This window comes from Streptomyces sp. NPDC111802, from assembly GCF_055634335.1.
The window spans coordinates 1-113,716 of the sequence record NZ_JBVKCZ010000025.1 but is presented as its reverse complement, the minus strand read 5'-3'; the positions used below and the strand labels follow the sequence as shown (position 1 = coordinate 113,716).

106 protein-coding genes, 5 tRNA genes and 1 pseudogene (1 of these 112 cut by a window edge) are annotated in these 113,716 nt (G+C 70.3%); 33 read left to right on the top strand and 79 right to left on the bottom strand.

The features are described from left to right. The 4 genes from ACZ7NC_RS26660 to ACZ7NC_RS26645 form a co-directional block, all read right to left on the bottom strand. On the bottom strand, positions 1–196 hold the start of the coding sequence (locus tag ACZ7NC_RS26660; RefSeq protein ID WP_471491870.1) for a DMT family transporter. The gene continues 815 nt to the left of window position 1, outside the view; the window shows 196 of its 1,011 coding nt (coding positions 1–196); its start codon is at positions 194–196; the stop codon falls past the left edge of the window. After that, a complete protein-coding gene (locus tag ACZ7NC_RS26655) occupies positions 193–810 on the bottom strand; it encodes a TetR/AcrR family transcriptional regulator (RefSeq protein WP_471491868.1) in 618 nt (205 codons plus the stop codon). Before ACZ7NC_RS26655 ends, ACZ7NC_RS26660 begins: the two co-directional genes overlap by 4 nt. 96 nt (positions 811–906) lie before the next feature. Further along, positions 907–2,097 carry a polyamine ABC transporter substrate-binding protein gene (locus tag ACZ7NC_RS26650; protein WP_471491866.1) on the bottom strand — a complete coding sequence of 397 codons (1,191 nt, stop codon included), beginning with the start codon at positions 2,095–2,097 and terminating at the stop codon, positions 907–909. 145 nt (positions 2,098–2,242) lie between these two features. Then, positions 2,243–3,691 (bottom strand): gamma-aminobutyraldehyde dehydrogenase, encoded by a 1,449-nt coding sequence (locus tag ACZ7NC_RS26645; protein ID WP_471491864.1) that lies wholly within the window; start codon positions 3,689–3,691, stop codon positions 2,243–2,245. A gap of 170 nt (positions 3,692–3,861) precedes the next feature. On the opposite strand from ACZ7NC_RS26645, the gene ACZ7NC_RS26640 reads away from it, so the two are divergent. From ACZ7NC_RS26640 to ACZ7NC_RS26610, 7 genes are all read left to right on the top strand, one after another. Further along, on the top strand, positions 3,862–4,380 hold the full coding sequence (locus ACZ7NC_RS26640) for an Lrp/AsnC family transcriptional regulator (protein WP_471491862.1): 519 nt from the start codon (positions 3,862–3,864) through the stop codon (positions 4,378–4,380). 19 nt (positions 4,381–4,399) lie between these two features. Next, on the top strand, positions 4,400–5,773 hold the full coding sequence (locus ACZ7NC_RS26635) for an aspartate aminotransferase family protein (protein WP_471491860.1): 1,374 nt from the start codon (positions 4,400–4,402) through the stop codon (positions 5,771–5,773). A gap of 210 nt (positions 5,774–5,983) precedes the next feature. Beyond that, on the top strand, positions 5,984–6,724 hold the full coding sequence (locus ACZ7NC_RS26630; protein ID WP_471491858.1) for an ABC transporter ATP-binding protein: 741 nt from the start codon (positions 5,984–5,986) through the stop codon (positions 6,722–6,724). Further along, positions 6,706–8,109: a hypothetical protein gene (locus ACZ7NC_RS26625; protein WP_471491856.1), complete on the top strand. Its 1,404-nt coding sequence runs from the start codon at positions 6,706–6,708 to the stop codon at positions 8,107–8,109. Before ACZ7NC_RS26630 ends, ACZ7NC_RS26625 begins: the two co-directional genes overlap by 19 nt. Before the next feature lie 133 nt (positions 8,110–8,242). Then, the gene (locus tag ACZ7NC_RS26620) at positions 8,243–8,662 is read left to right on the top strand and encodes a VOC family protein (RefSeq protein WP_471491854.1); all 420 of its coding nucleotides are present in this window, start codon (positions 8,243–8,245) and stop codon (positions 8,660–8,662) included. Between the two features lie 37 nt (positions 8,663–8,699). Next, the gene (locus tag ACZ7NC_RS26615; protein WP_471491852.1) at positions 8,700–9,821 is read left to right on the top strand and encodes an LOG family protein; all 1,122 of its coding nucleotides are present in this window, start codon (positions 8,700–8,702) and stop codon (positions 9,819–9,821) included. A gap of 183 nt (positions 9,822–10,004) precedes the next feature. Then, entirely contained in the window at positions 10,005–10,658 is a 654-nt protein-coding gene (locus tag ACZ7NC_RS26610) for an LAETG motif-containing sortase-dependent surface protein (protein WP_471491850.1), read from the top strand. 64 nt (positions 10,659–10,722) lie between these two features. On the opposite strand, the gene ACZ7NC_RS26605 is transcribed toward ACZ7NC_RS26610, so the two are convergent. From ACZ7NC_RS26605 to rpsB, 11 genes are all read right to left on the bottom strand, one after another. Further along, on the bottom strand, positions 10,723–11,520 hold the full coding sequence (locus ACZ7NC_RS26605; RefSeq protein WP_471491848.1) for a maleylpyruvate isomerase family mycothiol-dependent enzyme: 798 nt from the start codon (positions 11,518–11,520) through the stop codon (positions 10,723–10,725). Between the two features lie 25 nt (positions 11,521–11,545). Next, a complete protein-coding gene (locus ACZ7NC_RS26600; protein ID WP_471491846.1) occupies positions 11,546–12,565 on the bottom strand; it encodes an ABC transporter ATP-binding protein in 1,020 nt (339 codons plus the stop codon). Continuing rightward, positions 12,566–14,236 (bottom strand): ABC transporter permease, encoded by a 1,671-nt coding sequence (locus tag ACZ7NC_RS26595; RefSeq protein ID WP_471491843.1) that lies wholly within the window; start codon positions 14,234–14,236, stop codon positions 12,566–12,568. Further along, on the bottom strand, positions 14,212–15,297 hold the full coding sequence (locus ACZ7NC_RS26590; RefSeq protein ID WP_471491841.1) for a thiamine ABC transporter substrate-binding protein: 1,086 nt from the start codon (positions 15,295–15,297) through the stop codon (positions 14,212–14,214). The genes ACZ7NC_RS26595 and ACZ7NC_RS26590 overlap by 25 nt, the downstream gene beginning before the upstream one ends. Positions 15,298–15,516: 219 nt before the next feature. Further along, positions 15,517–16,623, bottom strand: coding sequence for a dual-specificity RNA methyltransferase RlmN (gene rlmN / locus ACZ7NC_RS26585; protein ID WP_471491839.1), 1,107 nt, complete (start codon positions 16,621–16,623; stop codon positions 15,517–15,519). A gap of 71 nt (positions 16,624–16,694) precedes the next feature. Then, the gene (locus ACZ7NC_RS26580; RefSeq protein WP_471491837.1) at positions 16,695–17,144 is read right to left on the bottom strand and encodes an SRPBCC family protein; all 450 of its coding nucleotides are present in this window, start codon (positions 17,142–17,144) and stop codon (positions 16,695–16,697) included. 104 nt (positions 17,145–17,248) lie between these two features. Beyond that, the gene (locus ACZ7NC_RS26575; protein ID WP_471491835.1) at positions 17,249–18,406 is read right to left on the bottom strand and encodes a phosphatidate cytidylyltransferase; all 1,158 of its coding nucleotides are present in this window, start codon (positions 18,404–18,406) and stop codon (positions 17,249–17,251) included. After that, a complete protein-coding gene (gene frr / locus ACZ7NC_RS26570) occupies positions 18,406–18,963 on the bottom strand; it encodes a ribosome recycling factor (RefSeq protein WP_147994035.1) in 558 nt (185 codons plus the stop codon). Before frr ends, ACZ7NC_RS26575 begins: the two co-directional genes overlap by 1 nt. A gap of 166 nt (positions 18,964–19,129) precedes the next feature. Beyond that, positions 19,130–19,888, bottom strand: a complete 759-nt coding sequence (pyrH, locus tag ACZ7NC_RS26565) for a UMP kinase (protein WP_471491832.1) — start codon at positions 19,886–19,888, stop codon at positions 19,130–19,132. A 195-nt stretch (positions 19,889–20,083) separates the two neighbouring features. Next, the gene (tsf, locus tag ACZ7NC_RS26560) at positions 20,084–20,920 is read right to left on the bottom strand and encodes a translation elongation factor Ts (RefSeq protein ID WP_471491830.1); all 837 of its coding nucleotides are present in this window, start codon (positions 20,918–20,920) and stop codon (positions 20,084–20,086) included. A 153-nt stretch (positions 20,921–21,073) separates the two neighbouring features. Then, the gene (rpsB, locus tag ACZ7NC_RS26555; RefSeq protein WP_471491828.1) at positions 21,074–22,000 is read right to left on the bottom strand and encodes a 30S ribosomal protein S2; all 927 of its coding nucleotides are present in this window, start codon (positions 21,998–22,000) and stop codon (positions 21,074–21,076) included. Between the two features lie 273 nt (positions 22,001–22,273). Here rpsB and ACZ7NC_RS26550 point away from each other — a divergent pair, with 273 nt between their 5' ends. Next, a complete protein-coding gene (locus tag ACZ7NC_RS26550) occupies positions 22,274–22,960 on the top strand; it encodes a M23 family metallopeptidase (protein WP_471491826.1) in 687 nt (228 codons plus the stop codon). A gap of 166 nt (positions 22,961–23,126) precedes the next feature. Here ACZ7NC_RS26550 and ACZ7NC_RS26545 read toward each other — a convergent pair whose 3' ends face one another. The 18 genes and pseudogenes from ACZ7NC_RS26545 to ACZ7NC_RS26460 all read right to left on the bottom strand — a co-directional run. Further along, on the bottom strand, positions 23,127–23,684 hold the full coding sequence (locus tag ACZ7NC_RS26545; protein ID WP_471491923.1) for a TetR/AcrR family transcriptional regulator: 558 nt from the start codon (positions 23,682–23,684) through the stop codon (positions 23,127–23,129). A 114-nt stretch (positions 23,685–23,798) separates the two neighbouring features. Then, on the bottom strand, positions 23,799–24,641 hold the full coding sequence (gene whiG / locus ACZ7NC_RS26540; RefSeq protein WP_471491824.1) for an RNA polymerase sigma factor WhiG: 843 nt from the start codon (positions 24,639–24,641) through the stop codon (positions 23,799–23,801). A 307-nt stretch (positions 24,642–24,948) separates the two neighbouring features. Beyond that, positions 24,949–26,109 carry a DNA-processing protein DprA gene (gene dprA, locus ACZ7NC_RS26535; protein WP_471491822.1) on the bottom strand — a complete coding sequence of 387 codons (1,161 nt, stop codon included), beginning with the start codon at positions 26,107–26,109 and terminating at the stop codon, positions 24,949–24,951. Next, positions 26,106–27,731 (bottom strand): YifB family Mg chelatase-like AAA ATPase, encoded by a 1,626-nt coding sequence (locus ACZ7NC_RS26530; RefSeq protein ID WP_471491820.1) that lies wholly within the window; start codon positions 27,729–27,731, stop codon positions 26,106–26,108. The genes dprA and ACZ7NC_RS26530 overlap by 4 nt, the downstream gene beginning before the upstream one ends. Continuing rightward, positions 27,732–28,094 carry a YraN family protein gene (locus ACZ7NC_RS26525; RefSeq protein WP_471491819.1) on the bottom strand — a complete coding sequence of 121 codons (363 nt, stop codon included), beginning with the start codon at positions 28,092–28,094 and terminating at the stop codon, positions 27,732–27,734. An 88-nt stretch (positions 28,095–28,182) separates the two neighbouring features. Then, on the bottom strand, positions 28,183–28,491 hold the full coding sequence (locus ACZ7NC_RS26520; protein ID WP_003993268.1) for a DUF2469 domain-containing protein: 309 nt from the start codon (positions 28,489–28,491) through the stop codon (positions 28,183–28,185). 53 nt (positions 28,492–28,544) lie between these two features. Further along, complete coding sequence (locus tag ACZ7NC_RS26515) at positions 28,545–29,057, bottom strand: NUDIX hydrolase (protein ID WP_471491817.1); 513 nt, start codon at positions 29,055–29,057, stop codon at positions 28,545–28,547. Next, the gene (gene lepB, locus ACZ7NC_RS26510; RefSeq protein ID WP_471491815.1) at positions 29,047–29,823 is read right to left on the bottom strand and encodes a signal peptidase I; all 777 of its coding nucleotides are present in this window, start codon (positions 29,821–29,823) and stop codon (positions 29,047–29,049) included. The genes ACZ7NC_RS26515 and lepB (ACZ7NC_RS26510) overlap by 11 nt, the downstream gene beginning before the upstream one ends. Positions 29,824–29,939: 116 nt before the next feature. After that, on the bottom strand, positions 29,940–30,905 hold the full coding sequence (gene lepB / locus ACZ7NC_RS26505; protein WP_471491813.1) for a signal peptidase I: 966 nt from the start codon (positions 30,903–30,905) through the stop codon (positions 29,940–29,942). Continuing rightward, positions 30,793–31,884, bottom strand: coding sequence for a signal peptidase I (gene lepB / locus ACZ7NC_RS26500; protein ID WP_471491812.1), 1,092 nt, complete (start codon positions 31,882–31,884; stop codon positions 30,793–30,795). Before lepB (ACZ7NC_RS26500) ends, lepB (ACZ7NC_RS26505) begins: the two co-directional genes overlap by 113 nt. Next, the gene (lepB, locus tag ACZ7NC_RS26495; RefSeq protein WP_471491811.1) at positions 31,877–32,593 is read right to left on the bottom strand and encodes a signal peptidase I; all 717 of its coding nucleotides are present in this window, start codon (positions 32,591–32,593) and stop codon (positions 31,877–31,879) included. The genes lepB (ACZ7NC_RS26500) and lepB (ACZ7NC_RS26495) overlap by 8 nt, the downstream gene beginning before the upstream one ends. 60 nt (positions 32,594–32,653) lie before the next feature. After that, entirely contained in the window at positions 32,654–33,004 is a 351-nt protein-coding gene (rplS, locus tag ACZ7NC_RS26490; protein WP_365057809.1) for a 50S ribosomal protein L19, read from the bottom strand. A gap of 133 nt (positions 33,005–33,137) precedes the next feature. Then, positions 33,138–33,971 carry a tRNA (guanosine(37)-N1)-methyltransferase TrmD gene (gene trmD, locus ACZ7NC_RS26485; protein WP_471491810.1) on the bottom strand — a complete coding sequence of 278 codons (834 nt, stop codon included), beginning with the start codon at positions 33,969–33,971 and terminating at the stop codon, positions 33,138–33,140. Next, positions 33,971–34,513 (bottom strand): ribosome maturation factor RimM, encoded by a 543-nt coding sequence (gene rimM / locus ACZ7NC_RS26480; RefSeq protein ID WP_471491808.1) that lies wholly within the window; start codon positions 34,511–34,513, stop codon positions 33,971–33,973. The genes trmD and rimM overlap by 1 nt, the downstream gene beginning before the upstream one ends. A gap of 83 nt (positions 34,514–34,596) precedes the next feature. Then, complete coding sequence (locus ACZ7NC_RS26475) at positions 34,597–34,836, bottom strand: RNA-binding protein (RefSeq protein WP_003973401.1); 240 nt, start codon at positions 34,834–34,836, stop codon at positions 34,597–34,599. 2 nt (positions 34,837–34,838) lie between these two features. Next, positions 34,839–35,258 (bottom strand): 30S ribosomal protein S16, encoded by a 420-nt coding sequence (gene rpsP, locus ACZ7NC_RS26470; RefSeq protein WP_030048919.1) that lies wholly within the window; start codon positions 35,256–35,258, stop codon positions 34,839–34,841. A gap of 346 nt (positions 35,259–35,604) precedes the next feature. Further along, entirely contained in the window at positions 35,605–36,201 is a 597-nt protein-coding gene (locus ACZ7NC_RS26465) for a hypothetical protein (protein WP_471491807.1), read from the bottom strand. A 260-nt stretch (positions 36,202–36,461) separates the two neighbouring features. Beyond that, a pseudogene (locus ACZ7NC_RS26460) lies at positions 36,462–37,018 on the bottom strand (His/Gly/Thr/Pro-type tRNA ligase C-terminal domain-containing protein); the annotation flags it as partial. Positions 37,019–37,293: 275 nt separating this feature from the next. Here ACZ7NC_RS26460 and ACZ7NC_RS26455 point away from each other — a divergent pair. Further along, the gene (locus ACZ7NC_RS26455) at positions 37,294–38,151 is read left to right on the top strand and encodes an SAM-dependent methyltransferase (protein ID WP_471491805.1); all 858 of its coding nucleotides are present in this window, start codon (positions 37,294–37,296) and stop codon (positions 38,149–38,151) included. Here ACZ7NC_RS26455 and ftsH read toward each other — a convergent pair. The 6 genes from ftsH to nsdA form a co-directional block, all read right to left on the bottom strand. After that, complete coding sequence (gene ftsH / locus ACZ7NC_RS26450; protein WP_471491804.1) at positions 38,148–40,082, bottom strand: ATP-dependent zinc metalloprotease FtsH; 1,935 nt, start codon at positions 40,080–40,082, stop codon at positions 38,148–38,150. The two genes, ACZ7NC_RS26455 and ftsH, sit on opposite strands and share 4 nt — an antisense overlap. Positions 40,083–40,172: 90 nt before the next feature. Beyond that, positions 40,173–41,726 carry a signal recognition particle protein gene (gene ffh / locus ACZ7NC_RS26445; protein ID WP_471491802.1) on the bottom strand — a complete coding sequence of 518 codons (1,554 nt, stop codon included), beginning with the start codon at positions 41,724–41,726 and terminating at the stop codon, positions 40,173–40,175. A 106-nt stretch (positions 41,727–41,832) separates the two neighbouring features. Next, positions 41,833–44,277 carry a [protein-PII] uridylyltransferase gene (locus tag ACZ7NC_RS26440; protein WP_471491800.1) on the bottom strand — a complete coding sequence of 815 codons (2,445 nt, stop codon included), beginning with the start codon at positions 44,275–44,277 and terminating at the stop codon, positions 41,833–41,835. 28 nt (positions 44,278–44,305) lie between these two features. After that, entirely contained in the window at positions 44,306–44,644 is a 339-nt protein-coding gene (locus ACZ7NC_RS26435; protein ID WP_003997576.1) for a P-II family nitrogen regulator, read from the bottom strand. Then, positions 44,641–45,984 carry an ammonium transporter gene (locus tag ACZ7NC_RS26430; protein WP_471491799.1) on the bottom strand — a complete coding sequence of 448 codons (1,344 nt, stop codon included), beginning with the start codon at positions 45,982–45,984 and terminating at the stop codon, positions 44,641–44,643. The genes ACZ7NC_RS26435 and ACZ7NC_RS26430 overlap by 4 nt, the downstream gene beginning before the upstream one ends. Positions 45,985–46,321: 337 nt before the next feature. Further along, complete coding sequence (gene nsdA / locus ACZ7NC_RS26425; protein WP_471491798.1) at positions 46,322–47,815, bottom strand: transcriptional repressor NsdA; 1,494 nt, start codon at positions 47,813–47,815, stop codon at positions 46,322–46,324. 457 nt (positions 47,816–48,272) lie between these two features. Between nsdA and ACZ7NC_RS26420 the strand changes: the two genes are divergently transcribed. After that, the gene (locus ACZ7NC_RS26420) at positions 48,273–48,929 is read left to right on the top strand and encodes a bifunctional DNA primase/polymerase (RefSeq protein WP_471491797.1); all 657 of its coding nucleotides are present in this window, start codon (positions 48,273–48,275) and stop codon (positions 48,927–48,929) included. A gap of 108 nt (positions 48,930–49,037) precedes the next feature. On the opposite strand, the gene ftsY is transcribed toward ACZ7NC_RS26420, so the two are convergent. Further along, positions 49,038–50,246: a signal recognition particle-docking protein FtsY gene (gene ftsY, locus ACZ7NC_RS26415; RefSeq protein WP_471491796.1), complete on the bottom strand. Its 1,209-nt coding sequence runs from the start codon at positions 50,244–50,246 to the stop codon at positions 49,038–49,040. 105 nt (positions 50,247–50,351) lie between these two features. Here ftsY and ACZ7NC_RS26410 point away from each other — a divergent pair, with 105 nt between their 5' ends. After that, positions 50,352–51,323, top strand: a complete 972-nt coding sequence (locus tag ACZ7NC_RS26410; RefSeq protein WP_471491795.1) for an LLM class flavin-dependent oxidoreductase — start codon at positions 50,352–50,354, stop codon at positions 51,321–51,323. A gap of 260 nt (positions 51,324–51,583) precedes the next feature. On the opposite strand, the gene ACZ7NC_RS26405 is transcribed toward ACZ7NC_RS26410, so the two are convergent. The 4 genes from ACZ7NC_RS26405 to ACZ7NC_RS26390 form a co-directional block, all read right to left on the bottom strand. Further along, the gene (locus ACZ7NC_RS26405) at positions 51,584–52,999 is read right to left on the bottom strand and encodes a sugar porter family MFS transporter (protein ID WP_471491794.1); all 1,416 of its coding nucleotides are present in this window, start codon (positions 52,997–52,999) and stop codon (positions 51,584–51,586) included. A gap of 199 nt (positions 53,000–53,198) precedes the next feature. Then, positions 53,199–56,753 carry a chromosome segregation protein SMC gene (smc, locus tag ACZ7NC_RS26400; protein ID WP_471491792.1) on the bottom strand — a complete coding sequence of 1,185 codons (3,555 nt, stop codon included), beginning with the start codon at positions 56,751–56,753 and terminating at the stop codon, positions 53,199–53,201. Positions 56,754–57,006: 253 nt separating this feature from the next. After that, positions 57,007–57,210 (bottom strand): hypothetical protein, encoded by a 204-nt coding sequence (locus tag ACZ7NC_RS26395; protein ID WP_058922942.1) that lies wholly within the window; start codon positions 57,208–57,210, stop codon positions 57,007–57,009. Positions 57,211–57,592: 382 nt separating this feature from the next. Further along, positions 57,593–57,874, bottom strand: a complete 282-nt coding sequence (locus ACZ7NC_RS26390) for an acylphosphatase (RefSeq protein ID WP_471491790.1) — start codon at positions 57,872–57,874, stop codon at positions 57,593–57,595. Between the two features lie 152 nt (positions 57,875–58,026). On the opposite strand from ACZ7NC_RS26390, the gene ACZ7NC_RS26385 reads away from it, so the two are divergent. After that, on the top strand, positions 58,027–59,175 hold the full coding sequence (locus ACZ7NC_RS26385) for a CAP domain-containing protein (RefSeq protein ID WP_471491789.1): 1,149 nt from the start codon (positions 58,027–58,029) through the stop codon (positions 59,173–59,175). A gap of 66 nt (positions 59,176–59,241) precedes the next feature. On the opposite strand, the gene ACZ7NC_RS26380 is transcribed toward ACZ7NC_RS26385, so the two are convergent. After that, the gene (locus ACZ7NC_RS26380) at positions 59,242–59,529 is read right to left on the bottom strand and encodes a hypothetical protein (RefSeq protein ID WP_471491787.1); all 288 of its coding nucleotides are present in this window, start codon (positions 59,527–59,529) and stop codon (positions 59,242–59,244) included. An 84-nt stretch (positions 59,530–59,613) separates the two neighbouring features. Then, complete coding sequence (locus ACZ7NC_RS26375; RefSeq protein WP_471491786.1) at positions 59,614–60,198, bottom strand: flavodoxin family protein; 585 nt, start codon at positions 60,196–60,198, stop codon at positions 59,614–59,616. A gap of 107 nt (positions 60,199–60,305) precedes the next feature. Between ACZ7NC_RS26375 and ACZ7NC_RS26370 the strand changes: the two genes are divergently transcribed. Further along, on the top strand, positions 60,306–60,707 hold the full coding sequence (locus tag ACZ7NC_RS26370; RefSeq protein ID WP_471491784.1) for a winged helix-turn-helix transcriptional regulator: 402 nt from the start codon (positions 60,306–60,308) through the stop codon (positions 60,705–60,707). Here ACZ7NC_RS26370 and mutM read toward each other — a convergent pair. From mutM to recG, 8 genes are all read right to left on the bottom strand, one after another. Then, positions 60,680–61,540, bottom strand: a complete 861-nt coding sequence (mutM, locus tag ACZ7NC_RS26365) for a bifunctional DNA-formamidopyrimidine glycosylase/DNA-(apurinic or apyrimidinic site) lyase (protein WP_471491782.1) — start codon at positions 61,538–61,540, stop codon at positions 60,680–60,682. The genes ACZ7NC_RS26370 and mutM overlap by 28 nt on opposite strands. An 82-nt stretch (positions 61,541–61,622) precedes the next feature. Further along, on the bottom strand, positions 61,623–62,408 hold the full coding sequence (gene rnc, locus ACZ7NC_RS26360) for a ribonuclease III (RefSeq protein WP_471491921.1): 786 nt from the start codon (positions 62,406–62,408) through the stop codon (positions 61,623–61,625). A 19-nt stretch (positions 62,409–62,427) separates the two neighbouring features. Then, positions 62,428–62,601 (bottom strand): 50S ribosomal protein L32, encoded by a 174-nt coding sequence (rpmF, locus tag ACZ7NC_RS26355; RefSeq protein WP_007493396.1) that lies wholly within the window; start codon positions 62,599–62,601, stop codon positions 62,428–62,430. A gap of 2 nt (positions 62,602–62,603) precedes the next feature. Continuing rightward, on the bottom strand, positions 62,604–63,245 hold the full coding sequence (locus ACZ7NC_RS26350; RefSeq protein ID WP_471491780.1) for a YceD family protein: 642 nt from the start codon (positions 63,243–63,245) through the stop codon (positions 62,604–62,606). 137 nt (positions 63,246–63,382) lie between these two features. Further along, the gene (locus tag ACZ7NC_RS26345) at positions 63,383–64,465 is read right to left on the bottom strand and encodes an ATP synthase F0 subunit B (protein WP_471491778.1); all 1,083 of its coding nucleotides are present in this window, start codon (positions 64,463–64,465) and stop codon (positions 63,383–63,385) included. 61 nt (positions 64,466–64,526) lie between these two features. Beyond that, on the bottom strand, positions 64,527–65,006 hold the full coding sequence (coaD, locus tag ACZ7NC_RS26340) for a pantetheine-phosphate adenylyltransferase (protein ID WP_471491919.1): 480 nt from the start codon (positions 65,004–65,006) through the stop codon (positions 64,527–64,529). A 26-nt stretch (positions 65,007–65,032) separates the two neighbouring features. Then, positions 65,033–65,620 carry a 16S rRNA (guanine(966)-N(2))-methyltransferase RsmD gene (rsmD, locus tag ACZ7NC_RS26335; RefSeq protein WP_471491777.1) on the bottom strand — a complete coding sequence of 196 codons (588 nt, stop codon included), beginning with the start codon at positions 65,618–65,620 and terminating at the stop codon, positions 65,033–65,035. 99 nt (positions 65,621–65,719) lie between these two features. Continuing rightward, positions 65,720–67,927: an ATP-dependent DNA helicase RecG gene (recG, locus tag ACZ7NC_RS26330; protein ID WP_471491776.1), complete on the bottom strand. Its 2,208-nt coding sequence runs from the start codon at positions 67,925–67,927 to the stop codon at positions 65,720–65,722. A gap of 190 nt (positions 67,928–68,117) precedes the next feature. On the opposite strand from recG, the gene ACZ7NC_RS26325 reads away from it, so the two are divergent. Then, positions 68,118–69,953, top strand: coding sequence for an HSP90 family protein (locus ACZ7NC_RS26325; RefSeq protein WP_471491773.1), 1,836 nt, complete (start codon positions 68,118–68,120; stop codon positions 69,951–69,953). Then, positions 69,953–72,886, top strand: coding sequence for a tetratricopeptide repeat protein (locus ACZ7NC_RS26320; protein ID WP_471491772.1), 2,934 nt, complete (start codon positions 69,953–69,955; stop codon positions 72,884–72,886). The genes ACZ7NC_RS26325 and ACZ7NC_RS26320 overlap by 1 nt, the downstream gene beginning before the upstream one ends. A gap of 3 nt (positions 72,887–72,889) precedes the next feature. On the opposite strand, the gene ACZ7NC_RS26315 is transcribed toward ACZ7NC_RS26320, so the two are convergent. Next, positions 72,890–74,566, bottom strand: coding sequence for a DAK2 domain-containing protein (locus tag ACZ7NC_RS26315; protein ID WP_471491769.1), 1,677 nt, complete (start codon positions 74,564–74,566; stop codon positions 72,890–72,892). A 258-nt stretch (positions 74,567–74,824) separates the two neighbouring features. Between ACZ7NC_RS26315 and rpmB the strand changes: the two genes are divergently transcribed. From rpmB to ACZ7NC_RS26300, 3 genes are all read left to right on the top strand, one after another. Beyond that, entirely contained in the window at positions 74,825–75,010 is a 186-nt protein-coding gene (rpmB, locus tag ACZ7NC_RS26310; RefSeq protein WP_003993230.1) for a 50S ribosomal protein L28, read from the top strand. A gap of 120 nt (positions 75,011–75,130) precedes the next feature. Further along, positions 75,131–78,169, top strand: coding sequence for an ATP-binding protein (locus ACZ7NC_RS26305; RefSeq protein WP_471491768.1), 3,039 nt, complete (start codon positions 75,131–75,133; stop codon positions 78,167–78,169). Positions 78,170–78,204: 35 nt separating this feature from the next. Continuing rightward, positions 78,205–79,410: an FAD-dependent monooxygenase gene (locus tag ACZ7NC_RS26300; protein WP_471491766.1), complete on the top strand. Its 1,206-nt coding sequence runs from the start codon at positions 78,205–78,207 to the stop codon at positions 79,408–79,410. On the opposite strand, the gene thiD is transcribed toward ACZ7NC_RS26300, so the two are convergent. Beyond that, on the bottom strand, positions 79,385–80,185 hold the full coding sequence (gene thiD / locus ACZ7NC_RS26295; RefSeq protein ID WP_471491764.1) for a bifunctional hydroxymethylpyrimidine kinase/phosphomethylpyrimidine kinase: 801 nt from the start codon (positions 80,183–80,185) through the stop codon (positions 79,385–79,387). The two genes, ACZ7NC_RS26300 and thiD, sit on opposite strands and share 26 nt — an antisense overlap. Continuing rightward, positions 80,182–81,150 carry a thiamine-phosphate kinase gene (locus ACZ7NC_RS26290; RefSeq protein WP_471491762.1) on the bottom strand — a complete coding sequence of 323 codons (969 nt, stop codon included), beginning with the start codon at positions 81,148–81,150 and terminating at the stop codon, positions 80,182–80,184. The genes thiD and ACZ7NC_RS26290 overlap by 4 nt, the downstream gene beginning before the upstream one ends. 206 nt (positions 81,151–81,356) lie before the next feature. Here ACZ7NC_RS26290 and ACZ7NC_RS26285 point away from each other — a divergent pair, with 206 nt between their 5' ends. Both ACZ7NC_RS26285 and ACZ7NC_RS26280 read left to right on the top strand, forming a co-directional pair. Continuing rightward, positions 81,357–81,590, top strand: a complete 234-nt coding sequence (locus ACZ7NC_RS26285) for an Lrp/AsnC family transcriptional regulator (RefSeq protein WP_020121007.1) — start codon at positions 81,357–81,359, stop codon at positions 81,588–81,590. A 20-nt stretch (positions 81,591–81,610) separates the two neighbouring features. Beyond that, a complete protein-coding gene (locus ACZ7NC_RS26280; protein WP_471491760.1) occupies positions 81,611–82,120 on the top strand; it encodes a DUF3515 domain-containing protein in 510 nt (169 codons plus the stop codon). Between the two features lie 27 nt (positions 82,121–82,147). On the opposite strand, the gene ACZ7NC_RS26275 is transcribed toward ACZ7NC_RS26280, so the two are convergent. From ACZ7NC_RS26275 to ACZ7NC_RS26265, 3 genes are all read right to left on the bottom strand, one after another. Next, positions 82,148–83,305 carry a D-alanine--D-alanine ligase family protein gene (locus ACZ7NC_RS26275; RefSeq protein WP_471491758.1) on the bottom strand — a complete coding sequence of 386 codons (1,158 nt, stop codon included), beginning with the start codon at positions 83,303–83,305 and terminating at the stop codon, positions 82,148–82,150. Positions 83,306–83,384: 79 nt separating this feature from the next. Next, on the bottom strand, positions 83,385–84,395 hold the full coding sequence (locus tag ACZ7NC_RS26270; protein ID WP_471491756.1) for an NAD(P)H-dependent glycerol-3-phosphate dehydrogenase: 1,011 nt from the start codon (positions 84,393–84,395) through the stop codon (positions 83,385–83,387). Further along, the gene (locus ACZ7NC_RS26265; RefSeq protein WP_471491755.1) at positions 84,392–85,174 is read right to left on the bottom strand and encodes a lysophospholipid acyltransferase family protein; all 783 of its coding nucleotides are present in this window, start codon (positions 85,172–85,174) and stop codon (positions 84,392–84,394) included. Before ACZ7NC_RS26265 ends, ACZ7NC_RS26270 begins: the two co-directional genes overlap by 4 nt. Before the next feature lie 169 nt (positions 85,175–85,343). Between ACZ7NC_RS26265 and cofC the strand changes: the two genes are divergently transcribed. Together cofC and ACZ7NC_RS26255 are read left to right on the top strand one after the other, a co-directional pair. Next, entirely contained in the window at positions 85,344–86,039 is a 696-nt protein-coding gene (gene cofC, locus ACZ7NC_RS26260; RefSeq protein ID WP_471491754.1) for a 2-phospho-L-lactate guanylyltransferase, read from the top strand. A 9-nt stretch (positions 86,040–86,048) separates the two neighbouring features. Further along, entirely contained in the window at positions 86,049–86,252 is a 204-nt protein-coding gene (locus ACZ7NC_RS26255; RefSeq protein ID WP_147993981.1) for a hypothetical protein, read from the top strand. A gap of 64 nt (positions 86,253–86,316) precedes the next feature. On the opposite strand, the gene ACZ7NC_RS26250 is transcribed toward ACZ7NC_RS26255, so the two are convergent. From ACZ7NC_RS26250 to leuC, 4 genes are all read right to left on the bottom strand, one after another. Further along, on the bottom strand, positions 86,317–86,958 hold the full coding sequence (locus ACZ7NC_RS26250; protein WP_471491752.1) for an HU family DNA-binding protein: 642 nt from the start codon (positions 86,956–86,958) through the stop codon (positions 86,317–86,319). Positions 86,959–87,095: 137 nt separating this feature from the next. Then, the gene (locus ACZ7NC_RS26245; RefSeq protein WP_328878980.1) at positions 87,096–87,326 is read right to left on the bottom strand and encodes an SCO5555 family protein; all 231 of its coding nucleotides are present in this window, start codon (positions 87,324–87,326) and stop codon (positions 87,096–87,098) included. 286 nt (positions 87,327–87,612) lie between these two features. After that, entirely contained in the window at positions 87,613–88,206 is a 594-nt protein-coding gene (gene leuD, locus ACZ7NC_RS26240; protein WP_471491750.1) for a 3-isopropylmalate dehydratase small subunit, read from the bottom strand. 6 nt (positions 88,207–88,212) lie between these two features. Further along, positions 88,213–89,643 carry a 3-isopropylmalate dehydratase large subunit gene (gene leuC, locus ACZ7NC_RS26235; RefSeq protein WP_471491747.1) on the bottom strand — a complete coding sequence of 477 codons (1,431 nt, stop codon included), beginning with the start codon at positions 89,641–89,643 and terminating at the stop codon, positions 88,213–88,215. A 201-nt stretch (positions 89,644–89,844) separates the two neighbouring features. Here leuC and ndgR point away from each other — a divergent pair, with 201 nt between their 5' ends. After that, positions 89,845–90,561 (top strand): IclR family transcriptional regulator NdgR, encoded by a 717-nt coding sequence (gene ndgR / locus ACZ7NC_RS26230; protein ID WP_031485194.1) that lies wholly within the window; start codon positions 89,845–89,847, stop codon positions 90,559–90,561. 229 nt (positions 90,562–90,790) lie between these two features. Here ndgR and ACZ7NC_RS26225 read toward each other — a convergent pair whose 3' ends face one another. Next, entirely contained in the window at positions 90,791–91,300 is a 510-nt protein-coding gene (locus ACZ7NC_RS26225; protein WP_471491745.1) for a DUF4188 domain-containing protein, read from the bottom strand. An 86-nt stretch (positions 91,301–91,386) separates the two neighbouring features. Between ACZ7NC_RS26225 and ACZ7NC_RS26220 the strand changes: the two genes are divergently transcribed. Then, on the top strand, positions 91,387–92,040 hold the full coding sequence (locus ACZ7NC_RS26220; protein ID WP_471491917.1) for a MerR family transcriptional regulator: 654 nt from the start codon (positions 91,387–91,389) through the stop codon (positions 92,038–92,040). Between the two features lie 39 nt (positions 92,041–92,079). Here ACZ7NC_RS26220 and ACZ7NC_RS26215 read toward each other — a convergent pair. The 10 genes from ACZ7NC_RS26215 to ACZ7NC_RS26170 form a co-directional block, all read right to left on the bottom strand. Further along, positions 92,080–92,152 (bottom strand) — tRNA-Glu (locus ACZ7NC_RS26215). 28 nt (positions 92,153–92,180) lie between these two features. Continuing rightward, positions 92,181–92,252: transfer RNA gene (locus ACZ7NC_RS26210), tRNA-Gln, on the bottom strand. A 20-nt stretch (positions 92,253–92,272) separates the two neighbouring features. Beyond that, positions 92,273–92,345: transfer RNA gene (locus tag ACZ7NC_RS26205), tRNA-Glu, on the bottom strand. A 29-nt stretch (positions 92,346–92,374) separates the two neighbouring features. After that, positions 92,375–92,447, bottom strand: a tRNA-Glu gene (locus ACZ7NC_RS26200). Between the two features lie 21 nt (positions 92,448–92,468). Further along, a tRNA-Gln gene (locus tag ACZ7NC_RS26195) sits at positions 92,469–92,540 on the bottom strand. Between the two features lie 91 nt (positions 92,541–92,631). Beyond that, positions 92,632–93,363 (bottom strand): HAD family hydrolase, encoded by a 732-nt coding sequence (locus ACZ7NC_RS26190; protein ID WP_471491744.1) that lies wholly within the window; start codon positions 93,361–93,363, stop codon positions 92,632–92,634. Between the two features lie 36 nt (positions 93,364–93,399). Next, entirely contained in the window at positions 93,400–93,729 is a 330-nt protein-coding gene (locus tag ACZ7NC_RS26185; RefSeq protein WP_471491741.1) for a FlgD immunoglobulin-like domain containing protein, read from the bottom strand. 279 nt (positions 93,730–94,008) lie between these two features. Further along, entirely contained in the window at positions 94,009–95,493 is a 1,485-nt protein-coding gene (gltX, locus tag ACZ7NC_RS26180; protein WP_471491740.1) for a glutamate--tRNA ligase, read from the bottom strand. After that, positions 95,477–96,262, bottom strand: coding sequence for a fumarylacetoacetate hydrolase family protein (locus ACZ7NC_RS26175; protein WP_471491738.1), 786 nt, complete (start codon positions 96,260–96,262; stop codon positions 95,477–95,479). The genes gltX and ACZ7NC_RS26175 overlap by 17 nt, the downstream gene beginning before the upstream one ends. A 179-nt stretch (positions 96,263–96,441) precedes the next feature. Beyond that, on the bottom strand, positions 96,442–96,621 hold the full coding sequence (locus ACZ7NC_RS26170; protein WP_471491736.1) for a hypothetical protein: 180 nt from the start codon (positions 96,619–96,621) through the stop codon (positions 96,442–96,444). Between the two features lie 563 nt (positions 96,622–97,184). On the opposite strand from ACZ7NC_RS26170, the gene ACZ7NC_RS26165 reads away from it, so the two are divergent. The 8 genes from ACZ7NC_RS26165 (at position 97,185) to ACZ7NC_RS26130 (ending at position 107,667) form a co-directional block, all read left to right on the top strand. Further along, positions 97,185–100,865 carry a sensor histidine kinase gene (locus ACZ7NC_RS26165; RefSeq protein WP_471491735.1) on the top strand — a complete coding sequence of 1,227 codons (3,681 nt, stop codon included), beginning with the start codon at positions 97,185–97,187 and terminating at the stop codon, positions 100,863–100,865. 9 nt (positions 100,866–100,874) lie between these two features. Further along, positions 100,875–101,288 carry a roadblock/LC7 domain-containing protein gene (locus ACZ7NC_RS26160; protein ID WP_471491915.1) on the top strand — a complete coding sequence of 138 codons (414 nt, stop codon included), beginning with the start codon at positions 100,875–100,877 and terminating at the stop codon, positions 101,286–101,288. Positions 101,289–101,401: 113 nt separating this feature from the next. Continuing rightward, positions 101,402–101,800: a DUF742 domain-containing protein gene (locus ACZ7NC_RS26155; protein WP_003997626.1), complete on the top strand. Its 399-nt coding sequence runs from the start codon at positions 101,402–101,404 to the stop codon at positions 101,798–101,800. Continuing rightward, complete coding sequence (locus tag ACZ7NC_RS26150; protein WP_030051303.1) at positions 101,781–102,356, top strand: GTP-binding protein; 576 nt, start codon at positions 101,781–101,783, stop codon at positions 102,354–102,356. Before ACZ7NC_RS26155 ends, ACZ7NC_RS26150 begins: the two co-directional genes overlap by 20 nt. A 387-nt stretch (positions 102,357–102,743) precedes the next feature. Next, entirely contained in the window at positions 102,744–106,007 is a 3,264-nt protein-coding gene (locus ACZ7NC_RS26145; RefSeq protein ID WP_471491734.1) for a nitrate- and nitrite sensing domain-containing protein, read from the top strand. A gap of 10 nt (positions 106,008–106,017) precedes the next feature. Further along, positions 106,018–106,431: a roadblock/LC7 domain-containing protein gene (locus ACZ7NC_RS26140; RefSeq protein WP_004983065.1), complete on the top strand. Its 414-nt coding sequence runs from the start codon at positions 106,018–106,020 to the stop codon at positions 106,429–106,431. A gap of 95 nt (positions 106,432–106,526) precedes the next feature. Next, positions 106,527–107,105, top strand: coding sequence for a DUF742 domain-containing protein (locus ACZ7NC_RS26135; protein ID WP_234765771.1), 579 nt, complete (start codon positions 106,527–106,529; stop codon positions 107,103–107,105). Beyond that, complete coding sequence (locus ACZ7NC_RS26130; protein ID WP_026248371.1) at positions 107,086–107,667, top strand: GTP-binding protein; 582 nt, start codon at positions 107,086–107,088, stop codon at positions 107,665–107,667. Before ACZ7NC_RS26135 ends, ACZ7NC_RS26130 begins: the two co-directional genes overlap by 20 nt. A gap of 95 nt (positions 107,668–107,762) precedes the next feature. Here ACZ7NC_RS26130 and ACZ7NC_RS26125 read toward each other — a convergent pair whose 3' ends face one another. The 3 genes from ACZ7NC_RS26125 to ACZ7NC_RS26115 all read right to left on the bottom strand — a co-directional run bounded on the left by ACZ7NC_RS26125 (position 107,763) and on the right by ACZ7NC_RS26115 (position 112,054). After that, positions 107,763–107,954 (bottom strand): acyl-CoA carboxylase subunit epsilon, encoded by a 192-nt coding sequence (locus ACZ7NC_RS26125; protein ID WP_471491732.1) that lies wholly within the window; start codon positions 107,952–107,954, stop codon positions 107,763–107,765. Between the two features lie 46 nt (positions 107,955–108,000). Further along, positions 108,001–109,584 carry an acyl-CoA carboxylase subunit beta gene (locus ACZ7NC_RS26120; RefSeq protein WP_471491730.1) on the bottom strand — a complete coding sequence of 528 codons (1,584 nt, stop codon included), beginning with the start codon at positions 109,582–109,584 and terminating at the stop codon, positions 108,001–108,003. Positions 109,585–109,738: 154 nt separating this feature from the next. Then, entirely contained in the window at positions 109,739–112,054 is a 2,316-nt protein-coding gene (locus tag ACZ7NC_RS26115) for a polysaccharide lyase 8 family protein (protein WP_471491729.1), read from the bottom strand. A 135-nt stretch (positions 112,055–112,189) separates the two neighbouring features. Between ACZ7NC_RS26115 and ACZ7NC_RS26110 the strand changes: the two genes are divergently transcribed. After that, positions 112,190–112,795, top strand: a complete 606-nt coding sequence (locus ACZ7NC_RS26110) for a YceI family protein (protein WP_471491728.1) — start codon at positions 112,190–112,192, stop codon at positions 112,793–112,795. A gap of 34 nt (positions 112,796–112,829) precedes the next feature. On the opposite strand, the gene ACZ7NC_RS26105 is transcribed toward ACZ7NC_RS26110, so the two are convergent. Continuing rightward, complete coding sequence (locus ACZ7NC_RS26105) at positions 112,830–113,399, bottom strand: YdeI/OmpD-associated family protein (RefSeq protein WP_471491726.1); 570 nt, start codon at positions 113,397–113,399, stop codon at positions 112,830–112,832. Between the last annotated feature and the right edge of the window lie 317 nt (positions 113,400–113,716).

The window sequence follows — 113,716 nt, the reverse complement described above, 5'->3', positions numbered from 1 at the left end:
GCCGGATGCGGGAGGCGGCCATCAGGGCTTGGAGCAGTCCGCCCAGGCCCATGGCGGCCGCCCCGATCGCAAGGGGACCCACGGCTGGGGCGAAGGTCGCGGCGGTGCCCGTGGTGCCCCACAGCACCGACGCCACGAGCACGCACACTGAGCCCATCCCCACCGAGCCGGCCGCATGTCCGGCGGGGCGCGTCACAGCCGGTCCAGCAGGCTCGCCGCCATGGTCCGCGCATGCTCCAGACGCGTACCCGCGCCCTCCAGACCGGCCCGTGCCATCGCGCCTTCCAGCAGGAACGACAGATGCTCCGCCACTGCCCGCGCCTCCTCGGGCCGACCGGGCAGCAGTTCCTCGAGATGCCCGGCGAGCAGCGACTCGACCTCCTCCTTGTGCCGGCGCACCACGTCCCGCCCCTCGTGCCCGGCGGGCAGTTCGGCGGCCGCGTTCAGCAACCCGCAGCCCCGAAAGCCGTGTTCGTAGGCGAAGGCGGCGTGATCGGTGTACGCGTCGAAGACGGCCAGTACGGCGCCGCGGCCGTCCCGGACGCCCTGGAGCTCTTCCAGGCGCCGCCGATACAGGCCCAGCCATTCCTCGTGCCGGGCGTCGAGGTAGGCCATGACCAGGTCGGCCTTGGAGGAGAAGTTGTTGTACAGGCTCATCTTCGCCACGCCCGCCTCGGCGGTGATCGTGTCGATCCCTGTCGCCGACACGCCGTCCGCGTAGAAGCGCCGCGCGGCGGCGTCGAGCAGCCGCGTGCGCGCCTTGCCGTGCGCCTTGCGCGGCCGCGCTGCCGAGGTGGGGGTGTCGCCCATGACGTTCCCTTCCAAGTTTTAGGTAGGTCAGTCTACCTAGAATTTGAGAGAACGCGCACCTCCTGGCGCAGGCGGACGCCACCGTCACCAGCTCTCCTACAACCCCGCAACGGCGTTCCACCGCTTGGAGAACGCCACCCGCTCCCCGGAGGCGATGTCCCGCGCGACGGCGAGACGTTCGCGCATCGCCGCGTCCGGGAAGATCAGCGGGTCCTCGGCCAGGGCGGCCGTCTCCTCGTCCTTGGCCGAGGCGAGCACGTCCTGGGCGGCCGGGACCGGGCAGACGTAGTTGACCCAGGTGGCCAGTTCGGCGGCGACCTCGGGCTCGTAGTAGTAGTCGATCAGCCGCTCGGCGTTGGTCTTGTGGCGGGCGAGGTTGGGGATCATCAGGGACTCCGACCACAGCTCGGCGCCCTCCTCGGGGACGACGAAGCGGATGTCGGGGTCGTCGGCCTGGAGCTGGATGACGTCGCCCGAGTAGGCCTGGCAGGCCAGGACGTCTCCGCTGGACAGGTCCTTGATGTAGTCGTTGCCGGTGAAGCGGCGGATCCGCCCCTTGCGGACCTGCTCCTCGACCTGGTCGCAGACGGTGTGGAAGTCGTCCGCCGTCCACCGGGTGATGTCGACGCCGTTGCCCTGCATGAGCAGCGCGAATGCCTCGTCCAGACCGGAGAGCAGTGTCACCCGGCCCTTCAGGTCGCTCGCCCACAACTCCGAGACGTGGCGTATCTCGCGGCCGAGCCTGCGGCGGTTGTACGCGATGCCGGTGATGCCGGACTGCCACGGGACGGTGAACTTCCGTCCGGGGTCGAAGGCCGGTGAACGCAGCACCGGGTCCAGGTACTTCGTCACGTTCGGCTGCCGCGCCCGGTCCATCTCCTGCACCCAGCCCAGCCGTACGAACCGGGCGCACATCCAGTCGCTGATGACGATGAGATCGCGGCCCGTGCGCTGACGGTTCATCAGGGAGGGGCTGATCTTGCCGAAGAACTCGTCGTTGTCGTTGATCTCCTCGACGTACTCGACGGAGATCCCCGTACGTTCCTCGAAGGCCTCCAGCGTCGGCCGCCGCCTCGGGTCCTCGTCGTCCGTGTCGATGTACAGCGGCCAGTTCGCCCACGTGAGCCGCCTGTCGGTGGCGGAGACATCGGTGGCGGCCCGGTCGGCCGGCGGCACGTACGCGGCGGGCACACCGCACCCGGCGAGCCCGCCGACCAGCGCGCCCGCACCGAGGGTGCGCAGCAGGGTCCGGCGGGACGGCGAGGAGCTCTTCGGCGGGAGGGGCATGGGAGCAGCATGCAACACCGCAGCCCCGGACGGCACTTGATCCGTCCGGGGCTGCAACGCCCTTAAGGGGCGCGGGGAACTGCGCGGCCAGCCCCAACGGACTGGCAGCCGCCGGACAACCGCACCACCTACAGCGATCGGCGCATCAACTGTCCAGGGACGTCATGACGTGCTTGATCCGCGTGTAGTCGTCAAAGCCGTACGCCGAAAGGTCCTTGCCGTACCCGGACTTCTTGAACCCACCGTGCGGCATCTCCGCGACCAGCGGAATGTGCGTGTTGATCCACACGCACCCGAAGTCCAGCGACTTGGACATCCGCATCGCCCGTCCGTGGTCCTTGGTCCACACCGACGACGCGAGCGCGTACTCGACGCCGTTCGCCCACTCGACGGCCTGCGCCTCGTCCGAGAAGGACTGCACGGTGATGACGGGACCGAAGACCTCCTTCTGGATGATCTCGTCGTCCTGCTTCAGCCCCGACACCACGGTCGGCGCGTAGAAGTACCCCTTGTCGCCGACCTGGTGCCCACCGGCCTCGACCTTGGCGTGCGCGGGCAGCCGCTCGATGAACCCGGAGACCTGCTTGAGCTGGTTGGGGTTGTTGAGCGGACCGAAGAGCACGTCCTCGTCGTCCGGCTGACCGGTCTTCGTCTCGGCGGCGGCCTTCGCCAGCGCCGCCACGAACTCGTCGTGGATGGCCTCCTGGACCAGCACGCGCGTGGCGGCCGTACAGTCCTGCCCGGCGTTGAAGAAGCCCGCGACGGAGATGTCCTCGACGGCCTTGGCGATGTCGGTGTCCTCGAACACGACGACCGGCGCCTTGCCGCCCAGCTCCAGGTGGACCCGCTTGAGGTCCTTGGACGCCGACTCGGCGACCGACATACCGGCCCGCACCGAGCCGGTGATGGAGGCCATCGCCGGAGTCGGGTGCTCGACCATCAGCCGCCCGGTGTCACGGTCGCCGGTGATGACGTTGAAGACACCCTTCGGCAGGATCCCCCCGATGATCTCCGCGATGAGGACGGTCGAGGCCGGGGTCGTGTCCGACGGCTTCAGGACGACCGTGTTGCCCGCCGCGAGGGCCGGCGCGAACTTCCATACGGCCATCATCATCGGGTAGTTCCAGGGCGCGACCTGCGCGCAGACGCCGATCGGCTCACGGCGCACGATGGAGGTCAGCCCCTCCATGTACTCACCTGCCGAGCGGCCCTCGAGCATCCGCGCCGCGCCCGCGAAGAAGCGGATCTGGTCGACCATCGGCGGAATCTCCTCGGAGCGGGTCAGCCCGATCGGCTTGCCCGTGTTCTCCACCTCCGCCGCGATGAGCTCCTCGGCCCGCTCCTCGAAGGCGTCCGCGATCTTCAGCAGGGCCTTCTGGCGCTCGGCGGGGGTCGTGTCACGCCAGGCGGGGAAGGCCCGTGCGGCGGCCTCCATCGCGGCGTCCACATCCGCCTGCCCGGACAGCGGCGCGGTCGCGTACGCCTCGCCCGTCGCGGGATTGACCACCTCGGTGGTCCGTCCGTCGGCGGCGTCCCGGAACTCACCGGCGATGTAGTTACGTAGCTTGCGCAGCCGTCCCAGCTCGGTGCTCACTGCCGGCCTCCTGTGTCAGGTCGAACTGTCCATTCTCTGAGACACCCACCCTAATCGGCTGGCCCACGTTTTCAACACCCCCACAGCTGTCACTTCTGCGAAATCCGCAGGTATCAGTCACGCAAACAACGAATTTCATCGCCACGGCCTTGCGGAACTGTCGAGACGTCGTGCACAGTGACGTCGTGGCCAGTCGAAGCGCAGAGCACAGGGACTCCCGCGAGTCCAGGAACGGCGGCGGTCCCCAGCTGGACGCCGTCTCCCTCGCCATCATCGAACAACTTCAGGAGGACGGCCGTCGGCCGTACGCCGCCATCGGCAAGGCCGTCGGTCTGTCCGAGGCAGCCGTGCGTCAGCGCGTCCAGAAGCTGCTCGACCAGGGCGTGATGCAGATCGTCGCCGTCACGGACCCGCTCACCGTGGGCTTCCGGCGCCAGGCGATGGTCGGGGTCAACGTCGAGGGCGACGTGGAGTCCGTCGCCGACGCACTGACCGCCATGTCCGAATGCGAGTACGTGGTGATGACAGCCGGGTCCTTCGACCTGATGGTGGAGATCGTCTGCGAGGACGACGACCACCTCCTGGAGGTCATCAACCGACGCATCCGGGCCGTCCCCGGAGTGCGCTCCACCGAGAGCTTCGTCTACCTCAAGCTCAAGAAGCAGACCTACATGTGGGGAACCCGATAACCGTGAGGACCCGATAACCGTGAGCACCGACACCCCTCAGGACCTCAGCAGGACCGCGTACGACCACCTGTGGATGCACTTCACGCGCATGTCCTCGTACGAGAAGGCCCCCGTCCCCACGATCGTCCGGGGCGAGGGCACCTACATCTACGACGACAAGGGCAAGCGCTACCTCGACGGTCTCGCCGGCCTGTTCGTGGTCCAGGCCGGGCACGGCCGCGTCGAGCTGGCCGAGACGGCGTTCAAGCAGGCGCAGGAGCTGGCGTTCTTCCCGGTCTGGTCCTACGCCCACCCGAAGGCCGTCGAACTCGCCGAGCGCCTCGCGGACCACGCGCCGGGCGACCTCAACAAGGTCTTCTTCACCACCGGCGGCGGTGAGGCGGTGGAGACCGCCTGGAAGCTCGCCAAGCAGTACTTCAAGCTGGTCGGCAAGCCCACCAAGCACAAGGTCATCTCCCGCGCGGTCGCCTACCACGGCACCCCGCAGGGCGCCCTGTCCATCACCGGCCTGCCCGCCCTGAAGGCGCCGTTCGAGCCGCTGGTGCCCGGTGCGCACAAGGTCCCGAACACCAACATCTACCGCGCCCAGATCCACGGCGACGACCCGGAGGCCTTCGGCCGCTGGGCCGCCGACCAGATCGAGCAGCAGATCCTCTTCGAGGGCCCGGACACCGTCGCCGCGGTCTTCCTGGAGCCGGTGCAGAACGCGGGCGGCTGCTTCCCGCCCCCGCCCGGCTACTTCCAGCGGGTGCGCGAGATCTGCGACCAGTACGACGTGCTGCTGGTGTCGGACGAGGTCATCTGCGCCTTCGGCCGCCTGGGCACGATGTTCGCCTGTGACAAGTTCGGCTACGTCCCGGACATGATCACCTGCGCCAAGGGCATGACCTCGGGCTACTCCCCCATCGGCGCCTGCGTCATCTCGGACCGCATCGCCGAGCCCTTCTACAAGGGCGACAACACCTTCCTGCACGGCTACACCTTCGGCGGCCACCCGGTGTCGGCCGCGGTGGGCCTGGCCAACCTCGACCTCTTCGAGCGCGAGGGCCTCAACCAGCACGTCCTCGACAACGAGGGCGCGTTCCGCTCCACGCTGGAGAAGCTGTACGACCTGCCGATCGTCGGCGACGTCCGCGGCAACGGCTTCTTCTACGGCATCGAGCTGGTGAAGGACAAGGCGACCAAGGAGTCCTTCAACGACGAGGAGACCGAGCGGGTTCTGTACGGCTTCCTGTCCAAGAAGCTCTACGAGAACGGCCTGTACTGCCGCGCCGACGACCGCGGTGACCCGGTCGTCCAGCTCGCCCCGCCGCTGATCTCCAACCAGGAGACCTTCGACGAGATCGAGCAGATCCTGCGCGCGACGCTGTCGGAGGCGTGGACGAAGCTCTAGCCTCCGGCGTTCGGACCGGCTTCCGGTCCGTCCCGGCTCCCCGGCCCGGGCGCACCCGTACGAGTGAGAACGGTGTGCCCGGGCCGCGTGCTGTCCGGGGATCCGCCCCCGGCTCCTTAGCGTGCCCCTGTAACCGATCGGTCCTGCCTTCGTTCCCCCGCAAGGGGGATTGGCAAGAAGAAATGACGATCAGAACCGAGGTGTACGCCCATGGTGGCCCCACCGGACAACGACGTGCTCTGGGCACGCGCCCTGCACTTCTCGTACCACGACGGCTCGCCCGCGCTCAGCGGCGTCTCGCTCGGTGTCCAGGAGGGCGAGGTCCTCGCCGTCATCGGTCCGCGGGGCAGCGGCAAGACCGCTCTCCTGCGCTGTCTGTCCGGCCTGGCGCAGGCACCGCGGGGCGAGGTCTGGTTCAACAGCGTGCCGGTGCACAAGATGGGCACGGTGGCCCGCGAACGGCTGCGCCGCGACCGCTTCGCCTGGGTCGACCCGTCGCCGTCGCTCGTGCCCGAGCTGAACGTGTGGGAGAACACCGCCCTCCCGCTGATGTTGCGCGGCACCAGCCGCCGCCGCGCCAAGACGGCCGCGCTGGAGTGGCTCAAGCGCCTGGACGTCGGTGAGCTGGCCCGCAGGCGCCCGCACCAGCTGGTCCAGGCCGAACGCCAGCGCGTCTGCATCGCCCGTGCGCTGGCCCCCTCCCCCACGGTGCTGTTCGCCGACGAGCCGACGGCTCCCCTGCACCGCTCCGACCGCACCCAGGTGCTGCGCACGCTGACGACCGCCGCCCGCTCGCACGGCATCACGGTCGTTCTGGCCAGCCATGACGCGGACACGGCAGTCCTGGCCGACCGCACCGTCACGCTCCTCGACGGACGGCGCGTGAACACGGTGCACCTGCCCCCGGTCGCCGAGGCGGAAGGCCGGGCCGCGTGCTCGCTCTCCGTCTGACCCGAGGCGCCCAGCCCGTCGTACAGCTGCGCCGCCTGCTCGTCGCGGCCGGGTCGGCGGGCACCGGCTTTCTGCTGCTGTCCGCCCTGGGCTTCGCGATGTCCCACCCGGACTCCCCCGCCGCCGCGACGCTCCGGCTGGCCTGGTGCGCACCGCCGCTGGCCGCGACGGTCCACCTCGCGGTGGCGGTGGCCCGCACGGACCCCGGTACCAGGCCCCGTCCCGGCCTCGCGGCGATCGGCCTCGGCCCTGGCCGTCTGATGCTGGTCTCGGCCACCACCACGGCCCTGTCCTGCGCCCTCGGCTCGATGCTGGCCCTGCTGGTCTTCCTCCACCTGAGGGGCGATCTGACGGGCATGCCCTTCGACGGCGCGGGCGCGGCCTTCCTGGCAGCGGACAGCCCACTGCCCCTGCCGGCCGCCCTGACCCTGCTGACCCTGGCGCCGGCGACGGCGTCGGCGACGGTCGCCCTGACGCTGCGCCCGAAGGAGCCCGGACCTTCCGCGACGCGGGGCGCGGGCAGGACGTTCGGCCGCTTCGGGGCGTACGGCGGGTCGGTGCGACGGGAGACGTTCGGGGCGTACGGGCGGTTCGGGGCGCGGTTGCGCGGGGGCGGTACCGCTGAGGGCGGCGGATCCCAGCAGTCCGCTCACGGCGACGCCGAGCCCGCTGCGGGCACCCCGTCGGCACGGGCGAGCGCGAGCGACCCCACGCCGGCCGAAGCCGACGGCACCCCGCAGACGCCGGACGGCTTCCCCGACCTCCTCACCCCCCGCCCCGCGCCCAAGGGCCTCCCCTGGGGCATCACCACCCTCACCGCGGGCCTGGCGGTGGAGACCTACGCCAGCCCCGCCACCACCGACGCGCCCCTCGCCGTCCCCGCCGCCCTCCCCACCGGCCCCGCCGGAGTCCTGGTCGGCTGGGTCCTCGCCACCCTCGGCCTCGCTCTCGCCGCCCCCGGCCTCACCCACCTCTGCGGCCGCCTCCTGCAGTCCGTACGACCGGGCCCGCTCCGGCTGCTGGCGGGCCGCGGCCTCATGGCGGAAGCCACCCGCATCGGCCGCCCCCTCGGCGTCGTCTGCGCGGTGGCCTCCGCCGCGTACGCCATGGCCCCGCTCTCCGACTCCGCGGCCACCGCCGCCGTCGGCCCCCTCACCACCCTCGGCGCCACCGTGATCACCGGATGCACCGTGGCCACGCTCCTCATCACCGCCGTGGAGGCCAGACAGGCCCGCGCCGACACCACGGCCGCGCTGCTCCGGCTCGGTGCCCCCACCTCGATGCTCCGCCGCGCGGCGGCCCTGCGCACCGGCGTCCTGCTGGCGTTCTTCTGCCCGCTGACCCTGATCGTGGCCGAGCTGGCCGCACTGCCCCTGGCCCGCTGAAGCCTCGGAGCGGCGGCCACCGAAAAACCCGTACGAAAAAACCCGTACGAAAAATCTCCGCCCGGCGATGAGTTCCGATCAGGCCTCCGGTCTATCCCATCGAACGGCAACCACCCCGATGGGAGAGACCACGATGACGGCCCCCGCCTACCAGCAGATGATCTTCGTGAACCTGCCCGTGAACGACCTCGACGCGGCGAAGAAGTTCTTCACGGAGCTCGGCTACTCGATCAACCCCCAGTTCAGCAACGAGAACGCGGCGTCCGTCGTGATCAGCGACACCATCGTCGCGATGCTGCTCACCAAACCGTTCTACTCGACCTTCACCAAGAAGGAGATCGCGGACGCCACGACGACCAGCGAGATGCTGATCTGTCTGAGCGCCGAGAGCCGCGCGAAGGTGGACGAGCTGGTCGAGAAGGCCGTCGCCGCCGGTGGTACCGCGTCGGACAAGGTCCAGGACATGGGCTTCATGTACGGCCGCGCCTTCGACGATCTCGACGGCCACACCTGGGAGGTCGTGTGGATGGACCCGTCGGCCGTCGAGGGCTGAGGACAGCCGCATGGCACACGGTGCCTAGCATGGGCGGGTGCAGACGATGCCCGCCCATGCGGCCCACCACGACGACCGTGAGATAGAGACGCTGGAGGAGTTCGACGCGACCGTCTCGGCGCGCGGCTCCCTCGCCGGATTCCGGGTCCAGGCAGTGGACCTGACGGACCGTACGCGCGAACTGCTCGGCACGGACACGGCGGGCGCCGTCTTCCTCGGCTGCCCGATGCGCGAGGAAGCCGCCACGAAGATCCGCACCGACGGCGCCCTGGTCTTCCCGCCGGTCCCCGACCTCCCCTTCGACCCATACCGGGGCCTGGTCTACTCCCCCGACGAGCTCTTCGCCTCCCTCGCGGACGGCTACGAGAGCACGCCCGACGCCCACGGGTACGCCTGGTTCCAGCGGACCAAGGCGGACCGCGACGTGTACGCCTCCATGCTCCGCGCGATCCACGACGACTCCATCTCGGACGCGCTGGACGAACTGCTGTCCGGCGCCCGCGTGGTGGGCGTCATGGGCGGCCACGCGATGCGGCGCGGCACGCAGGCGTACGAGGGTGCCGCGCGGCTCGGCCGGGAGCTGGCCCGCGCCGGTCTCACGGTCGCCACCGGCGGTGGCCCGGGTGCGATGGAGGCCGCCAACCTCGGTGCGTACGCCGCCCCGTACGACGACGAGATGCTCGCCGACGCCCTCCGACTCCTCGCGAAGGCACCCGTGTTCACGCCGTCGATCACCGACTGGGCGACGGCCGCCTTCGAGGTGCGTACCCGCTGGCCCAGGGGCGGCCGCTCCGTCGGCATCCCGACCTGGTTCTACGGCCACGAGCCGCCGAACCCCTTCGCCTCGCACATCGCCAAGTACTTCGCCAACGCCACTCGCGAGGACGGTCTGCTGGCCCGCTCCAACGCGGGCGTGGTCTTCCTGCCGGGCGCCGCCGGGACCGTACAGGAGATCTTCGACAACGCGACGCCGAACTACTACGAGTCGCGCGGTGAGCCCACCCCCATGGTCCTGGTCGACCGCGCGCACTGGACGGAGCGGCTGCCGGCCTGGCCGCTGCTCAAGTCCCTTGCCAGGGAGCGGTCGATGGAGGCGCGGATCGCCCTCGTCGACCGGATCGAGGAGGCGCCGGAGGCGTTGAAACGTCTCGGCTGTTAATAAGAGGGCAAAGCCAACGCCTGTAGGCTGCATATGCGTTGACACTACTTATGCCGCGCTTATAAACCTGTGAGTCTCCTGGGGTCGTTGATGCCACATCACCGGCTCCGCCGAACCCCCCTCAGCGTTGCAACTCCCGTAAGGACAAACGTGTCCATAAACCGCCGTACTGTCGCACGTTCCGTGCGCGCTCTGGGTGTCGCCTCCGCATCCGCCGCGCTCGCGTTCTCCGCCGCGGGCACCGCGCTCGCGTGCGACATCAGTGAATTCTCCGCCGAAGCCAAGTGCGACGGCGACAAGGGCATCATCACCGTCACCGACGTGGACCCCAGCGGTGTCCCGGCGACCGTCACGGTGTACCTGCAGAACAACGGCGCCGACCTGAAGAAGATCGGCGAGCAGGAGGTCAAGGGCTCGCGCGAGGGTGTCACCATCACCTTCGCCGAGAACTGGAAGCCGGACGCCGAGTACCGGATCCACGTCAAGGCCGCCGGCTACGTCGACGAGGACATCGCGCCGAACCTGACGACGCCGTCCACGGCCTGCAAGAAGGAAGAGGAGGAGCCGCCGGCTCCGTCCGACACCCCGACCCCGTCGGACTCCGCCTCGACCCCGGCCGAGGAGACCGACAGCCCCACCCCGACCCCGTCGGAGAGCGACAGCAGCGCCCCCGCGAGCAGCGCTCCGTCCCCGGCGGCCGGTGACTCCAACCTCGCCGAGACCGGTGCGAACTCCAACACCGGCCTGATCGCCGGCATCGCGGTCGCCCTGGTCGCCCTCGGCGGCGGCGCGGTCTTCTTCGGCCTGCGCCGGCGCGGGGCGAGCAGCGACCGCTGACGCACCCTTCACCGCGACACCGCTGATGGCCCGCCCCCTTTCCCGGGGGCGGGCCATCAGCGTGTCAGCGGAACGTCGCCCGCTCCAGCCAGAACTCCAGCAGCTCCCGCTCCCCCAGGACCTCCAACTCGGGACTGTCCAATGGCAGTCGACGGTAGAAGGCGAGCAGTACGGCCGTGAGGGGGCCGCGCAGGGCGACCGTCGCCTCCTCGTGGCCGCGGCGCCAGGAGATGACGTCCTCGGAGAGGTCGACAACCCACTCCGCGTTCACCTCGGGCGTGCCGTCCGTGGCATGCAGATGGATGCTGCCGCCGGGTCGGCGCAACTCCCGCGCCGGGTCGTCCGGCAGCGACCGCTGCGCCCACTCGATGATCTGCAGCCACTCGTCGACCGCGTCCGCGGCCACGTCGGGCGCCACCTCGTACGGCAGTCCGGCGGCGAGGGTCGCGTCGGCGCGGTGGACGGTGAGCTCGTGCGTCATACGGCGGGCCCAGAACCCGGCGTTGAGGACTCCGGCCCAGCCCCACACCTCGGCGTCCGGCCCGGCCTCCTTCAGCGTGCCGACGATCATCTCGCCGGTATCCGCGAGCCAGGCGTCCAGGGCGGCGGGGTCGCCCTTCTCCACCGGGCCGCCCGCGAGCGGAACCTTCTCCCCGGGGATCTCCTCCTGCGCCCGCGTCCGCACCATCAGCTCCGCCCAGCGCAGGGCGCCGCCGGTGTGCCGCACGAGCCGTTCCAGCGACCAGTCGGGGCAGGTCGGGACGGTGGCCGACAGGTCGGCGCCGGACGTCACCACCGCCCTCAACAGGCCGACCTGGTGGGCGATCTCGTCGCAGTAACGATCGTGTGCGAGCAGCGTCATGCCTCGCACCCTATGTGCCCCGCGATCAGCCGAGCACGACAATTTCCGCCGCGTCGAACCCCACCCCGACCACGTCCCCGACCTCGGGCGCGGCCCGCAGCGCACAGGCCGCTTCGAGGCGCGGTGCCTCCTCCGGCTGCAGGTGCACGGCGACATGGGTGCCCTTGAACGTCCGCGCGGCGACCGTGCAGCGCAGGCCCTCCTCGGGCGAGACCAGGCGCACCCCGGCCGGCCGTACGAGCAGCGTCCGCGCCCCCTGCGCGGCGCCTTCGCCCACGGGCAGCTTCCCCCAGGGCGTGTCCGCGGCCTCCCCGGCGACGGTGCCCTCGACCACGTTGTCGAAGCCGAGGAAGCGCGCCACGAACTCGTCCACCGGCCGCTGCCACACCTCGAGCGGCGTCCCGGTCTGGGCGATCCGCCCGTCCCGCATCACCACGACCCGGTCGGCGAGCGCGAAGGCCTCGCCCTGGTCGTGCGTCACGGCCAGCACGGTGGTGCCCAACCGCCCGAACAGCTCGCGGAGTTCGACGACCAGCCGCTCCCGCAGCGAACGGTCGAGCTGGCCCAGCGGCTCGTCCAGCATCAGCAGCCGGGGCCGGGGCGCGAGCGCACGGGCCAGCGCCACCCGCTGCTGCTCCCCGCCGGACAGCGAGGCGACGGCGCGCCCGGCGGCGCCCGGCAGTCCGACCAGCTCCAGCAACTCCCGTACCCGCTCGGCCTGTTCGCTCTCGGAGGCGCCGCGCATCCGCGCCCCGAAGGCCACGTTGCCGCCGACGTCCCGCTGCGGGAACAGCTGATGGTCCTGGAACATCAGCCCGACCCCTCGCTTGTGCGCGGGCACCGCGGCCTGGTCCCGCCCGTCCAGCGACACCCGCCCGGCATCGAGCGGTTGCAGCCCCGCCACCGCCCGCAGCAGTGTCGACTTGCCGCTGCCGCTCGGCCCGAGCACACACACGATCTCGTGCTCGGTGACATCGAGGTCGACGGCGTCGAGCACGGCCCGCCCGCCGAAGCGTACGGTCGCACCCGCCAGACTCAACAGCATCTAGAACTCACCCGTCCGATCCGTACGAAGCCGCTCCAGCACCAGCAGCGCCACCGCGCACACCACCATCAGTACCGTCGAAAGGGCCATCGCCTGCCCGTAGTTGAGCTCGCCGGCCCGCCCCAGCAGCCGCGCCACGGCCACCGGCAGCGTCGGATTGTCGGGCCGCGCGATGAACACCGTCGCCCCGAACTCCCCCAGCGACACGGCGAAGGCGAACCCGGCCGCGATCAGCAGCGCCCGTCGCACCATCGGCAGATCCACCTCACGCCAGACCCGCCAGGGCGAGGCCCCCAGCACCGACGCCGCCTCGCGCAGCCGCTGGTCCACGGCCCGCAGCACGGGCAGCATGGTCCGTACGACGAACGGCACCCCGACCAGCGCCTGCGCCAGCGGCACCAGGATCCAGGTGCTGCGCAGATCCAGCGGCGGCTCGTCCAGGGCGATCAGGAACCCGAATCCGACCGTCACCGCGGACACCCCGAGCGGCAGCATCAACAGCGCGTCGAAGCCCCGTACGAACCGGCCCGCGTCCCGTCGCGTCAACGCGGCCGCCGCCAGACCGCCGATCAGCACGGCGATGAGCGTGGCGACGACGGCGTACTCCAGCGAGTTCCCGACCGCCTCGATCGGCGCGACAAGGAAGACCCCGCCATCGGCACTGGTCAGCGCCCGGTAGTAACCGAAGTCGGGGGCGTCGAGGGACCGTTGCACCAGCACGGCCAGCGGCAGCAGCAGGAGTACGGCGATGACGGCCAGGACACCGGCCAGCAGCGCCCACTGCCCGGCCCCGCGGGGCCGCCGCGCCGTCACGGACGCGTCCACCAGGCGCAGGGCGCTCTCCCGCCGCCGTACCGTCCAGGCGTGCACGGCGAGGATCGCGGCCACCGCCAGGAACTGGATGATCGTCAGGACGGCGGCCGTGGACAGGTCGAAGATCTCGGAGGTCTGGCGGTAGATCTCCACTTCGAGGGTGGAGAAGGTCGGCCCGCCGAGGATCTGCACCACACCGAAGGAGGTGAAGGTGAACAGGAAGACCATGAGCGCGGCGGCGGCCACCGCCGGCGCGAGGGCCGGGAGGGTGACCTGGCGCCAGGCTTTCAGGGGCGACGCCCCGAGCATCCGCGCGGCCTCCTCCTGCCGCGGGTCGAGCTGCGCCCAGAGTCCTCCCACCGTCCGTACGACGACGGCGTAGTTGAAGAAGACATGCGCGAGCAGGATGGCCCATACGGTGGTGTCGAGCCGTACGCCCCACAGCTCGTCGAGGAGGCCGCCGCGGCCGACGAGCGCGAGGAACGCCGTACCGACGACGACCGTCGGCAGCACGAAGGGGACGGTCACCACCGCCCGCAGGACCTGCTTGCCCGGGAAGTCGAAGCGGGCGAGGACATAGGCGCCCGGCAGCGCGATCAGCAGGGTGAGTGCGGTGGAGGCGAGCGCCTGCCAGGTGGTGAACCACAGGACGTGCCGGATGTCGGACTCCCCGAGCACGTCCCAGAGCCGCCCGAACTGCCACACCCCGTCGACCTTCAGACCGCGCGCGACGATCGCGGCGACGGGGTAGGCGAAGAAGACCGCGAAGAACGCGACGGGCACGGCGATGAGACCGAGCCGCACCGCCGCCGCGCCCCTCTTCCGCGGGGCCGCTACCTCAGTACGAGCGAGGTCCACGACTTGACCCAGTCGTCACGGTTGTCGGCGATCTTCGCCGGGTCCATCGTCTCGGGGTTCTCGGCCTGGGGGCCGTACTTCGTGAACTCCGGCGGGACCTGGGCGGCCTCGCGCACCGGGTAGACGAACATGTTCAGCGGCATGTCCTCCTGGAACGTCTTGGTGAGCAGGAAGTCGAGGAGCGCCTTGCCGCCCTCGGTGTTGCCGGCGTTGGCGAGCAGCCCGGCGTACTCGACCTGCCGGAAGCACGTACCGGTCGCGACACCCGTCGGCGCGGTGGCCGGCTTCGGGTCGGCGTAGATCACCTCGGCGGGCGGCGATGAGGCGTACGACACGACGAGCGGCCGGTCGGCCTTGGCCTTCTTGCCGCCGGCGGAACCGGAGAACTCGTCGTTGTAGGCCTGCTCCCAGCCGTCGACGACCTTCACGCCGTTGGCCTTCAGCTTCTTCCAGTAGTCCGGCCAGCCGTCGTCGCCGTACTTGGCGGCGGTGCCGAGCAGGAAGCCGAGGCCGGGCGAGGAGGTGGAGGCGTTCTCGGTGACGAGGAGGTTCTTGTACGCGGGCTTGATCAGGTCGTCGAAGGACGTGGGCGGGGCGAGCTTGTGCTCGCTGAAGTACGCCTTGTCGTAGTTGACGCAGATGTCGCCGGTGTCGATCGGCGTGACCCGGTGCTTGTCCTGGTCGACCCGGTACTCGGCCTTGATCTTGTCGGAGCCCTTCGCCTCGTACGACTGGAACAGCCCGTTGTCGAGCGCCCGCGAGAGCAGGGTGTTGTCGACGCCGAAGAAGACGTCGCCCTGCGGGTTGTCCTTGGTGAGGATGGCCTTGTTGACGGCCTGCCCGGCGTCGCCGTCCTTCAGAACCTTGACCTTGTAGCCGGACTGCTTCTCGAACGCGGCGAGGACGTTCTTCGAGACGGCCCACGAGTCGTGGCTGACGAGGGTCACCGTCTTGCCGCCGGACTGCGGGTTGTCGCTGCCCGAGTCGGACGAACCGCACGCGGACAGCGTGACGAGGCCGAGCCCGACGGCGAAGACCGTGGCCTTCTTGGTGATGCTCACTGGATTCCTCCTGGGGTTGACCAGGAAGAGACGCGGCCCTGCCCAGGAGCCCTCTTCGGCTCCCGGGCAGGGCGCAACAGCTTGAGTGATGACCGAACTTCCTACCCAGAATGACCTGGGCGAGGTTCAGAGGGTCTGCGGCCCGATTGCCGCACTCTCAGCGCTGTGGCGCTCCCCTGTCGGAATATGAAGATGTACGTACGGGTGTACGCGCTCAGATTACCGCTCGGTGGCCGCCAGCTGACCGCAGGCCCCGTCGATCTCCTGACCACGGGTGTCCCGAACCGTCACCGGCACACCATGCGCGGCGATGGCCTCGACGAACGCCTTCTCGTCCTCGGGGCGGGAGGCCGTCCACTTCGAGGCCGGGGTCGGGTTCAGCGGAATCAGGTTCACATGCACAGGCTTGCCCTTGAGCAGCCGCCCGAGCCGGTCACCACGCCAGGCCTGGTCGTTGATGTCCCGGATGAGGGCGTACTCGATCGACAGCCGCCGGCCGCTCTTCTCGACGTACTCGAACCCGGCGTCCAGCACCTCACGCACCTTCCACCGCGTGTTCACGGGGACGAGGGTGTCGCGCAGCTCGTCGTCGGGCGCGTGCAGCGAGATCGCCAGCCGGCACTTGAAGCCCTCTTCGGCGAACCGGTGGATCGCCGGGACGAGACCGACGGTCGAGACGGTGATCCCGCGCTGGGACAGCCCCAGCCCGTCGGGCTCGGGGTCGGTGAGCCGCCGGATGGCGCCCACGACCCGGTTGTAGTTGGCGAGCGGCTCGCCCATCCCCATGAAGACGATGTTGGAAAGCCGAGCCGGCCCACCGGGCACGGCCCCGTCCCGGAGCGCCCGCATTCCGTCCACGATCTGATGCACGATCTCGGCGGTGGACAGATTCCGGTCCAGCCCCGCCTGCCCGGTCGCACAGAACGGGCAGTTCATCCCACACCCGGCCTGCGAACTGATGCACATCGTCACCCGGTCCGGGTACCGCATCAGCACCGACTCGACGAGCGTCCCGTCGAACAGCCGCCACAGCGTCTTGCGCGTGGTGCCCTGGTCCGTCGACAGATGCCGTACGACGGTCATGAGCTCCGGGAACAACTCCTCCCGCAGCTTGGCCCGCGACCCGGCCGGGATGTCGGTCCACTGCTCCGGGTCGTGCGTGTACCGCGCGAAGTAGTGCTGCGACAGCTGCTTGGCACGAAAGGGCTTCTCCCCTACGGCGGCAACGACGTCCTTGCGCTCCCCTGGCGTGAGATCGGCAAGGTGCCGCGGGGGCTTCTTGGCTCCGCGGGGGGCGACGAATGTGAGTTCTCCGGGCTTAGGCATGGCTGTACCAGTGTCGCAGATCCACTGGTGTGGCCCGCTCCACCATGGATCGGGGCGCAGCAGGTGCGGGACTAGTCGCCCCCGCGCTCCAGCCGGTCCTTCAGGAGTTGCTCGTCGCGCGGCAGTTCCTTGCGGACCTGTGGGCGGACCACGAGGGGGACCAGGACCTTGCCCAGACCGTGCCCCTCGAAGTCGATGTCGATCGTCACGCGGGAGCGGCGCCCGTCGTCGAGCGGTTCGATCTCGCCGTGGCTACGGGCCCGGACGGGGCCGTCGATGCCGTGCAGATCCCAGCTGTGCGGAGGGTCGAGCTCGTCGAACCGCACGGTCATCGGAATCTGGCGGTTCCCGACGCGCCGGGTGACCCGCACTCGGGAGCCGGCGTGGATCGGCCCCTCGTCGAGCGACTCCGCCGAGACCGCGCTCAGCTGCCATTCCGGCAGATGAGATGGGTCGGTGAGATAGGCGTAGACCTCGGCGGGCGGGCGGTCGACGTCGATGATTTCTCGGATGGCGGCCATGATGACCCCCTTTGAGTGCCTTGAGGGCGTACACGGAAATCGTCCCACAACCCAAGGAGCCTCCGCTCTGTAAGAACGGAGGCTCCCGAGATCTGGCAGATCCGTCAGCCCGACCCCACGAACAGCACCAGCAGCAGCCACACCACCGGGGCCGTGGGCAGCAGGGAGTCCAGCCGGTCCATGATCCCGCCGTGACCCGGCAGCAGCGTGCCCATGTCCTTGATGCCCAGGTCCCGCTTGATCATCGACTCGCCGAGGTCACCCAGCGTCGCACTGGCCGCGACGGCGAGGCCCAGCAGCAGTCCCTGCCACCAGGTGCCGTCGTCGATCAGGAACTGCATGCACAGCGCGCCCGCCACCATCGCGAAGCTCACCGCGCCGAGCAGGCCCTCACGGGTCTTGCCGGGGCTGATGCGCGGGGCGAGTTTGGTCCTGCCGAAGCGCCAGCCGATCGCATACGCGCCGGTGTCGCTGACGACCGTCAGAAGCAGGAAGGTCAGGACGCGCCAGGGGCCGTCGTCGGCGGTGAGCATCATCGCGACGAACGTCGCCAGGAACGGCACGTAGAACGCCGCGAAGACGCCCGCGGTGACGTCCCTGAGGTAACCCTCCGGCGGCTCGGTCATCCGCCAGACCAGTACGGCCAGCGCGGTCAGCGCCATCGCCACCCAGGCGCCCTCGGCACCCCGGACGTATCCGGCGACCACCATGGCCGCACCGCCGAGCGCCAGCGGAACGAGCGGCGCCTTGATGCCCTTGCGCTCCTCGAGCCGCTTGGTCAGCTCCCACAGACCCACGACGACGGCGACCGCGACCACGCCGACGAACACGGCCTTGACGACGAACAGCGACGCGACGATCACCACGCCCAGCCCGACGCCGACCCCTATGGCCGCACTCAAGTCGCGCCCCGCGCTCTTCTTCTGCGGCTGGGGCGCCGGCTGTGGTGCGTCGGGCATGGGCTCCGGATTCTGCGGCGCCGCCTCGAAGGGCCGCGCCTGCGGCGTGTCGTGAGACCGCGTCTGCGGTGGCCGGCCGTGGAACAAGGGGCCGCCCGTGCGAGCGACCCCCCGGTCGTCATCCTGGTCTCCGCCATACGCGGGCACGTCGGGCACGATGGGCATGGGGCGAGTCTGCTGCGCCTCAGGCGCATCGTACGCGGGACCCGCCGGGGCAGCCCCCTGGACAGGTCCACGCGCGGTGGCCCCCCAGTGCCCGGCATGCCCGGCCCCGGTCGGCGCTCCCCAGGAAGAGTCGTTCATCAGACCTCGAGCAGCTCTGCTTCCTTGTGCTTGAGGAGCTCGTCCACCTGAGCGACGTACTTGTGCGTGGTGTCGTCGAGCTCCTTCTCCGCACGGCGGCCCTCGTCCTCGCCGATCTCGCCGTCCTTGATCAGCTTGTCGATGGCGTCCTTGGCCTTGCGGCGGACGGAGCGGATGGACACGCGCGCGTCCTCGGCCTTGCCCTTGGCGACCTTGATGTAGTCGCGGCGGCGCTCCTCGGTGAGTTCGGGGAACACCACTCGGATGATGTTGCCGTCGTTGCTCGGGTTGACGCCCAGGTCGGAGTCCCGGATCGCCTGCTCGATGTTGCGCAGCGCGCTCTTGTCGAACGGGGTCACGACCGCCATGCGCGGCTCCGGAACGGAGAACGAAGCCAGCTGGTTGATCGGCGTCGGCGCGCCGTAGTAGTCGGCCACGATCTTGTTGAACATCGCCGGGTGCGCACGGCCGGTGCGGATCGCGGCGAAGTCCTCCTTGGCGACCACGACGGCCTTCTCCATCTTCTCCTCGGCCTCGAGGAGGGTCTCTTCGATCACCACTTGCTCCTGCGTGTCTTGAGTAAGGCCCGGCTGCGGTTCCTCGGTGGGGGCGGCGGCCGGCTGCGTCGCGTCTTCTTCCTGCACGGTTCCCGACGGGCAGGACATTGTCCATCCCCCGGTCAGGGTCCGTCCCGTCCGTCCCCCGGACGGGTTTGTCGGAGCGTCAGCCCCGACCGCCCTGCTCACCCACAAGCGTGCCGATCTTCTCACCCTTGACGGCGCGGGCGATATTGCCCTCCGCCAGAAGCTCGAAGACGAGGATCGGGAGCTTGTTGTCGCGGCACAGGGTGATCGCCGTGGCGTCGGCGACCTTGAGGTCGCGCGTGATGACCTCGCCGTAGCCCAGGGAGTCGAACTTGACGGCGTCCGGGTTGGTCTTCGGGTCGGAGTCGTAGACCCCGTCCACGCCGTTCTTGCCCATCAGCAGCGCCTCGGCGTCGATCTCCAGGGCGCGCTGCGCGGCGGTGGTGTCGGTGGAGAAGTACGGCATCCCCATACCGGCGCCGAAGATGACCACGCGGCCCTTCTCCAGGTGCCGGATGGCGCGCAGCGGGATGTACGGCTCGGCGACCTGCCCCATGGTGATGGCGGTCTGCACCCGGGACTGGATGCCCTCCTTCTCCAGGAAGTCCTGGAGGGCGAGGCAGTTCATGACCGTGCCGAGCATGCCCATGTAGTCCGAGCGGGCCCGGTCCATGCCGCGCTGCTGGAGTTCGGCGCCGCGGAAGAAGTTGCCGCCGCCGATGACGACCGCGACCTGGGCGCCGTCGCGCACGACGGCCGCGATCTCGCGGGCGATCTTGTGCACCACGTCCGGGTCGACGCCGAGGCCCCCGCCACCGGAGAAGGCCTCTCCGGACAGCTTCAGCAGAAACCGGCCGCGTACTTTGCCGTCGTCGCTCTTCTGGGCCTTGGTGGTCATCGAGATCCCGCCTTTGTTACGTGGTGCACATACGAAGAAGGCCATTGCCGGGCGGGGCGTGTTTCGCATCCCATGCGCGGCAATGGCCTCCTCGTCAGATCTGCTGTCGTCCGTCACGCGCGCGTGCGCGGTGCCGGAGTCCGCCAACGACTGCCTTCGACCCTATAGGGACCGGGCGCCGATCGCGGCACGGACTCAGATGCCGACCTTGATGCGCGAGAAGCGCTTCAGGGTGACACCGGCCTCGTCCAGGATCTTCTGGACGGACTTCTTGTTGTCGAGCGCGTAGGGCTGACCGAGCAGCGTGGCGTCCTTGAAGAAGCCGTTGAGGCGACCCTCGACGATCTTCGGCAGGGCGGCCTCGGGCTTGCCCTCGGCGCGGGTGGTCTCCTCGGCGACGCGGCGCTCGGACTCGACGACCTCGGCCGGCACGTCCTCCTTGGAGAGGTACTTCGGCGCGAAGGCGGCGATGTGCTGAGCGACGCCCTTGGCGACCTCGGCGTTCGGCTTGTCCAGCTCGACGAGGACACCGATCTGCGGGGGCAGGTCGGGCATCGTGCGGTGCATGTACGCGGTCACGAAGCCGTCGCTGAACTGCGCGAAGCGGTCCAGGACGATCTTCTCGCCGAGGTTGGCGTTGGCCTCGTCCACGAACGCCTGGACGGTCTTGCCGGCCTCGATCTCGGAGGCGAGCAGGGCCTCGATGTCGGCCGGGGAGGTCTTGGCGACGTGCTCGGCGATGGCGTTGGCCACGGCCTGGAACTTCTCGCCCTTGGCGACGAAGTCCGTCTCGCACTTCAGCTCGACGAGGACACCGGAGGAGTTGTCGTCAGCGATGATCGAGACCACGGCGCCGTTCTCGGCGGAGCGGCCCTCGCGCTTGGCGACGCCCTTCTGGCCCTTGATGCGGAGCGCCTCGACGGCCTTCTCGACGTTGCCCTCGGCCTCGTCCAGCGCCTTCTTGCAGTCCATCATGCCGGCGCCGGTGAGCTCGCGGAGCTTCTTGACGTCAGCGGCGGTGTAGTTCGCCATGAGTCTGTGAATCTTTCTCGAAGTCTGGAAGATCGAAGATCTACGGGGTCTACGGCCCCTGGAGTAGCCGGGGCCGCCGACCTTCCGTCGACCTACGGGTGAACGGCGGGAGCGGACTTGATGTCACCGCTCCCGCCGTCAACGCTGACGGTGTCAGGCCTGCTCGCCCTCGGCGGCCTTCTCGTCCTCGGCAGCCTTCTCGCCCTCGGCGGGGGCAGCCTCAGCGACCGGAGCCTCGGCAGCCGGAGCCTCAGCGACCGGAGCCTCGGCAGCGGGAGCCTCGGCGGCCGGGGTCTCCTCGGCCTTCTTCTCGCCCTCGAGCAGGTCGCGCTCCCACTCGGCGAGCGGCTCGCCCGCGGCCTTCTCGCCCTTGCCCTCCGTCGCCACGCCGGAACGGGCGATGAGGCCCTCGGCGACGGCGTCGGCGATCACACGGGTGAGCAGGGTGACGGAGCGGATCGCGTCGTCGTTGCCCGGGATCTTGTAGTCGACCTCGTCGGGGTCACAGTTGGTGTCGAGGATGGCGACAACCGGAATGTTGAGCTTCCGGGCCTCGCCGACCGCGATGTGCTCCTTCTTGGTGTCCACGATCCAGACGGCGCTGGGCACCTTCTGCATCTCGCGGATACCACCGAGGGTCTTCTCCAGCTTGGCCTTCTCGCGCGAGAGCACGAGAAGCTCCTTCTTGGTCAGACCGGAGGCTGCGACGTCCTCGAAGTCGATCTGCTCAAGCTCCTTGAGGCGCTGCAGACGCTTGTAGACGGTCGAGAAGTTGGTGAGCATGCCGCCCAGCCAGCGCTGGTTGACGTAGGGCATGCCGACGCGGGTGGCCTGCTCGGCGATGGCCTCCTGCGCCTGCTTCTTCGTACCGACGAACATGACCGTGCCGCCGTGGGCGACGGTCTCCTTGACGAACTCGTAGGCGCGGTCGATGTACGACAGCGACTGGAGCAGGTCGATGATGTAGATGCCGTTGCGCTCCGTGAAGATGAACCGCTTCATCTTCGGGTTCCAACGACGGGTCTGGTGACCGAAGTGGACGCCGCTCTCCAGCAGCTCCCGCATCGTGACGACGGCCATGGCCGTATCTCCTTGAATGTTCTCGGTTGTGCCGCGGATGCCGGACGGCTCCCGCGCCTGACGCCCACATGCGCCGTGCCACGAAGGACCGAGAGGCGCTGATACGGACCGTCTCCGGTTGTCGTATCGGGGCGTGCGAAGTCGACCCGGTGACCCGGATCGCCAGAAGAAGTGTACGGGACCCGGGAGGCACCGGGTGACGCCGCTGTCCACAACCCAGGAGTTATCCACAGATACCGGCCGTGATCCGCAGCGGTACGGGACTGTTCTCGCATGCGAGCGAAGCGATGTGCGGTGACGACGACGGCGATGACGGCAGGCACGGCGAAACCGGCGGGCAGGGTGAAACCAGCCAGGACCGCGACGGCAGCAAGGGCATGCCGCCGACTGGTGTTACTGCTGCTCCTGACGACGACCGCCCTGCTGGCCCCGGCTCCACGGCTGACCCCGACCGCCACGAGCACGCCTGCCGCGCCGGCGCCGGCGCCGACCCCCACCGTGCCGACGGTCGGCCGTGCATGGCCCGTGGGGATACACCCACCGGTCCTGCGCGGCTGGGAACCCCCGGCGACGACGTACGGCCGGGGCCACCGCGGTGTCGACCTGGCGGCGCCCTCCGGGGCACCGGTACGGGCGGTGGCGGCCGGGAGGGTGTCGTTCGCGGGCCGGGTGGCGGGCAAAGGGGTTGTGTCGGTCGAGCTGACGGGGACGGGGGATCCGCCGCTGCGGACGACGTATGAGCCGGTGCGGGCGGTGGTGGAGAAGGGCGACGAGGTGGAGGCGGGGGAGGTGGTGGGGACGGTGGAGGCGACCGGGTCCCACTGCACGGGGACGTGCGTGCACTGGGGCCTGCGGAGCGGCGAGACATACCTGGACCCGCTGTCCCTGCTGCCCCCGTGGCTGGTGAACAGGGGGCCGTCGAGACTGCTGCCGGTGCTGGGGGTGCCGTTGCCGTCCTAGCCGACCGAGTTGCAGGCAGCGGGTGCTGGCAAACCGCGGGCTTTCGTGTCGCCGGGGGCGGCACGGGTGGGCGCGGGCGGCACCCCGTCACCGCCGGGCTGCGCGACGCCCCGGCCGCAGCGGCACCGCCGGGCACCTGTCAGCACCGGGTCGCACAGCCCTGACCTCAGCCCCGAACCCCCCTCAGCACCATGGCGACTGCCGCCTCCGTAATCGCCGAAGGCTCCTCCGCCGCTCCCAGCTCGATCCGCCGCACAGCGGCGTCCACGACACCCTGCAACAGCATCGCCGCCAGCCGGGGCTCGGCGTGTCCCATCTCCCCCAGCGCCTCGACGATCATCGCGACCAGCCCACCGTGCGCCGCCCGGATCTTCTCCCGAGCCCCGGCGTCCAGCTCACTCGCGGAGATCGCCACCACGGCCCGATGCCGCCGGTCCCCCACCAGCGCGAGCTGCCGGCGCACATACGCCTCGACCTTGCCCTCGGCCGTCGCCTCCTGCTCCATCGCCGCGGAGACCTCCGCGGCCCAGACCGGGAAGTCGACCTCGCACAGCTCTTCGACCACGGCGGCCCGTGAGCGGAAGTACTCGTAGACGGACGAACGCGCGAGCCCCGTCCGCTCGGCGAGAGCCGGGAAGCTCAGCGCCTCCGTCCCGCCCTCGGACAACAGGGATCGCGCCGCGTCCAGCAGGGCGGCTCGCTGCATCGACCGGTGCTCGGCCACGGAGGCCGCTCGAATCCTTGGCACGTCAACCACTTTACGGACGCGCCCCCGCGGACGGGAGTCTCTCCACGGAACCCCACCCGGTCCGCCCAGGTCAGGTGAGGTCAGGTCAGGTCAGCGACCGAACGCGGCCAGCTTCGCCCTCAGCTGGAGTACCGACTTGGTGTGGATCTGGCTCACCCGGCTCTCGGTCACCCCGAGCACGTTCCCGATCTCGGCGAGCGTGAGTCCCTCGTAGTAGTACAGGGTCACCACGGTCTTCTCCCGCTCGGGCAGCGTGTTGATCGCCCGTGCCAGGAACCTGCGCAGCTCCCGGTCCTCGGCGACCTCCACGGGATTGTCCGCGGCGGTGTCCTCAAGCGTGTCCATGACGCTCAGACCGTCGCCGCCCTCGCCCCCGACGTGCAGCAACTCCTCCAGCGCCACCACGTTCGCCAGCGACAGCTGGCTGAAGACCGAGTGGAGTTCGTCCACCGCGATCCCCATCTCGACGGCCACCTCGGCCTCCGTCGGCGTGCGTCGCAGCCGGGCCTCCAGGGTCGCGTACGCCCGCTCCACGTTCCGCGCCTTCTGCCGCACCGACCGTGGGATCCAGTCCAACGCCCTGAGTTCGTCGATCATCGCGCCCCGAATGCGCGTGATCGCGTACGTCTCGAACTTGATCTCCCGGTCGATGTCGAACTTCTCGATCGCGTCGATCAGCCCGAACACCCCCGACGACACGAAGTCCGCCTGCTCCACGTTGGGCGGCAGACCGACGCTCACCCGGCCCGCCACGTACTTGACGAGCGGCGAGTAGTGCAGGATCAGCTGCTCGCGCAATCGCTCGTCCCCCGTCGCCTTGTACGACCGCCACAGCTCGTCGAGCGTCGAGGGAGCGGGCGGCCGCACGCTGCCATCGTCACGGGCGGCTGGGGGGATCGCCGCCCGGTCGGACCCGGAGGTGTGCTGGGGCATTCGTTGCCTAGTGCCGTTCTGCCGTGAAGTGCGGGGGTGCTTTGGGGGAGCTGTCGGTCTGATGTCGTTCTGGTGCCGTTCCGGGGACCTTCCGGTGCCGAGGTGCCGGTCTGAGCCGGAATCCTCGTGAGCGTAGCGTGACTGCAGTGTCGCGGTGCGCGAAGGGCGCAGCGCATGCCGTACGCAGATACGTTCCGCTGGACGCCCCGCCGGGGCATAACGATTGCACTGCGTGATCACCCGAACACCCCAACTGGGGGAATTTCCAAGGGCGTCCGTGTTCCCCCGTACGGCCGAACACGCTCGGTCAGCAGCTGCCGCGACCGGCCCGAACGGACATCATCGCCTGGCGTGTCAACTTCCAGCTGTCGCCGTGTCGTTCGACGTAGCCAAGTGAGCGGAGTTCGTACAGTCTCGCGATCGCGTCGTCCTCGGTGGTCTGCGCACCGCGCGCGATCTCGTCCGCTCGCGCCGCGCGTCGGCCGGGCAGGGCGGCCAGGATCCGGCGGGCCGCCGGTTCCAGCAGATCTCGCGGCAGGACGGGTCCGCGGCGCTCGGGGGCCAGCTCTCCCATGTCGCCGATCAGTTCGACGACCTCGGCGGCATCGGTGACGAGGACGGCGTCCCCGCGCAGCAGCTCGTGGACGCCGGCGGAGAGGCCGCTGGTGGCCGCGCCGGGAACCCCCATCGTGTGACGGCCCAACCGCTGGGCCGCCCGGGCGGTGACCAGTGAGCCGCTGCGATGAGCGGCCTCGACGACGACCGTGCCCCGGGTCAGCGCCGCGATCACCCGGTTCCGCACGATGAACCGGCTGGGCGTGGGATGGTCGCCCGGCGGCAGCTCCCCGAGCACGAGCCCCTGTTCCGCGATTCTGTTGATCAACTGGGTGTGCCCGCGCGGATAGGGCCGGTCGACCCCGCAGGCGAGCACCGCGACGGTGGCTCCGCCGGCGCCGAGGGCACCCCGGTGAGCGGCTCCGTCGACCCCGTAGGCGCCGCCGGACACGACCACCCACCCCCGCTCGGCGAGCCCGCCGGCGAGGGTGGCCGCCATATGGGCGCCGTACTCGGTGCAGGCGCGGGCCCCGACGACGGCCACGGACCGCAGGGCCCACATCCGCAGACTGGCCGGCCCCCGCACCCACAACCCGACGGGCCGCGCGTCCCCGAGGTCGTCGAGCTGCCCCGGCCACTCCATGTCCCCCGGACACAGAAACCGCACCCCGGCTTCCCGGGCGACGGCGAGATCCCGACCGGGCTCTGCCCGCGCCCCCCGAGCCCGCAGGCCCTCCCACCGCTTGAAACTCACCCCGGGCAGGGGCTCCGCCCCCTCCAGCAACCGCCGCACCACCTCTCCCACCCCGAACTCCCGCACCCATCGCCCGGCCACCTCGTCGCCGGGTTCGAGCACCCGGCTGAGGAAGACCCGGCCGAGCAGTTCGCCGTCCGGGTCCCCGCTCGCGTTCATGTCAGTGCCCCGAGGGCCATGGGCACGCCGCGCGGCACACCGGTGCGCAGTTGCAGCGCCAGGGCGACGTCCGTCGCGTCGGGCCGGTCGTGGCCGACGAGGTCGGCGACGGTCCAGGCGACCCGCAGGACCCGGTCGAGGCCACGGGCCGTCAGTACACCGCGCTCCAGGTTCCGCTCCGCCTCGTCCATGGCGCCGACCGCGGCGTACCAGCGGCTGCGCAGCTCACGTCCGGGGATCTCGCTGTTGGTCCGCCACGGGGTGCCGGTGAGCCGGGCAGACGCCCGCTCGCGGGCCGCGCGCACCCGCTCGGCGACCGTGGCGCTGGACTCGCCCCTGGCTCCGCGCTCGGTCAGCTGGGCGCGGGTGACTCGGTCCACCTCGACCCGGAGGTCGACCCGGTCGAGCAGCGGTCCGGACAGCCTCGCCTGGTAGCGGCGGATCGCCGAGGGCGGGCATTCGCACATGTCGTCGGTCTGGGAGAAGCGGCCGCAGGGGCAGGGGTTCGCGGCGAGCACCATCTGGAACTTGGCCGGAAAGCGCACGACGCCCGCACTGCGCGCGATCACGACGTGCCCGGCCTCCAGGGGCTGTCGCAGCGCGTCGAGGGCCTGACCGCTGAACTCCGGCGTCTCGTCCAGGAAGAGAACACCCCGGTGGGAGAGGGAGACCGCGCCGGGCCGTGCGATGCCGGGTCCTCCGCCGACGAGTGCCTGCATCGTCGCCGAGTGATGCGGGGCGCAGTAGGGGGCCACGTCGATCAGAGGCTTGCCCGGGGGCAGCAGGCCCGCCACCGAGTGCACCGCCGTGACCTCCAGCGACTCCTCCCTCCTGAGCCGCGGCAGGATGGCCGGCAGCCGCTCCGCGAGCATCGTCTTGCCGGCGCCGGGCGGCCCCTCCAGGAACAGGTGATGCCCACCCGCCGCCGCGACCTCCACGGCCGTACGCGCCGAGAGCTGGCCCACCACATCGGCCATGTCGTGCCCGTGGTCGAGCTGGGCGGCGCCCATGCTGTGCATGCCCGTGGCCGCGCCCGTCCCCGGCACACGCAGGCCCGCGAGCAGCGGATCCGGGCGGCCCAGCTCAACGGGCTCCTCGTCGGGTACGGGTTCGTCGGCGAGGATGGCGATCAGCTGGCGCAGGCTGCGCACTCCCAGGACGGACACTCCCGGCACGAGCGACGCCTCGGCCGCGGCGCACTCCGGGACGACCACCTGCTCGTAGCCGGCGTCCGCCGCGGCCAGCACGGCGGGAAGGATGCCCCGGACGGGGCGTACGCGTCCGTCCAGTCCCAGTTCGCCGATCATCACGATGTCAGCCAGGACCCGCGGATCGATCCGCTCCGCGGCACCGAGGACGGCGCACGCGACGGCAAGGTCGAAGCCGCTGCCCGCCTTGGGCACCGACGCCGGGCTGAGCCCGACGGTGAGCTTCTTCTGCGGCCACTCACCGCCCGAGTTCACCACGGCCGCCCGCACCCGGTCCCGGCTCTCCGTCAAGCTCTTGTCCGGCAACCCCACCAACGTGAACGCCGCCACGCCAGGCTCCAGATCCGCCTGGACCTCGACCACCACACCCTCGACGCCGACCAGCGCCACCGAGCACGTACGAGCGAACCCCATTCAGGCCACCCCCCGCGCGTGCTCCACGACGGGGGCGCCCCGCTCCGGCAGGACGACGCCGATCAGGTCGATGCGGACGCCTCCCGGTGGGGCGCCTCCGTGGGTGTGGAGCCAGCTCTCCGCGAGGCCCCGCAGGCGCTGCGCCTTCTCGGGGGTCACAGCGGCCATCGGATGCTCGAAGGCACCCTTCCTGCGCGTCTTGACCTCGCACACGACCAGGACGTCACCGTCCCGCGCCACGATGTCGATCTCTCCGGTCCTGCCACAGCGCCAGTTGCGCTCCAGAACCGTCATCCCGGCCTCGACCAGCCGCCGCGCGGCCAGGGTCTCGCCGTACCTGCCGAGTGCACTTCGTGCGTTCATGTCGGCACCACCTCCGGCGCCAACCGTCACGCAAGTGCCTCCACCAAGTGGATCTTGGTGGACAACTCAGCGGTTGTGGATAAGTCCGTCACCCACTCGGCAACTCCAGATCGCTCTTGTTCAGCTCTTCGATGTTCACGTCCTTGAACGTCAACACCCGGACCTGCTTCACAAAGCGAGCCGGCCGGTACATGTCCCACACCCAGGCGTCAGCCATGGACACCTCAAAGAAAACCTCACCCTGGACCGAGTGCACCTGCATCTCGTAGTCGTTGGTCAGGTAGAAGCGCCGCTCGGTCTCGATCACATACTTGAACAGACCGACGACATCGCGGTACTCCCGATAGAGCTTGAGCTCCATCTCGGTCTCGTACTTCTCGAGGTCCTCGGCGCTCATGGCATCCCCTTCAGCCGTGCGATCCCACCATTGTGCGCCAGTCCCGTCAGCACCTAGACAATTTCGGGGTCAAGGGTCACGGGCCCGGCGGGGGGACCTTCGTCGAGCAGTGCGCGCAGCAGCTCGGCGAGTCTGGTCGGATACACCGTCTCATGTGCTCGGGCAAGTTCCTGACACGTCCACCAGCGCGCACCGGCGACGCTGCGTCGCTCCAGCTCGGTGAGGCCCATGGCGCGGGTCGCCGTCTGCGTCGTACGGGCCAAGTAGTACCACTCGTCCTGGTCCCAGCGGCGTCCCGCGAACGGGAAGGAGCACATCCGCCGCCACAGCACGGGGCCGAGTTCGACCTCCGTGATGCCGGTCTCCTCGGCGAGTTCCCGCAACGCGGCCTCTTCGCGCGTCTCGTCGCCCTCGAGTCCCCCGCCGGGCGTGAACCACCAGTCGTCGGCCGGATCCTCCGGCTCATGGCCGTACAGGAGCAGGATGCGGTCGTCGGGGTCGAGCAGCACGACCCGGGCGACCTTGCGCAGCCCACGTGTGTGGTCCTCGGCCGCCTCAGCGGGCACCCACGGGCTCCCTCCGCGTGCCGGCGCGGCTTCCGAGCCGATTCGCGATCGGGCCGTACGCCCCGCCGGCCAGAACCAGCACGGCGCCCACGACGATCATCGCGCCGACCGTGCCCAGCGGCCCCGGCGGCGACAGCGCGCCGAGCTTCTCGAAGCCCATGGGGCGCTCCAGCATGCCGTCCATGGGCCATACGACGGCGTCCACGCGGGCCGACACGGCGCTGCGCGCCACCGTGCCGCTCGCGGCGTCCGTGAGGTGGGCCGTGGAGTCCAGGGAGCCGCTGCGCTCGTCACCGAGCAGGAAGAGCCTGTCCTTCGGGACCGTCACGGTGGGGAAGTTCTGGAACTCGGCCGGGCTGTCCTCGGCCAGATACGGCTCGTCGATCTGCTTGCCGTTGACGGTCAGCCTGCCGTCGGTGCAGCAGGCCACCGTGTCACCGCCGACGGCGACCACGCGCTTGACGACGGGCGCGTTGGTCACCCAGGTCTTGTCGGTGAAGACGACGACGTCACCACGGCGAATCTCCTCACCGTCGACGCGCTGGGCCAGCACCCGGTCACCGGCGCCGATCGTCGGCGCCATCGAACCGGTGGGCACGGTGTACGGCCGGTAGACCACCGCTCCCCAGGCGAAACCGCCCAGGAACAGCACCAGGCCCAGCGCCACGGCCAGTCCGGACAACCGCTGTCCGAGCCGGCTGCCCGCCGGGCCCCTGCTCGCGCCACCGTCACGCGGCGCCGTACGTGTCGTGCTCTCGCCACCCATGGGTCCGCACCCTACCCGGCGGTACCGACACCGGGCAGCCCCTCCTCGGGGCCCGAGGTCAGGGGCTCGGCAAAGCTTTGCCCAGCCATCACGCGCCGGGCAGACACCTCAGACGGTCAGCGCGTCTGCGCCGCCCTGGTCCGCTGCCGGCGCCACAGCACCAGCGGCACCGCACCCGCCAGGGCGAGCCCCTGCGGCGCGATGGTCAGCGCGGCGGACCGGGCGCTCAGATTCTGCTCGAAGGTCTCCGGCACCGGCAGGTTGTCCCAGCGGTTGACCGGCCAGGCGATCACGATGGCGCGGCCGACGACCTCGTCGACGGGCACCATGCCGTGGTTCTTGTCGGCCTGGTTGTAGCGCGAGTCCCGGGAGTTCTGCCGGTGGTCGCCCATGACCCAGATGAAGCCCTCGGGGACCTTGACCTTGAACTGGCCGCCCTGGTCGTCCATGCTGCACGGCGTGTTGCCGGGGTAGACGTACGGCTCGTTCAGCGCCTTGCCGTTGACCAGCAGCGGGCCGGTCTTCTTGCACTCGATCGTGTCACCGCCGACGCCGATGACGCGCTTGATCAGGTCCTTCTCCTCCGCGGACGGCATCAGGCCGATCCAGCTGAGGAAGGTCTGCAGGGCGTTGGGGTCCGGGGTCGGCTCGCCCGCCAGCCAGTTGTCGGGGTCGTGGAAGACGACGACCTCGCCGCGCTCGGGCTCGGAACCGAACCAAGGGGTCAGCTTGTCGACCAGGACGCGGTCACCCTGCTGGAGGGTGTTCTGCATCGAGTCGGAGGGGATCGAGAACGCCTGCACCAGGAACGTCTTGATCAGCAGCGCCAGTACGAGCGCGATGCCGATCAGGATGGGCAGCTCCTTCCAGAAGGAGCGTTGTTTCTTCGGCTTGGGGGCTGCCCCGGACCCCTGGCCGTCGATCGGCGGCTGTCCGCTCGATCCTGAGCCGCCATCGGCCTCTCCGGGCTCATTCCCGGAGGTCACGGCGCCGTCCGCGGCCGGGTCGGCTGCTTCCACGGGGTGTCCGCGGTGCTCCTCGCCGTCGTGCCCGGACCGTGCGCCAACCGCCACATCCCCCACGCCAACTCCTTACTCTGTGCCGCTGCCTGCCCCATGCGCGGCGCAGGCCCACCACTCCCATAACGAGCGGGAGTTCCGCAGGGCTCGGGAGCTGGATCGTTCGGTTCGAATCGTCCGAGGCAACCCTATGCGACAGCTGGGGAGCAGCGGTCGACCCTGTCCCCCAGTCGGACACGGAAGCGTAGGTATTCGGCTCCTCAAGGGTGGTCCAGTGGCCGAGGGGCCAGGCGATCCACATCGCCCGTCCGACCACCTCGTCCTCGGAGACCGTGCCGCCGTAGTCCTGGTCCTGGTGGACGCGGGAGTCCGCGGAGTTGGCCCGGTGGTCTCCCATCACCCACAGCCGGCCCTGCGGGACGGTGATGTCGAACCGTGCCCCGGAGGGGGCGTTGCCGGGGTACAGATAGTCCTCGTTCAGGGGAACCCCGTTGACGGTGACCCGCCCTTGTGCGTCACAGCACTTGACGCGGTCGCCGCCGACGCCGACGACCCGCTTGATGAGGTCCTTCTCGTCGTCGGACGGCAGCAGGCCGATGAAGGTGAGCGCCTCCTTGACCTGCTTGACGACGACGGGGTCCTCCTTCTTCACCGTCGTCTGCTCGTCCTTGAGCCAGCCGCCGGGGTCCTTGAAGACGACCACGTCACCGCGCTGCGGCGTGGAACCGAACCAGGGGGTGAGCTTGTCGACCAGGACGCGGTCGCCGATCTGGATCGTCTGCTCCATGGAGCCGGACGGGATCACGAAGGCCTGGACGAGGAAGGTCTTCAGGACCAGCGCGATCAGGACCGCGACACCCACGAGGAGGGGTATCTCCTTGATCGCGGAACGCCTGCGGCGCCGCTTGACCTTGCGCTGGAGCTTGCGTCGCTCCGCGCGCGTACGACCGCCCGCGGGGCTGGCGGCACGCCGCGAACCGGTGGGCAGCAGATTTTCGGCGGGACTGCTGGGCACGCCGCGGGGCTTGCCACGGTTACCCATGCGCGCCCTCCGTCGAAGGCACGCGCGCGTAGGCGTCCGGACGGTGCAGACGGGTCCAGTGGGCGGTCGGCCATACGATCCAGTCGGCGCGGCCGACGACATCGCCGACCGGGATCATCCCGCCGCCGGGCGAGCCCAGATGGTCGCGGGAGTCGCTGGAGGCGCCTCGGTGGTCGCCGAGGACGAACAGGGTGCCGTCGGGCACGACGACGTCGAAGCGCACCGCGGACGGGCTGTCGCCGGGGTACAGGAACGTCGACTCGTCGACCGAGCGGCCGTTCACCTGGATCCTCCCCTCCTTGTCACAGCAGACCACATGGTCTCCCCCCACACCCACAACGCGTTTGATGTAGTCGGCATCCCCGAAGTACCCGGTTCCGTCGAACACGACCACATCCCCGCGCCGCGGATCGGCACCGAAACGGTACGCCAACTTATTTACGAGAACGCGGTCCCCGATCCTCAATCCGGACTCCATGGATCCGCTGGGAATCTCGAACGGCCGTACCACGAACATGTTGAGCAGCAGCAGAAACACCAGCAGGACCAGCAGGACCAGGCTGATCCGCCCGCCCGGCAGCCACGCGGCGACCCGTGACACCAACGCGGAGCGCGACCGCCCCTCCTGGCCCTCCGGGTCCGAGATCGCCTCGGAGTCGGAAGGGCAGGAGGAGCGGTCGCGCTCCGTCGGCTGTGCTTCGGTGTCCATCGGGGCCAGATGTTATCCGGCCCCGCTTTGGACCCCGTGGGGGCGAGCCCCCGAAAGCGCTCAGTTCTCGCGCTTCTCCTTGATCTTCGCCGCCTTGCCGCGCAGGTCGCGCAGGTAGTACAGCTTGGCGCGGCGCACGTCACCCCTGGTGACCAGCTCGATCTTCTCGACGATCGGGGTGTGCACCGGGAAGGTGCGCTCGACGCCGACGGAGAAGGAGACCTTGCGGACCGTGAAGGTCTCGCGCACGCCGGCACCCTGGCGGCGGATCACAACGCCCTTGAACTGCTGCACACGGGAGCGGTTGCCCTCGATGACGCGGACGTGGACGTTGACGGTGTCACCCGGGCGGAAGGCCGGGACGTCGCTGCGCAGCGACGCGGAGTCGACGGTGTCGAGCAGGTGAGACATTTCGTCTGCTTTCTTCGCCCATGCCACAGGTCATAGGCGGGAGATAGATGTTCGTGAGGATGCTGTCCGGGTCGGGGCGGGCGTCGTGTCCCCCTGTGGCAGGGGCGCGCGCCGGACGACGCACAACAGCGGGCTATTCTTCCACGTCGTCGGCCCTGCGCCAAAATCGGCCGAACGGCTCCCCTTCCGGGTCGGGCATCCAGCCCAGGATGGAGAGCATCTCGCGGTCCTTCTTGTCGAAGGCCTTGGGGTCGCAGCGCTCGATGAGGTCGGGCCGGTTGGCCGTCGTACGCCGCAGGGCCTCGTCCCTCCTCCAGCGTGCGATCTTGCCGTGGTGGCCGCTGAGCAGCACGTCCGGGATGTCCCGGCCGCGCCACTCGGGCGGCTTGGTGTAGACGGGGCCCTCCAGGAGGCTCGCCATCGCGCCGGGCGCGAAGGAGTCGTCCTGGTGGGACTCGGCGTTCCCCAGGACGCCGGGCAGCAGACGGGCCACGGCCTCCGTGATGACCAGTACGGCCGCCTCGCCGCCGGCGAGGACGTAGTCGCCGATGGACACCTCGTGGACGGGCATACGGGTGGCGTACTCGTCGATGACGCGGCGGTCGATGCCCTCGTACCGGGCCGGCGTGAAGATCAGCCAGGGCCGCTCGGAGAGCTCGACGGCGAGTTCCTGGGTGAAGGGACGGCCGCTGGGGGTGGGGACGATCAGCGAGGGCCCGCGGGAGCCGGTCTCATAGCCGTCGGCAAGGACGGAGTCGAGCGCGTCGCCCCAGGGGTCGGTCTTCATGACCATGCCGGGGCCGCCGCCGTACGGGGTGTCGTCGACGGTGTTGTGGCGGTCGTACGTCCAGCTGCGGAGGTCGTGCACCTGGACGTTCAGCTGCCCACGCGCGCGTGCCTTGCCGACGAGGGAGACGTTCAGCGGCTCCAGATACTCGGGGAAGATCGTGACGACGTCGAGGCGCATTACGACTCGTCCCTGCCGGAAGCGATCTCCGCGCGGTCGTCGATCAGTCCGGGCGGGGGCGTGATCACCGCTCGCTGCTCCTCGAGGTCGATCTCCGCGACGATTTCCGAGACGAACGGGATCAGGACCTCGCTGCCGTCGGGGCGCTCCACGATGAACAGGTCCTGCGAGGGCAGGTGCGAGATCTCGGTGATCCGGCCGATCTCGACGCCGTCCTGGGTGACCACGTCCAGATCCATCAGCTGGTGGTCGTAGTACTCGTCCTCCTCCTCGGGCAGCTCATCCGGGTCGATCTCGGCGATCAGCAGGATGTTGCGCAGCGCTTCGGCGGCCGTTCGATCGGCGACGCCCTCGAAGCGCAGTAGGAGACGGCCGCTGTGGACGCGTCCCGTCTCGATGGTGAGCGGTCCCGCGGTGGCGGGATCGGTGGCGAGTACGGCGCCGGGCGCGAGCCTCCGCTCCGGCTCGTCGGTGCGGACCTCCACGGTGACCTCGCCCTTGATGCCATGGGCACGGCCGATCCGTGCGACTACCAGCTGCACGAGTCCAAATCTCCTGTCGTACGACTACGGGCCGGGGACGGCCCAGTGGCCCTCCCCGGCCCGAGCCGGTGCTGCGTTCGGCGTCAGCGGACGTGGTCCACGTCGACGAGGTCGACGCGGACACCGCGGCCGCCGATGGCGCCCACGACGGTGCGCAGAGCGCGTGCCGTACGGCCGTTGCGGCCGATGACCTTGCCGAGGTCGTCGGGGTGGACCCGGACCTCCAGCACGCGCCCGCGGCGCAGGTTGCGGGATGCGACCTGCACATCGTCAGGGTTGTCGACGATGCCCTTCACGAGGTGCTCGAGAGCCTCCTCGAGCATGCTCAGGCCTCGGCCGACTCGGACTCGGCGGCAGCCTCGTCCTTCTTCTCCGCCTTCTTCTTCTGGGTGATCGCCTCACCCTTGCCCTCGTCGTCGCCACCAAGGGCCTCGAACGACGGGCGCGCCTTCTTCGGCTCGGCAACCAGCAGCGGAGCCGGGGCGGGCTCGCCCTTGAACTTCTGCCAGTCGCCGGTCTTCTTCAGAATGGCGAGGACGGGCTCGGTCGGCTGCGCGCCGACACCCAGCCAGTAAGCCACACGGTCGGCGTCCACCTCGATGACCGACGGGTTGTAGGTCGGGTGGTACTTGCCGATCTCCTCGATCGCACGGCCGTCACGGCGGGTGCGGGAGTCGGCGACGACGATGCGGTAGTGAGGCGAACGGATCTTGCCCAGACGCTTCAGCTTGATCTTGACTGCCACGGGAGTGGGTTCTCCTGGATTTGACGTGGTTGGGCACGGCGAGATGGCCGCGTGGGGTTGCGGTACCCGAGTGCCCGATGGACGCGTCAGCCGGAGGCGAGAGGGTTCCTGTGCGGCTGTCGAGTACAGCTAGCCATTGTGCCACACCCTGCGGGTCGCTTTTGGCCGAGGGGACGGGGAGGACTCCCGGGCACGGCTGAGGAGCACCCGGCGATCGGGTGCCGTGCGGGGGTGGTCGCGCAGCCCGGCGCCTGCTGGGTGCCGTCACGACTGCGCAACGGCACCCCGGCGTCGACGCCGCGTCCTGAACCGGCAGCCACGAGATGCCGGTGCCGACGCTTCGCCGTTACGCCGCGCCGACCACCTCGGGAATCCGGAACGGCTTCCCGCAGCCGCCGCACACGATCGGGGCCTGGGCCAGGACCGACGGGACGACCCGGACGTTGCGGCCGCAGTCGCAGACCGCCTTGACGCGGACGCCGCCTCCGGAGGAGCCATGGCGGGCCGCCGGGCCGCGGAAGGTGCGGCTGGTGTCGGCGGAGGTCGCCGCGGTGTGGGCCTTCAGGGCGCGCTGGAGGCGTTCGATGGTCGGGCGGTAGCGCCGTTTGGCTTCGGGGTTCAGCGTGACCAGGGAGAAGCCGCTGCTCGGGTGCGGCTCCTCGGGGTGGTCCAGGCCGAGCTCCTCGGCGATCGCGAGGAATCTGCGGTTGTGGTAGCGGCCGGCCCGGGAGGTGTCGCGCACGCCGCGCGCGGCGGCGATGCCATGGACTGCCTCGTGAAGCAGTCGCTCGAAGGAGAGCTCGTGACCGCACGCGGACGACGACTCCCCGATCAGGGACTCTGGCGCGGCGAGATCCGGCAGTTCGGGGTGGTACCGCTGAATATCGGCCCACGCCTCTGCCAGCTCTGCGGCGAGAACTGGTGGTGTCTGTGTCGTGCTCACGTAATGACAACGAGCCGGAGTGCCGCTGTGTTCCGATTCCGGGCCATCCCAAATAATTTGCACGTACCCGTCAGTTGCGAATGATGCGCCCTGACGAGGGCGGGTGCGCTGATCTGTGGAGAAGCCTCACAGCTCGTTACAAGGTGGTGCGTAGTCTGACGTACGCCCCGGCGCGTACGCCCCGTCCACGCGCCGGTGCGGCTGTGGTCCGCGGATACGCAAGAGGCGTTCAGGCCGCTCTCGTGCCACACCGGCGTCACTCAGTAAGCGCGCGCGACGACGGCGACGCTACCGGGTGCGTCGTCGGTCTCCGGCACCGACCCGTCCTCGGTGACCAGACACCGTACGGTCACCGCGTGCTCGGCCGGTCTGGCCTCGCCTTCTTCGCCGAGCGTGGCCCACGGCAGGCGCGCCCAGCCGCCGGCGGTGGCCGCCTCTGCGGCTTCCTCGACCGTCGACACGTCCGACGTACGGGATTCGCGGCGCGCGCGGGAGTGACGCGGCAGCATCGCTTGATCCTCTTCCAGGATCGCGGGGAGCAGGCCGGCCAGCGCGTCGAGCGGGACCGGCTCCTTGCCTCCCCGGTGCCGAAGGCCTGGGAGGTACCCCCACGGATCCGCCGAGCCGGCATCGCCGTGCCGCTGTCCAGGTCACGGGGGCCGACCTCGACCCGTACGGGCACACCCTTGACCTCCCAGTCGACCGCACGGCGTCCGAACGGGGTGTTCGTGCGGTCGTCGACATGGACCCGGACGCCCACCGCGGCCAGCCGGTCCCCGATCTCACGAACCTTGGCCAGAACCGGCTCGTCCCCCTTTGGTTGATCAGCAGCGACAGGAGGGGGCCGGACGACAAGTCATGTGCCCGTGGCGTAAGAACGGGTGCCTTTGCCATGGCCAGTTGGTGCGGGCCCATGTTGCCGGAATGTGAATTTCCGCCACGGACACAGCGAACCCGCAAGCAGGGCCCCGCGACCCCTGGACGCGGAGTCGGGTGCGGAGTTTCCTGGCATACGGGGGGAGCGCGACCGCTTGCCACGGGGGCGAAGTAATCGGGCACAGCGACAACTCTCGGCGGATTGGGGCGCTTTACATGACACCTACGCTCGTGCGGCAGCACCTACCTCACGCGGGCCCTACGCCCCACGTGGACCTGTGTGCACGCGCGCGTGACTGGTCCGAGATCCAGGAGCGGATGCTGGTTCCGCTCTACGAGGCCGTCTACGAGCGACTGGACGTGGGCCCGGGCACCAGGCTGCTGGGCCTGGGCTGCGGCAGTGGGCTCGCCCTTCTGACGGCGGCCTCCAGAGGCGCGGCCGTCACCGGTGTCGAGTCCTCCTCCCCCGAACGGCTGGCCCTCGCCCGGCAGCGGCTGCTGCCCGAGGGATCGGACACACGCGCGCGTGCCGAGACCCGGCTCGTCGACGGCTCGCCCGGGGAAGCGGCCGGCGCGGAGAGCACCGCGTACACCCTGGTGACCGCGTTCGAGCCGATCGGGTGCCTCGCGGGTGACTCCGAGGGGCTCGGTGAGATGCTCGCCGCCACGACTCCGCTGGCCGAGCGGGGGGCGCCCGTCGTACTCGCCGGCTGGGGGCCGCCGGAGCGCTGCGCCACGGCGTCGGTGCTGCGGGTCGCCACGAAGCTGGCCGATCCCCTGCGCAGCACGGGCAGTTGGCGTCCCGCCCTGCGTGACGACCTGGAGGAGGTCGCCCAGCGTGCGGGTCTGCGGCCCGACGGTTCCGGGCGGGTGGCGTGCCCGTTCGGATACGCGGACGTCGACAGCGCCGTACGCGGACTGCTGTCGACGGGGTTGTTCGACGCGGCGGTCTCCGCGACCGACCAGGTGCAGGTGGACAAGGAGTTGGCGGAGGCGCTGCATCCGTACCTGCGGCCGGACGGGACGGTGTGGATGCCGAACGTGTTCCGGTACCTGATCGCGCGGGTCCCCTAAGCCTCCACGTCCTTGGTCAGCCGTGAGATGCCTGCGATCCGGTACGCGTCCGCCTCCTCCAGCGTCTCCTGCTCCAGCAGCGCCTCCGCGAGCGCGGTCAACTGCCCTCGGTGGTCGCGGAGTTTGCGGCAGGCCTCCTCGTAGCAGTCGTCGACGATCCGGCGCATCTCGGAGTCGATGACGTCGAGCGTCTGCGGTGCGGCGGAGAGTCCGTACGCCTGCTGGGCGTCGCTCGGCAGGGCGGACAGCCGGCCGACGCGCTCGCTCATGCCCCAGCGGGCCACCATCCCGCGCGCGATGTTGGTGACCTGTTCGAGGTCGTTCTCGGCGCCGGTGGTGACGACGCCGTAGACCACGTCCTCGGCCGCCATGCCGCCCAGGGCGCCGATGATCCGGCCGCGCAGATACTCCTCCGAGTGCGCGTACCGCTCCACCTCGGGGGTCGACATCGTCACGCCGAGCGCCCGGCCGCGCGGCACGATGGTGATCTTGCGGACCGGGTCGGCGCCCGGCTGCAGCATGCCCAGGAGGGCGTGCCCGCTCTCGTGGTACGCGGTGCGGCGGCGGTCCTCCTCGGGCATCACAAGGGTGCGTTCGGCGCCCAGCTGCACCTTCTCCAGGGCCTCGGACAGATCCGCGGCCGTCACCTGCTCCTGCTCCCGCTTCACCGCGAGCAGCGCGCCCTCGTTGGCGAGGTTGGCCAGATCCGCACCCGTCATGCCCGGGGTCTTGCGGGCCAGCTGGACCAGGTCCACGTCCTCGGCGAGCGGGATGTCGCGGGTGTGGATCCGCAGGATCGCCTCACGCCCACGGCGGTCCGGCGGGGAGACGTTGACCACCCGGTCGAAGCGGCCGGGCCGGGTCAGCGCCGGGTCCAGGATGTCGGCGCGGTTCGTCGCCGCGATGACGATCACGCCCTCGGAGCCGGAGAAGCCGTCCATCTCCGTGAGGATCTGGTTCAGCGTCTGCTCGCGCTCGTCGTGACCGCTCACCGAGGCGCCGCCGCCGCGCACCCGTCCGATGGTGTCGATCTCGTCGATGAAGATGATCGACGGTGCCACCTTGCGGGCCTCGGCGAACAGCTCCCGGACCCGGGAGGCACCGACACCGACGATCATCTCGATGAACTCGGACGCGGAGGCGGAGAAGAACGGCACACCCGCCTCGCCCGCCACCGCCCGCGCCAGCAGCGTCTTGCCGGTGCCGGGCGAACCCGCGAGCAGCACACCGCGCGGCATCTTCGCGCCCATCCTGCGGTAGGCCTCGGGATGCTCCAGGAAGTCGACGACGTCGTCCAGCTCGCCCTTGACCTCGTCGATGCCGGCCACGTCGGCGAAGGTCGTGCGGTGTCTGCCGGGCAGCAGATCGACCGGCTTGGGCGGCGCCTTGCGCCCGAACATGCCGCCCGCCCCGCCCCGTCCGGCGAACCTCCGGGCGACGAAGATCCACACGGCCACGATGATCACGAGGGGCGCCAGCGAGATCAGCAGGTTGACGAGAAGGCCGCGCTGCTTCACGACCGGCTGCGCGGTCACCGTGACGTCGTGGCTGCTCAGCTCCTGCCAGAGATCGTCGTCCGCGAAGGCCGGGCGCTGGGTCCTGAACTGGGTGTAGTCACCATCGCCCTCGGGGTTGTCCCGAGGGCTCTTGAGCTCGCCCTGGATGGCGTCGCCCTTGGAGTAGATCTTGGAGACATTGCCGTCGTCGACCTGCCGGCTGAACTCCGTGTAGGAGATCGTCGGCTCGTTGCCCTCGTCGAGGTACGTCAGTCCGACATAGGCCAGCAGGAACACGACCACCGCGGTGACCAGCAGGCTCCACCAGCGGCCGCGCATCCGCCGGCCACCGGACCTCCTGGGCGGCTCGTCCGGGGTGCCTTCGGTGCGCCACGGCTGGTCAGGGGCCTTGCGCGGTGGCGCGGCATTGCTCATATCTGGACGTTACGGCAGACAGCGGGCCATGGCATGCGCAGAGGGCGCCCCTCACGGAGAGGGGCGCCCTCTGTGACGTACGGGCCGGACTCAGCCCATGAACTTCTTGAACTCGTCCGGCAGCTCGAAGTCCTGCCCGGCCTGCTGACCCGGCACCCCGAAGGCGCCGCCGCTCTGGGCTGCGGCGGCCCGGCGGGCGGCCTCCTCCTGCTCCTGCTGCTTGCGCTTCATGGGGTTGCCGGAGCGCTGCTTGCCCTTGGCCTTCTTCGGCGCCTTCTTGGTACGGCCGGGACCGCCACCCATGCCAGGCATCCCCGGCATACCGGGCATGCCGCCGCCCTGGGCCATGCGGGACATCATCTTGCGGGCCTCGAAGAACCGCTCGACGAGGTTCTTCACCGCGCTGACCTCGACGCCGGAACCGCGGGCGATACGGGCGCGCCGCGAGCCGTTGATGATCGTCGGTTCCTGGCGCTCGCCCGGCGTCATCGACTTGATGATGGCGGCGGTGCGGTCGACGTCGCGCTCGTCGAGGTTGTTGATCTGGTCCTTGATCTGGCCCATGCCCGGGAGCATGCCGAGCAGCTTGGAGATGGAGCCCATCTTCCTGACCTGCTCCATCTGGGCCAGGAAGTCGTCGAGGGTGAAGTCCTGGCCCTTCTTGGAGGCCAGCTTCTCCGCCATCTTCTGGGCTTCGGCCTGGTCGAAGGTCTTCTCCGCCTGCTCGATCAGGGTGAGCAGGTCACCCATGTCGAGGATGCGGGAGGCCATCCGGTCCGGGTGGAAGGCGTCGAACTCGTCGAGCTTCTCGCCGTTCGAGGCGAACATGATCGGCTTGCCGGTGATCTGCCGGATCGACAGGGCGGCGCCACCGCGGGCGTCACCGTCGAGCTTGGAGAGCACCACGCCGTCGAAGCCGACACCGTCGCGGAAGGCCTCGGCGGTGTTGACCGCGTCCTGACCGATCATCGCGTCGACGACGAAGAGGATCTCGTCGGGCGAGACCGCGTCCCGGATGTCCGCGGCCTGCTGCATCATCTCCTGGTCGATGCCCAGGCGGCCGGCGGTGTCCACGATCACGATGTCGTGGACCTTGGCCTTGGCGTGCTCGATGGAGTCCTTGGCGACCTTGACCGGGTCACCGACGCCGTTGCCCGGCTCGGGCGCGTAGACCGCGACACCGGCGCGCTCGGCGACGACGCTCAGCTGGTTCACGGCGTTCGGGCGCTGGAGGTCGGCGGCGACCAGCAGCGGCGAGTGGCCCTGCTCCTTCAGCCAGCGGCCGAGCTTGCCCGCGAGGGTGGTCTTACCGGCACCCTGCAGACCCGCCAGCATGATCACGGTCGGCGGCTGCTTGGCGAAGCGCAGGCGCCGGGTCTCGCCACCGAGGATCGTCACGAGCTCGTCGTTGACGATCTTCAGGACCTGCTGGGCCGGGTTCAGCGCCTTGGAGACATCGGCGCCGAGGGCTCGCTCCTTGACGTTCTTGATGAACGACCGGACGACGGGAAGCGCCACATCCGCTTCGAGGAGTGCGATACGGATCTCGCGCGCGGTGGCGTCGATGTCCGCCTCGGAGAGCCGTCCCTTGCCGCGCAGGTTCTTGAAAGTCGCTGAGAGGCGATCGGAGAGAGTATCGAACACGGCGCTCGCGGTCCTCGGGGTCGGTGGCAGCTGGGAATCGCCCTCCAGGGTATCCCGGCGACGCGGGTTGCCGGGATCCCTGGGTTCGGAGCCTTGGAACAGGGTCTCAGCCCCGCAACGTCTCCTCCAGCTTGCGTGCCACGGCTGCCGCCTCCTCGCCGGGCAGCGGCGCGCCCTCGGGGCCTGTGACATAGAACGCGTCGACGGCGTTGGCGCCCAGCGTGCTGACATGCGCGCTGCGCATCCGCACGCCCGCGTCCTCCAGCGCCCGGCCGATCCGGAACAGCAGTCCCGGGGCGTCCTGGGCCCGTACCTCGATCACCGTGGCCAGCCGGGAGGCCGCCGGATGGACCGACACCCTCGGCGGCGGCGCCACCACGCCCCGGCGGCGCGGATAGGCCGCGTCCCGCTCGGCGAGGCGGCCGGCGATGTCGAGGGAGCCGTCCAGGGCCCGGACGAGGTCGGCGCGCAGCCGGGCGGCCTGCGGCAGGGAACCGTACTCGGCGGCGACCCGCCAGTTCAGCAGCAGGACGGAGCCCTCGACGCCGTCGGGCAGGTCAAGGGCGCTCAGCTCGGCGGTGCGGACGGTCAGACGGTGCATCGCCAGGACGCCGGCCACCGCGGGCAGCACGCCCGGCTGGTCGGGTACGGCGATGAGGAGCTCCACGCCGAGCGGTTCCAGGTCGCCGGAGGGCTCGTCGGCCGGCGGCTCGGTCTGCGCGCGGAGCGAGAGCACGGGGCTGCCGGTGGCGACGGCCTCGATGGCGAGCCGCTCCTGCTCGGCGGTGGGCGCGGCGGCCTCCGGCTCGTCCGGGTCGTCCCCGGCGAGCACGGCCCCGACCCGTTTCACCAGGTCGGCGACGAGGGACCCGCGCCAGGACGACCACGCCGCCGGGCCGGTGGCCAGGGCGTCCGCCTCGGTCAGGGCGTGCAGCAGCTCCAGGGTGCCCTGCGAGCCGACGGCCTCGGCGACCGAGCGCACAGTGACCGGGTCCTCCAGGTCACGCCGGGTCGCCGTCTCGACGAGCAGCAGGTGATGACGTACGAGGGTGGAGAGCACCAGCACCTCGTCGCGGTCGAAGCCGATGCGGGCGGCCACGTCCTTGGCGATGATCTCGCCGGCCACCGAGTGGTCGCCGGGCCAGCCCTTGCCGATGTCGTGCAGCAGCGCGGCGACCAGCAGCAGGTCGGGACGGTGGACGCGGCGGGTGAACTCGGAGGCGCGCACGGCCGTCTCGATGAGGTGCCGGTCGACGGTCCAGATGTGCACGGCGTTGCGCTGCGGGCGGCAGCGCACCCGCTCCCAGTCGGGCAGGAAGTGGGTGATCAGCCCCTCGGCCTCCAGCGCCTCCCACACCTCGACCGTCGGCCGCCCGGAGCCCAGCAGGGTCACCAGCTGCTCGCGTGCCTCGGCGGGCCAGGGCGTGGGCAGCGGACGCACGGTGGCCGCCAGCCGCCGTACGGCGTGCAGGGAGAGCGGGAGTCCGGCCTGAGCGGCGGCGGCCGCGGCGCGCAAGGGGAGCACGGGGTCGCGGTCGGGACGCGCGGCACGGGCCAGCACGACCTCGCCGTCCTGCTCCACCACGCCCTCCGCCAGCGGGGAGCGCTCGGCGGTAGGCTTCGCGCCGCCCAGCATGGCGCGCAGTCGCGGCCGCACGGCGCGCGCCCGCAGAACGCGCCCCACTTCACGCCACGTGACATCGCTGGCATACGCGATGACCCGCGCCGCCTCGTACACCTGCCGCAACAGCGTGTCCGCGTCGAGCAGGCCGAGCTCGGCGGCGACCTGGTCCTGCTCCTGGAGCGCGAGCCGGTCGGTCGCGCGCCCGGTGGTCAGGTGCAGCGCGTCACGTACGTCGAGCAGCCGGCGCCGGGCGTCGTCGAGGCCCTCGCGCGGGGCGTCGGCCAGCCAGGACGCGGCGACGGCGCGCAGGATGGTGGCGTCCCGCAGGCCGCCGCGCGCTTCCTTCAGGTCGGGTTCCAGGAGGTACTGCAGCTCGCCCTGGCGCTCGGCGCGTTCGGCGGACAGCTCCTGGAGTTCGGGCAGCCGCTTGGGTGCCTGGTTGCGCCAGTCGGCCAGGACCGCCGTCCGCAGTCCGGCCGTGAGTCCCAGGTCGCCCGCGATGTGCCGGGCGTCCAGCAGGCCCAGCTGGACCTTGAGGTCCTCGCCGGCCGTCTTGCGTGCCTCGGTCGGTGTGCGCACGGAGTGGTCGAGGGCGAGTCCGAGATCCCAGACCGGGTACCAGATGCGGTCGGCCAGCGCGGCCACCGCCTTGCCGTCCTCGCCGTCGTGCAGCAGGAGCAGATCCAGATCGCTGCGCGGGGACAGCTCTCCCCGGCCGTACCCTCCGACGGCGACCAGCGAGACGCCGCGCAGCCCCTCGGCACCGGCGGCGAACAGCCCGGTCAGCCATTCGTCGGTCAGTTCCGCGAGGGCGGCACGGCGCGGCGGCCCGGACCGCGCCCCCTCAGTGAGGAGACGCAGCCGGGCCGCCGCGTAGCCGCTGGGTCCCGAGTCCTCTGCATCCTTGGAAACGTCCGTGCTCGTCACCCAGCGACTCCTGTTCTGTTGCCCTGCCTCAGAGCGCGTCGGGCCCGCGCTCGCCGGTCCGCACCCGTACGGCCGTCTCGACCGGCAGGGACCAGACCTTGCCGTCACCGATCTTGCCGGTACGGGCGGCCTTGACGATGACGTCGATCAGCTGCTCGGCGTCGTCGTCCTCGGCCAGGACCTCGATACGGATCTTCGGGACCAGGTCGACGGTGTACTCGGCACCGCGGTAGACCTCGGTGTGGCCCCGCTGACGACCGTAGCCGCTGGCCTCGGTGACCGTCAGGCCGTGCACGCCGAAGGCCTGGAGGGCTTCCTTGATCTCGTCGAGCCGGTGCGGCTTGACGACGGCGGTGATGAGCTTCATGCGTCCACCTTCTTGCTCGCGGCTGCGGCGGCGGGGGCGGGGGCTGCGGCGGTCCGGGCGGCACCGCCACCGGCACCGCTGAAGTCGTATGCGGTCTCGGCGTGCTCGACCTGGTCGATGCCGCCGACCTCGTCGTCCTCGGAGACCCGCATACCGATGGTCTTGTCGATGAGGAAGGCGAGGATCGCGGAGGCGATCAGCGAGTAGGCGAGGACCGCGAAGACACCGGCGCACTGCTTCCAGAACTGGGTCAGGCCGCCGCCGTAGAAGAGACCCTCGACCTCGGACTGGCCCTTGCCGCTGGCGAAGAAGCCGATCAGCAGGGAGCCGACGACACCGCCGACCAGGTGGACACCGACGACGTCGAGTGAGTCGTCGTAGCCGAACTTGTACTTCAGGCCCACGGCCATGGCGCACAGCAGACCGGCGATGGCGCCGACGGCGATCGCGCCGAGCGGGGAGACCGCACCACCCGACGGGGTGATGGCGACCAGACCGGCGACCGCGCCGGAAGCGGCGCCCAGCGTGGTGAACGCGCCGTGGCGGATCTTCTCGTAGATCAGCCAGGCCAGCATGGCCGCGGCGGTGGCGACCTGCGTGTTGACGAACATCAGCGCGCCGACGCCGTCGTCGTTGCCGAGCCACGAGCCGGCGTTGAAGCCGAACCAGCCGAACCACAGCAGACCGGCGCCGAGCATGACCAGCGGCAGGCTGTGCGGACGCATCGGGTCCTTCTTGAAGCCGACGCGCTTGCCGATGACCAGGATCACGCCGAGCGCCGCGGCACCGGCGTTGATGTGGACCGCCGTACCACCGGCGAAGTCGATGACGCCCAGCTCGAAGGCCCAGCCGCCGGAGCCCCAGACCCAGTGCGCGACCGGGAAGTAGACGACCGTGACCCACAGGGCGACGAACAGCGCCCACGCGGTGAACTTCACACGGTCCGCGAGAGCACCGCTTATCAGGGCGGGTGTGATGATCGCGAACATCAGCTGGAAGACCATGAACACGAAGATGGGGATGGTGTAGCCGTCCCACAGCTCCGTCAGGCCGATGTTGCTGAGGCCGACCCAGTCCGAGTTCCAGCCGATGATGCTGCCGGAGTCGGTGCCGAACGCCATGGAGAAGCCGTACAGCACCCACAGGATGGTGACGATCCCCAGGCTGATGAAGCTCATCATCAGCATGTTCAGAGTGCTCTTGACGCGGACCATGCCTCCGTAGAAGAAGGCCAGGCCCGGGGTCATGAGCATCACCAGGGCGGAACAGATGAGCATGAAACCTGTGTTGGCGGCGGACAGAGTGGGAGCGTCTGCCGCGAGCGTGATGGCTGGTGCCATCGGCGTCTCCTCGTCGTTGGTACGGCCCCGTGCGGGCGAAGCCTGTGCGGAATGAGGGGTGGGCCGGTTATGCGCCAAGAGATTGGCGCAGCGCCGTTTCGGTGGAAGCCCCTCGTTGTTTCGCCGCCGTGACGAAGGCGCCGTGCGTGTTACGCGTTGATGAACTCCGAGATGTTCGGCTGCGCGATCGTTATCGTGGCGCAACCTTCACCGAAGGACAGAAACCGGCCGCGGTCGGCCTTCCGATGACCTGGCATGGGGGGAGCCGAGTCGGGCAGTTCGGGAGGGCCGGCCGCGGCCGGGGTTCTGGGGGTTCCCGGGGCACTGACCCCGGGTTTCAGACCGCCTCGGCGGTCTCCGGCAGCTCCACGGCGAGCTTGTCGGTGAGGTCCACGACCTCGGCGAGCTCCCCGAAGTCGCGTACGGCCGTGTCGACCGTCTTTCGAATACGAGTGTTGACGCGCTCGGAGCGCACCTTCTTGGCGACCAGCATGGCCTGCTCGGCGTGGACCGCGCTCTGCTCGGGCTCGCGTCGCAGCAGATGGACCGTGGCCACCCCGATGAGGTTCAGTGCGTACGACCGCTGGTGCTCCTCGTCCTTCGCGAACAGGTCGACGGCCCGCTGCATCAGGGGCTCGGCCAGCGAGGCGTACGTCGGGCTGCGGCCGGCGACATAGGCGAGGTCGCGGAAGGAGTGGGAGTTCTCGCCGTACAGCTCGGCCTCGGAGAAGAAGCGGATCCAGTCAGGGTCCGGCTCGTCCCATTCGTCGGCCTCGGAGAAGGTGTCCTCGGCCATCCGCACCGCTCGCTTGCACTTGCCGGGCTGGCCCATATTGGCGTAGGCGCGGGCCTCCATCGCATACAGCATCGACTGGGTGCGCGGGCTCGCGCAGTCCCGGCTGCCGTACTGCGCGAGGTGGATCAGCTCCAGGGCGTCGTCGGGCCGGCCGAGGTGGATCATCTGGCGGCTCATGCTGGACAGGACGTACGAGCCGAGCGGCCGGTCGCCGGCCTCCTTGGCGGCGTGCAGCGCGAGGACGAAGTACTTCTGCGCGGTGGGCTGGAGCCCTACGTCGTACGACATCCAGCCGGCCAGCTCGGCCAGCTCGGCGGCGACCTTGAACAGCTTGCGGGTGGTGGACTCGGGGTGGGGCTCCTGGAGCAGGTCGGTCACCTCGTGCAGCTGGCCCACGACCGCCTTGCGGCGCAGACCGCCGCCGCACTGGGCGTCCCACTGCCGGAACATCACGGTGGTGGACTCCAGCAGGTCCAGCTCGGGCTTGGACAGGCGGCCACGCGCGCGTGAGGACGGCACGGGCCGCGATTCCTGGTGCGGAGCGGGCGGTGCGGGGACCAGCCAGCGCTGCATCGGCTCGATGAGCGCCGGGCCCGCGGACAGGGCCAGCGAGCTCCCGAGGAAGCCGCGCCGCGCCAGCATCAGGTCGCTGCGCGAGAACTCGCTGAGCAGGGCCACCGTCTGCGGGCCCGTCCAGGGCAGATCGACGCCGGACACCGAGGGTGACTGACGGGCCGCGCGCAGGCCGAGGTCCTCGACCGAGACGACGCAGCCGAAGCGCTCGGAGAACAGCTCGGACAGGATCCGCGGGATCGGCTCACGAGGGTTCTCGCCGTCCAGCCAGCGGCGTACGCGGGAGGTGTCGGTGGAGATGTGGTTGGCACCCAACTGGCGTGCGCGGCGGTTGACTTGGCGGGCGAGTTCGCCCTTCGACCAGCCGCTGCGCACGAACCAGGACGCGAGCAGCTCGTTGGGGCGCTTGTCAGCGTGCGATGCGCTACCGGCACTCGTACCGCTTCCGCCGTTGCCGCTCACTGGAACGCCCCCATCCCTTGGACCACTTGTCACCGAGTGCGCCAAGCCCTATCAGAATGCCGGTAAATACGGTCGCCCGTCCGGCGGTTCTCACCCTTCGAACGGAAAGTCGACTTGCCCCCGGCATACCCACGAGCGCATGTACCCCGAAGCTGTGTGCACTCACAGTAATCCTACGATCACGCCTCCAGCCATGGCGATCCCGGAATCGCCACCATTCGCCACCCCTTCGAATGAACTCACGGTGGCCTTCCCACGATTCACTTGACATAGGACGGCCGGAAGTGGGCGGAGCGAAGCACTCAGGGGCGCGTGTCGCCCAGTCCACAACCCACGGCACTTCCAAGCGCCGAGTAGACCGAGCGGCGCCAGGGGTACCCGGACGTTGGAGAACACGCAGAGTTACGTACTGCATCCGCGTCGTAACCACGAGGCGCACTGGACCGTTGGAGGGGGCATGGGCTTCACGATCGGCGGCATCCGGGAGATCCGCTCCGGCTCGCGGCGACGCGGCCGCTCCTCGGAGTGCACCGCCGTCGCCGAGTTCACCGGGCTCTGGGGCTGGGACGCGGTGCCCGGAGCGCGCGCCGCGGCGGGCGCCTGTTCGTGCGGCCGCCCCGACTGCGACGCGCCGGGCGCACACCCCCTCGACTTCGCGCCCGAGGTTCCGGCCGGGGCCACGCTCGACGAGGTCACCAAGGCGTGGTCGGAGTACCCGGGTGCCTCGGTGATGCTGCCGGTCGGGCGGGCGTTCGACGTGATCGAGGTGGCCGAGCCCGCCGGACGCCGCGCGCTGACCCGGCTGGAGCGCATGGGCCTGCCCCTCGGCCCGGTCGTCGCCAACCCCGACGGCCGCGCCCACTTCTTCGTCGCCCCCGGTGCCGCCGCCGAGCTCCCCGAGCTGCTGTACCGCATGGGCTGGGACGACCCGACCCACCTCGACCTGCGCGGCCTCGGCCCCGGTACGCACATCACGGCGCCGCCGTCCGACCGGGGCGGGCTCGGTCCGGTGCGCTGGCTGCGGCCCCCGGCACTGGACACGGCGACGAAGCCGCCGGCGGCGCGGTTGCTGCTGGGGACGTTGGCCTATTTGGCGCATCGGTCGCGGGCGTAACAGGAGCCGCACCGGTCACAGTCGTACACAGCGAAGCGCCCGTCCCCCAACTGCACCTTGGGAGGCGGGCGCTTCTTCGAACCACAAACCGAATTTGGTAGGTGGGTGTCATTCTCCGATAAGGGCGTCAACGAACGCCTCCGGCTCGAACGGCGCCAGATCGTCGGCACCCTCGCCCAGGCCGATCAGCTTCACCGGTACGCCCAGTTCGCGCTGTACCGCGACGACGATGCCGCCCTTGGCCGTGCCGTCCAGCTTGGTGAGCACGATGCCGGTGATGTCGACGACCTCGGCGAAGACACGGGCCTGCACCAGGCCGTTCTGCCCGGTGGTGGCGTCCAGCACCAGCAGCACCTCGTCCAGCGGCGCGTGCTTCTCCACGACCCGCTTGACCTTGCCGAGCTCGTCCATGAGGCCGGTCTTGGTGTGCAGGCGCCCGGCGGTGTCGATGAGCACCACGTCGGAGCCCATCTCCTTGCCCTCCTTCACCGCGTCGAAGGCGACGGAGGCGGGGTCGCCGCCCTCCGGCCCGCGCACGGTGTGGGCGCCGACGCGCTCGCCCCAGGTCTGGAGCTGGTCGGCGGCGGCGGCACGGAAGGTGTCGGCGGCGCCCAGCACCACGCTGCGGCCGTCGGCCACGAGGACGCGGGCGAGCTTGCCGGTGGTGGTGGTCTTGCCGGTGCCGTTGACACCGACGACCATCACGATGCCCGGCTTGCTGGTCTCCGGCTCTGTCTTGACCACGCGGTCCATGTCGGTACCGACCAGCTTGAGCAGCTCCTCGCGCAGCAGGCCGCGCAGCTCCTCGGGGGTGCGGGTGCCGAGGACCTTGACGCGCTCGCGCAGTCCGTCGACCAGTTCCTGGGTGGGCTGCACGCCGACATCGGCGGTGAGCAGCGTGTCCTCGATCTCCTCCCAGGTGTCCTCGTCGAGGTGCTCGCGCGACAGGAGCGTGAGCAGCCCCTTGCCGAGGGCGTTCTGGGAGCGGGAGAGCCGGGCGCGCAGGCGGATCAGGCGGCCTGCGGTGGGCTCCGGGATCTCGATCTCGGTCGGCGGGATCTCGACGACCGGAGGTTCCTCGACGGCGACGCCGGTCGAGCCGTCGGGAAGATCCACCTCCTCTATGGTCCGGCGCGGTTCGTCGCGCGGTGTCTCGGCCTCGTCGCCGACGTGCGGCTCGGCCGGAGGGGCGGTGATGTCGGGGGCGGCGGGCGGCGGCGGGGGCACCTGCTTCTTACGGCGCGTGCCGACGATGAGCCCGCCGAGCGCGCCGAGCACCACCACGGCGATGACTACAGCAAGGATGACGATGTCCATAACCCGTCCAGTATCGGCCATGGAGTCCCGCGACACCCCTATGGATGTCTGACACACCGTCAGCTAACGTCCCTCTCCACACCCGCCCGGTGAAGGGGGACCCCCATGCCCGTCACGGTCGTACGCTTCAACCTCGTCGAGCCCGACGCGACCCCCGCCTCGCTCGCCGCCCGCTATCGGGCGGCCCTGGAGATGGCCGCGTACGCCGACGAGCACGGCATCACCACCGTGCAGACCGAGGAGCACCACGGCGCCGACAACAACTGGCTGCCGTCGCCGTTCGCCTTCGCGGGGGCGGTCTTCGGCGCGACGCGGCGCCTCGCGGTCACCGTCTCGGCGATCATCGGCCCGCTGTACGACCCGCTGCGACTCGCCGAGGAGATCGCCGTACTGGATCTGCTGAGCGGCGGCCGGCTGGTGACGGTCGCCGGGATCGGGTACCGGCCCGAGGAGTACGCCCTGTTCGACGTGGAGTGGAAGCGGCGCGGCCGGCTCCAGGACGAGCTGCTGGAGACGCTGCTCAAAGCATGGACCGGCGAGGAGTTCGACTACCGCGGCCGTACGGTACGGATCACCCCGCGCCCGTACACCGATCCGCACCCCCTGCTCCTGGTCGGCGGCTCCTCGAAAGCCGCCGCCCGCCGGGCCGCCCGCCTCGGCCTGCCGTTCTTCCCCAGCGCGCATCTGCCGGAGCTGGAGGCGTACTACAAGGAGCGGCTGGTGGAGTACGGCACCGAGGGCTGGACCATGATGCCGGCCGCCGAGACGCCGCTGCTGCACATCGCCGAGGACCCCGACCGGGCGTGGGCGCGCTGCGGCGGCCACTTCCTGCACGAGGCGCGGACGTACGCCTCCTGGCAGTCCGGGGAGATCCGCTCGGCGGTGAAGTCGGGGGCCACGACGGTGGACGAACTGCGTGCCGAGGGCGTGTATCGGATCGTGACGCCCGAGGAGTGCGTGGCGCTGGGGTTCGACAACTACGTGCTGCATCCGCTGTCGGGCGGGATGCCGGTGGAGGAGGGGTGGCGGAGTCTGCGGCTGTTCGCGGAGGAGGTGCTTCCGGCGCTGGAGGGCTGAGCCGAGGGGTGCGACGACGCCCTGCCGGGTTCGAGGTCTGGCGCGAGACGGTGTGTGGCTTCGGGACGGTGCGCTCGCTGGCGCCCGGTTCCTGCCCGTGGCGACAGCTCGGGGCGGCGCCCTGATCTGGTGATGGTGATCCGCCCTGTGCGCACGAAAGCCGCCGCCCCGGCTCGGGCAGTGGCCGAGCCGGGGCGGCGACGGGTTACGGGGAGAGGGGCAGCGGGGACTTGGCCCTTCCCCCCGAGTTCGGGGGCCAGTCAGCCCATCTCCTCCAGCTTCTTGCCCTTGGTCTCGGGCACGAACTTGAGGATGAAGGGGATGGAGAGGAAGGCGAACACCGCGTACATGACGTAGGTGAGCGACAGGTTCCAGTCCGACAGGTCCGGGAAGGTGATCGTGATCAGCCAGTTGGCGATCCACTGGGCCGAGGCGGCCACACCCAGCGCGGCGGCGCGGATCTTGTTCGGGAAGACCTCACCGAGCATGACCCAGACGACCACGCCCCAGGACATGGCGAAGAAGAGAACGAAGGCGTTGGCGGCGATCAGCGCGACGTAGCCTTGCGCGGTCGGCAGCGGGTCGTTGCCGTTCTGGAAGGAGAAGGCCCAGGCGGCCGCCGCGAGGGAGATGCCCATGCCGACGGAGCCGATGAGGGCGAGCGGCTTGCGGCCGATGCGGTCGACGAAGATCATCGCGATCACGGTGCCGACGATGTTGATGATCGAGGTCTCGAACGAGTAGAAGAACGAGCTCGACGGGTCGACGCCCACGGACTGCCACAGCAGGTTCGAGTAGTAGAAGATGACGTTGATGCCGACCAGCTGCTGGAAGACGGAGAGGCCGATGCCGATCCACACGATCGGCAGCAGACCGAACCGGCCGCCCAGCAGGTCCTTGAAGGTGGACTTGTGGTCGCTGCGCATGGCCTGCTCGATCTCGGCGACCCGGCCGTCCAGGTTTCCGTCGCCCTCGACGTCGGCGAGGACCTTCTTCGCGTCGGTGATTCGGCCGACGCTGATCAGGTAGCGCGGGGACTCGGGGATGGCGAAGGACAGCAGCCCGTAGACGATGGCGGGCACGAGCATCACGCCGAGCATCCACTGCCAGGCCTCCAGGCCCGCGACCGTCCCGCGCTCCTCGCCGTCGGCCATGTTGAGGATGGCCCAGTTGACGAGCTGGGAGACGGCGATGCCGATGACGATGGCGGCCTGCTGGAACGAGGCGAGCCGGCCTCGGTACGCGGGCGGGGCGACCTCGGCGATGTAGGCCGGGCCGATGACCGAGGCCATACCGATGGCGATGCCGCCGAGGACACGCCATGCGGCGAGGTCCCACGCGGCGAACGGCAGTCCGGAACCGACGGCGCTCACGGCGAACAGCACCGCCGCGATCTGCATGACGCGGATGCGGCCGATGCGGTCGGCTATTCGGCCGGCGATGGCGGCACCGACTGCGCTGCCGAGCAGGGCGCTGGCGGCGACGGTACCGGTGACGCCGGAGCTGAGGTCGAACCGGGCCTGAATGCCGCCGTTGGCTCCGTTGATGACGGAGCTGTCATAGCCGAACAGGAAGCCGCCCATGGCAGCCGCGGCGGTGATGAAGACGACGTGCCCGAGATGTTCGGGGTGCGCCGCCTTGGCTCCTGACGTGGGTGCCTGCGCTGTGCTGGTCACGTGTACTCCTCGGGCCACCGGCAACGCTGCCGGGTGGGGGTCAGCCGCTCCAAGTGGTGATACCTGAAGGTAAAAACAACGTGACAGAGACTATGCCTTCAAGTTTCGAAGTCAATAGGGAAGTGGTGTGACCTTTGAAGGCACAGGCAAGCAAACGTAAGGGTTCTGTGTTCAACTCTTGAACGTAGACCCAGTGCGGTCAGCGCAGCCGCTGGCTGATCACCTTCGACACACCGTCGCCCTGCATGGAGACGCCGTACAGCGCGTCGGCGACCTCCATCGTGCGCTTCTGGTGCGTGATCACGATCAGCTGCGAGGCCTCCTGCAGCTCCTGCATGATGCGGATCAGCCGCTGCAGGTTGGTGTCGTCCAGGGCGGCCTCGACCTCGTCCATGACGTAGAACGGGCTCGGTCGGGCCTTGAAGATCGACACCAGCATCGCGACGGCGGTGAGTGAGCGCTCACCACCCGAGAGCAGCGACAGCCGCTTGACCTTCTTGCCCGGCGGGCGGGCCTCGACGTCCACGCCGGTGGTGAGCATGTTGTCGGGATCGGTCAGGATCAGCCGTCCCTCGCCGCCGGGGAAGAGTCGGCTGAAGACGCCCTCGAACTCCCGGGCGGTGTCCCGGAAGGCCTCGGTGAAGACCTGCTCGACGCGCTCGTCGACCTCCTTGACGACCTGGAGGAGGTCGGCGCGGGTCTTCTTCAGGTCCTCCAGCTGCTCGCTGAGGAACTTGTGCCGTTCCTCCAGCGCCGCGAACTCCTCCAGGGCGAGCGGGTTGACCTTGCCGAGCTGCTGGTAGGCGCGCTCGGCCGCCTTGAGCCGCTTCTCCTGCTCGGCCCGTACGAACGGCTTGGGCTGGTTGCGGGGGTGCTCGGGGTCCTCGGGAAGCTGCTCGCCCTCGGCGGCCAGGGAGGGCGGTACGAGCTGGTGGGGGCCGTACTCGGAGACGAGCCCGGCGGGCTCCACGCCCAGCTCCTCAAGCGCCTTGGTCTCCAGCTGCTCGATCCGCATCCGCTTCTCGGCGCCGAGGACCTCGCCGCGGTGGACGGAGTCGGTCAGCTTGTCGAGCTCGGCCTTGAGGTCGCGACCGGAGTTACGTGCGGCGGTCAGCTCCCGCTCCCGCAGGGCCTTGGCGGCCTCGGCCGCGCCGCGCTCCTCCTCGGCCCGGGCCAGGGACACCTCGACGTGCGCGAGCAGTTGCCGGGCACCGGAGGCGACGGCTTCCGCGACGGCCGCCTCGTGCCGCAGCCGGGCCCGCCGCTGCTCCGCACGCGCGCGTGCCTCGCGTTCGGCGCGGGCGGCCCGGTCGAGGGAGTCGGCCCGTCCGGCCAGTCCCTTGACCCGCTCCTCGTGCGTACGGACCTGGAGCCTGGCCTCCATCTCGGTCTGCCGCGCGTTGGCGCCGTCGGCGGCGAGCCGGTCCCGCACCGAGGTGTCGGGCTCCTCCTCGACCGGCATCTCCTCGGCGACGGCCAGCCGCTCGGCCAGTTCCTCGACGTCGGTCAGAGCCTTGTCGAGCGCCTCCTGCGACCGCGCGGCGGCGGCGACGGACCGCTCGGCCTCACCGGCGGCACCGCGCGCCTGTCCGGCGAGTCGGCCGAGCTGCTGTGCGACGGACGACTTCTCCCGGTCGGCCGCCCTGCGCCGCTCCCCCAGCTCCTCGACGAGCGCGGCGGATGCCTTGCGGCGCTCGGTGGCGGCTTGCTGGGCCTCGGTCAGTTCTTCGCAGCGGACGGCCAGCTCTTCCAGTTCTGCGGCGGCCTCGTCCACGGAGGCCTGCACTTCGAGGAGGCTGGGAGCGCCCGCGGAGCCGCCGTGAGCGAAGTGCGCGCCGAGGAGGTCGCCTTCGGCGGTCACGGCGGTCAGGTCGGGGTGGGCGTAGACCAGGTCCTCGGCGTCCTCAAGGGTGCCGACCACGACGATGCCGCGCAGGAGGCGGCGTACGGCAGGCATGAGCTCGTCAGGACAACGGACCAGGTCGGCGGCGTACGGCGGCCCGTCCGGCCTCGGTTCAAGGGAGCCGGGATCAAGAGCTCCGCTCAGCAGCAGCGCCGCCCGGCCGCCGTCCTGCTTGCGCAGCAACCGGATCGCCTCAGCTGCGGCCGACGGTGACGTCACCGCGATCGCGTCCGCCGCCGCCCCGAAGGCAGCCGCGAGCGGTACCTCGTATCCCGGCGTCACCGTCAACAGCTCCGCAGCCGGACCCAGCAACCCGGTGAGGCGGTCCTTCGCGCCGAGCAGCGCACCCGTGCCGTCCTTGCGGCGCAGGCCGAGCGCCATGGCCTCGTGGCGGGCCTGGGTCGCGGCACGCTTGCGCTCCACCGCGGTGGCCGCCTCGCGGGCTGCCGTCAGGGCGGCCTCCGCCTCCGCGAGCTGCGACTTCGCCGCCTCGTGCTGCTCGGCGAGATCCGCGTCGCCGGCGTCCAGGCCGTCCACCTCGGCCTTCAGCGCCTCGTACTCCTCCTGCGCGGCGAAGGCCCGCTCCTGGGCCTCGTCCCGCGCGGCTGCGAGACGCTCTATCTCCGACTGGGCGGCGGCGGCACGCGAACGGGCGGCGTTGACCTGGCCGTTCAGCCGGGCGAGCCCCTCGCGCCGGTCGGCGATGGCACGGGCGACGTCCTTCAGGCGGCGCTCTTCGAGGGTGAGCTCCCGCTCCAGTTCGGCGCGGTGGGCGACCGTGTCCTCAAGGGCCCGCTCGGCCGCCTCCAGGGCCGCTTCCAGCTCGGCCTCCTGCTCGCGGATGCGGGCGGCCTCGCGCTCCATGTCCTCGGGGTCGCGGCCCCGGCGCTCCTCAGGCGGCGCGGACGTCGCGCTCTTCACGCGCGCGTCGGCCAGCGAGATCGTGCCGCGCACCCGCTCGGCCAGCTGGGACAGCTCGTACCAGGTCTGCTGGGCCCGCTGGAGGCGTGGTGTGAGCTGCCGTACCTCGTCCTCCAGGAGGGCCTCGCGCTGGAGCGCCTTCCTCAGCTCCCGCTCGGCGGCCTCCTTGCGCTCCTTGAGCGCGGCCTCGTCGGCGACCTCGGCCTGGAGTGCCTCCCGCAGCCGTACGAGATCGTCGGCGAGGAGCCGGAGCCGGGCGTCGCGCAGGTCCGCCTGGATGACGGCGGCCCGGCGTGCGACGGCGGCCTGGCGGCCCAGGGGCTTGAGCTGTCTGCGTAGTTCGTCCGTCAGGTCCTGCACGCGCGCGAGGTTGGCCTGCATCGCGTCCAGCTTGCGGAGCGCCTTCTCCTTGCGCTTGCGGTGCTTGAGGACGCCCGCGGCCTCCTCGATGAAGGCGCGGCGGCCCATCGGGTCGGCGTGCAGGACGGAGTCGAGCTGGCCCTGGCCGACGATCACATGCATCTCGCGGCCGATGCCGGAGTCGGACAGCAGTTCCTGGATGTCGAGGAGGCGACACGTGTCGCCGTTGATCTGGTACTCGCTGCCGCCGTTGCGGAACATGATCCGCGTGATGGTGACCTCGGAGTACTCGATGGGCAGCGCCCCGTCGGAGTTGTCGATGGTCAGCGACACCTCGGCGCGGCCCAGCGGCGGGCGGCCGGTGGTGCCGGCGAAGATGACGTCCTCCATCTTGCCGCCGCGCAGCGACTTGGCACCCTGCTCACCCATGACCCAGCTGAGCGCGTCCACGACATTGGACTTGCCCGAGCCGTTCGGCCCGACGACACATGTGATGCCCGGCTCGAACCGGAGCGTGGTCGCCGACGCGAACGACTTGAACCCTCGGAGGGTCAGGGCCTTGAGGTGCACGCCGGTGGACTCTACCTTCCGGGAAAGTGTCACTCCATGAACGCACGGTTTCACCGATGAACGTGCAGGGCACACCAGACGTTAAAGAGGGTGAAAGGATGCGCGGAGCAGTAAGTCGGGGGAAAGAAAGAAGGGACGCCGAAGCGTCCCTTGAAACTTCTGACGGCTGGCTCGCCAGTCGTCTGACAACTACTTAGCGGTTGGATACGGGCCTCCCAACCACTGCTTGTGCTGTCGAGGAGCGATGCAGTGATCAGGTGAGCGCAGGCTCCGCCTGGTGTGCGTCGATGCTCTCCATGATCCTGTCGTGAGAAGCGGCAGCCGTCAGCGCGTCGTTCTCGGCCTGGATCCGTACAAGCTCGGATTCCAGGTCCTGGACACGCTGCTGGAGCCGTCGCATCTCGGCGAGGAGTCGAGGGTCGGAGCCGCCGACGTAACCGAGAAGCGCCTTTGCCATGATGGATGGTCCTCCACACTGAGTGACCGACCGAAGCGGTGTGGGTCGTGAGGGATTCGCACCGGCGGTTGCTTGGCAGGCCTGGTGTTGTACTGCCGTTCAGCCACGCCAAACAGCGAAGGTGCGCGGGGCTTTCAGCGTCTCACCAAAAAGTTTGACGGTCAACACGATCACGCCCCGTATTGGCGGGCAAACCCGGGGGCACACGGCCGAAAGCGGCGGTGCGACGACTCCTGCGGGGCCCTCGGGGCGTGACGATCATCCTTCAGTGGCGAGCCTGCCACCGCGAGCCGTTCTTGGCAACCACCTGCTCATTTCTGCTCGGGGCAGTTGCCCGTGGCAGGTACCCGGGCGTGCGCCAGGGCCGGTTTACAGAATCCGCTCAGCGGATGGCGAAGCCGTCGTAACCCCCGCGAGGTGTGTCCCAGATCTCTGTCACGCCGTCGACCCGCCCGGGCGTGTCGTCGCCTTGGAGCCAGTCCAGAAGTCCCTCACAGCCCCTCCGCGGGCCCTCCGCGACCACCTGGACCCGACCGTCGTCCAAATTGAGAGCAAAACCACTCAGGTCGCCGATCTCGAGAGCCTTGGCCCGCGTGAACCAGCGAAAACCCACACCTTGGACGCTTCCACGCACCCAGGCGACCAGCCGCACATCCTCGCTCATGACTGCAACCTAACGGGCCAATGTCTCTCCGGGCACTTCCTCCCCTGGCGCCATGCGGTACCGTCCCCACCCAATGAATCTCATATGAAACTCACTCGATCGTGTGAGTTCCGTGAGGACGTTGAGACCGCAGGGACGAGGAAGGCCAGGACATGGGACGCCACCGACGCTCCGCCGCCGGACGCGCCGCCACGGGCCGCGCCACGGGGGTCACACATACGGACGGCTCTTACACGGAGGGCCACGAACCCCGGGACTCGTACGCTAGCGAGCGACCGAGGGGCATCGCGCCCTATCTGAACCCGGAGGCGTACGCCGAGGCCTACGCGAGGAGTGACGCCTACCTCTTCGCCACGGGCGACGACTACGGCCGGATCACCGACACCACGACCTTCCCGGACGACGAGACGGCCGCCTTCCGCAGTGAGGGCTTCACACCCGACTCCGGCTCCCGGCGGCCCGGGGCCTCGCACCGCCGCCGCAAGAAGAAGGCCGCGGCACCGGTGAAGACCGGGCTGCTCGGTGTCTCCGCCGCGGTGGCCCTCGGCACGGTCGCGGTCGCCACGGGCGTGGTGCCCGGAATCGACAACTACCAGCTCGGCGGCGGCAGCGGCACCGACCGGGTGCAGGCCGCCGACACCCCGACCAACTCCCCCGCCGAGCAGGGCGGTACGTCCGGCAGCGCCGACCGGGACGGCAGCGGCGACTCGACCAGCCGCGACGTCGAACGGCCCGCTTCGCCGGCCCCGTCGACGTCGTCGGCCGCACCGACGAAGACCCCGTCCAAGAAGCCGTCGGCCACGCCCAGCAAGAAGCCGAAGGAGACTCCTTCGCGTACGGCCACCCAGGCGCCGCCGAAGGAGAAGGAGAAGGCGCCGGACAAGGGGAACGAGCAGGCCGGCGCCCCCGTCCAGGTCTCCGCGGAGGCCGCCGCCGCGGCCGAGGTGCTGAGGCTCGTGAACGAGGAGCGCGCCCAGGTGGGCTGCAGCGCGGTCGCCGCCAACAGCTCGCTCACCGATCTGGCCCAGGACTTCAGCGAGGACATGGCCGAGCGGGGCTTCTTCGACCACACCGACCTCGACGGCGCCTCCCCCTGGGACCGTGCCGCGAAGGCCGGCATAACCGACCTCGGCGGCGAGAACATAGCCCGCGGCCAGTCCGACGCGGCCGCGGTGATGGAGGCCTGGATGAACAGCCCGGGCCACCAGGCCAACATCCTGAACTGCGACTTCAAGACGCTGGGCGTCGGCGTGCACTTCGGTGCGGGCGGGCCTTGGTGGACTCAGGACTTCGGGTACTGAGAGACCCCCGACACGAAGCCGGGGTCCGAAGGCAAGGGACGCGTCCAGTCGCCCCGGCCCCGGCCGTCAGTCCTCGGCAAGTCCCAAAGGGCGCATCGCCGACCTGTAGTCGCCGGTGGTCACGAGGTTGTCGATGACATGGACCATGGCGGGGATGCCGGGGTCCCGGACGATCAGGTTGTCCCAGCCGTAGAAGTACCGGCCCCCGAGGCGCTCCCCATGGTCGGCGAACGTCACCCACATGTCGATGTCGCAGACCTCGCCGAGATCCTCCCCCACGCCCGCTACGAAGCAGATCTCGTATCCGTCCCTGCGCACCCGGTACAACGGGCCGTCCCACACAGTTCCCCCCAAGACCCCGTCCCCCTGCGGCCGACTCGGTCGGCAGGCTGCAGCGGGGACGGTGTCTCGTGCGCGTTCTTTACGGCGTCGCGTCGCTCAGGCGGCCACGCGGCCCAGGGAGAACACCTTCGCGGTCTGGGCCACCCGGCGTCCCAGGTGCTCGGCGGTCGCCACGTCGGCCTTGTGGACGGCCTCCGGGCCCTGGTCGGCGTTGGTCTGGGCGGCGGCGCCGGTGAAGACGCCGAGGCGGTTGAGGTCGTTCTCGGAGCCGGCGCTGCTGTTCCAGCCGGGGAGCAGGCCGAGGTTGACCCAGTGCATGCCGAGCTGGGCGGCCAGGATCTGGAAGAACTGCAAGGTGTGCAGCTTGTCGCCGCTCTTGGAGGCGGAGTTGGTGAATCCGGCGGCCAGCTTGTCCGTCCAGGCCTGCTCGGCCCAGCGCTTCGAGGTGGCCTCCGCGAAGACGTGGAAGGCGCCGGACGCGGTGCCCATGTAGGTCGGCGAGCCGAACACGATGGCGTCCGAGCCGTCGAGGATCGCCCACTGCTCCTCGGTGATCTCGTCCACCTTGATCAGATGCACCTCGGCCCCGGCCTCGACGGCCCCGGAGCGGACGGCCTCGGCGATGACGGCGGTGTGCCCGTAGCCGGAGTGGTAGGCGATGGATACGACAGGGGTGGTCACGTGGGTACTCCTGGGATAGGCAGCTCACTGGCGATGACCAAAGGAAAGCACTAACTTCTAGATAGTGCAACCTACGAGTTAGCGCTGCGTTCGAGTACGCTTGTGCTATGGACACCATGCAGGAGCGCACGGAGGCGCAGGACCTCCCGTACAACGTGTTCGCCAAGGCCTGCCCCTCGCGCGTCACTCTGGAGCACGTCACGGGCCGCTGGGGCGGGCTCACGCTCGGCGCGCTGTACGAGGGCTCGCTGCGCTTCAACGAGCTGCGCCGCCGGGTCGACGGCGTCAGCGAGAAGATGCTGTCCCAGACGCTGCACGCCCTGGAGCGGGACGGCCTGGTGCACCGCGAGGCCCAGCCGACCAACCCACCGCGGGTCGACTACGAGCTGACGCCACTGGGACGCGGGATCGCCGAGCGGCTGCTGAACCTCATCCACTTCGTGGAGGGGCAGATGGACGACGTGCTGGAGGCACGTATGCGCTACGACGAGACGCGCGGCGCCCTTTGACACTTCGGGCAGAAGTAGCTGGACCGGTTCATCCAGGGCCGCCTGCGCATCGGCGTACCGCACCGCTTGCAGGGCAGCCCTTCACGGCCGTACGCGTCGAGTGAGCGGTCGAAGTAGCCCGACTCGCCGTTGACGTTGACATACAGGCTGTCGAAGCTCGTGCCGCCGACCGCGAGGGCGGCGTTCATCACGTCCCTTACGTGGCCCAGGAGTTCGAGGCTGCGCGGGCGGGTGAAGGTTCCGGTCGGGCGGTCGTAGTGGAGGCGGGCGCGCCAAAGGGCCTCGTCCGCGTAGATGTTGCCGACACCGCTGATCAACGACTGGTCGAGCAGGGCCCGTTTGATGGTCGTGCGCTTGCGGCGCAGGGCCTGGTGGAAGGCCTCGTCGTCGAAGAGCGGGTCCAGCGGGTCGCGGGCGATGTGCGCGATGACGTCGGGCAGGCCGTCGGGGGTGTTGTCGTGCAACGACAGGCCGCCGAAGGTGCGTTGGTCGACGAAGCGCAGTTCGGTGTCGAGCGTGTCCGCGAACCTCACCCGGATCCTGAGGTGCTTCTCGTCGGGCGCGGTGTGCGGCTGGACCAGCAGCTGGCCGCTCATGCCGAGGTGGGCCAGGACCGACTGGGCGGTGTCCTCCAGCGGCAGCCACAGGTACTTGCCGCGGCGGCTGGGGACGCCGATGCGGTGGCCCTTGAGGCGGTGCGCGAAGTCGTCCGCGCCGGCGATATGACGGCGTACGGCACGTGGGTGCGTGACCTCGGCGTCGGCGACCGTGCGATGGGCGACCCACCGCTCCAGACCGCGCCGGACGACCTCGACCTCGGGCAACTCGGGCATGGGTTCTCCCGTACACACCTTGCGGGTATGGGCCGAGCGCCCGTCCCATGGCCGGGACGGGCGCTCGGATCGCGCTGTTCGGTCAGGCGGAGGCCGACGCGTCGGCGTCGGGCCCGGCGGCGTTCGCGGCCGCCTTCGCGGCGCGCTCCTCCGCGGCGGCCTTGATGGCCCGCCAAGCGGATTCCGCGGCCTGCTGCTCCGCCTCCTTCTTGCTGCGGCCGGTGCCGGTGCCGTACGAGACGCCTCCGACGCGGGCGGCAGCAGTGAAGGTCTTCTCGTGGTCGGGGCCGGTCTCCGTGACCAGGTACTCGGGCACGCCGAGCCCCTCGATCGCGGTGAGCTCCTGGAGACTGGTCTTCCAGTCCAGGCCGGCTCCGAGGTTCGAGGACTTCTCGATCAGGGGGTCGAACAGGCGGTGCACCAGCTCCGCCGCCGATTCCAGGCCCTGGTCGAGATAGACCGCGCCGATCACCGCTTCCAGGGTGTCGGCGAGGATGGACGCCTTGTCCCGGCCGCCTGTGCCCTCTTCACCACGGCCGAGCCGGATGAAGGAGCCCAGGTCGAGCCCACGGCTGACCTCCGCCAGCGCACGCGAGTTGACCACCGCGGCCCGCAGCTTGGCCAGCTGGCCTTCGGGCAGGTCGGGGTGGGTGCGGTACAGCGTGTCCGTGACCACGAGGCCGAGCACGGAGTCCCCGAGGAACTCCAGGCGCTCGTTGGTCGGCAGACCGCCGTTCTCATATGCGTAGGAACGGTGGGTCAGCGCACGCACCAGAAGGGCGGACTCGAGCTTGTACCCGAGCCGCCCTTCCAACAGCGTGTGGGACGAGGCTGTGTTGTCCGCTGCGTTCTTCTTCGGCGTGGACACAGTGCCTCTCACCAGCCGCTCAGACCTCGAGGACCTGGCGCTTGTTGTAAGTGCCGCAAGACGGGCACGCGATGTGCTGCAGCTTGGGCTCGTGGCAGCGCTCACACGCAACCAGGGTGGGGACCGCAGCCTTCCACTGCGACCGGCGGTGGCGCGTGTTGCTGCGCGACATCTTCCGCTTCGGAACAGCCACGGCTACTTCTCCTGCTTCTCGTCGACGCCCGCTTCGGCGCCGCTCATCTCGTCCTTCTCGCCGTCTTCGAGTGAACCGGCGAGTCCCTGCAGTGCCGCCCAACGGATGTCGACGGCGTCATGGTGGTGGTCCGGGTCGTCCGTGAGACGTGCTCCGCACTCGGCGCACAGTCCCAGACAGTCTTCCTGGCACACCGGCTGCATCGGCAGTGCGAGCACCACCGCGTCGCGCAGCACGGGTTCGAGGTCGAACAGGCCGTCCTCGAGAAAGAGCCTGTCCTCGTCGTCCTCGGCGTCGTCGCCGGGCTCCGCGCGGTGAACGCGGCCCCGATCGTCGGCGTCAGGGTACGAGAACATCTCCTGGAATTCCGCTTCGACGTCGAGCTGAAGCGGCTCCAGACACCTTACGCACTCCCCCTCGGCCTGTGCACGGGCGGTGCCTGTGACAAGCACCCCTTCCATGACCGACTCGAGTCGGAGTTCGAGCTCCACCGGGGCGCCTTCCGGCACCTCGATGACGTCCTTGAGACCGAGGTCCTTCGGGGCGTCGACCGTGCGGGTCACGCGCTGCAGCGCACCGGGCCGCCGACCCAGCTCGTGTGTGTCGAACACGAGAGGGTTGCGGTGGTCGAGGCGGGCTGTCACGCCATTCCTGCTTTCGATCTGCTGAGCTCAGAGGGTCACTGCCCTCGGTGTTCCCGGGCAGCTTTGATCGCGGACGTACGCGCGACCGAAGAGCCAGGATACTGGACCTTTGGCTCACGGCCCAATCCGGTGGTCCCTTACTGGCCGCGCCCCTGCTCGTACGCCCTCAGCTGCTCCGGAGTGATCATGCCGGTGTCGAAGAGGCTGGTCTCGTCGAGGGCGTACGACTGGTGGGCGGCCTGCTGGGGCTGTTGGGGCTGCTGGGGCTGCTGGGGCTGCTGTTGGTCGTAGGTGGCCTGCTGACCGTCGTAGCCCTGATAGGCGTAAGGATCGGCCTGCTGGTAGCCGTACGGGTCCTGCTGGCCGCCGTAGCCCTGCTGGTAGCCGGCGTAGGTGTCCGTCTGCTGGTAGCCGTACGCCGGCTGCACGGTCCCCGGGTCGTACTGCGGCTGTGCCGGTACGGCCGCCGCCGGCTCGGCGGGGGCCGCCGGGGCGTCCCGCTCCGCGAGCGCGGCGAGGTCGGCGAGGTAGTCGGCGTCGCTGGAGTGCCGGACGCTGGTGTTGTCGTCGGCGAGGGCGCCGAGGTCGTCGCTGGCGATACGGCCGTGCAGCTTCTGCCGGCCGCGGCCGACGGCCTCCAGGGTCTTGGCCAGCACCGCCTCGAAGGCGCCGAGCTTGACGTCGACGTACTCGTCGGCGTTGCGGCGCAGGGTCTCCGGGTCGTGGCTGCGCTCGGGGGCGTCTTCGTCCTCGTAGCCCTGCTCGTCGAGGCCCGGACCGGTGCCGAGGAGCTTCTCGCGGCCACGGCCGACGGAGCCGAGGGTCTTGGTGAGGACGACCTCGAAGTTGGCGAGCTTGGAGTCGACGTAGTCGTCGGCCTCCGCGCGGATGTCCTCGGCCTCCTTGCGGGCCTCGGCGACGATGCGCTCGGCCTCGGACTGGGAACGGCGGGCGACCTCGGTGTCGGAGATCAGCGAGCCACGCTCGGCGTGCGCGCCCTGGATGATCCGCTCGGCCTCCTGGCGGGCCTGCTCGACCATCTGCTCGCGGCCGCCGATCAGCTCCTGCGCCTGGGCGAGGGAGCCGGGCAGGGCCGCGCGGACCTCGTCCAGCAGCGAGAGCAGTTCGGCGCGGTTGACCACGCACGAGGCCGACATGGGCATCGAACGGGCACCTGAGACCGCCGCGACGATCTCGTCGAGCTTCTTCTGTACGTCCACCGTGTGCTCGCCACTCTCTACAGCTGTGATGGAGACGGACGGGACGACTGTAGCCGCCCGTTCAGCCTTGGCGCAGACGCTTGTTGAGGGCCTCCAGGACCTGCGGCGGCACCAGGTGGGACACGTCACCACCCCACGTGGCGACCTCCTTCACCAGGGAGGAGGACAGGAAGCTGTAGGTGGGGTTGGTCGGCACGAAGAGCGTCTCCACGCCCGACAGGCCGTTGTTCATCTGCGCCATCTGCAGCTCGTAGTCGAAGTCGCTGACGGCGCGCAGGCCCTTGACGATGGCCGGGATGTCGCGCTGCTTGCAGAAGTCGACGAGGAGGCCGTGGAAGGCCTCGACCTGGACGTTGCCGTACTCCGCCGTGACCTCGCGGATCAGGTCGAGTCGCTCGTCGACCTCGAACAGGCCCTTCTTGGACTTGTTGATCATGACGGCGACGTAGACCTCGTCGTACAGCCTGGAGGCTCGGGAAATGATGTCGAGGTGTCCGTTGGTGATCGGGTCGAATGACCCGGGACATACGGCGCGGCGCACTTGTGATCCCTCGCTCTCCGGTCCGGTCATCGTGCGTCTTCGCACGTAGAGGCGGCGCGACCGTACCAAAACGTTCCCTCGCCGTAGCGACGGGCCCGGATCGCTTCAAAGCCGTCCGGCCACCGGAACTCCCCGCCTCTGGTGCTGCGCTCCACGGTGACGAGCGCTTCCCGCGCGAGCCAGCCCCCCGAGCGGAGTGTGAGGAGAATCTCGCGAAGATCGTCGTCCGTGACGGCGTACGGAGGGTCGAGGAAGACGAGGTCGTACGGCTCGGTGGGCGCCGAGGTCCGGATGATCTGTTCGGCTTTGCCCGACCTCACCTCGGCACCGGGGAGGCCGAGATTCCTGACGTTCTCGCGGACGATGCGGGCCGCTCTTGCGTCGGCCTCGACGAGCAGGGTGTGGCCGGCTCCGCGGGAGAGGGCCTCCAGGCCGACCGCGCCCGAACCCGCGTAGAGGTCGAGGACACGTTCGCCTTCCAGGGGGCCGCCCAGGAGGGACTGCCAGGTGGAGAAGAGACCTTCGCGCGCGCGGTCGGAGGTGGGGCGGGTGCCGGTCCCTGGCGGGACGGCCAAGCGGCGTCCACCTGCCGTGCCGGCGATCACGCGGGTCATCTCGGGTCCTTGTTCGGGGGTGGTTACGGATTCAGTGTGGCAGCAGGTTCGTCGTGGTTGCTCGCGCAGTTCCCCGCGCCCCTTTCGGGACGATCCCGCTCACCCCTTTTCCAGGAACTGCTCCCTTTCCTCGTCCAAAAGGGCGTCCAGGGCCGTTTGCAGGCCGGGAAGTCCCGTCAGCTCCGGATCGGCAGCCACCAGCGCCGCCGCCTCCTCCCGCGCCTCGGCGATGATCTCCTCGTCCTCGATGACCGCCAGGACCCGCAAGCTGGACCGTGCCCCGGACTGGGCCTGGCCGAGGACATCGCCCTCGCGGCGCTGTTCCAGGTCGATGCGGGAGAGCTCGAAGCCGTCGAGGGTGGCGGCCACCGCGTTGAGACGCTGGCGGGCCGCACTGGCCTCCGGCATCTCGGTGACCAGGAGACACAGGCCGGGGGCCGAGCCTCGGCCCACTCGGCCGCGCAGCTGGTGGAGCTGGGAGACGCCGAAGCGGTCGGCGTCCATGATCACCATCGCCGTGGCGTTCGGGACGTTCACGCCGACTTCGATGACCGTCGTGGCGACCAGGACGTCGCTCTCGCCGGCGGCGAACCGGCGCATCACGGCGTCCTTGTCGTCGGGGTGCATACGGCCGTGCAGGACCTCGACCTCTAGGCCTTGGAGAGGCCCCTTGCGGAGCTGGTCCGCCACGTCCAGGACGGCGAGCGGCGGGCGCTTCTCCGCCTCGTCCTCCGGGGACTTCTTCTTGCCGGCCTTCTTCGGGTCGTCCTCCTCGTCCCCGATGCGGGGGCAGACGACGTACGCCTGATGGCCGTTGCCGACCTCCTCGCGCACCCGCTCCCAGACGCGGGCCAGGAAGTGGGGCTTGTCGGCGGCCGGGACGACATGGGAGGCGATGGGTGAGCGGCCGGCCGGGAGCTGGTCGAGGACCGAGGTCTCCAGGTCGCCGAAGACGGTCATGGCGACCGTGCGCGGGATCGGGGTGGCCGTCATGACCAGGAGGTGGGGTGGCTGCTTGCCCTTGCCGCGCAGGGCGTCGCGCTGCTCCACGCCGAACCGGTGCTGTTCGTCCACGACGACCAGGCCGAGGTCGTGGAACTGCACCTTGTCCTCGATCAGTGCGTGTGTGCCGATGACGATCCCGGCCTCGCCGGTGACGAGATCGAGCAACGCCTGCCGACGGCCGGCCGCCCCCATGGACCCGGTGAGCAACACGACCTTCGTGGCCCGCTCGGCCCCACCCAGCATGCCTCCCTCGGCCAGCTCGCCCATCATCTCGACGATCGACCGGTGGTGCTGCTGGGCGAGCACTTCGGTGGGAGCCAGCATGGCGGCCTGTCCGCCCGCGTCGACGACGGCGAGCATGGCGCGCAGGGCCACCATCGTCTTGCCGCTGCCAACCTCTCCCTGGAGCAACCGGTGCATCGGATGCTCGGTCGCCAGGTCGTCGAAGATCTCCCTGGAGACCTTCTGCTGGCCGTCGGTGAGGGTGAAGGGGAGTCGGTCGTCGAAGGCCGTGAGGAGACCGTCCGGGGCGGGCCTCCTCGGTACTGCCGGGAGTTGGGCGTCGGCGAAGCGGCGGCGGGCGAGGGCCACCTGGAGGACGAAGGCCTCGTCCCACTTGAGGCGGGAGCGGGCGTCGTCGATGTCCGCCTTGGTGTGCGGACGGTGGATCTTGAGCAGGGCCTCGGGGAGGGAGACCAGGCCCCGCCCCTCGCGGAGGGCGTCCGGGAGCGGATCGAGCGCTTCCTGGGCGCTGGGCAGGACCGTCTGGATGGCCTTGCCGATCTTCCAGGACTCCAGCTTGGCGGTGGCGGGGTAGATGGGGATCAGCGCGCCGGCCCAGGTCTCGACCGTCTCCTCGGAGTCGCCGCGCAGCAACTCGTATGCGGGGTGGGCCAGTTGCATACGGCGGTTGAAGACGGAGACCTTGCCCGCGAACATCGCGCGGGTGCCCGGCAGGAGCTCCTTGTGGGGCTTGTGAACGCCGTTGCCGAAGAAGACCAGTTGGAGGCGGCCGCTGCCGTCGGTGATCGTGACTTCGAGGCGCTGGCCCTTGCCGCCCGGGGCCTTGGCGGAGGCGAAGCTGTGCAGGCGGGCGTCGGCGACCATGGCGACCACGGTGACGTGCTCGTCCATGGGGAGGTCGGCGAGGTGGGTGAGCTGGCCGCGCTCCTCGTATCTGCGCGGGTAGTGGTGCAGGAGGTCGCCGACGGTGTGCAGGCCGAGGTGCTCGGCCATCACCTTCGCGGTGGCTGGGCCGAGCACTTTCTTCAGTGGTTCTTCCAGTGCGGGCACGAGATCCATTCCACACCACACCACTGACAATGCCGGAGAGGCCGGTGCGGCCGTCCCGGTAAACGTCCCGGAAACCCCTGGTCAGGCGGCTCGCTTCGGCCCTAGGATGGCGCGCTCCGGCCATCCTTTCGCGGTCACCGCCTCACCGGGGCCGCCCGACCCCGCGCCGTCGCCAAGTCCCCCCAACGGCGCTGTGACGATGGACTCCCAGACCTCACAGTCATCCCAGGCACCTCAATCGCCCCAGACACCTCATTCGTTCCAGGTCGACCTGCGCGGTCTGGTGGACCTGCTCTCCCAGCATCTCTACTCCAGTCCGAAGGTCTACCTGCGCGAGCTGCTCCAGAACGCGGTCGACGCCATCACCGCCAGACGTGCCGAGGAGCCGGGGGCGCCGGCCAAGGTGCGGCTGTACGCCGGCGGAGGCAGCCTGCGGGTCGAGGACTCCGGGGTCGGGCTGACCGAGGCGGACGTGCACAACCTCCTCGCGACCATCGGGCGCAGCTCCAAGCGGGCCGAGGGGTTGCAGGAGGCCCGGTCCGACTTCCTGGGGCAGTTCGGCATCGGTCTGCTGGCCTGTTTCGTGGTCGCCGAGCGGATCCGGGTGGTCAGCCGCAGCGCCCGTACGCCGGACGCGGCGCCCGTGGAGTGGACGGCGACGGACGACGGTTCGTACACCGTGCGGACGTTGCCGGACGACGCCCGCACGGAACCGGGCACCACCGTGCACCTGGTGGCGCGGGCAGGGGCGGCGGAGTGGCTGGCCGAGGAGCGGGTGCTGGCGCTGGCGCGGGACTTCGGCTCGTTGCTGCCGTACGACGTCCGGGTCGGCGACGAGTCGGTCACCGACCTGCCCGCGCCCTGGGACCGGCCGTACCCCTCCCCCGCCAACCGGCGGGTCGCCCTGGCCCGGCACTGTCACGATCTGTTCGGCTTCACTCCGCTGGACTCGATCGAGCTGAACGTGCCGCTCGCGGGGATTCGCGGCGTGGCCTACGTCCTTCCCTCGGCGGTCAGCCCCGCCCAACGGGCCGGTCATCGCGTCCACCTCAAGGGCATGCTGCTGACCGAGCGGGCCGAACAGCTGCTGCCCGACTGGGCGTTCTTCGTGCGGTGTGTGCTCGACACCGACAGCCTGCGGCCGACGGCCTCACGGGAGTCGCTGTACGAGGACGAGACGCTGGCGGGCGTACGGGAGGCGCTCGGCGAAAGGATTCGGTCCTGGCTGACGGGCCTTGCGGCCGGTGATCCGGAACGGCTGGCGGCCTTCCTGTCCGTGCACCATCTGGGCGTGAAGTCCCTCGCGCGGCACGACAAGGAGATGCTGCGCACGATGCTGCCGTGGCTGCCCTTCGAGACGACCGACGGGCGGCTGTCGCTGGAGGAGTTCGCGCAGCGGCACCCGGTGGTGCACTTCACGCGGACCGTCGAGGAGTACCGGCAGGTCGCGCCGATCGCGTCCGCGCAGGGCGTCGGGGTGATCAACGGCGGTTACACGTACGACAGCGAGCTGATCGAGGCGCTGCCCTCGGTGCGGCCGGGGACGGTCGTCGCCGAGCTGGACGCGGACACCGTTACCGCCCATCTGGACGCGGTCGACCCGGCCGAGGAGCTGGCCCTGTCGGGCTTCCTGGCGGCCGCGCGGGCGAAGCTCGACCCGCTGGGCTGTGACGTCGTCCTGCGCGCCTTCCATCCGCTGTCGGTGCCCGCGCTGCATCTGGACGACCGGGCGGCCCGGCACGAGCAGGCCCGCGCGGAGGCCGAGGAACAGGCCGACGACCTGTGGGCGGGCATCCTCGGCTCACTGCGCGGCAGCGCGCCACGCGCGCGTCTGGTGCTGAACCACCTCAACCCGCTGATCCGCAGGATCAGTTCGCTGGGCGATCCGGAACTGATCGGCACCGCCACCGAGTCCCTCTACGGGCAGGCCCTGCTGATGGCGCAGCGCCCGCTCAGGCCCGCCGACTCGGCGCTGCTGAACCGGGCCTTCATCGGGCTGCTGGAATGGGCCACGAACGGCGACGGAGGCCGCTGATGAGTGAGATCACCGACTTCGACTCGCTGCGTCAGGCGATGGCGGAGAACTCCGAGGAGCCGGAGGGTCCCGCCCGCAACGCCCGCGCGGAGCAGCTGCTCGTCGAGGCGGAGAAGCTGAACATCCCGCTCGCGGTGATCGAGGCGCTCGGGCACCAGCTGAAGGTCTACAACTACAGCTCCGAGAAGGACAAGATGTTCGTCCCCTTCGCGCGTCTGCTGCGCATGTGGGACGAGCGGCCCGAGGACTTCGACGAGTACGAGACGCATTCGCTGCACTGGGTCTTCAAGTGGATGTCGTCCGGCATGCTCGACCAGCCACACGTCCCGCTGGCCTCGATCGAGAAGTGGCTCGGCGAGATGGAGCACCGCTACCGGCTCGCCGGGCACTCCGAACGGGCCGTGCGCAGCGCCGAGTTCAGCGTGGCCGCGCATGCCGGGGACATGGCGCGGGCGGAGCGGGCGTACGGCGCCTGGCTGGCCGCGGACCGGGACAGCATGGCCGACTGTCACGCGTGCGAGCTGCACGGGCAGGGGTGGTGGCAGGCCGAGCTGGGCCGGGACGCCGAGGCGATCCGGCTGTGGGAGCCGGTCCTGGAGGGCGAGTTCACCTGCGCCCACGAGCCGCACACGGTCCTCGCGTCCTCCCTGGTGCCGCTGCTTCGGCTGGGCCGCCTGGACGAGGCCCGCGCCCACCATCTGCGGGGCTTCCGGCTCGTACGGGCGATGGAGAGCATGCGCGGGGCGTACGCGGACCATGTGGAGTTCTGCGTGCTGACCGGCAACGAGGCGCGCGGTCTGGAGCTGCTCGCGGAGCGTCCGTCGTACTTCACGGACGACGGGCATCCGCGCAGCAAGCTGGAGTTCATGACGGTGGTGGCCCTGCTCATGGACCGCCTCGGCGCGCTCGGGCTGGCCGAGCGGCAGGTGCCCGGTCCGGCGGGCCGCACCTGGACCGCCCGCGAACTCGCCGCGCACGCGCGCGAGGAGGCTCTCGCGCTGGCCGCACGCTTCGACGAGCGCAACGGCACGGCCCACATCAGCGAGCGGGCACGCGCGCGTATGGAGCAGCGGCCCCTGGTGCAGCGCCTGCCTCTGGGGGTGCGTACGGCGGCACGGCCGACGCCGGCGGTGCCGCCCGCGCGCGCTGCGGCGAGCGCGACGCAGGACACGCGGCCCGACCTGCCCGCGCTGATCGCCGAGGCACGGCGGCTGTCGGACACCCTCCAGCCCAACGCCGTCGAGGCGTGGGCCGCCGTCTCCCGGGCCGCGCAGGGCGTCGAGCTGGCCGCCCTCGACCGCGCGGAGATCGCCGACCACCGGGCGATGGACCTGGGCCCCGAGGGCATCCCCCTGTTCGAGGAGGCCGCGCAGCTGTACGCCCAGGCGGGCGACCCCGGGGAGGCGCTGGCGGCACGCGCGCGTGGAGCGTACGTACGCGCGCTCACGGGCGAGGTGTCCGAGGCCCTCACCACGATCGCCGGCCTGTACGACGAGGTGCTCGCGCTGTACGCCGAGGACGGCACGGGTGTGCGTCAGACGGCGGCGGTGCTGATGAGCCGGGCGCGGATCCTGATGCGGCGGGTGCACGAGGCCGAGGACGCGGTGCCGCAGTCCGTCGTGACCGACGCCTCGACCGCCGCCCGTGAGGTGCTGGCGATGGTCGACGGGCAGGCCGGGGACGACGTACGGCTGGCCTCGCGGGCCGCGGAGGCGCAGGCGATGCTCGCGGAGCTGGCGGCGCTCGCGGGGGACGTGGAGGGGGCCGCGGGGCTGTTCGCGCGGGCCTCGGCGGCGTTCGTGGGGGCGGGGCTGCCGTGGTTCGCGGTGGAGTACGAGGCCCGGCTGGCCGGGCTCGCGCACCATCTCGGCGACACCGCGGAGGCCGAGCGGGCGCTGCGGGCGGCCCTGGAGCACGGCGGGCCGCACCTGGAGGCCACGGGACGGGCCCAGCTGCACCTTCAGCTGGCCGAGGTGCTCGGCGGCCGGGGTCTGTCCGAGGAGGCCGCCGAACACGCGCTCCAGGCGGCGCACTGGGCCGACGAGGCCGGCGAGAGCCGGACGCTGGGCGCCTGGGCGCGGCACCAGCTCGGCGGGTTCCTGCTGCGGCAGGGGCGGTTCGCCGAGGCCGCCGAGGTGCTGGAGTCGGCGCTGCCCGACCTGAGCGCCGAGACGCACGGCGACGGGGCCGTCGTACAGACGCAGTGGTGGCTCGGCGACTGCCTCAGCGAGCTCGGCGAGCACCGCGCGGCGGCCGAACGCCGTTTGCGGGCCGCCGAGATCGCCCGGCACTGGCCCGAGCAGCACGACCACGCCACGCTCGCCCATCTGGCGGCCGAGTCGCTCGGCCACGCGGGACTGCACGCCGAGGCGGACCAGGCGTACGCGCGCGCGGGCGCGCTGTGGCGCTCCCTGGGCAATGTGCACGGCCTCGTCCGCTCGCTGCGCGCCCGCGCGTGGCTGGCGCTGGGCGCGGAGGACCTCGACGTGACGGCGTCCGAGCTGATGGCGAGCGCGGTCGAGGAGTGCCGGGCGGCGCTGGACGCGGTCGACGACGCGGAGGCCCGTGAGCGGCTCACCCTCGAACTAGGTCACACCCACCGGCAGTTCGGCGACCTCCTCGCCCGTTCCGCCGCCGAGGACGCCGAGGACGAGTCGATCCGAGGCGCGCTGGAGGACGCCCTGTCCCAGGTGACGCAGGCCGTCACGGTGTTCGCTTCCCTGGGCGACGAGGCCCTGCCCAGCCGCACCGGCGCCGAGCTCGCCGCGGGCTGGCTGGAGGCCGACCTGAGCCGTCCGGCCGAGGCGGCGGCACGCGCGCGTGCGGTGCTGGCGGCGTTCGACGGTGCCGGGGAGGACGACGAGGCGGCACAGGAGCGGCGCGCGGAGGCGGAGCAGATGCTTGAGGTGGTGGCGGAGCAGGAGACGCCGTAGGGCTCACTCCACGCCGATGAGCAGCAGCGCCCCTTGCCGCCCGCCCTGGTAGACCACCGTGTCGACGGCGAGGTACGACTCCCGTACGCGTGCTTCGAGGTGCTCGGCGATGGTCTCGGGCGCCTCGTCGCCGAGGACGAGGGTGACGAGTTCGCCGCCGGCCGCGAGCATGCGGTCCAGGACGGTCTCGGCGGTGGCGGTGACGTCCGTGCCGATCACGGCCACGTCGCCGTCGATGAGGCCCAGGACGTCGCCGGCCTGGCAGATGCCGGCCATGGTCCAGGACTGGCGCTCGGCGACGGCGACCTCGGCGTAGCGGGTCGCGCCGGCCGCCGAGGTCATCGACACGACGTCCTCGTCGAAGCGGCGCTCGGGTTCGTGCACGGCGAGCGCCGCGATGCCCTGGACCGCGGAGCGGGTGGGGATCAGCGCCACGCGGATGCCCTCGACGCGGGCCTGTTCGGCCGCCGCGGCGGCGGTGTGGCGCAGGTCGGCGTCGTTGGGCAGCAGCACGACCTCGCGCGCGTGGGCACGCCGTACGGCCTCCACGAGCTCCCCGCTGGCGGGCGGCTCCCCGGGGCGCGCGAGGACGGTCGTCGCGCCGGCCTCGCCGTACAGCCCTACCAGGCCCTCCCCGGGCACGACGGCGACGACGGCCCGCTGGACCCGCTCCCGGGGCGCGCGCTCGCCGGTGGTGTGCGCGTCACCCTGCCCGAAGTGGGTGATCCGGATCCGGTACGGCCGCCCGGCCTCCACCCCGGCCTCCACGGCGGCCCCGGCGTCGTCGACGTGCACATGCACGTTCCACAGCCCGTCGCCGCCGACGATCACGAGCGAGTCCCCGAGACCGTCGAGCCGCTCCCGCAGCCGCGCCACGGCCGCGTCCCCGGCCTCCAGGAGGTAGATCACCTCGAAGGCGGGGCCGCCCCCGTCCACGGCATCGGCGCACTCCTCGACGACGGCGACGGAGGCATCTGCGACCGGTGCCGAACCGACGCGCACGCGCGTGTGCACCCCGGAGACCCCCGGGACCGCCTCGCCCGTGAACGTCTCCACCAGCGCGCCCAGCACCGCCACCAGCCCCCGCCCGCCGGCGTCGACCACGCCCGCGCGCTCCAGGACCGCCAGCTGTCCGGGCGTCGCGGCCAGTGCCGCACGCGCCCCCTCGAAAGCCGCCCGTGCGACCGCGCCGCAGTCCCCCTCGGCCCCGTCGGCCGCGTCGGCGGCGGCCGAGGCGACCGTGAGGACCGTGCCCTCGACGGGGTGGGCCACGGCCTGGCGGGCGGAGTCGGCGGCCTGTCGCAGGGCGAGGCGGAGACCGGAGCCGTCGGTGTGAGCCGTCTCACCGGCGGTGGCGAGCACCTCGGCCATGCCCCGCAGCAGCTGGGCGAGGATCGTCCCGGAGTTCCCGCGGGCCCCGATCAGGGCGCCGTGCGCCATCGCGCGGGCGGCGTCCGCCAGGGTGGGCTTCCCCACCTCGTACGCGGTGAACACGGCCTCCACGGCCGCGACCGCGGACTCCACGGTCAGATACAGGTTGGTCCCGGTGTCCCCGTCGGCCACCGGGTAGACGTTGATCGCGTCGATCTCCTCACGCGCCCGTCCGAGTGACTCCAGCGCGAGACCGCACCAGGTGCGCACCGCGAGAGCATCGAAGAATGTCTGCGGTACCTGCGCCACCTGCGCCTCCTTGAGCTGCCGGCCGTGGCACGCAGCGTAGACCCAGGGCCGGTGTGTGCCGGAAGAGGGCCTGGAGCGGGCTTCTGAGCAGCCATGGTAGTTTCGTTGTACTGGCGCAGTCGTTGTATGCTGCTCCGGTTGCCCGATGCAGATCGGGCCATTCCCCCTGGCAACGCCACTCAGATCTCTGATCCTGCGATCTCGATCCCGGCCTGCCGGGTTCAACCGTAAGTGCATCTGAAGTCTTTGGAGTGACCCGTGGCTGCCAACTGCGACGTCTGCGGCAAGGGGCCGGGCTTCGGCAACAACATCTCGCACTCGCACCGCCGTACGTCCCGTCGCTGGAACCCGAACATCCAGCGCGTCCGTACCGTGGTCGGCGGGACGCCGAAGCGCGTGAACGCCTGCACCTCGTGCATCAAGGCCGGCAAGGTCTCGCGCTGACGCCAACAGCTGAGCGCGCGGCCACTGCTGGTTCGCCGCATTGAGCCGGTCCACCGCAAGGTGGGCCGGCTTTTTGCGGTACCTGCCTGCACCCGGCACTGACCTGCCAGAATCCCGGGCATGCGCTTCGGCATCCTGGGACCTCTGGACGTACGCACGGACGACGGCACTCCAGTGGACCCCGGTGGCCCCCGGCCCCGGGCGCTCCTCACGCTGCTGCTCCTCGACGCCGGCCACGGGATCTCCACACAGCGGCTGACCGACGGCCTCTACGGCGCCGAGCCGCCCAACGGATCCGCCAACGCCCTGCAGTCCCAGATCTCCCGGTTGCGCGGACGTCTCGGCCCGCATGCCGAGATAGAGGCGACAGCGACCGGATACCGCCTCGTCACAGCCGCGGACACGGTGGACGTCCGCCGGTTCGAGCAGCTGGCCGCGCGGGGACGTGCCGCCCTCGCCGCCGGGGACCACCAGCAGGCCGCGGCCGGACTCCGCGACGCGCTCGCCCTGTGGCGCGGCCCCGCCCTGCCCGATCTCCCGGACGCACACGCCGAGCGCACCCGGCTCGAAGAGCTCAGGCTGGCCGCCGTACAGGACCGTGTCGAGGCGGATCTGGCGCTCGGCGGCGGATCCGAACTCGTGCCGGAACTGCGGTCCCTGCTGGCCGCGCATCCGCTGAGCGAGCGGCTGTACGGGCAGTTGATGCGGGCGCTGCACGCGGGAGGACGGCCCGCCGAGGCGCTGACCGTGTTCGAGGAGGCCCGGCGGGCACTCGCGGAGGAGCTGGGGGCCGACCCGTCGCCCGAGCTGTCCGCACTGCACCTGGAGCTGCTCCAGGGGCGCAAGAGCGAGCGTCGGCGCGTCCCCGTCCAGCTCACCCGCTTCGTCGGCCGGGAGGCGGAACTCGCCCGGATCTCCGCGTTCCTGACCGACACCCCCGGCTCCCGCCTCGTCACCCTCACCGGCCCCGGTGGCGCCGGCAAGACCCGGCTGGCGATCGAGGCGGCGAGCGGGCACGCCGACATCTGTTACGCCGAGCTGGCGCCCCTCACCGACGGGGCGCAGATCCCGTACGCGGTCCTGACCGCCCTCGGCGTACGCGACGGCTTCCGCACGCCCACGACGGACGGCACCGAGCGGCTGCTGGCCGCTCTGGAGGACCGCGAACTCCTGCTCGTCCTCGACAACTGCGAGCACCTCGTGACGGACGCGGCCCGGCTGGCCGCGCAGCTCCTCGGCACGTGCCCCGGGGTGCGGGTGCTCGCCACCAGCCGGGAGCCGCTGGGCATCACCGGTGAGGTCCTGATCCCGGTCCCGCCGCTGCCGCCGGAGCCCGCCGGCCGCCTCTTCCTCGACCGCGCGCGGGCCGTGCGCCCCGGATTCGCCGGCCACGCGCGCGTGGCCGGGATCTGCGCGGCCCTCGACGGGCTGCCCCTCGCCATCGAGCTGGCGGCGGCACGGCTGCGCACCCTCACCCCTGACGAGCTCGCCGACCGCCTCGACGACCGGTTCCGTCTCCTGTCCCGCGGCGACCGCTCCAAGGCGCCCCGGCATCGCACCCTGCGTGCCGTCGTGGAGTGGAGCTGGGACCTGCTGGACGAGGAGGAACGGGAGCTGGCGATGCGGCTGACGGTCTTCGCGGGCGGGGCCGGCCTGGATGCGGTCGAGGCGGTGTGTGCGACCCCGTACCCGGAGGATCTGCTGGCCTCGCTGGTGGAGAAGTCGTTCCTGGAGGTGTCCGAGGGGCGGGAGGTGTCCGAGGGGCGTTACCGGATGCTGGAGACCATTCGCGCGTTCGCCGCCGAGCGGCTCGAAGAAGCCGGGCAGGCGCACCGGCTGCGGGACGCCCACGCCATGTACTTCCGGGGGCTCGCCGAGCGCGCGGAACCCTGTCTGCGCGGCGGTGGGCAACTCCCCTGGCTGGCCCGTCTGGACGCCGAGCGGGACAACCTGGACGCGGCCCTGCGGCACCTCGTCGCCACGGCCCCCGAGGACGCCCTGCGGCTGATGGCCGCCCTGTCGTGGCTCTGGCGGCTGCGCGCCCCGCACGGCGAACAGGTGCCCCTGGCCCGGGCCCTGCTGGCGGCGGTCGGCGAGACGCCTCCCCAGGGGCTGGCCGAGGAGTACGCCCTGTGCCTGATGAACACGGTCACCGGCCGCGGCGACGACCCCGGTGAACCGGACCGCATCGCGCGCGTGGCCCCGCTCATGCACACCATGGACGAGCCGCTGCGGCTGCCGTTCACCATGGTCCTGTGGTCGCTGGCCGCCGGCCCGCTGTACGCGGTGGACGACGACCTGCTCGCCGTACAGGTGGGCGACGAGCCGTGGGGCCGTGCGCTGCTGGACCTGGGGCTCGCCTACCGGGCGCAGTTCACGGGCGACCCCGTGGCCGCCGAGGCCGCCTTCGCGCGCTCGCTGGCCGGCTTCCGCAGGACCGGGGACCGCTGGGGCATGGCCAACTGCCTCGATCCGCTGGGCGGTTTCGCGGGCCGGCGGGGTGATTACGGCCGCGCCTTGGAGCTGTTCGACGAGGGCCTGGTGCACGTCCGGGAACTGGACGCCCCCGAGGAGACCTCGGACCTGCTGCGCTCCCGGGCCACCGTGCTGCTGCACCGCGGCGACACCGAGGAGGCGGTGGCCCAGCTCACGCACGCCGCCGACCTGGCCCGCGCGGCCGGGGCCCCGGACAAGGTGGCTGCCGCCCGGCGCGGTCTCGGCGACGCGGCCCGGCTGACCGGGGACACCGCCCACGCGCGCGTGCGCTACGAAAGCGCCCTTCAGGCCTGCGCGGCGAACTGGTTCAGCGTCGGCGAGACGGTCCTGATCCTCGTCGGCCTCGGCCGCACGGCCGCCGCCGAGGGCGATCTCGAACAGGCCCGCGACTGGTTCGCGCAGGCCCGCACCCACGCCCTGGACTCACCCGACGCCCTCACCCTGGCGGCCGTCGCCGACGCCCTCGCCGCCGTCGCCCCGCACCCCGAACGGGCGGCCGAACTCCTGGGCGCCGCCGAGGGCCTGCGGGGGGCCTCGGCCGGGGGCGACCCCGACGTCGTACGGACGCGGAGGGCGGTACGCGGGGCGCTGTCCCCCGAGGCCTACGACAAGGCCTTCGAGCAGGGCAGGAACCTGCGGTCAGCGGCGGTCAGCGAACGGTAGGAGGACGGTCAGCGCCCCCGCCGAGGCTGCTGCGCATGACGAACAAGACGCACGACCTCAGCCACCTCACCGTCCTGATCTCCGGCGCCAGCGTCGCCGGTCCGGCCCTCGCGCTCAGCCTGCTCCGGTACGGCGCCCGGGTCACCGTCGTCGAGAAGGCGCCGGCACTGCGCGGGGGCGGCTTCGCCGTCGACTTCCGCGGGCACGTGCACCGCAAGGTCCTCACCGAGATGGGCATCTGGGACGAGATCCACCGCCGCCAGACCCATATGGGCCGCCAGCTCGTCGTCGACGCGGACGGCTCCCCCAAGGTCGACCTGCCCTCGGAGATGATGAGCGGTGACGTGGAGATCTTCCGCGGCGAACTCTCGCGCATCATGTACGAACGCACCCGGGACCGCGCGGAGTACGTCTTCGGCGACTCGATCGCCACGCTCACCGACACGCCCCACGGTGTCGACGTCACCTTCGACAAGAGCCCCGCCCGCCGCTTCGACCTGGTGATCGGCGCGGACGGTCTGCACTCCCGCACCCGTTCGCTCGTCTTCGGCGACGAGTCCGGCCACCTGCGCTTCTTCGACCACTACGTGGCCGGCTTCGACATCCCGAACCACCTGGGCCTGGACCGCACCGGCCGGGTCTACAGCGAGCCCGGCCGGGCCATCGCCCTCGGCAACTACGACGGCGACCCGGACCGCGCGGGGGCGCTGCTGGTCTTCCGGTCCGAGCGGCTGTCGTACGACCGCCGGGATGTCGGCGCGCAGAAGCGGATCCTCGCCGAGCGGTTCGCGGGGATGGGCTGGGAGGGTCCGAACGTCCTCAAGGCCCTGGAGGCGGCCGACGAGCTGTACTTCGACGCGATCGCCCAGATCCACGTCGACCGGCTCACCCGGGGCCGGGTGGCGCTGCTCGGGGACGCGGGGTACGGCGCCACGATGGGCGGCATGGGCACCGGTGTGGCGGTCGTCGGCGCGTATGTCCTGGCCGGTGAACTGGCGCTGGCCGGCGGGGACCACCGTACGGCGTTCGCCGCGTACGAGTCGCGGATCACGGCATTCGCCAAGGGCTGCCAGAAGACCTCGGGCAACGCGGGCCCGTTCTTCGCCCCGGCGACCGAGCGGCGGATCCGCAGCCGGGACCGGATGTACCGGCTGCTCGCCTCCCGCCCGCTGGCGGCGTTCTTCAAGCGGATCACCGAGAAGTCGGCGACCAACATCAAGTTGCCGGAGTACCCCGTGTGAGGGCCCAGCCGTGGTCCACGGGACCGATTCCGCCGCCGAGCGCGAACCCGGCGGCGATGGCCCCGGTGACGTACTCCTTGGCGGCCGCCACCGCCTCCGGTACGGACTGCCCCTTGGCGAGCTGCGAGGCGATCGCGGACGCGAGGGTGCAACCCGTGCCATGGGTGTGCCGGTTGTCGTGGCGCGGGGCGCGCAGCCAGTGCTCCTCGGAGCCGTCGGTGAGCAGGTCCACGGCGTCACCGGAGAGGTGGCCGCCCTTCACCACGACCCAACGGGGGCCGTACGCCAGCACCGCCGCCGCGGCACGTCTGAGGTCGTTCTCGGACTCGACGTGCACGCCGGCGAGTTGGGCCACCTCGTCGAGGTTGGGGGTCGCGACGGTCGCCACCGGCAGCAGCTTCGTTCGTACGGAATCCAGCGCGGACGCCGCCAGCAGCGAGTCCCCGTGCTTGGAGACGCCCACCGGATCGACGACCGTCGGTGCGTCCGTGCCGCCGATCAACTCGGCGACGGTCTCGACGAGTTCGGCCGACGCGAGCATGCCCGTCTTGATCGCCTGGACGCCGATGTCGTCCACGACACTGCGGTACTGCGCCCGCACCGCGTCCACCGGCAGTTCCCAAGCGCCCTGCACGCCGAGGGAGTTCTGCGCGGTGACCGCGGTGATCACGCTCATGCCGTGCACGCCGAGGGCGAGCATCGTCTTCAGGTCGGCCTGGATGCCCGCGCCTCCGCCGGAGTCGGAGCCCGCCACCGTAAGGACGCCCGGGATCATGACTCGATGTCCCCGCCGAAGTGGTCCCAGCCGCCCTTCTTGGTCCACGGCGCCCCGTCCACCGTCACCTGGGGCAGCGCGGAGGGGTTGAGGACCTCGCCGATGACCTTCCAGCGGGCCGGGAGCTTCACGTCCGGCGGGAAGGTCGCCACGATCGCGTGGTCCTCTCCTCCGGTCAGCACCCACTGCATGGGGTCGACACCGACGGCCTGCCCGATGTCGTTCATCTGGGACGGGATGTCGATCGCGCCGGAGCGGATGTCGATCCGGACCTTGCTGGCCTCCGCGATGTGCCCGAGGTCGGCGATCAGCCCGTCGCTCACGTCGCACATCGCGGTCGCGCCGAGCCCGGCGGCGGCCGGACCGGCGTGATACGGCGGTTCGGGGCGCCGGTGCGCCTCCACGAAGGCGCGCGGCGAGCGGAAACCCCGGGCCAGCACGGCGTATCCGGCGGCGGACCAGCCCAGCCAGCCCGTCACGGCGACGAGGTCGCCGGGCTGCGCGCCCGCCCGCGTCACGGGCTCCTGGTTGCGCAGATCACCGAGCGCGGTGATCGACACCATGATCGTGTCGCCCCGTACGACATCCCCGCCGACCACCGAGGCGCCCGCGACCTGGCACTCGTCGCGCAGGCCGTCCATCAGCTCGCTCGGCCAGGTCACCGGGAGTTCGGCCGGCACGACCAGACCGAGCAGCAGCGCCGTCGGCACGGCGCCCATGGCGGCGATGTCCGCGAGGTTCTGCGCGGCGGCCTTGCGGCCGACGTCGTACGCCGTGGACCAGTCGCGGCGGAAGTGCCGTCCCTCCAGCAGGATGTCGGTGCTGGCGACCACCCTGCGGTCGGGCGCGGCCACCACCGCGGCGTCGTCGCCGGGGCCGACCCGGACCGCCGGGGTGGTGGTGAGACGGGAGGTGAGCTCCCTGATGAGCCCGAACTCACCGAGCTCACCAACAGTGCCCTTCATTGCCCTGACGCCCCTTCTGTCCCTGTCCGCACCCGGTCGCGCGTCCCTACTGTCCTCGATACGGTCGAGGTGTACGTCAACTTCCGTAGCCCCCGCACCACGGCGCGGGGACCCTGGCCATCGAGGGTCTCCCCGTGACGAGCGGCGACGCGATACCGTGGCGTTCCTTTTCCCCACATGATCCTCGTGGCCGCCCTGGAGGTTCCGTGGTACAGGCGTACATCCTGATCCAGACGGAGGTCGGCAAGGCGTCGACCGTCGCCGAGACGATCAGCAAGATCCCTGGAGTCATCCAGGCCGAGGACGTCACCGGACCGTACGACGTCATCGTGCGCGCCCAAGCCGACACCGTCGACGACCTGGGTCGCCTGGTGGTCGCGAAGGTCCAGCAAGTGGACGGCATCACCCGCACCCTGACCTGCCCGGTCGTACATCTGTAGCCCCCGTCTACCCTTGGCCTGTGAACTCTTTCCGTCACCGGCCCATTTCTGTCATCGGGCTGCCCGCGCTCGTCCTGCTGATCACCGCGGCGGGCTGCTCATCAGCAGACGGCAGCGCGTCGGCGGCGGTTCCCAGCCCCGGCGCGAAGGCCGCCGAGCTGTGCCAGAACCTCGACAAAGTACTGCCGGCCAAGGTGGACGGTGCCGGCCGTGCGGATCCCTCGCCCGCGTCCACGCTGACCGCGGGCTGGGGAGACCCGGCGATCATACTGCGGTGCGGTGTCGTACGGCCGACGAAGATGAGCGACCCCAAGGTGGCCGAGGGCAGGGACGAGGACGCGGTGGCCGGTGGCGTGAACGGCGTCAGGTGGCTGATGGAGAAGGACGGCGACGGGGGTTACCGGTTCACCACCGCGTTGCGTCGCGCGTACGTCGAGGTCAGCGTGCCGGAGGGCCGGGACAGTTCGGGTGTGCTGATCGATCTGGCGTCGGCCGTCAAGAAGGCGATCCCCGAGGGGATCGCCGACTGAACGGTGCCCGTCTGAGCCGTACGGCTCCTACCTGAGGCCGGTGGAACGCCTGAGCGCCGCCTGGATCAGCCGGTCCACCAGGTCCGGGTAGCTGATCCCGCTCGCCTGCCACATCTGCGGGTACATCGAGATCGGCGTGAAACCGGGCATCGTGTTGATCTCGTTGATCACGAACTCCCCGTCCTCGGTGAGGAAGAAGTCCGCGCGCACCAGGCCCTCGCACGAGGCCGCCTCGAAGGCGTCCACCGCCAGGCGCTGCACCTGCGCCGTCTCCTGTGCCGTCAGCGGCGCCGGCACGATTCCAGGCGTGGAGTCGATGTACTTGGCCTCGAAGTCGTAGTACGCGTGCGCGTCCGGCGGCGGGATCTCGGCGGGGGCGGAGGCGCGCGGGCCGTCCTCGAACTCCAGGACGCCGCACTCGATCTCACGGCCGCGCAGCGCCGCCTCGACGAGGATCTTGGGGTCGTGCCGCTGGGCCTCGGCGATCGCCTCGTCCAGGCCGGACAGGTCCTCGACCTTGGTGATACCGATCGACGAGCCCGCGCGCGCGGGCTTCACGAAGAGCGGCCAGCCGTGGTCACCGGCGAGGTCGACGATCTTCTTGCGGGCGGCGGACTCGTCCTGCTCCCACTCGCGCGGCCGGATCACCACATAGGGGCCCACCTTGAGCCCGAACGAGGTGAACACCCGCTTCATGTACTCCTTGTCCTGGCCGACGGCCGAGGCGAGCACGCCGGACCCCACGTACGGCACCCCGGAGAGCTCCAGCAGGCCCTGGAGGGTGCCGTCCTCGCCGTACGGCCCGTGGAGCACCGGGAAGACGACGTCGATCTCGCCCAGCGCCTTGGGCACCGATCCGGGCTCGGTGTAGACGACTTCGCGGTTCGCCGGGTCGACGGGGAGCACCACGCCGCCCTCGCTCGACTCGGCCAACTGCTCGACGTCGGGCGTACGGCGCTCGATGATCGTCATGCGTTCCGGATCGTCGGCGGTGAGCACCCAGCGGCCGCTCTGCGTGATGCCGATCGGCAGGACGTCGTACTTCGTCCGGTCGATCGCGCGCAGTACGGCGCCGGCGGTGACCATGGAGATCCCGTGCTCGGAACTGCGGCCGCCGAACACGACGGCCACACGCGGCTTGCGCTGCGGCTGGTCTGGGCTCTGGGGGAGGTTCTCGGTGCTCATATCGCGATGAGCGTACCCGCCCGTAGGGTCCGAGTCAGCGTCCGGAGGGTGGCATTCCCTCGGCGTCGCCCGGTGTCGCTCAGCGTCGCTCGGGCTTGGCGCTGCGCGACATCAGCTCCTTGAGGGCGACCACCGGCGGCTTGCCCTCGTGCACGATGTCGACGACCGTCTCCGTGATCGGCATCTCGACGCCGTGCCTGCGGGCCAGATCGGCCACCGACTCGCAGGACTTGACGCCCTCGGCGGTCTGCTTGGTGACCGCGATGGTCTCCTGCAAGGTCATGCCCTTGCCGAGGTTGGTGCCGAAGGTGTGGTTCCGGGACAGCGGCGAGGAGCAGGTCGCCACCAGGTCACCGAGGCCGGCGAGGCCTGAGAAGGTGAGGGGGTCCGCGCCGAGCGCGATCCCGAGGCGGGTCGTCTCCGCGAGGCCGCGGGTGATCAGCGAGCCCTTGGCGTTGTCGCCGAGGCCCATGCCGTCCGCGATGCCGACGGCGAGGCCGATGACGTTCTTCACGGCTCCGCCCAGTTCGCAACCCACCACGTCCGTATTGGTGTACGGGCGGAAGTACGGCGTGTGGCAGGCGGCCTGCAGGCGCTGGGCGACGGCCTCGTCGGTGCAGGCGACGACCGCGGCGGCCGGCATGCGGGAGGCGATCTCACGGGCCAGGTTGGGGCCGGTGACGACGGCGATGCGGTCGTGGCCGACCTTGGCGACGTCCTCGATGACCTCGCTCATCCGCATGGTGGTGCCGAGTTCGACGCCCTTCATCAGCGACACCAGGACCGTGCCCGGCGCCAGCATCGGGGTCCACTCGGCGAGGTTGGCACGCAGGGTCTGGGAGGGGACGGACAGCACGGTGAAGTCGGCGCCGGCCATGGCCTCGGCGGGGTCGGTGGTCGCCCGCATGCCCTGCGGGAGCTCCACGCCGGGGAAGTAGTCGGGGTTCGTCCGGGCCGAGTTGATGGCCTCGGCGACCTCGGGGCGGCGGGCCCACAGGGTGACCTCGCAGCCGGCGTCGGCGAGGACGATGCCGAACGCGGTGCCCCACGAACCGGCACTCAGGACTGCCGCCTTGACGGGCTTGCTCACGTGCCCTGCCCCTCTTCCTGCTCGGCCTTCTGCGTCCGTCGGTTCTGCGCGGCGGTCCTGCGACGCTGCTCGATGCGCTCCCGGCGCGGGTCGTACGGCGTCCTGGGCGCCTTCTCGCCGCGGATCTCCTCCAGCTGGCGGGTGACGGCGGCCATGATGACCTCGGTCGCCTCCTTCAGCAGCTCCGGGGACATCTCCTTGTCGTAGAAGCCCGTCAGGTCCACCGGCGGGCCGGCGAGCACCTTGTGGGTCTTGCGCGGAAGGAGGTTGAGCTTCTTGGCGTAGGGCGGCAGCAGTTCGTTGGCGCCCCACTGCGCGACAGGGATGACCGGGCACTTGGTCTGCAGGGCCACGCGTGCGGCACCGGTCTTGCCCGTCATGGGCCACTGGTCCGGGTCCCGGGTGATGGTGCCCTCGGGGTAGAACGCGACGCATTCACCGCGCTCCACGGCGTCGATCGCGGCCCGGAAGGCGCTCAGTGCGTCGGTGGTCTCCCGGTAGACGGGGATCTGCCCGGTGCCGCGCATCGCGGCGCCGACGAATCCCTTCTTGAAAAGCGCGCTCTTCGCCAGGAATCGCGGAACCCGGCCGGTGTTGTACTGAAAGTGCCCGTACGTGAAGGGATCGATGTGCGAATTGTGGTTCACAGCGGTGATAAATCCGCCCTCGGCCGGAATGTGCTCCATTCCACGCCAGTCCCGCTTGATCAGAACCACCAGCGGCGGTTTGCAGAGCACCGCGGCGAAGCGGTACCAGAAGCCGATTCTGCGGCGGGGCACGCGTGCACCTTCCTCTAGGGATCAAGGACGTCGGGCCTGGGGGCCGCACAAGTGTCGCCCCAGGCCGCCGGTCTGTCGAGAACACCGTACGCCTCGCCGCCCCCACTGCCAGATGGCCCTGGTGACGGCTGAGTGACAATGACCGCGACTAGAGAGGGACGGAACACTCGTGCAGTGGACCTTGGTCGTACCCCTGAAGCCCTTGGCGCGGGCGAAGAGCAGGCTTTCGGACACCGCGGCCGACGGGCTGCGCCCAGGACTGGCGCTCGCCTTCGCCCAGGACACCGTGGCGGCGGCCCTGGCATGCCCCGCGGTGAAGGATGTGGCAGTCGTCACGGACGACGCCCTGGCCGGGCGTGAGCTGGGCGCACTTGGCGCGCACATCGTCCCCGACGAGCCCGGCGGCGGCCTGAACACCGCGCTGGCGCACGCCGCCGCGGTCGTACGCGCCGCGCACCCCGAAATCCCGGTGGCCGCCCTGAACGCCGACCTCCCCGCCCTGCGCCCGCTGGAATTGGCCCGGGTCCTGGACGCGGCAGTCGAATTCCCCCGCGCATTTCTCGCGGACGCGGCGACAATCGGCACGACACTGCTGGCCGCAATGCCGGGCCACGAATTGCTGCCGGCATTCGGCACGGATTCCCGAGCCCGCCACCGAGAGTCCGGGGCGGTGGAGCTGCGCCTCGCCGGGGTGGATTCGGTACGCCAGGACGTGGACACCGGCGAGGATCTGCGAGCCGCGCTGGCGTTGGGCGTGGGCCCACGTACCGCGGCAATGGCGGCAGCGCTGACGCGTCCCACAGGGGCGCGGGGAACCGCGCGAGGGGCCCCCACGGCGCGGCAGTCGAACCACAACCCCACATAGGCTGGACGCATGCAGGCCACCGCTTACACATACGACGCCGAAACCCGATCCGGCAGCGTCCTCCTGGACGACGGCACCCCCGTCCCCTTCGACGCCCCGGCCTTCGACGCGGGCGGCCTGCGGCTGCTGCGCCCCGGACAACGGGTCCGCATCGAGACGGAGGGCAAGGGCGAGTCCCTGCACATCACGCTGGTGACGCTGCAGACCCTCTGAAAACACGCCGCGGGCCGGACTCCCCACGGAGTCCGGCCCGGCGCGTGAGTGCCCCTGTGCGGTCCTACCTGCTGCGCGTGGTCCTCTTGGCGGTGGACTTGCGCGCCGTCGACTTCTTGGCCGGCGCCTTCTTGGCGGTCGCCTTCTTCGCCGGGGCCTTCTTGGCCGTCGCCTTCTTGGCGGTGGTCTTCTTCGCCGCGGTGGTCTTCTTGGCGGCGGCGGTGGTCTTCTTCGCCGTCGTCTTCTTCGCGGTGGTCTTCTTGGCGGCGGCCGTGGTCTTCTTCGCCGTCGTCTTCTTCGCGGTGGTCTTCTTCGCCGCCGCCTTGGTGGTCTTCTTCGCGGCGGCCTTCTTGACCGTCGCCGCGGCACCACCGGTCAGGCTGCCCTTGGGCGCCTTCTTGACCGCGACCTCGCCGCCCCGCGGGAGCTTCTTCGAGCCGCTCACCAGGTCCTTGAAGCCCTGACCCGCACGGAAGCGCGGGACGGAGGTCTTCTTGACCCGAACCCGCTCGCCCGTCTGAGGGTTACGGGCGTACCGAGCCGGACGGTCGACCTTCTCGAACGAACCGAAGCCGGTGACCGAGACCCGCTCACCCGAGACAACCGCGCGGACGATCGCGTCCAGTACGTGGTCGACAGCATCGGCGGCCTGCTGGCGGCCACCCATCTTGTCGGCAATCGCTTCTACGAGCTGCGCCTTGTTCACGTCTTCCCCTTCGGAGACATCGCCAGAACGAAAGTGTTCAAGCTTTTTCGCACGTTAGGCAGATATATACCGCAAATCAAACACGAAACGGGCTAATCACCCTTGTGCCGCAACAGACTCGGCTGTCTCGAAGGTGTTCAGCGTTCCTCTTCGGGGAATCGCCCCGCGTCGAGATCCGCCATGAACCGCTCCAGACGCCTTGTCGCTTCGGCGACGTCGTGCTTGGCCGCGGCCGTAATGACCAGCAGCTTCCGGGTCAGCGCCATCCGTACGCCCTCCGGGACTTGCAGTGCGCGCACCCTTCCATGCGCTTCCTTGAGTTGGTCCGCGACTGCCGCATAGAGCTCGAGTTGGCCGTCGTGTTCCATGCACAGATTGTGCCATCTGGGGCGAGTTGTCGCCTGCCAGGGGTGCAACTCCGGCCTCAAATGGCCTTCCGGGCACTTGCGGAAGCCGCGGACACACCACTCGCGTACCCCGGCAACACCCGTCGTAACGTGGGAAGTTGAGCGCGGTACGCAAGCGGGGCAGGGCCGTTCGGGTGCAGACATGGCAGTACCCCCGATCGGGCTGATCGGGGGTACTGAAGGGGCGTTGCGGTGTCCGAAAGTCGCCTTGCGCGCGAGCTCGGGGTCCCGGAGGGGGCGGTTTCGCTCAGACCTTGAGCGTGCGCGGCTTGAACGACGGCCGCTTCGCCTCGTAGGCGGCGATGTCGTCCTCGTTGCGGAGGGTGATCGAGATGTCGTCGAGGCCGTTCAGCAGCCGCCAGCGGGAGTTCTCGTCCAGCTCGAAGGATGCGGTGATGCCCTCGGCGCGCACCTCACGAGCCTCAAGGTCCACAGTGACCTCAGCTGTCGGGTCCTTCTCGGTGAGCTCCCACAGCGCGTCCACGATCTTCTGCTCCAGAACCACCGTGAGCAGGCCGTTCTTGAGCGAGTTACCGCGGAAGATGTCCGCGAAGCGCGAGGAGATGACGGCCTTGAAGCCGTAGTTCTGCAGCGCCCACACGGCGTGCTCACGGGAGGAACCGGTGCCGAAGTCGGGACCGGCGACCAGGACCGTGGCGCCCTGCCGCTCGGGCTGGTTGAGGATGAACGTCTCGTCCTTGCGCCAGGCCTCGAACAGCCCGTCCTCGAACCCGTCCCGGGTCACCTTCTTGAGCCAGTGAGCAGGGATGATCTGGTCGGTGTCGACGTTGGAGCGGCGCAGCGGGACGGCCCGGCCGGTGTGCTTGGTGAATGCTTCCATGACTGATCAGACTCCAGCGGGCGTACGGGTCTCGACGTCGGACAGGTCGGCCGGGGATGCCAGGTGGCCCAGGACCGCGGTGGCCGCCGCGACCTGCGGCGACACCAGGTGCGTACGACCGCCCTTGCCCTGCCGGCCCTCGAAGTTGCGGTTGGAGGTGGACGCGGAGCGCTCACCGGGGGCCAGCTGGTCGGGGTTCATGCCCAGGCACATCGAGCAGCCCGCGTGCCGCCACTCGGCGCCGGCCTCCTTGAAGACGACGTCCAGGCCCTCGGAGACGGCCTGCAGACCGACCCGCGCGGAACCGGGGACGACCAGCATCCGTACGCCGTCGGCGACTTTGCGGCCCTTCAGCAGCTCGGCCGCCGCGCGCAGGTCCTCGATGCGGCCGTTGGTGCAGGAGCCTACGAAGACGGTGTCCACGTTGATGGAGCGCAGCGGCTGGCCGGCCTCCAACCCCATGTATTCCAGGGCCTTTTCAGCGGCGAAGCGCTCCGAAGCGTCTTCGTACGAAGCAGGATCGGGGACGGACGCCGAAAGCGGGGCGCCCTGGCCCGGGTTGGTGCCCCAGGTGACGAACGGCGACAGCTCGGCGGCCTCGATCACGACCTCGGCGTCGAACTCGGCGTCCTCGTCCGTCTTCAGCGTCTTCCAGTACGCGACGGCGGCGTCCCAGTCCTCGCCCTCGGGCGCGTGCGGGCGGCCCTTGAGGTACTCGAAGGTGGTCTCGTCGGGGGCGATCATGCCCGCGCGGGCGCCGGCCTCGATCGACATGTTGCAGATGGTCATCCGGGCTTCCATCGAGAGCTGCTCGATGGCGGAGCCGCGGTACTCCAGGACGTAGCCCTGGCCGCCGCCCGTACCGATCCGGGCGATGATCGCCAGGATCAGGTCCTTGGCGGTGACGCCGTCGGGCAGTTCGCCGTTGACCGTGATGGCCATGGTCTTCGGGCGGGACATGGGCAGCGTCTGGGTGGCCAGCACATGCTCGACCTGGGAGGTGCCGATGCCGAAGGCCAGACCGCCGAAGGCACCGTGCGTGGAGGTGTGGGAGTCACCGCAGACCACGGTCATACCGGGCTGGGTCAGCCCCAGCTGCGGGCCGACGACGTGCACGACGCCCTGCTCGACGTCGCCCAGCGGGTGCAGACGCACACCGAACTCGGCGGCGTTCTTGCGCAGCGTCTCCAGCTGGACGCGGGAGACCGGGTCGGCGATGGGCTTGTCGATGTCGAGGGTCGGGGTGTTGTGGTCCTCGGTGGCGATGGTCAGGTCGAGCCGGCGCACCTGGCGACCGCTCTTACGAAGGCCGTCGAAGGCCTGCGGGCTGGTCACCTCGTGCAGCAGGTGCAGATCGATGAAGAGGAGGTCGGGCTCGCCCTCGGCGCGCCGGACGACATGGTCGTCCCAGACCTTCTCCGCGAGTGTCCTACCCATCGCTTTCCCTCCGGCCGGTATACGGTCCACCGGCCCAACTAGAGATCTTGAGAAGGCGACCCGCGCCCGCGCCCCTGCTTCCGGGCGTTCGCCGCCAGGCCCGTTCTGTTTACGGGCCGCTCTGCCTTCGTTCTTCCAGAGTGGCGTGTTCCACGGAAAATTGAACTTGCGTTTCACAGAGTGAGACGCGAGTATCGTTTCATGGACAACAGTAGCGGCGTCGGCGTTCTGGACAAGGCAGCCCTTGTCCTGAGCGCCCTGGAGTCCGGTCCGGCCACCCTCGCGGGGCTCGTCTCGGCCACCGGACTGGCACGACCCACGGCTCATCGACTGGCCGTGGCTCTGGAACACCACCGCATGGTGGCGCGTGACATGCAGGGCCGTTTCATTCTCGGCCCTCGCCTGGCAGAACTGGCCGCGGCGGCCGGCGAGGACCGTCTCCTCGCCACGGCGGGCCCGGTCCTCACCCACCTCCGTGACGTCACCGGCGAGAGCGCGCAGCTCTATCGCCGCCAGGGCGACATGCGCATCTGCGTCGCCGCGGCGGAGCGCCTGTCCGGCCTTCGGGACACCGTCCCGGTCGGCTCGACGCTCACGATGAAGGCGGGCTCCTCCGCGCAGATCCTCATGGCCTGGGAGGAGCCCGAGCGCCTGCACCGCGGCCTGCAGGGCGCCCGCTTCACGGCCACCGCTCTCTCCGGCGTACGACGCCGTGGCTGGGCCCAGTCGATCGGCGAGCGCGAGCCGGGCGTCGCGTCCGTCTCCGCGCCGGTGCGCGGCCCGTCGAACCGCGTGGTGGCCGCCGTCTCGGTCTCCGGCCCCATCGAGCGCCTGACCCGTCACCCGGGCCGTATGCACGCCCAGGCGGTCATCGACGCCGCCGCCCGCCTCTCCGAGGCACTGCGCCGCACGGGCTGAGGGCGCCGACGATGTCGTATCCCCGTCGGCGAAGGACCGGCCTCAACGCCGCGGCAGGTCCTGGACCGACGGGGAGCTGATCACCCCAAGGGGCGCGGGGCCGTTTCGATTTGCGACTCCGCCGTGTGGTCGCGCAGTCGCCGCGCCTCTAGGGCCCGTCGTTTGGATCATGCCGGCGTCGCCTGAAATGCGCAGTCCCTCTCAGCCGACCTGATCCAAACGACAGGCCCTAGTCGGCCGCACTCCCGGATCGATACGCGTACCGATCCTTCGCGTACCGGCCCCGCCGCTCCACCGGCACTTGGCCATGCGCGGCGGCCAACCCGAACGCCGGCATGTCCGCGTAGATCGACTCGTACGAGCCCTCCGGCACGACGTACGCCTCGTGCCACAACCCCACGTGTCCCCGCACCCGGCCCGCCCGCTCCCTGCGGTTGATGATCCCCCACGCCTTGTGATGGAACATGTCCGGCGACGACGCGTACGCGTAGAGCTTCTCCTTGGACTCCCAGTACTGCACGACGTAGTACGTCCGCGGTGACGCCGTCAGCAGCACGCGCCCCAGCAGCCCCCGGTCGCCGTCCCGCGCAAGCTCCCCCAGCATGCGGAACATCGACAGCATGACCGGGAGCCACTGGTGCACCGCCCAGAAGTGGTTGATCCGCATCCCGATGAGCAGCACCACCACATCGCCCTCGGCCGCCGCGGTCGTACGGCCCGACACCGGCTTCGCGAACACGGTGACCCCCGGTTCCCTCGTCGGATAGCGGCACTATCCTTCTGGTCGATGCTTGGATAGTGGCACTCCCCAATGAGGCGCAAGACATGCGGCTGGCCGAACTCAGCGAGCGCAGCGGGGTGCCCACCGCGACGATCAAGTACTACCTGCGCGAAGGCCTGTTGGCGCCGGGCCGGCAGATCAACGCCCGCACGGCCGAGTACGACGAGGACCATCTGCGCCGGTTGCGCCTGGTCCGCGCGATGATCCAGGTCGGGCGCGTTCCGGTGGCGACGGTCCGTGAGGTGCTCGGGCACGTCGACGACGACTCCCTCCCCCGCACGATCCGTATGGGCGCGGCGCTGTGGGCCCTGCCACAGATCCCCGAGCCGGACGAGGAGGACGAGCACGTCCGGGCCGCACACGATGTCGCCGATCAACTGCTGGAGTCCCTGGGCTGGTCGAACGCCCAGGCGTTGGTCACGATCTCACCCTCGTACCGCTCGTTGGTGGTGGCGATGGCCGCGCTGAGGCGGCTCGGTTACGACTGGGACCCTCAACTGCTGCTGGCGTACGCGCGGTTGATGCACGGGGCGGCGGCCCTGGACCTGGACTTCGTGGAGAGCCATGGTTCGGAGGCGGAGAAGATCGAGACGGCGGTGCTGGGGACGGTGCTCGTCGAGCCGATGCTCCAGGCCCTGCACCGGCTGGCGCAGGAGGAGGAGTCGGCGCGGCGGTACGGCTTCGGTGAGCAGGAATGACGAAGGCCCCCCACCGAAGTGGAGGGCCTTCACTCTGTGTACCCCCGACCGGATTCGAACCGGCGCTACCGCCTTGAGAGGGCGGCGTGCTAGGCCGCTACACAACGGGGGCGTGGACGCTGCGTTTCCGCAGGCCCGAGCTGGTCTACCTGGACTCGAACCAAGACTAACTGAACCAGAATCAGTCGTGCTGCCAATTACACCATAGACCAATGTGGTTTAGACCAGTCAGTACCCCCGACCGGATTCGAACCGGCGCTACCGCCTTGAGAGGGCGGCGTGCTAGGCCGCTACACAACGGGGGCCCTAGCGATTCCGAGAAGATCGGAACCAGTACCCCCGACCGGATTCGAACCGGCGCTACTGCCTTGAGAGGGCAGCGTGCTAGGCCGCTACACAACGGGGGCTTTGCAGATGAGCTCTGCGAGCTGGCCTACCTGGACTCGAACCAAGACTAACTGAACCAGAATCAGTCGTGCTGCCAATTACACCATAGGCCACTGGAACGCAAGCCCCTGTGGGGATCTTGTTCTAGTTTGCTCCTCCGGTTCCCGGCCTTTCGGCCCGCTCCCCGGCGGCGCAGGAAGAACATTACCTGAAGGTGGACGGGGCTCCAAAACGGGTATCCGCGCCGAGGATCGCGGGGAGTTCGGCGAGGGAGGCGATCCGGTGCGGTCCGCCGGGGCCGTCGTCGCTGGTGTACGCCCCGTCGCGGTCGATCCACACCGACAGCAGCCCGGCGGCCGCGGCACCGCGTCCGTCGATGTCCGGGTGATCTCCGACATACGCGACCTGGTGCGGGGCGAGGTCGAGAGCGGCGCAGGCGGCGTGGAAGGCACCGGCCTCCGGCTTGGAGACACCGAGCTCGGCGGCGCACAGGATCGCCTCGAAACGGTCGTGGACGCCGAGCACGCGCAGCTTGCGGTCCTGGACGGTGAGGCTGGAGTTCGACAGCACCGCGTGCCGGTGGCTGGCGGCGAGCAGGTCCAGGACGGGCAGGACGTCCGGGAAGAGGGCCCAGGCGGCCTCGTAGTGACCGATGTAGCGCTCGAACCAGGCGTCGGCCTCGGCGTCCGTCAGCTCCACGCCCAGGAAGACCCGTACGCGATCACGCCGCTGCCCCTGGAAGGTCGTCTCCCCGGCGGAGAACCGGGCCCACTGGGAGTGCGTGACCTGCTGCCACCGCACGAGGGCCTGCTCGACGCTGTCGTATCCGTCGAGCAGGCCCTCGGTCAGCAAGTGCTCCCGCATTCCCGCGCGGTCCGCCGCGGTGTAGTCGAAGAGGGTGTCGTCCACGTCCCAGACCACGGCCCGAATCCCCATGATCCGACGGTAACCCGGACGACGGGCGTCTGTCCGTCAGTTGACCGTGGTCGTCCCGGTCACGGTGAGGGCGGGTCCCTGCTCGTCGCGGGGCTGGGCGGTCAGTTTCCAGGTGTACGTGCCGTTGATCCGGCGGCCGTCCTCCCCGTAGCCGTCCCAGGCGGCGCGGACGGCGGCGCCCTTGGTGCTGCCGGTGAGGCTGCGCACCGTCGTGCCGCTGCCGTTACTCAGGGTGAGCGTCCAGGTGGCCGGCTTGTTGAGCTGCCAGACGGGCTGCCAGGGGCTGCTCTTCGTCGGGCCGGACGGCACGGCGTCCGTCCGGGCCTCCATCTGCGCGAGCGCCGAGGCGGGGACCCCGCTGCCCACGATCGACACCTCGCCGAACGTGCCGTTGAGGTAGGCGATGTGGCTACCGGATCTCCTGGCGTTTCTCCGTGCTCAGCCGGACGGTCCCCACCGGCGAGTCCGCGGCCTGCGCCGGTTCCCCTCCCCCTGTAACAGCGTGCACACGCACCTCATGTGCACGGGGACATCCAACGGGCGCTCAGGGAGCGGAAGTTGGCCGGAGGGGTTAACTCCGGGCGACGGCTGGGCGTACACGCGAAGGGCGGCGTCCGAACCGGACGCCGCCCCGCTGTGAACGCGCTATGCGGCGAGCTTCGCCAGCGCCGCGTCGATCCGGGCCAGGGTCTTCTCCTTGCCCAGCACCTCCAGCGACTCGAACAGCGGCAGGCCCACGGTGCGGCCGGTGACGGCGACGCGGACCGGGGCCTGGGCCTTGCCGAGCTTGAGGCCGTGGGCCTCGCCGGCGGCCAGGACGGCGTCCTTCAGGGACTCCGGCGAGCTCCAGTCGGCCGCGTCCAGCTTCTCGCGGGCGGTCCTGAGCAGGGCGTCGCTGCCCTCCTTCATCGCCTTCGCCCAGGACGCCTCGTCGAGGGCCGGCTCCGCGAGGAAGAGGAAGTCGACGTTGTCGGTGATCTCCGACAGGACCTTCAGACGGGTCTGCGCGTGCGGGGCGATGGCCTGCCACTTGAGCTCGTCGAAGGCCTCCGGGGCCCAGGGGGCGAACGGGGCCTGGAGCCAGGGGCGGCAGCGCTCGGTGAAGTCCTTCACATCGAGCAGCCGGATGTGGTCGCCGTTGATCGACTCGCACTTCTTCAGGTCGAAGCGGGCCGGGTTGGGCTGCACGTCCGCGATGTCGAAGGCCGCGACCATCTCGTCGATCGTGAAGATGTCCTGGTCGGCGGAGAGCGACCAGCCCAGCAGGGAGAGGTAGTTGAGCAGCCCCTCCGGCAGGAAGCCGCGCTCGCGGTAGAGGTTCAGCGAGGACTGCGGGTCACGCTTGGAGAGCTTCTTGTTGCCCTCGCCCATCACATACGGCAGGTGCCCGAAGGCCGGGATCTGCTTCGCGATGCCCAGCTCCATCAGCGCCTTGTACAGGGCGATCTGACGGGGCGTCGAGGACAGCAGGTCCTCGCCGCGCAGGACGTGGGTGATCTCCATCAGGGCGTCGTCGACCGGGTTCACGAGCGTGTAGAGGGGCGCCCCGTTGGCTCGTACGATCCCGTAGTCCGGGACGTTCTCCGGCGTGAAGGTCAGCTCGCCGCGGACGAGGTCCGTGAAGGTGATCGTCTCGTCGGGCATGCGGAAGCGGACGATGGGCTCGCGGCCCTGGGCCTTGTACTCCTCGACCTGCTCGACCGTGAGGTCGCGGCAGTGACCGTCGTAGCCCGACGGCCTGCCCGCGGCCCGAGCGGCCTCGCGGCGGCTGTCCAGCTCCTCCTGGGAGCAGTAGCAGTGGTAGGCGTGACCGCCGTCCAGCAGCTTGCCCGCGACCTCCTTGTAGAGGTCCATGCGCTGCGACTGGCGGTACGGCGCGTGCGGGCCGCCGACCTCGGGGCCCTCGTCCCAGTCGAAGCCCAGCCAGCGCATCGAGTCGAGCAGCTGGTTGTAGGACTCCTCGGAGTCGCGGGCCGCGTCGGTGTCCTCGATGCGGAAGACGAGCGTGCCCTGGTGGTGCCGGGCGAACGCCCAGTTGAACAGGGCGGTGCGGACCAGGCCCACATGGGGGTTACCGGTGGGCGAGGGGCAGAAACGTACGCGGACGGGTGCGCTAGCCACGCTTGACAACCTTGTTGGTGAGAGTGCCGATGCCTTCGATGGTGACGGCGACCTCGTCGCCGACGCTGAGGGGGCCGACCCCTGCCGGGGTGCCCGTGAGGATCACGTCGCCGGGGAGCAGCGTCATGGCCTCGGAGATGTTGACGATCAGATCCTCGATGGAGTGGATCATCTCGCTGGTGCGGCCGAGCTGGCGCTGCTCGCCGTTGACGGTGAGCTGGATGGTGAGGTCGGAGGCCTTCTCCAGGTCCAGGTCCGTCTCCACCCAGGGGCCCAGCGGGCAGGAGGTGTCGAAGCCCTTGGCCCGGGCCCACTGCTTCTCGCGCTTCTGGACGTCCCGGGCGGTGATGTCGTTGGCGCAGGTGAAGCCGAAGATCACGTCCTTGACACGCTCGCGCGGGACCTCTCGGCACATGCGGCCGATGACGACGGCCAGCTCGGCCTCGTGGTGGAGGTCCTCGGTGAAGGACGGGTACTGGATCTCGTCGCCGGAGCCGATCACCGCGGTGGACGGCTTGAAGAAGGCGAACGGGGCGTCGGGCACCTCGTTGCCGAGTTCGCGTGCGTGCTCGGCGTAGTTGCGGCCGAAGGCCACGACCTTGTTGGGGAGCACCGGCGGCAGCAGCCTGACCTTGCCCAGCGGGACCTTCGTACCGGAGAGCTCGAAGTCCGCGAACGGGATGCCCTTGATGATGTCGAGGACGAGCTCGTCCGGCCTGTCGCCCTCGACCGCGCCGAAGGCGACGTTCCCGTCGATGGAGAATCTGGCGATGCGCACGGGATCTTGCGCCCCTCACTTGAGCCGGCTGGAGTCTGACGCTCCAGGCTAGCGCGGCAGGGAGCGGGCGCCTCGCGCATTACCGCGGGTGCCCCGGACGCCGTACGGAAGCCGTCACGCGGCCGATGGCCGGACCGATGGCCGGTATGTGATTGAACGGTCGACCATCGGCCCGCGTACTACCGGGCGGCGGTGACAGGGATCTCCTGGAGGATGGTGCGCTTGGGGTTCGCGGTCTGAGTGGGAAGATCGACGGAGTGCTCCGGCTGCGGCGGGATGTGCAGCCCCTCGGCGTCGGCGAGGTGCACCAGCGTCGTGCGCCGCGGGTTGGCTATCGTGCGGATCATCGTCGTCTTCACGGCTGTACCAGGGTCCTGTCGTCTCGGGTTGGCAGAATCATCCCTCTTGTAAAGCGCCAGGCTAAACATGCGGTTCCCGCCGGAAGTCGCGAGGGCCCCCTGATCGGTATGTGAGTTTGCTCACGACCCCACGGACAAACCGGTCAATTCAGACTCGCAATTCACCCCCACGAAACGGACATTGACCCCCTGAAGCCATCATTCCGCTCCTGATCATGGCGACTGGGACACCCCCCACGCACGAGCGGCTCGCGGGTATAAGTCCGTTATGAACCGGATTGGTTTCTACGGCAGGTAATCCCGCCCTCACTTGGTGTCACGTATGTCACGGCTCGACCTACGGGCCTTGTTGGAGATCCTGCACTGTGCTGGAATTCCACGGACCGCCGCAGGATCGAGCCGGCGCGCAGGGGGCGCATCGAGCGCCGAGCGGCGGCGAGAAGGGGAGCCAGCGCCGGTCACTCACGACCATCAGGGAGCGTGTTCAGGACGCTCCCTACTACGCCGACACCGTGTCCGTCCGCTCGCGCGGAAGGGCGCCTGGTCCAGAGGTTGCGACGCTAGTGCAGGGACGTTTCAAGAGGGATGGCAGCGCTTCGGCGGAGCCGGAGCACGGCGGGACCGACCGAGGTCCCTCGCCCCAGCACGCCCAGAACCCGGGCCCGGCTGCGTCCGTGGACGGCGGTGAGCGCTCCGGGCGCCCCGCCGTGTCGGCGTCCCCGGGTGCGGCGAACCCCACTCCACCGACGACGAAGCCGAAGGGCCCTGTCGGCCCCGGCTCGCGAATAGCCCTGCGCAACTGGCGTATCTCCACGCGCCTCGTGGCGCTGCTGACGCTCCCGGTGGTCGCGGCCACCTCGCTGGGTGCCCTGCGCATCAGCGACAACATGGACGACATCCAGCAGCTCGACAACATGCGGCTGCTGACGGACATGACGAAGCGGGCCACCGAACTCGCCGCGGCGCTCCAGGAGGAGCGCGACCAGTCGGCGGGTCCGCTCGCGCACGGCGCCAAGGCCACCGACTACACGGTCAAGGGCTACCGGGACAAGTCGGACCGGGCCATGACCAGCTTCATCGAGGCCTCCGAGGAGATCGACGACACCAGCAAGGACGGCAACCTCAAGGGTGTCCGCGACAACCTCGTCCAGCTCGTCGGCGACCTGAGCGACATCGCGAAGATCCGCAACACCGCCTACGAGGCCAAGAAGAACTCCACGCAGACCGTGGAGGCCTACCACCGTCTGATCACCAACCTGCTCGGTCTCTCGCAGGACATGGCCGAGGCGACCAGCAACCCGGAGATGATCCAGAGCACGCGTGCCCTGGCCGCCTTCTCCACCGCCAAGGAGTACGCGTCCATCCAGCGCGCGGTCCTCGCCGCCGCGCTGCCCGCGGACAACAAGACCTTCGGCGACCTGTCCGAGAACGACCGGCTGTACGCCGAGTCGGCGCTGACGAGCCAGCGCTCCGAGCTGAAGAGCTTCCGGAGCATCTACGGCACGCAGACCGCCGCCGACCTGCTGAAGTCGATCGAGGAGGGCAACCCCACGATCAAGGCCAGCGACACCTACGCCAACCGCGCCCTGACCTCCGCGACGGGCCTGCAGTCGCTGGACAAGCGCTCGTACCGGGACTGGGTGGACACCAGCACCACCAAGCTCCAGGGCATGCGCGCCATCGAGACCACGCTGCTCGAGGAGATGGAGCAGAAGGCCCGCGAGCTGCGCAACGAGTCCGAGCGCGAGGCGATCATCTCCGGTGCGCTGATCCTGATCGTGCTCGGTGTCTCGCTGGTCGGCGCCTTCGTCGTGGCCCGCTCCATGATCCGCTCGCTGCGCCGGCTGGAGGAGACCGCCACCCGGGTCGCCCAGGACCGGCTGCCCGAGCTGGTCAAGCAGCTCTCCGAGTCCGACCCGCAGGACGTCGACACCTCCGTCGAGTCGGTCGGTGTGCACTCCCGGGACGAGATCGGCCAGGTGGCCTCGGCCTTCGACGACGTGCACCGCGAGGCGGTCCGCCTCGCCGCCGAGCAGGCCCTGCTGCGGGGCAACGTCAACGCGATGTTCACCAACCTCTCGCGCCGCTCCCAGGGCCTCATCCAGCGTCAGCTCTCGCTCATCTCCGAACTGGAGTCCCGCGAGGCCGACCCGGACCAGCTGTCCTCGCTGTTCAAGCTCGACCACCTCGCGACGCGTATGCGCCGTAACGGTGAGAACCTCCTCGTCCTCGCGGGTGAGGAGCCCGGCCGCCGCTGGACCCGCCCGGTCCCGCTGGTCGACGTGCTCCGTGCCGCCGCGTCCGAGGTGGAGCAGTACGAGCGCATCGAGCTGGCCGCCGTGCCGACGACCGAGGTCGCCGGCCGCGTGGTCAACGACCTCGTGCACCTGCTCGCCGAGCTGCTCGAGAACGCGACCTCCTTCTCCTCGCCGCAGACCAAGGTCAAGGTCACCGGTCACGCGCTGCCCGACGGCCGCGTGCTGATCGAGATCCACGACACCGGCATCGGCCTCTCCCCCGAGGACCTCGCGGCGATCAACGAGCGGCTCGCCTCGCCGCCCACCGTGGACGTCTCGGTCTCCCGCCGCATGGGTCTGTTCGTGGTCGGTCGTCTGTCGCAGCGCCACGGCATCCGCATCCAGCTGCGTCCGTCCGACTCCGGCGGTACGACCGCGCTGGTCATGCTGCCCGTCGATGTCGCCCAGGGCGGCAAGAAGCCCGCTCCGGGCAAGCCCGGCCCGAACGGCCCGGGTGGCTCCGGTGGTCCTGCCGCCGCGCAGGCCGCCGCGGGTGCGGCCGCCGCACGTCGCCAGGCCCAGTCCGGCGGCGGCTCCCTCGGCACGGGTGCGCCGGGTGGCGGTGCGCTCGGTGCCGGTGCCTCCGGCGGTGGCCGGCTCGGTGCCGGTCAGGGACCGCGGGCCGCGCTGCCCGGACGTGACGGTGGCGGAATGCCGGGTGGACCGGGTGCGCCGCGTGGACCGCAGGGTCCGGGCGCCCCGTCCCAGGGTCGTCCGGCTCCGGCCGGTGCGGGCGCCGGGTTCGGCGGCCAGGCTCCGGGTGCTCCGCAGGGACTGCAGGCCGCGGGCATGGGTCCGGACTCCTACGGGCCGGGCCAGGACGCTTTCGGCGGCGGCCAGGACGGCTACGGCGGCTCCCGTGGCTCCGGCCGCGAGCAGTCCCGGCCGTCGGCGCCGCAGTCGCCGCCTCCCGGTGGCGAGCAGGGCCGTCGTGGCCGCCAGCCGCAGCTGCCGCCGCGCGGTGGCCCGCGTGCCGAGCTGCCGGGCGGCAACCAGTCCTCCCGTCCCAGCTGGAGCGACGAGAACGCGCAGCCGCCGGTACCGCGCGCCTCGCTCGACACCCCGCGTGGGCACGACGAGGACCCCGCGCAGACCTCCCGTATGCCGCGTATCGACGACCGCCAGGGCCCGGGCTCGACGTCCGAGTTCGCCCGCCCGGACTTCGACGCGCCGGCCCCGGGCGGGTACAACTCGCAGAGCACGGGTCAGTTCGTCCGCCCCGACGTCTTCGGCGCCCCGGGGCAGAACAACTCCTCGCAGACCGGCCAGTTCTCCGCCCCCCAGGCCTACGACGGCAGCTCGACGGGTCAGTACGACCTGCCCGGCCGCCAGAACCCCGAGTCCACCGGCCAGTTCGAGCGACCCCAGGTCAACGGCACCTACGGCGGCGACTCCGGCCTCACCGGCCCGCCGCAGCCCCCGGTCCCGCCGCGTCCGCAGCAGCGGCCCGGCCGTCAGGAGCCCGAGGCCCTGCCGCCGGCGACCGGTCCCGGCGACGGGCGTACCCCGCTGTACGACACACTGGAGACCAACTGGTTCCATGGTCAGCAGCAGGGACGTCAGTCCGGCGCCAACGGCAACGGTTCGGCTCCGGCCCCCGCTCCGCAGCAGGAGCCGCAGGCTCCCGCCGCTCCCCCTCAGCGTCCCGGGTCGACCGCCTGGCGCAGCTCGCCCAACGACGACCTCGTCCGGCAGGCGGAACGCGTCCGGCAGCCGGCCGCGGGCGGTGTCACCACCTCCGGTCTGCCGCGCCGGGTGCCCCGGGCGAACCTCGTCCCGGGCACGGCTCAGCAGCAGCAGCACCAATCCGGTCCGGCTGTCTCGCGTGCGCCTGACGACGTACGCGGCCGGCTGACCAATCTCCGTCGGGGTATCGCGCAGGGTCGCCAGGTCGGTAACGGCCAGACCGGCAGCTTCCCGAACCCCACTCACCAGCAGGAGCGTTAGTTGAGCCAGATGAGCCAGGCGGCACAGAACCTCAACTGGTTGATCACCAACTTCGTGGACAACACACCGGGTGTGTCCCACACCGTCGTCGTGTCCGCCGACGGTCTGCTGCTGGCGATGTCGGAGGGCTTCCCCCGCGACCGTGCCGACCAGCTGGCGGCCGTCGCGTCGGGTCTGACGTCTCTGACGGCGGGAGCGTCCCGGATCTTCGAGGGCGGCGACGTGGCTCAGACCGTTGTCGAGATGGAGCGGGGATTCCTCTTCCTCATGTCCGTCTCGGAAGGTTCGTCCATCGCCGTCCTGGCACACCCCGAATGCGACATCGGCCTCGTCGGCTACGAGATGGCGCTGCTGGTCGACCGCGCGGGCGCGGTGCTCACGCCCGACCTGCGCGCCGAACTCCAAGGCAGTCTGCTCCACTGATCGCCCCGGATCCAACCCGTCTCACCAAATCACCGTCCGGCCGCCACAATCCCCCCACTGGCCCTCACCAGACGGCTTGACTGACCGACTTGCTGTCCCAGCCCGGAGGATTCATGACCCCGCCCACCGCCTCTCATGATCCGTACGCGGAGCCGTACGAGGATGAGGGCGACCAGCCGCTGGTACGTCCGTACGCGATGACCGGTGGCCGGACCCGGCCGCGCTACCAGCTGGCCATCGAGGCCCTGATCAGCACCACGGCCGATCCGGCAGCGCTCATGGGGCTCCTTCCCGAGCACCAGCGCATCTGCCATCTGTGCCGTGAGGTGAAGTCGGTCGCCGAGGTCTCCGCGCTGCTGTCCATGCCGCTGGGCGTGGCCAGGATCCTCGTCGCGGACCTCGCCGAGGCCGGCCTGGTCGCCATCCACCAGCCGGGTGGCGACGAGAACAACGGTGGCGCTCCGGACGTGACGCTGCTCGAAAGGGTGCTCAGTGGACTTCGCAAGCTCTGAACCGGGCCGGGCGACCACATCCGCCAAGATCGTGGTGGCGGGTGGCTTCGGCGTGGGCAAGACCACGTTCGTGGGCGCCGTCTCGGAGATCAACCCGCTGCGCACCGAGGCCGTCATGACGTCCGCGAGCGCGGGCATCGACGACCTCACCCACACCGGAGACAAGACCACCACCACGGTGGCCATGGACTTCGGCCGTATCACCCTGGACCAGGACCTGATCCTGTACCTCTTCGGTACACCCGGCCAGGACCGTTTCTGGTTCATGTGGGACGACCTGGTGCGCGGCGCCATCGGCGCCGTGGTGCTGGTGGACACCCGCCGTCTCGCCGACTGCTTTCCGGCGGTCGACTACTTTGAGAACAGCGGGCTGCCCTTCGTCATCGCCCTCAACGGCTTCGACGGGCACCAGCCCTACACGCCGGACGAGGTGCGCGAGGCGCTGCAGATCGGTCCGGACGCACCGATCATCACCACCGACGCCCGTCACCGGGCCGACGCCAAGAGCGCGCTGATCACCCTGGTCGAGCATGCGCTGATGGCCCGGCTGCGGTAGCGCAAGTCGGTAGCGCCATACGGCAGTTGTCGTAGATGTGCCGGAGCCGGCTGTGGCTTTTGACACGGTCGGCTTCGTTGTTCATAACGTTTCGGCAGAGGAATCGGGTGGTACGGCCACTCGTCGCGGTCAAGCGGTGTCGCTGCGTTCACAAATGCCCCGTCTTTTGACGGGGCTCGCTCTTTATGACCGTTTTATCTAGGGCTTACATCACTCGGAATCTGCCTCTTCCACTGTTTGGAAGAGCGCAGGCCGGCGTGCTGGAATGCGAGAACTGCCCAATAGTCAAAGACGTACTCAGCAGTAGCGCGTACTTGATGGCGAACTGGGCTCTGAGACACTGCGGCACAACGTTGGTGCCGACCCCGCCGGAAGGTTGTTGGTCGAGTGAGGCGAAGCAAGAACAGTCCCGAGCCGTCGGCCCGGGGCAACTTCACGCCGCCGCCGCGCGGAGCGGCGCCCGCCCATGTGCCCGGATCGGAACCCACGGCGGCGCCTGCGCCAAGCGGCGGCCGTCTCTCCCCGCGCAACTGGCGCGTGCCGACCCGGCTGAACGCGATCCTGCTCATACCCGTGCTGGTCGGCCTCGTCATGGGCGGCTTCCAGGTGAAGAGCTCGATCGACACCTGGCAGGAGGCCAAGGACGCGGAGAACACCGCGCGTCTGGTGGCCGCCGCCTCCACCTACGGTGACGCCCTGCTCGTCGAGCGCGACTCGACGGCCGCTCCCCTGCTCCAGGGCAAGGGCGAGGACGACCCGACCGTCGTCAAGGCCCGCGCCGCCACCGACAAGGCCGCCGACGCCTTCGACGAGGCCGCCCAGAACATGCCGGACCGGCCCAACCTGGTGCGCCGTCTGGAGCGCTTCCGTGAGGTCGAGCCGGACCTGACGGACCTGCGCGCGGCCGCCTACACCAACAAGCTCACCGGCGTGCAGACCGAAGAGGGCTACGTCGAGGTCGAGCACCGCCTGCTGGAGTTCTCCAACGAGCTGGGCCTGGGCACCGGAAACATCACCAGCTACGGCCGTACGGTCTACGCCATCTCCCTCACCAAGGGCGCGCTCTCGCTGGAGCGCTCCATCGGCATGCACATGCTGGTCAAGCCGGGCCCCAAGGCCACGGACCTGGCCAAGCAGCGCGTCGCGCTCTCCTCGTACGCCTACCTGGAGGGCATCGCCATCCAGGAGTACATCAGCGGTGGCACCGAGCAGGACAACCAGAAGCTCGAGGACGCCAAGAAGGAGATCCAGGCCGAGGGCGTGGCGATGGCCACGGCGGCCAAGCAGAAGAACCCCGACTATGTGCCGCCGCCGTCCGACCCGGTCAAGATGGTCGGGGCGCTGGCCCAGCTGAGCTCCACGGACACCAGCGAGCGTGCCGCGCTCGCCCAGCAGGGCATCACCGCCGAGAACTGGTGGGCGGTCAACACCCTCAAGTACAACGCGTACCGCGACATCGAGAACGACCTCGCCAACACCGCGGTGAACGAGGCCTCGGCCATCTCCGACGACGCCAAGCGCGACGCCCTGATCACCGGTGCCGCCGTCGTGGTCGCCCTGCTCGCCGCGTTCATCCTGGCCGGCATGGTCGCCCGCCAGATGTCCCGCGCGATGCGCCAGCTGCGCAACGCCGCCTTCGGTATCGCCGAGCAGCGCCTGCCGATGCTGGTCGACCAGCTCTCGCGCACCGACCCGGGCCGTGTGGACACCCGTGTCCAGCCCATCCCGATCAACACCCGTGACGAGATCGGCGAGGTCGCCCGCGCCTTCGACCAGGTCCACCGCGAGGCCGTCCGGCTCGCCGCCGAGCAGGCCCTGCTGCGGGGCAACATCAACGCGATCTTCACCAACCTCTCGCGCCGCAACCAGTCGCTGATCGAGGGCCAGCTGACCCTGATCACCGACCTGGAGAACAACGAGGCCGACCCGGACCAGCTGGAGAACCTCTTCCGCCTGGACCACCTCGCGACCCGTATGCGCCGCAACGGCGAGAACCTCCTGGTCCTCGCCGGCGAGGAGCCCGGCCGCCGCTGGGACCAGCCGGTCCCGCTGGTCGACGTGCTGCGCGCCGCCTCCTCCGAGGTGGAGCAGTACGAGCGCATCGAGCTCTCCGGCGTCCCGGAGGCCGAGATCCACGGCCGCGCCGTGACCGACCTCGTGCACCTGCTCGCCGAGCTGCTGGAGAACGCGACGACGTTCTCCTCCCCGCAGACCAAGGTTCGCGTGACCGCCACCCGTCTCCCCGACGGTCGGGTCATGATCGAGATCCACGACAAGGGCATCGGCCTCACCGCCGAGGACTTCGCGGACATCAACCACAAGCTGGCCAACCCGCCGACCGTCGACGCCGCGATATCCCAGCGCATGGGCCTGTTCGTGGTCGGCCGGCTGTCCGACCGGCACGGCATCCGCGTCCAGCTGCGCCCCTCCGGCGAGCAGGCCGGCACGACCTCGCTGGTCATGCTGCCGGACGCGATCACGCACGGTGGTGGCGGCGAGTATCAGCCGGCCGCGGACGAGTTCACCGTCTCGCAGATCATCCCGGAGCAGCACTTCCAGGGTGAGAACTTCAACCAGCAGCCGATGCGTACGGCGGCGGAGCTCGGCTTCGACGACAGCCAGTACACCGAGGTGCCGGACGACCTCCGCGACCTGGACCCGGTCGGGCGCTCCCTGGCGCGCGAGGAGCGCCGGGCGGCCCTGGAGGCCGAGGTGCAGGGCCAGCCGCCCGCCCTGGAGAATCCTGACGCGCCCGCCTACGCCGACGACTTCCCCGGCGGCCCCTCCTACGACAACGGCCCGAACGGCTACGGGGAGCAGCCCGGGGCCTACGACCGGCAGCCGGCGTACGAGGAGCAGCAGCAGGCGGCGTACGACGAGCCGCAGAGGCCGTCGTACGGGGAACAGCGCCCGGCGTACGACGACACGTACTACGCGCCGAACGGCGGCCTGCCGCGGGGCGGCGACACCTTCTCGTCGGGCGGCGGCTACCCCGAGCCCTCCTATGCGGAGCCGACCCGTGAGGAGCCGGCGGCCGCGCAGCCGTCCGCCCCGGAGAGCTTCCCGGCCTTCGAGCAGCGGCGTCACCAGGACGACTGGCCGCAGCAGGACGACTACCGCAACGGCTACCCGGACCAGTACGCTCCGCAAGCGGAATCCGCGCAGGCCGATGACGTGAACGAGCATGACCACGTAGGCTTCGACCGTCCGGGACCGGCTCCCACCGCCGGCCGCGCCATGACCGACGCCGGGCTTCCCCGCCGTGGCTCCACGGCGAGCGGCACGAACGGCGCACGGCCCGCGCGGCAGGAAGCGCCGGCCCCCACACCGGAGAGCGACGGCGACAGCTGGCGTTCGCAGAACGACGAGCGCTGGCAGCAGGCCTCGCAGCTCCGGAAGCCCAAGGCGGGCGGGGTCACCTCCTCCGGCCTGCCGCGGCGGGTCCCGAAGGCCAACCTGGTCCAGGGAGCCGCCGAAGCCACCCACCAGGGCGGCCCACAGGTCTCCCGCGCTCCCGAGGACGTCCGGGGCAGGCTGAGCAACCTGCGCCGGGGTGTCCAACGGGGCCGCAGTGCGGGAAGTGAAACGAACGGCCAGGCCACTAGGAATCAACACAGTGGTCCTGACAGCACCTACAACCAGGAGCGTTAGTGTGAGCCCGATGAGCCAGGCGGCACAGAACCTGAACTGGTTGATCACCAATTTCGTGGACAACACCCCCGGGGTGTCGCACACGGTGGTGGTCTCCGCCGACGGACTCCTTCTGGCGATGTCCGAAGGCTTTCCGCGCGACCGCGCCGACCAGCTCGCGGCCGTCGCCTCCGGTCTGACGTCTCTGACGGCAGGCGCCTCCCGCATCTTCGAGGGCGGCAGCGTGAACCAGACGGTTGTGGAGATGGAGCGGGGATTCCTGTTCATCATGTCCATCTCCGACGGTTCGTCGCTTGCGGTTCTCGCACACCCCGAGGCGGACATCGGCCTCATTGGGTACGAGATGGCGCTTCTGGTCGACCGTGCCGGTACGGTCCTGACGCCGGATCTGCGTGCGGAGCTTCAAGGCAGCCTGCTCAACTAACAGACAGTCGGTGCGTTTTGGCGTCCCGTGGCCGTAAGGTTTCGGGACGCGGCTCCACATGATGGGTGCCAGGCACAGTCGGAGGAGGAGAGAGAGTGGCAACACCCCCAGGCGGTTCATCGTCGGGTAATTGGTCGTACGGCCCTGGCCAGGGCCAGAACGACGGTTCCCAGAACCCGAACCGTTACAACTTCCCCTCCACGCCCAGCCAGCGGCAGCCGTACGCGCCCCAGGGTCCCGGCCCCTCGCCGTACGACCAGCCGCCGGCGCCGCGCATCCAGCCGGTGCAGCCGCAGCGACGCGCCCCTGAGCCGGCGCCCGCCGGGGCGTCGAACAACCCCCTGGTGCGCCCGTACGCCATGACCGGCGGCCGGACGCGCCCGCGCTACCAGCTCGCCATCGAGGCGCTGGTGCACACCACCGCGCAGCCGCACCAGATGCAGGGCCAGTTGCCCGAGCATCAGCGGATCTGCAACCTCTGCCGCGAGATCAAGTCGGTGGCGGAAGTCTCCGCCCTCCTGACGATCCCTCTCGGCGTGGCCAGGATCCTCGTCGCCGACTTGGCGGAGGCGGGCCTGGTCGCCATCCATCAGCCCGGCGGCGACGAGAACGCCGGCGGCCAGCCAGACGTGACACTGCTCGAAAGGGTGCTCAGTGGACTTCGCAAGCTCTAGCGGCGGTCCTTCCCGCTCCACCACCTCCGCGAAGATCGTGGTGGCGGGCGGCTTCGGCGTGGGCAAGACCACGTTCGTCGGCGCCGTCTCGGAGATCAACCCGCTGCGCACCGAGGCCGTCATGACGTCCGCGAGCGCGGGCATCGACGACCTCACCCACACCGGAGACAAGACCACCACCACGGTGGCCATGGACTTCGGCCGTATCACCCTGGACCAGGACCTGATCCTGTACCTCTTCGGTACACCCGGCCAGGACCGTTTCTGGTTCATGTGGGACGACCTGGTGCGCGGCGCCATCGGCGCGATCGTCCTCGTTGACACGAGGCGTCTTGCCGACTGCTTCCCGGCGGTCGACTACTTCGAGAACTCGGGGCTTCCCTTCGTGATCGCCCTGAACGGGTTCGACGGGAACCAGCCGTACAACCCGGACGAGGTCCGTGAGGCCCTGCAGATCGGTCCCGACACCCCGATCATCACCACGGACGCCCGTCACCGGGCTGACGCGAAGTCGGCGCTCATCACTCTCGTGGAACACGCGTTGATGGCTCGCCTGCGGTAGTGGCAATTCCCCGCGCCCCTTCGGGGCGCGAAGAAGGGCCCCTCTCGAAAGAGAGGGGCCCTTCCTTTGTGCTCTGCGTCGGCCTGTGTTCCGCGTCAGCGCCAGCTGTGCGGTGCCCGGAAGCCCGGCTCGCGCTCCAGGCGGCGCCAGCCGGCCTTCGCGCGTCCTCGGTGGGTCGGAGAAGCGGTCGGCTGGGCGGCGGCGCGGGCCAGGAGGATCGCCGTGATGGCGGCGACTTCCTCGGGCTCGGCGTGGCCCTTCTCGACGCGGATATCAGGGAGGTTCATGGATGTCAGTCTCCGTGGATGAGGTTTCCGCAGCGGTACCGGTGGGTTACTGCGGGGGGTTGCCGTGCTTGCGGGACGGCAGGTCCGCGTGCTTGGTGTGCAGCATCGCCAGGGACTTGACGAGTACTTCGCGGGTCTCGGCGGGGTCGATCACGTCGTCGACCAGGCCACGCTCCGCCGCGTAGTACGGGTGCATGAGCTCGGACTTGTACTCCTTGACCATGCGCGCCCGCATGGCCTCGGGGTCCTCGGCCTCGGCGATCTGGCGGCGGAAGATGACGTTGGCCGCGCCCTCCGCGCCCATCACGGCGATCTCGTTGGTCGGCCAGGCGTAGGTGAGGTCCGCACCGATGGACTGGCTGTCCATGACGATGTACGCACCTCCGTAGGCCTTGCGCAGGATCAGCGAGATCCGGGGAACGGTCGCGTTGCAGTAGGCGTACAGGAGCTTCGCGCCGTGCCGGATGATGCCGCCGTGCTCCTGGTCGACACCCGGAAGGAACCCGGGGACGTCCAGGAAAGTGACGATCGGAATGTTAAAAGCGTCACACATCTGGACAAAGCGCGCAGCTTTTTCCGACGCCTCGATGTCCAGGACACCGGCGAGCACCTGCGGCTGGTTGGCGATGATGCCGACCACCTGGCCGTCGAGACGGGCCAGCGCGCAGATGATGTTCCGCGCCCAGCGCTCGTGGACCTCCAGGTACTCGCCGTCGTCGACGATCTCCTCGATGACCTTGGCCATGTCGTACGGTCGGTTGCCGTCCGCCGGGACCAGGTCGAGCAGTACCTCGCTGCGGCGGTCCGGCGCGTCCGTGGACTCGGCGCGGGGCGGGTTCTCACGGTTGTTCTGCGGGAGCAGCGACAGGAGGTAGCGCACCTCGGCGATGCACGTCTCCTCGTCGTCGTACGCGAAGTGGCAGACGCCGCTCGTCTCCGCGTGGACGTCCGCGCCGCCCAGGCCGTTCTGGGTGATCTCCTCGCCCGTCACCGCCTTGACCACGTCCGGGCCGGTGATGAACATCTGGGACGTCTCGCGGACCATGAAGACGAAGTCCGTCAGGGCGGGGCTGTAGGCCGCGCCGCCCGCGCACGGGCCGAGCATCACGCTGATCTGCGGGATGACGCCGGACGCCTTGGTGTTGCGCTGGAAGATGCCGCCGTAGCCGGCGAGGGCCGAGACGCCCTCCTGGATGCGGGCGCCCGCACCGTCGTTGAGGGAGACCAGCGGCGCGCCCGCCGCGATGGCCATGTCCATGATCTTGTGGATCTTCGTGGCGTGGGCCTCGCCCAGCGCGCCGCCGAAGATGCGGAAGTCATGGGCGTAGACGAAGACCGTACGGCCCTCCACCGTGCCCCAGCCGGTGATGACACCGTCGGTGTACGGCTTCTTGGCCTCCAGCCCGAACCCCTGGGCCCGGTGCCGGCGCAGCTGCTCGACCTCCCGGAAGGAACCCGGGTCCACGAGCAGCTCGATGCGCTCCCGGGCGGTCAGCTTGCCCTTGGCGTGCTGAGCCGTGGTCGCCTTCTCGCTCGGGCCGGCCAGCGCCTGCGCACGAATCTCGTGCAGCTCGGCCGTCCGCCCTCGGGCGTCGATCGGCTCACCCGGTGCCTCATCCAAAACGGTCATGTAGCGACCTTACGAAGGACGCGCGCAAAAGCGAGCCGTTGACTCCGTACAGTCTCCGGACCCATTTCCTGGTACCCCTGAACAGAACCGGGACCGCATGCAGCCATTCCGACTGCTCAGAGGGCTTGCGGGTTGTGGGGGTCGCACAAAGCCGTCAGGCGAGAGCCACCTCACATCGATGGGTCGCGCATACCATCCCCGGAGTGACACGGACGCGCAGTCGGCGTCCTGTCGCGAGAACCTCGACCGAGTCGTCCACCCGCAGGACCCGGCGTAAGGGATGCTCCCAGACGATCTCCAGCGGCTCGCCCGTGCGCGGCGGCTCGCTCACGCAGAGCGTAGCGGTACGGCCCCGGCGGCGGAGCAGCACACTCGCGCCGGCGGAGGTGGTGAGCGGACCGGCGGTGCCCGGCTGCCAGAAGTTGGCGGCCGTGAGGCCCAGGGAGGGGACGCGGACGGCCTGGCTCGCGCTGTCGTTGGCGAGGACCGACAGCCACGTCCGGTCGGCGGCGCGGGCGGCCACCTCGTCGCGGCCGGCGCCGGGCATGAGCAGATAGACGTAGGTCGCGTCGGCCGGGTCCGTGCCGTGGTCCAGCCAGAGGGTCTGCCAGCGGCGGGTGCGGCGCTCGGTGGTGCTGGTGGTGTTGATGTCGGCCCAGGCTCCGGTGCGGTCCTCGCGCAGGGTGCGCAGTTCGCCGTACGGCACCACCCAGCCGCCGTGGCCCTCCAGATGGAGCCAGCCCCGGCCGCGTACGAGGGCCCGGGTGCCGCGCTCCCCCAGGTTGCGGTTGTCGACGACGGTCTCGACGGGGACGCCGTCGGCGCAGGAGATCCCGGCGCCGAGGCAGATCACGGCGTCCTCGACGCAGAACCACGACTTACGGGCTTCGAGCGTCGACCCCAGCCCCTTCAGATGCTGCCCGATCGCCGCGTACTCGCCGTCGGTTGTGCCGCCGACCCACCGCACGGCGGGCTTGGGCTCGCCCCACTCGCCGCCCGCCCTGTCGGGGAGGCGGAGCGTGGAGACGGTCGTACCGGGGAGGCGGTACCAGTCGACGGTCGGCCAGTACCAGTCGGTGTACTGATCGCCGAGGCCGTCGGCCCACCAGGAGAGCATCCCGGCGCCGGTGTGCCAGCCGCGCGGGTTCTCGCCGTTGCCGCACTCGTAGTGGGCGATGCGGTCACTGGCCATGGCGATGTTCGCGACGAAGCGCGGGCGGCGGTGCACCGCCCGGTCCATCGCGGCGAAGAGGTGATGGCTGACGGGTTCGGGCGCGGCGGTGACCGGTGCCGCGGCGACCGTGTGCAGCCGGGCGAGGTCGGCGACGCCGAACTGACGGGCCGTCAAGATCGGTGTGACGGCGTCCCGTTCGATCCAGCCCTTGATGCGGCCGTACCAGCGCTCCCGTTCCGCCTCGCTCGCGCCGCCCGCGAGCAGGGCGATCGCGGCGATGATGCCCTGTCCGTGGTAGTGGTCGCTCCGCATGACCCGCCGGTCGTCGCTCTTGAGGTAACCCCGGCTGATGGCACGGCCGTTGACGCTGTCCATCGCCAACCCGTCGTGGACGAGGGGCGCGTAGGCGCGCTCGACGCTGTCGAGGACGATCTGCCTGTCCGGGTCGGTCACCTCCCACTCGGATCCGGCGAGCAGCGCGAAGAGGCGGCCGAGGCCGTCGAGGAGCACCTGGCCGTAGGTGCCGGAGTAGGCGACCCAGGTGTGCTGCACGAAGGAGCCGTCGGCGTAGAGCCCGTCGCCCTTCGTGACGTACGGGAAGACCGGCGAGAGCGCGTCACGGGCGAGGGCGATCTTCGCCGGGGCTCGGCCGAGGATGCCGCGCAGGGCGACGCTGCGGCACAGGTCGACGCGGTTGGCTCCGGTGGAGGTGCCGGAGTAGTCGGTGAGCATGGCGTCCGGGATGAAGTGGTCGACGGCCGCGCAGGCGGCGTCGATCCGGGCCGCGGTGAGGTGGTCGTACAGGGCGGCCGTGATGTCCATCAGCAGGCGGGGGCTGCCGATCTGCCATTCCCACCAGTTGCCGTAGCGGGTGGTGGAGGGGTTGTAGACGGTGGCGGAGAGATGGTCGAGGCCGCGCAGGACGTCGGCGAGGAGGGCCGGGTCGGCCGTGGATCCGGTGCCCTGCTGGACGTAGGCCTGGGTCATCGTCCACAGGCGGCCGTAGCTCTGGGTGATGCCTGCGGGCGGGTCGTAGGGGTGGCCGGGCCAGAGGGAGGTGGCGGTGGGGGCCATGGTCGCCCGGAAGCCGCGGGCGAGGGTTCCGGTCTCGGCCAGCCGGGAGGCGTACGGCTGCGCGGCCGGGTCGTAGCCGGTGCCCAGGGCGATGTCGAGCCAGCGCCCGCGGAGGGTGTCGTACGGGGCGGCGTCCGCCGCTCGGGCCGGGGTGGCGGCGCCGTGGGCGAAGCTCGCGGCGAGCGCGGCGGCGTACAGGAAGGCACGGCGCGTCGGAGTCATGTCCATGCCCTATCACGTGACGGCGAGTAACTCCACAGACACGGCCGGATGATGTTGAACGCTGAACGGAATAGGTCTACGGTGGGCCGCGTTGAGGTAGTTCAAGATTCAACATCACCTCCCGAGGAGTACGCCATGGGCATCTTCAACCGCAAGGACACCACCGCCGCCACCCAGGCCGCTGCCGCCGGCAGCCCGGACCTGGCCGCGCTGACCGGCGACTACACGATCGACCCGGCCCACTCCACCCTCGGCTTCGTCGCGCGGCACGCCATGGTGACCAACGTCAAGGGCAAGTTCCTCGACTTCAGCGGCACGCTGCACCTGGACGGCGGCGACCCGTCGGCGTCGACGGCGTCCCTCGACATCAAGATGGAGAGCATCGACACCGGCTCCGCGGACCGCGACGGACACCTCAAGAGCTCGGACTTCTTCAAGATCGACGAGTTCCCGGTGATGACCTTCCGCTCCACCAAGGCGGAGGCCCTCGGCGGTGAGGACTACCGCATCACCGGCGACCTGGAGATCCTCGGCACCACCCGGCCGATCACCATCGACCTGGAGTTCAACGGCGCCGCGAAGGACCCGTTCGGCAACGAGCGCGTCGGCTTCGAGGGCAAGGCGGAGATCCTGCGCTCCGAGTGGGGCCTGACCTGGAACGCCGCGCTGGAGACGGGAGGCGTGCTGGTCTCCGACAAGATCAAGCTGAACTTCGACATCTCGGCGATCAAGAACGCCTGACGCCTTTACCTCTTGGCGCCGGTGAGCCTCGCGCTCACCGGCGCTTCGTCAACTCCCGGATGACCGCGGCGACCTGGGCCGCCCGGCCGCGCGGGGTCCGGGCGCGCAGCAGACCGAGCATGAGCTGGTAGCGCTCGGTTTTGCCGAGCTTCTCGAACGCCGCCCTGGCAACGGGATCCCCGTCCAACGCCACGGTCAGCTCGTCCGGGACCCGCGCCCTGCTCTGCGACTCGTACGCCCCGCCCCATCGCCCGTCCGCCTTGGCGGCGGCCACTTCGGCGAGGCCCGCGGGACGCATGCGGCCCTCGGCGGTCAGTTCCGCCACCCGTCGCACGTTGACCATGGACCAGAGGCTGCCGGGCCGGCGCGGGGTGATGCGCTGGACGTAGTACGACGTGTCGAGCCCCTTGCGCTGCCCGGTGATCCAGCCGTGGCACAGGGCCGCGTCGTTGACGTCGTCGGCGGTGACGGAGGGGATGCCGGAGTTCTTCTTGGCGACCTTGATCCAGAGCCCGGGATGCGGGGCCGGATGCTCGGTCAGCCAGGCGTCGAGGGCTGCGGCGGTCGCGAAGGCGAGGGGGACCGGGTCGTCGGAGGGGCTCATGGGGGCACGGTAGGCGGGGTGGCGGTCAGTTCCTGGCCTAAATAGCTCGCGCTCCCGGCCTAGGGTCTGTACAGCTGCAAGGCGGAGGAGGGAGTCGACGCGGAGCGTCGGCGACTGACGACAACGCGGATGCGCGTGCCAGACCCCGCGACGCCGGCATGATCCAAACGACAGGCCCTAGTACTGCAACGGTGCTTGTCGTGACTGCTGGCCAGGTTGGTCGTTGGTGTGGTTATGGGTGGGGGCCTTGCTGATGTCAGGTTGTGGGCCGGTGAACTGACCGCTCTGCACGAGCGGTTCGTGCACCGGTTCAGCAG

What these genes read in the sequence shown, in the direction of transcription:
- ACZ7NC_RS26655 (WP_471491868.1), bottom strand. Translation starts at nt 810, where the DNA reads ATGGGCGACACCCCCACCTCGGCAGCGCGGCCGCGCAAGGCGCACGGC.
- ACZ7NC_RS26650 (WP_471491866.1), bottom strand. Translation starts at nt 2,097, where the DNA reads ATGCCCCTCCCGCCGAAGAGCTCCTCGCCGTCCCGCCGGACCCTGCTG.
- ACZ7NC_RS26630 (WP_471491858.1), top strand. Translation starts at nt 5,984, where the DNA reads ATGGTGGCCCCACCGGACAACGACGTGCTCTGGGCACGCGCCCTGCAC.
- ACZ7NC_RS26620 (WP_471491854.1), top strand. Translation starts at nt 8,243, where the DNA reads ATGACGGCCCCCGCCTACCAGCAGATGATCTTCGTGAACCTGCCCGTG.
- ACZ7NC_RS26605 (WP_471491848.1), bottom strand. Translation starts at nt 11,520, where the DNA reads ATGACGCTGCTCGCACACGATCGTTACTGCGACGAGATCGCCCACCAG.
- ACZ7NC_RS26600 (WP_471491846.1), bottom strand. Translation starts at nt 12,565, where the DNA reads ATGCTGTTGAGTCTGGCGGGTGCGACCGTACGCTTCGGCGGGCGGGCC.
- rlmN (WP_471491839.1), bottom strand. Translation starts at nt 16,623, where the DNA reads ATGCCTAAGCCCGGAGAACTCACATTCGTCGCCCCCCGCGGAGCCAAG.
- ACZ7NC_RS26580 (WP_471491837.1), bottom strand. Translation starts at nt 17,144, where the DNA reads ATGGCCGCCATCCGAGAAATCATCGACGTCGACCGCCCGCCCGCCGAG.
- ACZ7NC_RS26575 (WP_471491835.1), bottom strand. Translation starts at nt 18,406, where the DNA reads ATGAACGACTCTTCCTGGGGAGCGCCGACCGGGGCCGGGCATGCCGGG.
- pyrH (WP_471491832.1), bottom strand. Translation starts at nt 19,888, where the DNA reads ATGACCACCAAGGCCCAGAAGAGCGACGACGGCAAAGTACGCGGCCGG.
- tsf (WP_471491830.1), bottom strand. Translation starts at nt 20,920, where the DNA reads ATGGCGAACTACACCGCCGCTGACGTCAAGAAGCTCCGCGAGCTCACC.
- rpsB (WP_471491828.1), bottom strand. Translation starts at nt 22,000, where the DNA reads ATGGCCGTCGTCACGATGCGGGAGCTGCTGGAGAGCGGCGTCCACTTC.
- ACZ7NC_RS26550 (WP_471491826.1), top strand. Translation starts at nt 22,274, where the DNA reads ATGCGAGCGAAGCGATGTGCGGTGACGACGACGGCGATGACGGCAGGC.
- whiG (WP_471491824.1), bottom strand. Translation starts at nt 24,641, where the DNA reads ATGCCCCAGCACACCTCCGGGTCCGACCGGGCGGCGATCCCCCCAGCC.
- dprA (WP_471491822.1), bottom strand. Translation starts at nt 26,109, where the DNA reads ATGAACGCGAGCGGGGACCCGGACGGCGAACTGCTCGGCCGGGTCTTC.
- ACZ7NC_RS26530 (WP_471491820.1), bottom strand. Translation starts at nt 27,731, where the DNA reads ATGGGGTTCGCTCGTACGTGCTCGGTGGCGCTGGTCGGCGTCGAGGGT.
- ACZ7NC_RS26525 (WP_471491819.1), bottom strand. Translation starts at nt 28,094, where the DNA reads ATGAACGCACGAAGTGCACTCGGCAGGTACGGCGAGACCCTGGCCGCG.
- ACZ7NC_RS26520 (WP_003993268.1), bottom strand. Translation starts at nt 28,491, where the DNA reads ATGAGCGCCGAGGACCTCGAGAAGTACGAGACCGAGATGGAGCTCAAG.
- lepB (WP_471491815.1), bottom strand. Translation starts at nt 29,823, where the DNA reads ATGGGTGGCGAGAGCACGACACGTACGGCGCCGCGTGACGGTGGCGCG.
- lepB (WP_471491812.1), bottom strand. Translation starts at nt 31,884, where the DNA reads ATGGGTAACCGTGGCAAGCCCCGCGGCGTGCCCAGCAGTCCCGCCGAA.
- lepB (WP_471491811.1), bottom strand. Translation starts at nt 32,593, where the DNA reads ATGGACACCGAAGCACAGCCGACGGAGCGCGACCGCTCCTCCTGCCCT.
- rplS (WP_365057809.1), bottom strand. Translation starts at nt 33,004, where the DNA reads ATGTCTCACCTGCTCGACACCGTCGACTCCGCGTCGCTGCGCAGCGAC.
- trmD (WP_471491810.1), bottom strand. Translation starts at nt 33,971, where the DNA reads ATGCGCCTCGACGTCGTCACGATCTTCCCCGAGTATCTGGAGCCGCTG.
- ACZ7NC_RS26475 (WP_003973401.1), bottom strand. Translation starts at nt 34,836, where the DNA reads ATGCTCGAGGAGGCTCTCGAGCACCTCGTGAAGGGCATCGTCGACAAC.
- ACZ7NC_RS26455 (WP_471491805.1), top strand. Translation starts at nt 37,294, where the DNA reads ATGACACCTACGCTCGTGCGGCAGCACCTACCTCACGCGGGCCCTACG.
- ftsH (WP_471491804.1), bottom strand. Translation starts at nt 40,082, where the DNA reads ATGAGCAATGCCGCGCCACCGCGCAAGGCCCCTGACCAGCCGTGGCGC.
- ACZ7NC_RS26435 (WP_003997576.1), bottom strand. Translation starts at nt 44,644, where the DNA reads ATGAAGCTCATCACCGCCGTCGTCAAGCCGCACCGGCTCGACGAGATC.
- ACZ7NC_RS26430 (WP_471491799.1), bottom strand. Translation starts at nt 45,984, where the DNA reads ATGGCACCAGCCATCACGCTCGCGGCAGACGCTCCCACTCTGTCCGCC.
- ACZ7NC_RS26420 (WP_471491797.1), top strand. Translation starts at nt 48,273, where the DNA reads ATGGGCTTCACGATCGGCGGCATCCGGGAGATCCGCTCCGGCTCGCGG.
- ftsY (WP_471491796.1), bottom strand. Translation starts at nt 50,246, where the DNA reads ATGGACATCGTCATCCTTGCTGTAGTCATCGCCGTGGTGGTGCTCGGC.
- ACZ7NC_RS26410 (WP_471491795.1), top strand. Translation starts at nt 50,352, where the DNA reads ATGCCCGTCACGGTCGTACGCTTCAACCTCGTCGAGCCCGACGCGACC.
- ACZ7NC_RS26395 (WP_058922942.1), bottom strand. Translation starts at nt 57,210, where the DNA reads ATGGCAAAGGCGCTTCTCGGTTACGTCGGCGGCTCCGACCCTCGACTC.
- ACZ7NC_RS26390 (WP_471491790.1), bottom strand. Translation starts at nt 57,874, where the DNA reads ATGAGCGAGGATGTGCGGCTGGTCGCCTGGGTGCGTGGAAGCGTCCAA.
- ACZ7NC_RS26385 (WP_471491789.1), top strand. Translation starts at nt 58,027, where the DNA reads ATGGGACGCCACCGACGCTCCGCCGCCGGACGCGCCGCCACGGGCCGC.
- ACZ7NC_RS26370 (WP_471491784.1), top strand. Translation starts at nt 60,306, where the DNA reads ATGGACACCATGCAGGAGCGCACGGAGGCGCAGGACCTCCCGTACAAC.
- mutM (WP_471491782.1), bottom strand. Translation starts at nt 61,540, where the DNA reads ATGCCCGAGTTGCCCGAGGTCGAGGTCGTCCGGCGCGGTCTGGAGCGG.
- rsmD (WP_471491777.1), bottom strand. Translation starts at nt 65,620, where the DNA reads ATGACCCGCGTGATCGCCGGCACGGCAGGTGGACGCCGCTTGGCCGTC.
- recG (WP_471491776.1), bottom strand. Translation starts at nt 67,927, where the DNA reads ATGGATCTCGTGCCCGCACTGGAAGAACCACTGAAGAAAGTGCTCGGC.
- ACZ7NC_RS26325 (WP_471491773.1), top strand. Translation starts at nt 68,118, where the DNA reads ATGGACTCCCAGACCTCACAGTCATCCCAGGCACCTCAATCGCCCCAG.
- ACZ7NC_RS26320 (WP_471491772.1), top strand. Translation starts at nt 69,953, where the DNA reads ATGAGTGAGATCACCGACTTCGACTCGCTGCGTCAGGCGATGGCGGAG.
- ACZ7NC_RS26305 (WP_471491768.1), top strand. Translation starts at nt 75,131, where the DNA reads ATGCGCTTCGGCATCCTGGGACCTCTGGACGTACGCACGGACGACGGC.
- ACZ7NC_RS26300 (WP_471491766.1), top strand. Translation starts at nt 78,205, where the DNA reads ATGACGAACAAGACGCACGACCTCAGCCACCTCACCGTCCTGATCTCC.
- thiD (WP_471491764.1), bottom strand. Translation starts at nt 80,185, where the DNA reads ATGATCCCGGGCGTCCTTACGGTGGCGGGCTCCGACTCCGGCGGAGGC.
- ACZ7NC_RS26290 (WP_471491762.1), bottom strand. Translation starts at nt 81,150, where the DNA reads ATGAAGGGCACTGTTGGTGAGCTCGGTGAGTTCGGGCTCATCAGGGAG.
- ACZ7NC_RS26275 (WP_471491758.1), bottom strand. Translation starts at nt 83,305, where the DNA reads ATGAGCACCGAGAACCTCCCCCAGAGCCCAGACCAGCCGCAGCGCAAG.
- ACZ7NC_RS26255 (WP_147993981.1), top strand. Translation starts at nt 86,049, where the DNA reads ATGCAGGCCACCGCTTACACATACGACGCCGAAACCCGATCCGGCAGC.
- ACZ7NC_RS26245 (WP_328878980.1), bottom strand. Translation starts at nt 87,326, where the DNA reads ATGGAACACGACGGCCAACTCGAGCTCTATGCGGCAGTCGCGGACCAA.
- leuD (WP_471491750.1), bottom strand. Translation starts at nt 88,206, where the DNA reads ATGGAAGCATTCACCAAGCACACCGGCCGGGCCGTCCCGCTGCGCCGC.
- leuC (WP_471491747.1), bottom strand. Translation starts at nt 89,643, where the DNA reads ATGGGTAGGACACTCGCGGAGAAGGTCTGGGACGACCATGTCGTCCGG.
- ndgR (WP_031485194.1), top strand. Translation starts at nt 89,845, where the DNA reads ATGGACAACAGTAGCGGCGTCGGCGTTCTGGACAAGGCAGCCCTTGTC.
- ACZ7NC_RS26220 (WP_471491917.1), top strand. Translation starts at nt 91,387, where the DNA reads ATGCGGCTGGCCGAACTCAGCGAGCGCAGCGGGGTGCCCACCGCGACG.
- ACZ7NC_RS26190 (WP_471491744.1), bottom strand. Translation starts at nt 93,363, where the DNA reads ATGGGGATTCGGGCCGTGGTCTGGGACGTGGACGACACCCTCTTCGAC.
- ACZ7NC_RS26160 (WP_471491915.1), top strand. Translation starts at nt 100,875, where the DNA reads ATGAGCCAGGCGGCACAGAACCTCAACTGGTTGATCACCAACTTCGTG.
- ACZ7NC_RS26155 (WP_003997626.1), top strand. Translation starts at nt 101,402, where the DNA reads ATGACCCCGCCCACCGCCTCTCATGATCCGTACGCGGAGCCGTACGAG.
- ACZ7NC_RS26140 (WP_004983065.1), top strand. Translation starts at nt 106,018, where the DNA reads ATGAGCCAGGCGGCACAGAACCTGAACTGGTTGATCACCAATTTCGTG.
- ACZ7NC_RS26125 (WP_471491732.1), bottom strand. Translation starts at nt 107,954, where the DNA reads ATGAACCTCCCTGATATCCGCGTCGAGAAGGGCCACGCCGAGCCCGAG.
- ACZ7NC_RS26120 (WP_471491730.1), bottom strand. Translation starts at nt 109,584, where the DNA reads ATGACCGTTTTGGATGAGGCACCGGGTGAGCCGATCGACGCCCGAGGG.
- ACZ7NC_RS26115 (WP_471491729.1), bottom strand. Translation starts at nt 112,054, where the DNA reads ATGACTCCGACGCGCCGTGCCTTCCTGTACGCCGCCGCGCTCGCCGCG.
- ACZ7NC_RS26110 (WP_471491728.1), top strand. Translation starts at nt 112,190, where the DNA reads ATGGGCATCTTCAACCGCAAGGACACCACCGCCGCCACCCAGGCCGCT.
- ACZ7NC_RS26105 (WP_471491726.1), bottom strand. Translation starts at nt 113,399, where the DNA reads ATGAGCCCCTCCGACGACCCGGTCCCCCTCGCCTTCGCGACCGCCGCA.